Origin of the sequence: Dasania sp. GY-MA-18, assembly GCF_024734385.1 — a bacterium.
Lineage (GTDB): Bacteria > Pseudomonadota > Gammaproteobacteria > Pseudomonadales > Dasaniaceae > Dasania > Dasania phycosphaerae.
Genome location: NZ_JANHAP010000008.1, coordinates 1 through 115343 on the forward strand (window position 1 = coordinate 1; position 115343 = coordinate 115343).

97 protein-coding genes (1 of these 97 running past the window's edge) are annotated in these 115343 nt (G+C 46.1%); 63 read left to right on the forward strand and 34 right to left on the reverse strand.

The window, feature by feature from the left end; all coding sequences use genetic code 11:
• Positions 1-738: 738 nt before the first annotated feature.
• The 5 genes from NO559_RS10395 to NO559_RS10415 all read right to left on the reverse strand — a co-directional run bounded on the left by NO559_RS10395 (position 739) and on the right by NO559_RS10415 (position 6348).
• A complete protein-coding gene (locus NO559_RS10395) occupies positions 739-924 on the reverse strand; it encodes a hypothetical protein (RefSeq protein ID WP_258331763.1) in 186 nt (61 codons plus the stop codon).
• Entirely contained in the window at positions 921-2522 is a 1602-nt protein-coding gene (locus NO559_RS10400; protein WP_258331764.1) for a YfjI family protein, read from the reverse strand. Before NO559_RS10400 ends, NO559_RS10395 begins: the two co-directional genes overlap by 4 nt.
• Positions 2523-3396: 874 nt before the next feature.
• A complete protein-coding gene (locus tag NO559_RS10405; RefSeq protein WP_258331765.1) occupies positions 3397-4731 on the reverse strand; it encodes a ParB/RepB/Spo0J family partition protein in 1335 nt (444 codons plus the stop codon).
• 35 nt (positions 4732-4766) lie between these two features.
• Positions 4767-5690 carry a helix-turn-helix domain-containing protein gene (locus NO559_RS10410; protein WP_258331766.1) on the reverse strand — a complete coding sequence of 308 codons (924 nt, stop codon included), beginning with the start codon at positions 5688-5690 and terminating at the stop codon, positions 4767-4769.
• 103 nt (positions 5691-5793) lie between these two features.
• On the reverse strand, positions 5794-6348 hold the full coding sequence (locus tag NO559_RS10415; protein WP_258331767.1) for a recombinase family protein: 555 nt from the start codon (positions 6346-6348) through the stop codon (positions 5794-5796).
• Between the two features lie 832 nt (positions 6349-7180).
• Here NO559_RS10415 and NO559_RS10420 point away from each other — a divergent pair.
• From NO559_RS10420 to NO559_RS10445, 6 genes are all read left to right on the forward strand, one after another.
• Positions 7181-9541: a class I SAM-dependent DNA methyltransferase gene (locus NO559_RS10420; RefSeq protein ID WP_258331768.1), complete on the forward strand. Its 2361-nt coding sequence runs from the start codon at positions 7181-7183 to the stop codon at positions 9539-9541.
• A 126-nt stretch (positions 9542-9667) separates the two neighbouring features.
• Positions 9668-10960 (forward strand): restriction endonuclease subunit S, encoded by a 1293-nt coding sequence (locus tag NO559_RS10425; protein ID WP_258331769.1) that lies wholly within the window; start codon positions 9668-9670, stop codon positions 10958-10960.
• A gap of 106 nt (positions 10961-11066) precedes the next feature.
• Positions 11067-12080 carry a DNA-binding protein gene (locus NO559_RS10430; RefSeq protein WP_258331770.1) on the forward strand — a complete coding sequence of 338 codons (1014 nt, stop codon included), beginning with the start codon at positions 11067-11069 and terminating at the stop codon, positions 12078-12080.
• 3 nt (positions 12081-12083) lie between these two features.
• On the forward strand, positions 12084-12542 hold the full coding sequence (locus tag NO559_RS10435; protein ID WP_258331771.1) for a type II toxin-antitoxin system death-on-curing family toxin: 459 nt from the start codon (positions 12084-12086) through the stop codon (positions 12540-12542).
• Positions 12543-12609: 67 nt separating this feature from the next.
• Positions 12610-15870 (forward strand): type I restriction endonuclease subunit R, encoded by a 3261-nt coding sequence (locus NO559_RS10440; protein WP_258331772.1) that lies wholly within the window; start codon positions 12610-12612, stop codon positions 15868-15870.
• 3 nt (positions 15871-15873) lie between these two features.
• Positions 15874-16725: a GIY-YIG nuclease family protein gene (locus tag NO559_RS10445; protein WP_258331773.1), complete on the forward strand. Its 852-nt coding sequence runs from the start codon at positions 15874-15876 to the stop codon at positions 16723-16725.
• Positions 16726-17764: 1039 nt separating this feature from the next.
• Here NO559_RS10445 and NO559_RS10450 read toward each other — a convergent pair.
• Positions 17765-18073, reverse strand: coding sequence for a hypothetical protein (locus tag NO559_RS10450; protein ID WP_258331774.1), 309 nt, complete (start codon positions 18071-18073; stop codon positions 17765-17767).
• Positions 18074-18179: 106 nt separating this feature from the next.
• Here NO559_RS10450 and NO559_RS10455 point away from each other — a divergent pair, with 106 nt between their 5' ends.
• The 7 genes from NO559_RS10455 to NO559_RS10485 all read left to right on the forward strand — a co-directional run bounded on the left by NO559_RS10455 (position 18180) and on the right by NO559_RS10485 (position 29737).
• Positions 18180-19274 carry a type IV toxin-antitoxin system AbiEi family antitoxin gene (locus tag NO559_RS10455; RefSeq protein WP_258331775.1) on the forward strand — a complete coding sequence of 365 codons (1095 nt, stop codon included), beginning with the start codon at positions 18180-18182 and terminating at the stop codon, positions 19272-19274.
• Positions 19237-20094, forward strand: coding sequence for a nucleotidyl transferase AbiEii/AbiGii toxin family protein (locus NO559_RS10460; RefSeq protein ID WP_258331776.1), 858 nt, complete (start codon positions 19237-19239; stop codon positions 20092-20094). The genes NO559_RS10455 and NO559_RS10460 overlap by 38 nt, the downstream gene beginning before the upstream one ends.
• A 66-nt stretch (positions 20095-20160) precedes the next feature.
• On the forward strand, positions 20161-22764 hold the full coding sequence (locus NO559_RS10465) for an N-6 DNA methylase (RefSeq protein WP_258331777.1): 2604 nt from the start codon (positions 20161-20163) through the stop codon (positions 22762-22764).
• Complete coding sequence (locus NO559_RS10470) at positions 22757-24046, forward strand: restriction endonuclease subunit S (protein ID WP_258331778.1); 1290 nt, start codon at positions 22757-22759, stop codon at positions 24044-24046. The genes NO559_RS10465 and NO559_RS10470 overlap by 8 nt, the downstream gene beginning before the upstream one ends.
• Positions 24037-25506: an ATP-binding protein gene (locus NO559_RS10475; RefSeq protein ID WP_258331779.1), complete on the forward strand. Its 1470-nt coding sequence runs from the start codon at positions 24037-24039 to the stop codon at positions 25504-25506. The genes NO559_RS10470 and NO559_RS10475 overlap by 10 nt, the downstream gene beginning before the upstream one ends.
• 176 nt (positions 25507-25682) lie before the next feature.
• Entirely contained in the window at positions 25683-29021 is a 3339-nt protein-coding gene (locus NO559_RS10480; protein ID WP_258331780.1) for a type I restriction endonuclease subunit R, read from the forward strand.
• A 2-nt stretch (positions 29022-29023) separates the two neighbouring features.
• Positions 29024-29737, forward strand: a complete 714-nt coding sequence (locus NO559_RS10485) for a M48 family metallopeptidase (protein WP_258331951.1) — start codon at positions 29024-29026, stop codon at positions 29735-29737.
• A gap of 248 nt (positions 29738-29985) precedes the next feature.
• On the opposite strand, the gene NO559_RS10490 is transcribed toward NO559_RS10485, so the two are convergent.
• A complete protein-coding gene (locus NO559_RS10490) occupies positions 29986-30366 on the reverse strand; it encodes a YajD family HNH nuclease (protein WP_258331781.1) in 381 nt (126 codons plus the stop codon).
• A gap of 567 nt (positions 30367-30933) precedes the next feature.
• Between NO559_RS10490 and NO559_RS10495 the strand changes: the two genes are divergently transcribed.
• Both NO559_RS10495 and NO559_RS10500 read left to right on the forward strand, forming a co-directional pair.
• Positions 30934-31620: a hypothetical protein gene (locus NO559_RS10495; protein ID WP_258331782.1), complete on the forward strand. Its 687-nt coding sequence runs from the start codon at positions 30934-30936 to the stop codon at positions 31618-31620.
• Between the two features lie 122 nt (positions 31621-31742).
• Entirely contained in the window at positions 31743-32240 is a 498-nt protein-coding gene (locus NO559_RS10500) for a YcxB family protein (protein WP_258331783.1), read from the forward strand.
• A gap of 286 nt (positions 32241-32526) precedes the next feature.
• Here the strand turns inward: NO559_RS10500 and NO559_RS10505 are convergent, their stop codons facing one another.
• The 3 genes from NO559_RS10505 to NO559_RS10515 form a co-directional block, all read right to left on the reverse strand.
• A complete protein-coding gene (locus tag NO559_RS10505) occupies positions 32527-33015 on the reverse strand; it encodes a GreA/GreB family elongation factor (RefSeq protein WP_258331784.1) in 489 nt (162 codons plus the stop codon).
• Between the two features lie 160 nt (positions 33016-33175).
• A complete protein-coding gene (locus NO559_RS10510; RefSeq protein ID WP_258331785.1) occupies positions 33176-34555 on the reverse strand; it encodes an Hsp70 family protein in 1380 nt (459 codons plus the stop codon).
• A 211-nt stretch (positions 34556-34766) separates the two neighbouring features.
• Positions 34767-35342, reverse strand: coding sequence for a tRNA-uridine aminocarboxypropyltransferase (locus NO559_RS10515; RefSeq protein WP_258331786.1), 576 nt, complete (start codon positions 35340-35342; stop codon positions 34767-34769).
• A 46-nt stretch (positions 35343-35388) separates the two neighbouring features.
• Between NO559_RS10515 and NO559_RS10520 the strand changes: the two genes are divergently transcribed.
• On the forward strand, positions 35389-35859 hold the full coding sequence (locus NO559_RS10520) for a GNAT family N-acetyltransferase (RefSeq protein WP_258331787.1): 471 nt from the start codon (positions 35389-35391) through the stop codon (positions 35857-35859).
• Positions 35860-35875: 16 nt separating this feature from the next.
• On the opposite strand, the gene NO559_RS10525 is transcribed toward NO559_RS10520, so the two are convergent.
• Complete coding sequence (locus NO559_RS10525; RefSeq protein ID WP_258331788.1) at positions 35876-38254, reverse strand: Lon protease family protein; 2379 nt, start codon at positions 38252-38254, stop codon at positions 35876-35878.
• A gap of 176 nt (positions 38255-38430) precedes the next feature.
• Between NO559_RS10525 and NO559_RS10530 the strand changes: the two genes are divergently transcribed.
• The 5 genes from NO559_RS10530 to NO559_RS10550 all read left to right on the forward strand — a co-directional run bounded on the left by NO559_RS10530 (position 38431) and on the right by NO559_RS10550 (position 46217).
• The gene (locus tag NO559_RS10530; protein WP_258331789.1) at positions 38431-39600 is read left to right on the forward strand and encodes an MFS transporter; all 1170 of its coding nucleotides are present in this window, start codon (positions 38431-38433) and stop codon (positions 39598-39600) included.
• Between the two features lie 223 nt (positions 39601-39823).
• Positions 39824-40573 carry an ETEC_3214 domain-containing protein gene (locus NO559_RS10535; RefSeq protein WP_258331790.1) on the forward strand — a complete coding sequence of 250 codons (750 nt, stop codon included), beginning with the start codon at positions 39824-39826 and terminating at the stop codon, positions 40571-40573.
• A 55-nt stretch (positions 40574-40628) separates the two neighbouring features.
• Entirely contained in the window at positions 40629-41978 is a 1350-nt protein-coding gene (locus NO559_RS10540) for a murein transglycosylase domain-containing protein (RefSeq protein WP_258331791.1), read from the forward strand.
• Between the two features lie 476 nt (positions 41979-42454).
• The gene (locus NO559_RS10545) at positions 42455-44860 is read left to right on the forward strand and encodes a TonB-dependent receptor (RefSeq protein WP_258331792.1); all 2406 of its coding nucleotides are present in this window, start codon (positions 42455-42457) and stop codon (positions 44858-44860) included.
• Positions 44861-45110: 250 nt separating this feature from the next.
• Positions 45111-46217 (forward strand): class II histone deacetylase, encoded by a 1107-nt coding sequence (locus NO559_RS10550; protein ID WP_258331793.1) that lies wholly within the window; start codon positions 45111-45113, stop codon positions 46215-46217.
• 10 nt (positions 46218-46227) lie between these two features.
• Here the strand turns inward: NO559_RS10550 and NO559_RS10555 are convergent, their stop codons facing one another.
• Positions 46228-47076, reverse strand: a complete 849-nt coding sequence (locus NO559_RS10555; protein ID WP_258331794.1) for a LuxR family transcriptional regulator — start codon at positions 47074-47076, stop codon at positions 46228-46230.
• Positions 47077-47342: 266 nt separating this feature from the next.
• Between NO559_RS10555 and NO559_RS10560 the strand changes: the two genes are divergently transcribed.
• Positions 47343-48512 carry an MFS transporter gene (locus tag NO559_RS10560; RefSeq protein ID WP_258331795.1) on the forward strand — a complete coding sequence of 390 codons (1170 nt, stop codon included), beginning with the start codon at positions 47343-47345 and terminating at the stop codon, positions 48510-48512.
• Positions 48513-48616: 104 nt separating this feature from the next.
• Here NO559_RS10560 and fghA read toward each other — a convergent pair whose 3' ends face one another.
• Entirely contained in the window at positions 48617-49456 is an 840-nt protein-coding gene (gene fghA / locus NO559_RS10565) for an S-formylglutathione hydrolase (RefSeq protein ID WP_309149066.1), read from the reverse strand.
• 49 nt (positions 49457-49505) lie between these two features.
• Entirely contained in the window at positions 49506-50636 is a 1131-nt protein-coding gene (locus tag NO559_RS10570) for an S-(hydroxymethyl)glutathione dehydrogenase/class III alcohol dehydrogenase (RefSeq protein WP_258331796.1), read from the reverse strand.
• Between the two features lie 296 nt (positions 50637-50932).
• Here NO559_RS10570 and NO559_RS10575 point away from each other — a divergent pair, with 296 nt between their 5' ends.
• Positions 50933-51799 (forward strand): LysR substrate-binding domain-containing protein, encoded by an 867-nt coding sequence (locus NO559_RS10575; RefSeq protein WP_258331797.1) that lies wholly within the window; start codon positions 50933-50935, stop codon positions 51797-51799.
• Positions 51800-51992: 193 nt separating this feature from the next.
• On the opposite strand, the gene NO559_RS10580 is transcribed toward NO559_RS10575, so the two are convergent.
• Positions 51993-52430, reverse strand: a complete 438-nt coding sequence (locus tag NO559_RS10580) for a GFA family protein (RefSeq protein WP_258331798.1) — start codon at positions 52428-52430, stop codon at positions 51993-51995.
• A gap of 844 nt (positions 52431-53274) precedes the next feature.
• Positions 53275-53640, reverse strand: a complete 366-nt coding sequence (locus NO559_RS10585) for a YacL family protein (RefSeq protein ID WP_258331799.1) — start codon at positions 53638-53640, stop codon at positions 53275-53277.
• Positions 53641-53880: 240 nt separating this feature from the next.
• On the opposite strand from NO559_RS10585, the gene NO559_RS10590 reads away from it, so the two are divergent.
• Entirely contained in the window at positions 53881-54303 is a 423-nt protein-coding gene (locus tag NO559_RS10590; protein ID WP_258331800.1) for an acyl-CoA thioesterase, read from the forward strand.
• Positions 54304-54318: 15 nt separating this feature from the next.
• On the opposite strand, the gene NO559_RS10595 is transcribed toward NO559_RS10590, so the two are convergent.
• A complete protein-coding gene (locus tag NO559_RS10595; RefSeq protein ID WP_258331801.1) occupies positions 54319-55545 on the reverse strand; it encodes an HDOD domain-containing protein in 1227 nt (408 codons plus the stop codon).
• Between the two features lie 189 nt (positions 55546-55734).
• Between NO559_RS10595 and NO559_RS10600 the strand changes: the two genes are divergently transcribed.
• The gene (locus NO559_RS10600) at positions 55735-56604 is read left to right on the forward strand and encodes a hypothetical protein (protein WP_258331802.1); all 870 of its coding nucleotides are present in this window, start codon (positions 55735-55737) and stop codon (positions 56602-56604) included.
• 36 nt (positions 56605-56640) lie between these two features.
• Positions 56641-57564 (forward strand): hypothetical protein, encoded by a 924-nt coding sequence (locus tag NO559_RS10605; protein WP_258331803.1) that lies wholly within the window; start codon positions 56641-56643, stop codon positions 57562-57564.
• Positions 57565-57570: 6 nt separating this feature from the next.
• Here NO559_RS10605 and NO559_RS10610 read toward each other — a convergent pair whose 3' ends face one another.
• Together NO559_RS10610 and NO559_RS10615 are read right to left on the reverse strand one after the other, a co-directional pair.
• Positions 57571-58284: a general secretion pathway protein GspB gene (locus NO559_RS10610; protein WP_258331804.1), complete on the reverse strand. Its 714-nt coding sequence runs from the start codon at positions 58282-58284 to the stop codon at positions 57571-57573.
• Positions 58284-59855, reverse strand: coding sequence for an ExeA family protein (locus NO559_RS10615; RefSeq protein WP_258331805.1), 1572 nt, complete (start codon positions 59853-59855; stop codon positions 58284-58286). The genes NO559_RS10610 and NO559_RS10615 overlap by 1 nt, the downstream gene beginning before the upstream one ends.
• A 431-nt stretch (positions 59856-60286) precedes the next feature.
• Here NO559_RS10615 and NO559_RS10620 point away from each other — a divergent pair, with 431 nt between their 5' ends.
• On the forward strand, positions 60287-61192 hold the full coding sequence (locus NO559_RS10620; protein WP_258331806.1) for a DMT family transporter: 906 nt from the start codon (positions 60287-60289) through the stop codon (positions 61190-61192).
• Between the two features lie 238 nt (positions 61193-61430).
• Here the strand turns inward: NO559_RS10620 and NO559_RS10625 are convergent, their stop codons facing one another.
• Positions 61431-62405 (reverse strand): tRNA-dihydrouridine synthase, encoded by a 975-nt coding sequence (locus tag NO559_RS10625; RefSeq protein WP_258331807.1) that lies wholly within the window; start codon positions 62403-62405, stop codon positions 61431-61433.
• Positions 62406-62830: 425 nt separating this feature from the next.
• Here NO559_RS10625 and NO559_RS10630 point away from each other — a divergent pair, with 425 nt between their 5' ends.
• Genes NO559_RS10630 through NO559_RS10640 form a run of 3 tightly spaced genes read left to right on the forward strand, consistent with a single transcriptional unit; the run spans position 62831 to position 66240 of the window.
• The gene (locus tag NO559_RS10630) at positions 62831-63070 is read left to right on the forward strand and encodes an OadG family protein (protein ID WP_258331808.1); all 240 of its coding nucleotides are present in this window, start codon (positions 62831-62833) and stop codon (positions 63068-63070) included.
• A 52-nt stretch (positions 63071-63122) separates the two neighbouring features.
• The gene (gene oadA, locus NO559_RS10635) at positions 63123-64925 is read left to right on the forward strand and encodes a sodium-extruding oxaloacetate decarboxylase subunit alpha (RefSeq protein ID WP_258331809.1); all 1803 of its coding nucleotides are present in this window, start codon (positions 63123-63125) and stop codon (positions 64923-64925) included.
• Positions 64926-64938: 13 nt separating this feature from the next.
• Positions 64939-66240, forward strand: a complete 1302-nt coding sequence (locus NO559_RS10640) for a sodium ion-translocating decarboxylase subunit beta (protein ID WP_258331810.1) — start codon at positions 64939-64941, stop codon at positions 66238-66240.
• 80 nt (positions 66241-66320) lie between these two features.
• Here the strand turns inward: NO559_RS10640 and NO559_RS10645 are convergent, their stop codons facing one another.
• The gene (locus NO559_RS10645) at positions 66321-66509 is read right to left on the reverse strand and encodes a hypothetical protein (protein WP_258331811.1); all 189 of its coding nucleotides are present in this window, start codon (positions 66507-66509) and stop codon (positions 66321-66323) included.
• 279 nt (positions 66510-66788) lie between these two features.
• Here NO559_RS10645 and gspC point away from each other — a divergent pair, with 279 nt between their 5' ends.
• The 13 genes from gspC to chrA all read left to right on the forward strand — a co-directional run bounded on the left by gspC (position 66789) and on the right by chrA (position 79641).
• Positions 66789-67733 carry a type II secretion system protein GspC gene (gene gspC, locus NO559_RS10650; protein ID WP_258331812.1) on the forward strand — a complete coding sequence of 315 codons (945 nt, stop codon included), beginning with the start codon at positions 66789-66791 and terminating at the stop codon, positions 67731-67733.
• Between the two features lie 56 nt (positions 67734-67789).
• A complete protein-coding gene (gene gspD, locus NO559_RS10655) occupies positions 67790-69829 on the forward strand; it encodes a type II secretion system secretin GspD (RefSeq protein WP_258331813.1) in 2040 nt (679 codons plus the stop codon).
• 1 nt (position 69830) lies between these two features.
• Entirely contained in the window at positions 69831-71372 is a 1542-nt protein-coding gene (gspE, locus tag NO559_RS10660) for a type II secretion system ATPase GspE (RefSeq protein ID WP_258331814.1), read from the forward strand.
• Between the two features lie 4 nt (positions 71373-71376).
• Positions 71377-72606, forward strand: coding sequence for a type II secretion system inner membrane protein GspF (gene gspF / locus NO559_RS10665; RefSeq protein WP_258331815.1), 1230 nt, complete (start codon positions 71377-71379; stop codon positions 72604-72606).
• Positions 72607-72671: 65 nt separating this feature from the next.
• Complete coding sequence (gene gspG, locus NO559_RS10670) at positions 72672-73127, forward strand: type II secretion system major pseudopilin GspG (protein WP_258331816.1); 456 nt, start codon at positions 72672-72674, stop codon at positions 73125-73127.
• Positions 73128-73197: 70 nt separating this feature from the next.
• Positions 73198-73809, forward strand: a complete 612-nt coding sequence (locus tag NO559_RS10675; RefSeq protein WP_258331953.1) for a prepilin-type N-terminal cleavage/methylation domain-containing protein — start codon at positions 73198-73200, stop codon at positions 73807-73809.
• Entirely contained in the window at positions 73799-74218 is a 420-nt protein-coding gene (gene gspI / locus NO559_RS10680; protein WP_258331817.1) for a type II secretion system minor pseudopilin GspI, read from the forward strand. Before NO559_RS10675 ends, gspI begins: the two co-directional genes overlap by 11 nt.
• Before the next feature lies 1 nt (position 74219).
• A complete protein-coding gene (gene gspJ / locus NO559_RS10685) occupies positions 74220-74861 on the forward strand; it encodes a type II secretion system minor pseudopilin GspJ (protein ID WP_258331818.1) in 642 nt (213 codons plus the stop codon).
• Positions 74836-75834, forward strand: a complete 999-nt coding sequence (gene gspK, locus NO559_RS10690; protein WP_258331819.1) for a type II secretion system minor pseudopilin GspK — start codon at positions 74836-74838, stop codon at positions 75832-75834. The genes gspJ and gspK overlap by 26 nt, the downstream gene beginning before the upstream one ends.
• 12 nt (positions 75835-75846) lie before the next feature.
• Complete coding sequence (gene gspL / locus NO559_RS10695; RefSeq protein WP_258331820.1) at positions 75847-77103, forward strand: type II secretion system protein GspL; 1257 nt, start codon at positions 75847-75849, stop codon at positions 77101-77103.
• Between the two features lie 6 nt (positions 77104-77109).
• On the forward strand, positions 77110-77610 hold the full coding sequence (locus NO559_RS10700) for a type II secretion system protein M (protein WP_258331821.1): 501 nt from the start codon (positions 77110-77112) through the stop codon (positions 77608-77610).
• 2 nt (positions 77611-77612) lie between these two features.
• The gene (locus NO559_RS10705) at positions 77613-78377 is read left to right on the forward strand and encodes a type II secretion system protein N (RefSeq protein ID WP_258331822.1); all 765 of its coding nucleotides are present in this window, start codon (positions 77613-77615) and stop codon (positions 78375-78377) included.
• A 43-nt stretch (positions 78378-78420) separates the two neighbouring features.
• A complete protein-coding gene (gene chrA / locus NO559_RS10710) occupies positions 78421-79641 on the forward strand; it encodes a chromate efflux transporter (RefSeq protein WP_258331823.1) in 1221 nt (406 codons plus the stop codon).
• Between the two features lie 57 nt (positions 79642-79698).
• Here chrA and NO559_RS10715 read toward each other — a convergent pair whose 3' ends face one another.
• Positions 79699-80367, reverse strand: a complete 669-nt coding sequence (locus NO559_RS10715; protein ID WP_258331824.1) for a protein-L-isoaspartate(D-aspartate) O-methyltransferase — start codon at positions 80365-80367, stop codon at positions 79699-79701.
• 514 nt (positions 80368-80881) lie between these two features.
• Between NO559_RS10715 and NO559_RS10720 the strand changes: the two genes are divergently transcribed.
• A complete protein-coding gene (locus tag NO559_RS10720; RefSeq protein WP_258331825.1) occupies positions 80882-81670 on the forward strand; it encodes a hypothetical protein in 789 nt (262 codons plus the stop codon).
• Between the two features lie 52 nt (positions 81671-81722).
• On the opposite strand, the gene NO559_RS10725 is transcribed toward NO559_RS10720, so the two are convergent.
• Positions 81723-82211 carry a hypothetical protein gene (locus NO559_RS10725; RefSeq protein ID WP_258331826.1) on the reverse strand — a complete coding sequence of 163 codons (489 nt, stop codon included), beginning with the start codon at positions 82209-82211 and terminating at the stop codon, positions 81723-81725.
• A gap of 479 nt (positions 82212-82690) precedes the next feature.
• On the opposite strand from NO559_RS10725, the gene NO559_RS10730 reads away from it, so the two are divergent.
• The 4 genes from NO559_RS10730 to NO559_RS10745 all read left to right on the forward strand — a co-directional run bounded on the left by NO559_RS10730 (position 82691) and on the right by NO559_RS10745 (position 86137).
• A complete protein-coding gene (locus NO559_RS10730; protein WP_258331827.1) occupies positions 82691-84067 on the forward strand; it encodes an aldehyde dehydrogenase family protein in 1377 nt (458 codons plus the stop codon).
• Positions 84068-84163: 96 nt separating this feature from the next.
• The gene (locus NO559_RS10735) at positions 84164-84433 is read left to right on the forward strand and encodes a zinc ribbon domain-containing protein (RefSeq protein WP_258331828.1); all 270 of its coding nucleotides are present in this window, start codon (positions 84164-84166) and stop codon (positions 84431-84433) included.
• Between the two features lie 84 nt (positions 84434-84517).
• Positions 84518-85039, forward strand: coding sequence for a phosphatase PAP2 family protein (locus NO559_RS10740; RefSeq protein ID WP_258331829.1), 522 nt, complete (start codon positions 84518-84520; stop codon positions 85037-85039).
• A gap of 12 nt (positions 85040-85051) precedes the next feature.
• The gene (locus NO559_RS10745; protein ID WP_258331830.1) at positions 85052-86137 is read left to right on the forward strand and encodes an MJ1255/VC2487 family glycosyltransferase; all 1086 of its coding nucleotides are present in this window, start codon (positions 85052-85054) and stop codon (positions 86135-86137) included.
• A 3-nt stretch (positions 86138-86140) separates the two neighbouring features.
• Here the strand turns inward: NO559_RS10745 and NO559_RS10750 are convergent, their stop codons facing one another.
• Positions 86141-87157 carry an AraC family transcriptional regulator gene (locus NO559_RS10750; protein WP_258331831.1) on the reverse strand — a complete coding sequence of 339 codons (1017 nt, stop codon included), beginning with the start codon at positions 87155-87157 and terminating at the stop codon, positions 86141-86143.
• Between the two features lie 297 nt (positions 87158-87454).
• Entirely contained in the window at positions 87455-89191 is a 1737-nt protein-coding gene (locus tag NO559_RS10755; protein WP_258331954.1) for an acyl-CoA dehydrogenase C-terminal domain-containing protein, read from the reverse strand.
• Positions 89192-89430: 239 nt separating this feature from the next.
• Here NO559_RS10755 and NO559_RS10760 point away from each other — a divergent pair, with 239 nt between their 5' ends.
• Complete coding sequence (locus tag NO559_RS10760; protein WP_258331832.1) at positions 89431-90966, forward strand: PQQ-dependent sugar dehydrogenase; 1536 nt, start codon at positions 89431-89433, stop codon at positions 90964-90966.
• 4 nt (positions 90967-90970) lie between these two features.
• Here NO559_RS10760 and NO559_RS10765 read toward each other — a convergent pair whose 3' ends face one another.
• Positions 90971-91549 carry a DNA-3-methyladenine glycosylase I gene (locus NO559_RS10765; RefSeq protein ID WP_258331833.1) on the reverse strand — a complete coding sequence of 193 codons (579 nt, stop codon included), beginning with the start codon at positions 91547-91549 and terminating at the stop codon, positions 90971-90973.
• Between the two features lie 85 nt (positions 91550-91634).
• Between NO559_RS10765 and NO559_RS10770 the strand changes: the two genes are divergently transcribed.
• The 3 genes from NO559_RS10770 to NO559_RS10780 are packed head-to-tail and all read left to right on the forward strand — an operon-like array spanning position 91635 to position 96407.
• Complete coding sequence (locus tag NO559_RS10770) at positions 91635-92792, forward strand: efflux RND transporter periplasmic adaptor subunit (RefSeq protein WP_258331834.1); 1158 nt, start codon at positions 91635-91637, stop codon at positions 92790-92792.
• A complete protein-coding gene (locus tag NO559_RS10775; RefSeq protein WP_258331835.1) occupies positions 92792-95938 on the forward strand; it encodes an efflux RND transporter permease subunit in 3147 nt (1048 codons plus the stop codon). The genes NO559_RS10770 and NO559_RS10775 overlap by 1 nt, the downstream gene beginning before the upstream one ends.
• A 58-nt stretch (positions 95939-95996) precedes the next feature.
• The gene (locus NO559_RS10780; protein WP_258331836.1) at positions 95997-96407 is read left to right on the forward strand and encodes a DUF4399 domain-containing protein; all 411 of its coding nucleotides are present in this window, start codon (positions 95997-95999) and stop codon (positions 96405-96407) included.
• A 64-nt stretch (positions 96408-96471) separates the two neighbouring features.
• On the opposite strand, the gene NO559_RS10785 is transcribed toward NO559_RS10780, so the two are convergent.
• The 3 genes from NO559_RS10785 to NO559_RS10795 form a co-directional block, all read right to left on the reverse strand.
• Complete coding sequence (locus tag NO559_RS10785; RefSeq protein WP_258331837.1) at positions 96472-96648, reverse strand: hypothetical protein; 177 nt, start codon at positions 96646-96648, stop codon at positions 96472-96474.
• A 196-nt stretch (positions 96649-96844) separates the two neighbouring features.
• The gene (locus NO559_RS10790) at positions 96845-97351 is read right to left on the reverse strand and encodes a hypothetical protein (protein ID WP_258331838.1); all 507 of its coding nucleotides are present in this window, start codon (positions 97349-97351) and stop codon (positions 96845-96847) included.
• Positions 97352-97407: 56 nt separating this feature from the next.
• The gene (locus NO559_RS10795) at positions 97408-97755 is read right to left on the reverse strand and encodes a translation initiation factor Sui1 (protein WP_258331839.1); all 348 of its coding nucleotides are present in this window, start codon (positions 97753-97755) and stop codon (positions 97408-97410) included.
• A 106-nt stretch (positions 97756-97861) separates the two neighbouring features.
• Here NO559_RS10795 and NO559_RS10800 point away from each other — a divergent pair, with 106 nt between their 5' ends.
• The 3 genes from NO559_RS10800 (at position 97862) to NO559_RS10810 (ending at position 99841) form a co-directional block, all read left to right on the forward strand.
• Entirely contained in the window at positions 97862-98083 is a 222-nt protein-coding gene (locus NO559_RS10800) for a SlyX family protein (protein WP_258331840.1), read from the forward strand.
• A gap of 163 nt (positions 98084-98246) precedes the next feature.
• Entirely contained in the window at positions 98247-98852 is a 606-nt protein-coding gene (locus NO559_RS10805; RefSeq protein WP_258331841.1) for a hypothetical protein, read from the forward strand.
• A 17-nt stretch (positions 98853-98869) separates the two neighbouring features.
• Positions 98870-99841 (forward strand): diguanylate cyclase, encoded by a 972-nt coding sequence (locus NO559_RS10810; RefSeq protein WP_258331842.1) that lies wholly within the window; start codon positions 98870-98872, stop codon positions 99839-99841.
• Between the two features lie 70 nt (positions 99842-99911).
• On the opposite strand, the gene NO559_RS10815 is transcribed toward NO559_RS10810, so the two are convergent.
• Positions 99912-100142, reverse strand: coding sequence for a cold-shock protein (locus NO559_RS10815; protein WP_258331955.1), 231 nt, complete (start codon positions 100140-100142; stop codon positions 99912-99914).
• 472 nt (positions 100143-100614) lie between these two features.
• Here NO559_RS10815 and NO559_RS10820 point away from each other — a divergent pair, with 472 nt between their 5' ends.
• The 5 genes from NO559_RS10820 to NO559_RS10840 all read left to right on the forward strand — a co-directional run bounded on the left by NO559_RS10820 (position 100615) and on the right by NO559_RS10840 (position 105868).
• Positions 100615-101559 carry a PP2C family serine/threonine-protein phosphatase gene (locus NO559_RS10820; RefSeq protein WP_258331843.1) on the forward strand — a complete coding sequence of 315 codons (945 nt, stop codon included), beginning with the start codon at positions 100615-100617 and terminating at the stop codon, positions 101557-101559.
• A gap of 39 nt (positions 101560-101598) precedes the next feature.
• Positions 101599-103449: a methyl-accepting chemotaxis protein gene (locus tag NO559_RS10825; RefSeq protein ID WP_258331844.1), complete on the forward strand. Its 1851-nt coding sequence runs from the start codon at positions 101599-101601 to the stop codon at positions 103447-103449.
• A gap of 216 nt (positions 103450-103665) precedes the next feature.
• Complete coding sequence (gene folD / locus NO559_RS10830; RefSeq protein WP_258331845.1) at positions 103666-104538, forward strand: bifunctional methylenetetrahydrofolate dehydrogenase/methenyltetrahydrofolate cyclohydrolase FolD; 873 nt, start codon at positions 103666-103668, stop codon at positions 104536-104538.
• Between the two features lie 26 nt (positions 104539-104564).
• Complete coding sequence (locus tag NO559_RS10835; RefSeq protein ID WP_258331846.1) at positions 104565-104948, forward strand: RidA family protein; 384 nt, start codon at positions 104565-104567, stop codon at positions 104946-104948.
• 77 nt (positions 104949-105025) lie between these two features.
• Entirely contained in the window at positions 105026-105868 is an 843-nt protein-coding gene (locus NO559_RS10840; RefSeq protein ID WP_258331847.1) for an ABC transporter substrate-binding protein, read from the forward strand.
• A 17-nt stretch (positions 105869-105885) separates the two neighbouring features.
• Here the strand turns inward: NO559_RS10840 and NO559_RS10845 are convergent, their stop codons facing one another.
• Positions 105886-106503: a TetR/AcrR family transcriptional regulator gene (locus tag NO559_RS10845; RefSeq protein ID WP_258331848.1), complete on the reverse strand. Its 618-nt coding sequence runs from the start codon at positions 106501-106503 to the stop codon at positions 105886-105888.
• Between the two features lie 187 nt (positions 106504-106690).
• Here NO559_RS10845 and NO559_RS10850 point away from each other — a divergent pair, with 187 nt between their 5' ends.
• A complete protein-coding gene (locus NO559_RS10850) occupies positions 106691-108454 on the forward strand; it encodes an amidohydrolase (RefSeq protein WP_258331849.1) in 1764 nt (587 codons plus the stop codon).
• A 76-nt stretch (positions 108455-108530) separates the two neighbouring features.
• On the opposite strand, the gene NO559_RS10855 is transcribed toward NO559_RS10850, so the two are convergent.
• Both NO559_RS10855 and NO559_RS10860 read right to left on the reverse strand, forming a co-directional pair.
• A complete protein-coding gene (locus tag NO559_RS10855; RefSeq protein WP_258331850.1) occupies positions 108531-109859 on the reverse strand; it encodes a cell wall metabolism sensor histidine kinase WalK in 1329 nt (442 codons plus the stop codon).
• 25 nt (positions 109860-109884) lie between these two features.
• Positions 109885-110583: a response regulator transcription factor gene (locus tag NO559_RS10860; RefSeq protein ID WP_258331851.1), complete on the reverse strand. Its 699-nt coding sequence runs from the start codon at positions 110581-110583 to the stop codon at positions 109885-109887.
• A gap of 203 nt (positions 110584-110786) precedes the next feature.
• Here NO559_RS10860 and NO559_RS10865 point away from each other — a divergent pair, with 203 nt between their 5' ends.
• Together NO559_RS10865 and NO559_RS10870 are read left to right on the forward strand one after the other, a co-directional pair.
• The gene (locus NO559_RS10865; protein ID WP_258331852.1) at positions 110787-113147 is read left to right on the forward strand and encodes a TonB-dependent receptor; all 2361 of its coding nucleotides are present in this window, start codon (positions 110787-110789) and stop codon (positions 113145-113147) included.
• Between the two features lie 205 nt (positions 113148-113352).
• Entirely contained in the window at positions 113353-114807 is a 1455-nt protein-coding gene (locus NO559_RS10870) for an APC family permease (RefSeq protein WP_258331853.1), read from the forward strand.
• A 138-nt stretch (positions 114808-114945) separates the two neighbouring features.
• On the opposite strand, the gene NO559_RS10875 is transcribed toward NO559_RS10870, so the two are convergent.
• Positions 114946-115343: the end of a valine--pyruvate transaminase gene (locus NO559_RS10875; protein ID WP_258331854.1), read on the reverse strand. Its footprint extends 859 nt past the window's final position; 398 of the gene's 1257 nt are visible here — the last part of the coding sequence; its start codon lies off the right edge, out of view; the stop codon is at positions 114946-114948.

A 115343-nucleotide genomic window follows, 5' to 3' on the forward strand; every position in this document is an offset into this window, starting at 1 on the left:
ACACTCATTGATAAGCGCTGCCCACTGTTGTTGGCTATACTTCATAGCTCACTCCTGATTGATTAGAGCGAGTAGTTTATCGAGTGGAGTTTGTTACTGGCAGGGTGTGGTTGGTACGGCGCTTACGATTTAGATAAAGCATTTATAGCTAATGGGGCTGGTAGCTCATTATGAGATATCTGTTATTTTACAAGTTAACGAATTTAGGCTGTTCTGTTATTGGTTTTTATTACCGTGGAGTAGTTTTTAATTTAACAATTTATTTGTATTCTTGTTGTTATCGTAGTGCTGCTTTACGTGGCTTTAAGTTATTAAAACTACAGGGTGGGCAAATACACCTGTAGTCCATAATTTAAGTGTTGTTTTTGGTGTCATAAAGCCCTCAAAAAGAGGGCTGTCAGATTAGTTAGTAGTTAAGCAAAGGGATTGGGTCGCCTAGCTCTTAGCTTGCATTTTTCACTGGTTTTGGCTGTGGCCTGACAGGGTAAATCGGGCAGCTGTAAGATGTGCATTCTTCAACCTGTTTACGCCAAGTACCTTTGCTCATCGGACAGTAAATACACTCTTTACATTTCTCATCAACGGCATCGCGTAATGATAGTCTAATTGGTTGTTTGGTGTTTGTGTCTTTCATGGTTTTCCTCTATAAATTACGCGCACAGCTATGCCGCCGAGTGATATGTACCACCAGCACTATGCGCGTCTATTGGTTGGATTAGTTTTTGGGTTTGGTGGGGGTTATATTGCTGTGGTACGAGTTAAGTCGAAATCTTTGATTAAGCGGTTTAATGCTTCAGCATTGGTTACCGTACGGTTTTCTAATGCTGCCAATTTTCGCTGTACTGTTTTGATAACCCTAAATGAAGATTTAGATAGGTAGAGCGTTAACTTGAGTTTCTGCTGATCTGTTGGCGTGTCATTCACTTACTTTCTTCTCCTAGTTTTTTTAGTGCTTTTTCAGCACCAGGTTTCAAATTGAATAGCTTTGGTTTTTTACCAGATCCTTCCATGGTTAATAATTCATAATCTGTTCCGCTCATTGTTATTAGGGCCGCCTCTAGCTCGCTTCTTTTAACACTGTTGCTTCGTAAGGCGTCGATACTTTTACTTGATGCTTTAATAGTTTTACCATTTAGAAAGTCGTCGTCCTTAAGTAATACACGAGCTACGCGCCGAATTACTTTATCTTCCTTGGTGTGAATGCCGCCCGACGACACCCATTTTTCGGTATGAGATATGAAAACTTTACTTATCTCAACTGCTCGCTTAGCAGTTTCCTCATCGACAAATACGTTATCAAGTCTGCCTGCTTTTGCGACAGCTAAAAGGCATGCATAACGAAGGAGGCGATCGTTTTCTTTCGCTAAATAAGATGTAAACATTTCACTACCACCGGTTTCTTCAGTCTTTTTTAAGATTTCGTATACATATGGACTATGTCCGTTTAATACACCTCTGGCTTCATCGGTTAAATGTACTTCATAAATACATCCATTATTTCCTCTTCCCCAGCTGTCATTTAGTAGGCCTGAAATCCAGTGCTGAAATTCTTTTGATATTTCGAGACTGTTTTCATCTGAATCATTTTGCGGGGCGAATAAGCCTTTAATGCGTTTCTCAAAATTGCCAGAAGTTCCCCATATAAAGCTAAATCGTTCAATAAACCCTCGGCCAGCAAAGGATCCATTTCCTAGGGCGAGTTTATCCACATGATCAGGCTGGCCCATTAAAGCTAAGCTCAGTGTCGGGTTTGCTAGTGACATTTCTGGCTTTGACGCTCTGATAACTTCATGCCTTTCACCATCAAAGGACTTAAGGACTAGTTGCAAGTTGCTTTGGCCGTTTGAGTATAATCCTGCAAGCACAGCGAGACAGTCACCTTCAGACGATATTAGGTTTAGTTTGTCGTTTTGGCCCTGCATGATTGAGGGAAGTGCCTCAGGTGTTGTGTCAGATACGCTATATATTGGTTTCATTAATTGTTCCTTAAGTTTCTTTAGTTGTTCTTCAGCTTCTTCTAATTTAATTTCTAATTTTTCGGCTGATTGGACAGTAGTTGTCTTTTCATCTTTTTCAGATTCAAATGCATCGCAGCAATCATCAAACGGTTGGCTAGGCTTGCCTGCTATTGCGGCTTTAAGATCAGTGCTTAATTGAACGATTAGATCCTCTTGATTCGCTATTTGGCTAATAAGTATGTTCTTAGAGCCGCTGTAGAGTTCGTCAAGAGCCTTTAGCGTTGGAGTAAGAAAGGTGTTATTAGCTGGGCTTTTAGCTGCAGCAGACTTCGCCCTAGCCATGACATAAAGTGTGGCTGGAGGTCTGAATGGGTGTTGCTCATGGATTACGCATCGAATTGAGTGTCCGACAGTTGCTGCAAGGTTGCCTAAAGCCATCGCAAATACAACATTAGGATCAATATGTATTTTGTTGACAGCGTCTTCTGCTAGCTTGGTCATCGGGTTGTCACCTAGTAACTTAAGGTCAAAGTTAAGGGGGGTTTTACTGTTTATTGGTGTCATGGTTTTTCTCTCTTTAATGGTTTAGTTTGTGGTGGAGACAGTTCTCCAATAGGTCGGGTTATCGTTGAAACGGTTCTCCAATAGGTCGTGCTATCGTTGAGACAGTTCTCCAATAGGTCGGGTTATCGTTGAAACAGTTCTCCAATAGGTCGGGTTAGAGGTTTTTCATCTTTAGTTGTGGCGACTCATTTCTTAGATGTGAATAAGTGTGTAGGCGGTTCCCACATGCTGTAGGTCTTATATTTAAAGGGATGTAGAGTTATATGTGGGAATGTGGTCTATGGGAGGGACTAAGGAGGGTCTTACGACGACTACTGATAGCTAGTTTTTAATGATTGTTTTTTATCCATATATGCCAGGAAGGTAAAGTTGGGCCTGTAAGTACTATGCTAAGTTAGTCGTTTTGATAGCTGCTTTACTATTAGTGACCATAAGTAAGGCGGATAGCCCTAGCTTTGAAAGGTTTAAGTTTAGTTAGATGTTTTGTTTGGTTGCTTTTCAATTCCTAGAGAAAAACTAAGGTTGGTCTTGTAAGGTATAGCGCCGACATATGTCCTACATTCCTACATATTTAGCTATAAGGCAGTAAGGTCAAGGGAGGGAGGTGTGGTCTGATTTCTCACCAAGAGGCGCATGTTACTTTTTTCCGTATGGAATATTGTTACAGCTTGACGGTTTTCACTGTTCACTTCTTTATTGTTCGCCTTAAAAAGGGGGGGGGAGGCTTAAAGTGTGGGTATGGGGTGAGTCATATAAACGACGACACATGTCCCACATTCCCACATAATTAGCTATAAGGCAGTAAGGTTAAGGGGGGAAAGGTGTGGTCTGTGCCCCACATGGAGGCACATGGTCTATTTTTCCATATGGAATTTTATACCAGTTCAGTAACTTTAGGTGCTCCCTCTATTTTTGTAGTAGTGTTTGGTTTCAGGGGGCTCATTGTATAAGCGTCTGAAAATGGATTATCAACTTTTTTAGTCTTGATTAATTTGTCCTCAGGGACGCCCCAGGCCCGTTGCTGAGTAACAGGACAGCCGTATACACGACCACTTGCTATAAGCTCCATTCTTTTATTAGGGCCGCCAAAAGCTTTTGTTACCCAGTACTCGTAAACCTCAGCATACTCTTCATCAAAGTGACGAGCTGCTAAGTGGGCTAAAAAATAGTCTCCATCAATACTAGAAGCTGGATATATAATGTGCTTATTATGAAATGCACAGCAACGGTTGTGCAGTTCTGTAGCCTCGTTGTAAAGTGGAGAAGAATACAATATTTCAGTTACCTTTTCATACTCTGTCATTTCCTCTACGTCAACGCTAAAAGGATATTTTGAGGGATTGCTAAGTCCTAAATTTACAGCCTTAGCATAACTTATAGTTATAGCACATTCATCGTCTTCCCAGTTCCAATTGTGGCCGAATGGTATGCCCACGCTGTATACTTTTGTATCTAAACCACTGTGCATTGGAAGGTTTATTTTATTCATTATGTCTAGTTCATAATCAATTATTGACTCACATGTATTTTTTAATTCGCTTAATAGGTATTTAAATTCTTCTATAAGAGCAACAGATTTTTTAGCATTATTAATAAAGTCTCCTGCTTTCTTTCTCGAGAATCCACATTGTTCGCCAATGGCTGTTAAGCTTTTCCCGCTACTGTAAAGGTCAAAAAACGCTATTTTTCTTTTTACTTCCAGATCTTTTTTGTATTGTTCGGCGTTTTTGTAAACCATTGATTTTCCAAAGCCAAAGTTATCTGCAAAAGCTTGCGCGTTAAAATTGTAGTTTTCTACATGGTCGTTAAAATATACAGAGAGTAACTTTTTACAGTTGATAGATTTTTCTTTGTTGCTTATAGCCTTTCCGTGGTCCATATTGCTTGTCGTAGCAAATAGAATGCAATTGTCTATTGTTAATCCTTCAATTATCTGTGCGTCAATTTCTTCAGTATTGTTCTTTTTGGCTGCACGAATCCTGTGAAACCCGTCTAAGACAAAATACCCGTCTTCTCGTTTGGCTACAACGACAGGAGGGAACTTTACTCCTTTTGCCATTTTTTCAGCATATTCTTCGACGAGGGTATAGTCTGTTCCATCAGGACGCATTTGATTTTTATCATCGTCATTAATTAGGTCTAACTTTAACTTACTCATAGTAGAGTTGGATAGCCATTCTTCCTTCTTGTCTATTAATTTTTTCTTCATGTAATTTTCCTTCTTAGATAGTTCTGTAAATTTTTCTATAGAGATTTAAATGAGTTGTTTGTTTTTTCTTCCAGTAGAGAAGCTAGCATATGGTTTTGAGCATCAATCTTTGCATGCAGTTCTCTCATGAATGGGTCAGGGGATTCTCCATTTTCCATCATTCTTTTTATGTTGAAATCCTTTTCTTCCATTCCATCTATTCCACCATCAAGAATGTCGGCGACCATCCATGTTGGAGGGTAAAGCTTTGAGTGCTTACTAGTCCCTTGCTTGGCTTCAAACCAACCCTCAAAAACAAGCTCTTCAAATTGCTCTTTGGCTTCCTTAAGGCTGTTAACGATCGAGGAGTGATTATCTATCTTTTCTTCATCAACATGGTCTGAAAATATTATGCTCCACACGTAGCTCTGTTCCAGCTCCCATAGTTGCTCCACTATGTTGGGAGACAGTTGGTTGTAGCTTAAAATGCTACCAATGACTTCTGATTGATTGTGGCTATAGTCGAAGAATGAAAGGAGTACGCTAGTAAGGAAGTACTCGTCATTTTTGGTCGCAAAGCTGTATCTTTCTGAGGGGGCGTTTTCGTGCTCATTTTTTATTTGGGGAAGAGAGGGGAGGTTAAAGCCCGCATCAACTAACGGCTGAAATATTGCCCACAAACCCATGTCGTTTACTTGGTCTCTTGCAATAGAGGGTTCGCCGTCATATTTATATTCAATTAGATCTAATACGTAGCTTTTCCAGCTGGCTACATTTTCTGTAGAGCCAAAAAGCGCTGTATCTTGAAAGCCTTCGCCTAAAGCGGATGTTAGAGGTGTCGTAAACTCTTCAGGCACATCACCTTCCTTTTCCCATTTTGAAATTAACGCCTGGCTAACGTTAAGCTCTTTGGCTAGGTCTGCTTGTGTAAGTCCTAGTTTTTTACGCTGGCTCTTAATGAGGTTACTTGTAATTTTCATTGGCACTCCATTTATCATGATTGCTGTACGATCATCATAATAGCCAATGTTTATCATGATGCAAGCTAATTTATCATGATATTTTAAGTTTTTGATTATGTCTCTATGATTTAGCCTGCATTCTTTTGATAGTGGCGGTGCTAACGCCCAGTGTTTCTGCGGTTTTCGCGATAGACAAGCCTGATGCTCTGAGCTCTTTAACTTTTGTGTGGTCTACGCTTGGTTTCCTACCCATGTGCTTCCCTTCGGCAATTGCCCTACGCCTGCCAGCTTCGGCACGCTCCATGGTCTTACGGCGTTCCATCTCAGCTACCTTCGACATAATGGTGACCAAGAGCTCCCCTGCATCAGTGGAGAGGTCGATACCCAGCCTAGTGATAATGATGTTCACGCCTTTGTCTTTGAGTGACGCTATGTTCTGTTGGACATCAATACTGTCACGCCCAAGTCGATCCAGGTCCACTGTTACCAAGGTGTCTCCCTTTCGTATGAATGAGAGCATGGCTGCAAACCCTTCACGATCCTTACCTTTCACTGATCCACTAACGGCTTCATCGCTATACTCGTGGTCGATGTTGTAGAGAGTTTTAAGTTCTAGCCTCTGGTTTTCTATGGTTTGTTCTTTGGTGCTGACTCGGTAGTAAGCGATTATTGCCATGTGTCTATGCCCCTTGTAGTTAGCTTGGCTCAAAAGATAGCTCAAATATAGATCGTTGGCTCATAACTTGTCAATACGATTTAAGAGCCAGGCTAGGTGAGGTTATATTAGTTAGATCAAAACTCTCCACTTGTGAGCCATGTCAGCAGGGTGTCTTTAGGTGGAGGCAGGCTTAAGGCCTTAAAAATAAACTAGGTTTGATTGGGTTGATAGGTAGGGCCGTTGTAAGCAATAGACGTTATTCGTATCAGTTGGGGTTGTTTTGGTGGTGTAACGGTATCAAAACGAACAGCTAGCCAATCAGTTGGAGTCAAAGTAGAAGCTTATCGCGACAGGGTGTAGCGTTTAGCAACCATACATACAAAAGCGTCGTTTATTCAGCGATAAAGTTTCAACAAGGCGGCAGCATAGGGTAGAGAGCAAGCGTCACTTTGCGCTCACTTTTGAATGTTTTAAGGGCTCAAAAAACACAACAAAAGAGGGGGGGGGACGGGGGAATTTCCGCTCGGCTGTTATATTAAATGGGCGCACAGATTTTTTTGAATTTGCGTTCGGCTACAACGTACAGTCAGCATGCATAAGTGCTTGTTGTGTAAATATTAATCGCCATAAAGGGTGTCGGCGCATAGGCACCTGTATAAGTGCTGCTGTACCGTGGTCAAAAACCATAATAACTGTTAGATTAAGCGTTCTAATAAGAATGATTACGCTCCATGGAGAGAGGCGCCACTGCATCTACGCGCTTATTACAACTCTCTCTACGTTTCCCTTTTACACTACGAAACACGTATCACTTATAGTCCCGTAACACTTACCCTTGGATAAGCAGTAAATGACGTCAACAACAAAGACACCCACCAACCTAGCAGCCGACAGCTGGGCCATTGCCGATTTACTACGTGGCGATTTTAAACAATCTCAATATGGTCGCATCATCCTACCGTTTAACCTATTACGTCGCTTAGAGTGCGTGCTAGAAGAGACCAAGCCTGCGGTACTTGCCAAGTATGAAGAAATACAAAAAATGAACCTGCCCGAAGAGGCGCAAGAGAAGTTATTATTGCGTGCTACTGGCGGTTTAAGCTTCTTTAATACCTCCAAGATGGACCTCGCTAAGCTGGGCGAAACGGGCATTAAGCAAAACCTAGTGAGCTACATTCAAGGTTTCTCAAAAGATGCCCGTGAAATATTTGAATACTTCAACTTCGCTGAGTTTATAGGCCAGCTCAACGATGCCGACTTGCTCTATAAAGTTGTGCAGCGCGTCAAAGTGATGGACTTGCACGCCGACAAAGTCTCCAATCACGACATGGGTCTAGTGTTTGAAGAGCTAATCCGTCGCTTTGCCGAAGGCTCTAATGAAACAGCGGGTGAGCATTTTACCCCCAGGGACATAGTACGCCTCACCACCTCATTGGTATTTATGGAAGATGACGACGCCCTTACCAAGCCTGGCATTATACGCACCATTTACGACCCCACGGCGGGTACTGGCGGGTTTCTCTCATCAGGTATGGAATACGTACACGAGTTAAACCCGCAAGCAGTGATGCGGGCTTTTGGCCAAGAGCTAAACCCAGAGAGCTACGCTATCTGTAAAGCCGATATGCTCATCAAGGGGCAAGAAGTTAACAATATTAAGCTGGGCAACACGCTTTCTAACGATCAGCTCTACGCCGACAAGTTTGATTACATGCTATCCAACCCGCCTTTTGGTGTTGATTGGAAAAAAATCGAAGCATCTATCAAAGACGAACACACGCTTAAAGGTTTTGATGGTCGCTTTGGCCCAGGCCTACCTCGTGTTTCCGATGGTTCCTTACTGTTTTTACTACACCTTATTAGTAAGTTGCGCGATGCATCAGATGGCGGTGGTCGTATCGGCATCATACTTAATGGCTCGCCGTTGTTTACCGGTGGTGCAGGTTCGGGCGAGTCAGAAATTCGTCGTTACATTTTAGAGGCCGATTTATTAGAGGCTATAGTCGCGTTACCTACCGATATGTTTTACAACACTGGCATTGCCACCTATGTATGGGTGCTCAGTAACAAAAAAGCCGCAGAGCGTAAAGGCAAGGTGCAGTTGATTAACGGCGTAAACCTCTGCGGTAAAATGCGCAAATCCCTAGGCTCTAAGCGCAACGAAATGAGCGCCGATGATATTGCCACCATCACCCGTAGTTTTGGTGCTTTTGAAGAAGAGGATGCACGCGAGCTAGATAAACCGGCAGAGGTTAAAAGCAACCGTGGCCGTCAGTCTGCTAATCCTAATCCTAAAGCTGAAGCGCCAAAAACCTTTGCCAGTAAAATATTCGCCACCCATGAGTTTGGTTACCGCCGCATCACCATAGAGCGGCCTTTACGTGAGAGCTACCAATTTAGTGATGAACGCATAGCCGAGTTACGTTTTGCCAATAAACCGCTCAATGCACCCATGAAGTGGATATACGAAACCTATGGGCAGGGCTGGAGCGACGATGAAGCCTGTGATAGCTATGGTGTGTTATCCGATAATGCCGTTGAAATAAGAGTGGCCATAAAGGCAAACTTTAGTGACATAAAAGAAGCCAAAATTAAAGAGCTGCTAGATCCCAAAACCTGGGCAGCACAAAAGCAAGTCATGCTTAAAGCCAAGCAGCTACAAGCCAGCTCGCCACATGGAATGGGCAGTGAGCAATGCGACGACATGAATGGCTATGACGCCGCGATTAAAAAAGCCTGCAAAAATCTTGGCATAAAACTAGAGGCCAAAGAGCTTAAGCAAATTACCAGCGCCGTTAGCTGGAAAAACCCAGAAGCGCAAAAGGTTATTAAGAAGGTACACAAAGCAAAAGCTAACCCGCTGTATGGTTTATTTGAAGTAGAGCTTAACGGCAAAAAACAAGTTGTAGAATACAAAGCCGATGGCGACCTACGTGATAATGAAAACGTAGCACTAGACCCATCACAACCGGTAGATGCATTAAACGAAGCTTACTTTATTAAAGAAGTGCAGCCCCATGTGCCGGATGCCTGGATAGATGCCAGCAAGAAGGATGATAAAGATCAGCAGGTGGGCATAGTCGGTTATGAGATTCCGTTTAATCGGCATTTTTATCAGTATCAGCCGCCTAGGGATTTGGTAGAGATAGATGCGGATTTGGACAAGGTTAGTGCCGAGATTATGACCCTTCTGCAAGAGGTACACTCCTGATGGTCTTTTTACGCTATTGCTGCGTTGTGTCTGTACTCGCTCAGTCACGTATTAAATATACGCTCTTTCTCTGTGTGCAGGCACGTCTTGCACTAACGCAAAAATTCTCATTAGGAGTTTATGTGTATGGGTAAGTATCAGGCGTATCCTGAATATAAAAATTCTGGTGTGGAGTGGCTGGAAGATCTACCGAATCACTGGGAAGTTAAAAGAACTAAAGCGATGTTTGGTCTGGCGCGTCAATTAGTTGGTAAAAATTCTAAGGATTATCAACTTTTATCGTTAACGCTTAAAGGAGTTATACCCAGAGATATTTCAGACGGCGGCGGTAAGATTCCAGCTGAGTTTGATACGTATCAAGTTGTTCGTCCAAAAAATCTAATCTTTTGTCTTTTTGATATTGATGAAACCCCGAGAACTATTGGTATTTCACCCTATGATGGAATGATTACCGGAGCATACAATGTCTATAGTGCTCTAGAGCCTTGTGTGCCCGAGTACGCTTATTACTATTTCATGCATATAGATTCTTTTAAGGGCTTAAAGCCTTTTTATACTGGTTTAAGGAAAGTTGTTAGATCTGAAACTTTTTCCAATATTAAAATGCCAGTACCTAGAAAGGAAGAGCAAGAAATAATCGCCAACTTCCTCGATCACGAAACCGCCAAAATAGACACTTTGATCGAAAAACAACAACAATTAATTAAACTACTAAAAGAAAAGCGCCAAGCCGTTATTAGCCATGCCGTCACCAAAGGCCTCAACCCCAACGCCCCCATGCGCGACTCAGGTGTCGAGTGGTTAGGTGAAGTGCCGGAGCATTGGGCGGTGAGTAAGGTTAAGTTTGAGTATAAAAATTTAGATGGACGTAGAATACCGCTAAGTACGGAAGAACGGTCTTATATGCAAGGTGAGCATCCTTACTATGGGGCGTCTGGAGTTATTGACCACGTAGATGATTATATTTTTGATGAAAATTTGGTGTTGGTAAGTGAAGATGGTGCAAATCTATTAATGCGCTCTTATGCAATTGCATTTCCAGCTTATGGTAAGTATTGGGTGAATAATCATGCACATATTTTAAAACCAAGAGATGGTAATACGGAATTTTGGGCTGAAGTAATTGAGGTGCGAGATTTAACTCCCTATATTTCCGGTTCTGCCCAGCCTAAATTTACATCTGAAGCTTTGAGCAATTTAGTGATTGCTGTACCTCCAGCAACAGGTGAAGTAAATAAAATATCTTCTTATATTAGAGAGCAAAAAGAAAAGTATTCTCTATTGATAGGTAAGGCAGAGGGCTCAATAAAGTTGATGCAAGAACGCCGCACAGCCCTAATCTCCGCAGCCGTCACCGGTAAAATCGACGTCAGAAATTGGCAAGCCCCTGAATCATCAAACAAGGAAGTAGCTGCATGAACTTGTTGGCAGGTGGCGGCAAGGCCAACGATTTTACCTTTCTAAACGCTAGGGCTACTTTGAGGCTTGAGCTATCATCTTCCTTGACGGCTTTAGGAGGCCTTTCATGCCTAGTGATTTAACCAGTTCATCTATAGATAGACAAAATGTACTCAATAATCGTTATGCCCTTGAGAAGATAGAGGAGCATCTTGCTTTGGGTGGGCTTGAGTTCGAGGGCGATAGGTTATTTACCAAGCAGCAGCTCACCGAGCTGTTTGATGTCAGCGATAGCACTATCGAGAAATACTTATCCACGCATGGCGACGAGTTAAAGGCTAATGGCTATCAGCTCCTTAAGGGGAAGAAACTTAGAGATTTCAAGGGTTTATCGTATGGTCCCGTAACAGATTACGGTACCAAAACATCGGTTCTTGGGGTGTTCAATTTTCGAGCAGTTCTCAATATAGCCATGATCTTGACGGAAAGTGAGCGGGCTAAAGCGGTTCGGTCACGGATACTGGATATTGTTATCGACGTGGTGGCTGAGCGGGCAGGGGGGCACACCAAGTTTATCAATCAGCGGGATGCGGATTACTTGCCATCGGCCTACCGTGAATACAGTTATCGGAAGGTGTTTACTGACGCTCTTGATCAGTACTTGGATATGGGCAAATTTAAGTATGGCATATATACCAATAAGGTTTATCAATTGGTGTTTAAAGAGAATGCTAAAGAATACAAGCAAATTCTAAAGTTAGCGAAAGGCGATAATGTTCGCGATACCTTTTATTCCGAAGTGTTAAAGGCTATCGCCAGTATTGAAAATGGTTTGTCTCAGGATATGGCAACCAAGGCAGGTGAGCTAGGTCGAAAATTGAGTCCCTCAGAATTGGATGCTTTGTTGGAGGGGCTGGAAGAAAACCCCTACTTAAAACCGGTTATTGATGATGCCCGCACAAAGATGGCAAGCCGGGATATGAGTTTCCGTGATGCTTTGCATATAAAACTGGAGTCATACTTACAAACAGTACCTGAAGGTGATGTTGATAAGTTCCTGGGGGATGCTAGTCGCTCTTTGGAAGAGCAGTTGTCAGATCCAGAGACACTTGAGGTCTTTAAGCGCTTAAAGGATCGATAGATTATGCCAAGGAAGTATATTTATTTTGATGCTGTTTATGCAGAGAAAGAGCACGACTGGATTATTGAGCATTCTGGTGGCAGAAGCGGTACCCAAAACCTGGGATTGATTGCAGGGTCGCTTGGCCATATTCAAAATGACGATTACTACCCGTCAATGGAAAGTAAGCTAACGCATTTGGTCTATAGCATTAATAAAAATCATGCCTTTGTCGACGGGAATAAGCGCTCAAGCATTGCCTTAGGGTCGTATTTTTTAGAGCTAAATGGTTATGAGTATTGCGTGCAATATTTTGTGCAGGAAATGGAAAATATTGTGGTTTGGCTTGCTGAGGGAATTATTGATAAAGAGTTACTTTGTGAACTCGTATCATCAATTCTCTATGAAGATGATTTCTCGGAAGAGCTTAAATTGAAACTGTTGAATGCAGCATTGCAATCAAAGGCTCATCAGGTAATGTAGTTCTGATTACTGTATCGCACTTTGCTTAACATTAGCGAAAAATAAAAATAGATAGGGATTTTATGGTATGGGTAAAGCTAACGAGCTTACATTCCAAAACGACATGATTCGGCAGCTAGTTGCCAACGGCTGGCTGCTGGGTAAACCAGAAGGCTACAATCGTGAACTGGCCTTGTATGAAGAGGATGTGTTGGGCTTTGTTAAAGAGACTCAAGACGAGCAATGGCAAAAGTTTTGTGCGCTTTACCCTAACGATACGGAAGCTAAGTTTTTACAGCGTGTAGCAACGCAGCTCAATAAAGCCGACCCCAATGCCGCCAATAAAGAAATGCGCACCTTTGGTACCTTAGGTGTATTGCGCCATGAGCTACGTGACCGTGGCACGCGCTTTAGTTTATGCCAGTTTAAACCCGAGCATGATTTAAACCCTGAGACATTGGAGCGTTACGGTAAGAACCGTTTACGAGTAGTGCCGGAGTTGGTCTATAGTCCCTGGTGTAAATCTGAAGAGACGACGGAAGGCGAGCAAGCAGCCACTGGTGCAAAGGCCAAGGCCTGGCGTATCGACTTAGTGATGTTTGTTAATGGCTTACCCGTGGCTACCTTAGAGTTAAAGAGTGAGTTTAAACAAGCAGTACAAAATGCCATTAAACAGTACAAAGCCACACGTTTAGCTATAGACCCCGCAACCAAGAAGCCAGAGCCTTTACTCACCTTTAAACGTGGCGCATTAGTGCATTTTGCGGTGAGCCAATACGAAGTGTATATGGCTACACGCCTGGAAGGCGCTGACACCTTCTTTTTACCGTTTAATAAAGGCACTAATGCCGGTGGTGCGGGTAATGATACCCCAGAGAATAAAAACCAATACGCCACGGATTACTTGTGGAATGAGGTGCTACTGCCCGATAACCTGCTGAATATACTTGCCCGCTTTGTGCATTTACAAATAGAAGAGAAAGAGGATTGGGAAGGGCGTAAATACAAAAAAGAAACGCTAATCTTCCCTCGTTACCACCAGTGGGATGTGGTAAGTAAGTTGGTAGATGCGGCCCGCACCGAAGGCCCTGGTCATAAATATTTAATACAGCATAGTGCAGGCTCAGGTAAATCCAATTCTATAGCCTGGTCGGCCCATCAGCTATCGGCCATACATACAGCCAAGGGTAATAAACTATTCGATTCCGTCATCGTAGTAACCGATAGAACGGTGTTGGACGATCAGTTACAAGAAACCATCTCACAGTTTACAGCGGTAGAAGGGGTAGTGGGGCGTATTAACCGCAACGAAGGCGACGGTTCTAAATCAGAAAAGCTGGCAGCGGCTTTGGAAAGCTCACAGCCTATTATTATCGTTACCATTCAAACTTTTCCCTATGTGTTAAAGGCGATAGAAAACAGCGTCAACCTGAAGCAGCGTAACTACGTGGTAATTGCCGATGAGGCGCACAGCTCGCAAACGGGTAGCACTGCACGGCAGCTAAAAGAAGTGTTGATGATCGATGGGCAGGGTGATGATGAAGAGCTCAGCACCGACGATATTTTAGATGCCGCAGTGGCGTCACGCAAAGCATCGAAGAATTTAAGTTATTTAGCGTTCACAGCTACCCCTAAAACAAAAACCTTAGAGTTGTTTGGTCGCTTGCCCAATCCCAATGAGCAGTCATCCAAAACTAACAAGCCCGTAGCCTACCATGTGTACAGCATGCGCCAGGCTATAGAGGAAGGCTTTATATTAGATGTGCTGAAAAACTACACCAACTATAAAGTGGCCTATAACCTAGCCATGAAGATAGCGGGTAGCGACCAAGAGGTAGAGAGTAAGAAGGCTAAGGTAAAACTCAATCAATGGGTACGCCTACACGATTACAATATCAGCCAAAAGGTTCAGGTGATTGTTGAACATTTTAAAGATAACGTAATGGGTTTATTAGGTGGCCAAGCTAAGGCCATGATAGTAACTAGCTCTCGCAAAGAGGCTGTACGTTATAAAATGTCTTTTGATAAGTATATAGTCGACAAGGGCTATCACAAGATGCATGCCATGGTGGCCTTTTCGGGTGAGGTAGAGTTTAACGATAAAGACCCTAACTCCTCAGGCGTTATAGGCGAGAAGTTTACAGAGGGGAGTATGAACCCCAATCTCAAAGGCCGTGATATGCGTAAGGCTTTTGACAGTGATGATTACCAGGTAATGATAGTAGCGAATAAGTTTCAGACAGGGTTTGACCAACCTAAGCTTTGTGCCATGTATGTCGATAAAAAGCTGGGTGGTGTGGAGTGTGTACAAACCTTGTCACGTTTAAACCGTGTGTACCCCAGTAAAGCGGAGACGGGTACCTTCGTACTGGACTTCTTTAACGAGCCTGAAGATATACTTGAAGCTTTTCAACCGTATTATCAAACGGCTGAGCTTGCTGATGTCTCAAACCCTGATGTGATCTTTGACCTATTTGATAAGCTGCGTGCTGCCGGTATTTTTACCTGGTCTGAAGTTGAGCAGTTCTGTGAATTCTTCTTTGTTAAAAGTAAAAGCAATGCCGCTATTGCCAATATCTGCAAGCCAGCAATAGAGCGTTGGAGTAATCGCTACAAATCGGCTGTTGCGGCTTTTAAACAATCAAAAGATATGTTTAACCGCACTAAGAAAACCGGTGACGCTGTTTTAATAGCTAATGCAGAGAACAGCCTTAAAGAGTGTAAGCAAGAGAAAGACGCCTTAGAAATATTTAAGAAAGATCTAGGCTCATTCGTTCGCTTCTATGAGTTTATGTCACAGATCGTAGATTATGATGATAAAAATTTAGAGAAACTTAGCCTCTACGCTCGAAACCTACGCCCTATGTTACGCGAAACGGTTGTGGACGAAGACGAGATAGATTTAAGTAACGTGACTCTCAGCCATTACCGCGTGTCTAAAATCAAACAGCAAGATATAGAGTTAAAGGAAGATGCTGAGGGCTATGATTTAGAGCCTGGTGATAGTTTAGGCTCTGCCTCAGCTAAAGATAAAAAAGAGGAATACCTTTCGCAAATTATCGTGCGTCTTAATGAATTGTTTATCACTGATGAGCTAACTGAAAAAGACATGGTTAATTACGCCTACACCATTAGAGACAAAGTAAGTGAAAATGCATTGGTAATGAAGCAGCTTGCCAATAATAGCCCTGAGCAGGCATTGCTAGGTGACTTCACCAAAGCGGTTGATGACGCTGTAATGGATAGTAGTGAAGCGCACAGTAATCAGATGATGCAGCTGTTGTCTAACCCAGAGAAGGCCGCTGGTTTTTCTAGGTTGATTTTTGATTTACTGAAGTTGAGTGAGTAGGTAATGAACGGGATCATCTCATTAAATACACTCTTCCCTGATCTAGATTGGCAAGACGTAAAGATACATGTGGCGCAGAAGTCAGGAAAAACCCGCCCAATCGATGTGTTTACTCATAGTTTCGATGAATGGCAAAATCGTTGGAATGGTAATTTTCATAGTAACCACTGCTGGAATCGCCCACTTATTTTTTCAATAATTGAGCTACCAATGGAAAGGGACCGTTGGCTTTTTGGTGGTATTTTTAATGTCATATCACATAAGAAAGGTAAGAAGAATGGGAAGGATGGCGAAGTGTATAAAGTCGGCCTCCATTCTATGGGGTCTGAGTTTATAGGGCGTTTAAAGGTTGGTTGGACAAAAGATGCTCGCAGTAAAGGCCGAAAGCCCGAAAGTATTCTGGCGGATATGGTTGTTGCGGAGGTTATGCCTGAACCCTATGTTGGTGAAGATTTCCCTGGCTATGCATATATTAACCATGATTATCAAACCTTAGAGAATTTATGGTCAGACGCTAAGCAAGACTGGCTTTCTGCTTTAATACACTGCCAAGGTGTATACCTTATATCGGATATTAAAACGGGGATGCGGTACGTAGGTTCTGCGTCAGGAGAAGAGGGCATATGGTCTCGTTGGGCTACGTATTTTAAAACTGGTGGTCACGCTAATAATAAATTATTAAAAAACTTGCTGAATAAAAGAGGTAATGGAGTTGATTACGCACGAGCTAATTTTCAGTTTAGTTTGTTAGAGCAGGCATCGTCTCGTGATAGTGAGCAATATATAATCCAGAGGGAAGTTTTTTGGAAAAATGCGCTGCTATCTAGAGGTGAGTTTGGGCTTAATGATAATTAAAGGATTAATGATTTAAATCTAACAGGGTGTATCACTATATTACGCTTGGCTTAGCTATCATGCTGGCCACCTTGATAGTTTGTTGCTATAGTCTGTCACACATTTTGTCACACAATTAAAAATGCTGAGAAAATAAATCCTTTAGAAACAATGGGTTATGATTCATTTCGTGGAGCCTTCTCGATCCCGCTAGGCTCCACCAATTAAATAAAAAAACCCACGTCGCAAGACGTGGGTTTTTTTATTTAAACTGCTTGTATCTGTGGGAGTGAGTTTAAGCTTACGGTTCACAAGGAGCGAAGCGACGAAGATACCCAAAGCACTCATTTTATATATTTGCTTTCGTGGGGCAGGCTCGCGCCCGTTTTATTCAGGGCGGCCCCGCAGGGGTGAGGCTGAAAGCCAAATAAACCCGCTAGGCTCCACCAAGATTACAAAAAAGCCCGCATCAATTGATGCGGGCTTTTTTGTTTCTGTTTGATTTTTAAGCAGTAGGTTTTTCGTAAAGTGCCACTCCGTCATGCCGGCCCACGAGCCGGTATCCAAAATCTTTTACTGGGAACTAGCGGCTACAATCTAGCAACTTTCCTCATGCCCGTCATACCGGACCACGAGCCGGTATCAATAATCTCCGGCTTACAGATTACGTATTCTCATACAAAATTTAGCTTATTGCCCCTATTATTACACTGGGTTAAAAATTTTTAATTTTATAGCGTAGCTCTGCATAAAAATAATCTTAGTGTTTGTGTCAGCTGTTGCATGTGTGGGCAAAAAAATGTGGTATCGCCAAGTGAAATACCGACAATTTTCTATTTATTGGGAAAGGTTAGTTAGGCATAAAAGATATTGAATAGGCTCCAGGCAAGCTATTCATTAAAGCCCGTAAATCAAAGGCTGACTTGAATTGATTGATGATAAGTATTAAGCGGTATTTCCTACCTATGCTTTATCTTATTTAACACCAAAAACGCAACGCCTATTGCAGCGCTAATATGAAGCGGCTTAGCCCTCCACACTGTCGCCAGCCAAGCGGCAGTTAGTAGGTTGGTACCTGGCTTACGGCTAGGGTGTAAGTTAGGGAGGGCTTAAATGTGGCGGATGATTCACCCCATGTTTCTAGGCTGTTGCCAGCAAACTTGTTCGCTTCGCTTATTGTTGCTTGTTCCTGTGGATACGCTGAGCCTTCACGCCAGCGTCGCAAGCCTATAAGTCGGTAATGGCTACCGGCTGATCGCAGCTGGGGGGGGGCGTGCTCAGCCTTGTCGTCCATGGGGGGGGCATTGCTATGGGGTGCCCGCCATACGGTTACCTGTTTTATTTGCCTATAAACAGTTATTTTGTTCACTATTATTATTTGTACATTAATAATGTACATGCTATTTTTATGAACAAAATACTTTGTTGTGATGATATAACTGTACGAATAGGCCCCAGCTAAAGGAGGGGTTCAGATGAAAAGAGTCAATGAAATCGGCCTTTTACAGGATGCAGTAAAAGCCTTTAAAAAAGAAACAGGCCTGAAAATAGCCATTATAAAAAACGCCTTTATGGAAGAAGGACGCCCCCTAGGTGGTTTGGTAGAGCTGCCTAATGGGGCTGGGCAGCTGGCAGTGGGGCTTAAAAATTGGGCCGCCCAAGCTAATTTGGGGGCAATAGCAAACCAAATTGAGCGGCTACCTATAGAGGGCATGTTGGTTGCAGATTATATAAACCCCAATATGGCAGCAAAGCTGCGTGCTATGGCTATCCAATTTATCGATACGGCAGGTAATGCCTATATTAATAAGCCGCCCCTGTATGTATGGGTAACAACGAACAAGAACGAGAAAGCACAAGAGGCAAAAAAAGAAGCGCCGAATCGTGCCTTTGATGCCGCAGGCTTAAAAGTAATTTTTGGGTTGCTGTGCGATCAACAATTAATCAATGCAGCCTATCGCGAAATCGCCGAAAAAACAGGCGTGGCGCTAGGTACTGTCGGCAAAGTGATTGATGGCCTAAAAGAAACGGGCTTTGTAGTGGATAGGGGCAAAGGTAAACAGGGCCGTCGTTTAGTAAATAGGCATAAATTGCTAGATAGGTGGGTAGAGGCTTATCCCGAAAAGTTAAAGCCTAAGTGCCGGGTTGGTGATTTTGTAGCCGATAATCCTAGTTGGTGGAAAACCATAAACATAGAAAAGTTTGGTGCATATTGGGGGGGCGAAGTCGCCGCCACTAAATACACCGGCTACCTTAAGCCCCAGGTAGTTACTGTCTATTTACCTGAACAGCTAGGTAACAAATTTTTAGCTGCAGCAAAGTTAAAAAAAGCGTTAGAATGGACCGCCGATGGGCCAGGTATAGTTAAAATTTATCGCCCGTTTTGGCCGCAAAAAATAATAGACACGGTTGGCGAAGGAAAAAACCAACCTATAGCTAAAACTCATGCTGGCTTAGTTCACCCCATTTTGGCTTATGCCGATCTGATAGCTACAGCTGATAGCAGAAACCTGGAAACCGCAAGGAAGATATATGAGCAGCACATTGCTGAACATATCGGGCAAGATTGATACTAAAGCCGTAGCGCTTTACGCCATAGTAAGCGAAGTGACAGCGCAACTGGCAATGCCATTTGTGGTAGTGGGCGCATCCGCCAGAGATGTGGTTTTACACTATGGTCACGGTGCAAATATGCAACGAGCTACCGAAGATATAGACTTTGGTATACAAGTGCCTGACTGGTCAGCTTTCAAAATCGTAAAAAAGCGGTTGCTGGCAAAAGGTTTTAACGCCGCAAGGGAAGAGCACAGGCTGATTAGCCCAGATAATATGCAAGTTGATATTGTGCCTTTCGGCAAAATTGAAGATGAACATGCCAATATTGCTTGGCCCCCTGAAGGTGGCTGGGTGATGAATGTGTTGGGCTTTCAAGAGGTTTGCGACCATGCAGAAACGGTACGCATACAAAATAGCCCAATAGTCGATATTCCTGTTGCTACGCCACAGGGTATGGCGCTGTTAAAGCTAATCGCATGGTTAGACCGTGAAGCTGATATGCGTATAAAAGACGCCAAAGATTTTCTTTATCTACTCACCAATTATGAAATCATTCCCTCAGTTAAAAACAGCCTGTATGAGAGCCCTGCATTAATGGAACATTACGAGTGGGACTTAAGCCTAGCCGCAGCCCACCAGCTAGGTATAAACGCAAGGGGCTTAGCAAAAGAACCAACTGCAAATACTATAACCAAGCTATTTAATGGTGGGCATGACAAGCTCACTTTAGAACAGCTCATTAGCGAAATGGGTGGGCGTAGTGATGATCAATACACAAATAACGAAGTATTAACCAATGCCTTTATTAAAGGCTTTTTGCAAAGCAAAAAATAAGTAACAAAAAATTAATAGTGTTGAGTTTAATTCAATGCTCAAACATATTTAGGCAGTAAATAATTAATGGCACAGCACAAATTAACCCTAAGCAAACTCGAATCTCTACTGTTCAAAGCCTGCGACATTCTACGCGGCAAGATGGATGCCTCCGAGTACAAAGAATACATCTTCGGCATGTTGTTTTTAAAACGCATGTCCGATCAATACGAGGCCGACCGTGCCGCCAAGCGTAAAAAGCTAGAGGAAGAGGGTCGTGACGAAGCCACCATCCAAAAACTGCTCGATAGCAAACGCCAATACGATTACTACGTGCCCGAGCGCGCCCGCTGGTCAAAATTACAACACATTAAAGAGAACGTCGGCACGGAGCTCAACAAAGCCCTGGCCGAGCTAGAAGACAATAACGTCGAAAAAGGCCTGCAAGACGTACTCAAGCACATCAACTTCAACCGCAAGGTAGGGCAAAAGCCCATGTCGGATGAAACCTTAGTCGATTTCATTCAGCACTTTACCGGCATCCCCCTGGCCAATGATGATTTTGAGTTCCCCGATCTACTGGGTGCCGCCTACGAATACCTCATTAAATACTTCGCCGATACCGCCGGTAAAAAAGGCGGCGAGTTCTATACCCCTGCCGAAGTGGTGCGCTTATTGGTGGAGCTTATCGAGCCCGCCGAAGGCCACGAAGTGTACGACCCCACCTGTGGCTCTGGCGGTATGCTGATACAAAGCAAGCAATACGTCGAAGAAACCGGTGGCGATTCGCGCAACGTACACCTGTTTGGCCAAGAGAGTAACGATGGCACCTGGTCTATCAGCAAAATGAACATGATTTTGCACGCCGCCGGTGGCGCCAATATTCAAAACGAAGATACCCTAGCCAAACCCCAGCACCTCACCGCCAATGGCGAAGTGCGTGCCTTCGATAGGGTAATAGCCAATCCACCGTTTTCACAAAACTACTCCAAAACCGGCATGACCCACACCGGCCGCTTTCACACCTGGCTACCCGAAGGCGGCAAAAAAGCCGACTTTATGTTTGTGCAGCACATGGTGGCCAGTCTTAAACAAAACGGAAAAATGGCCGTGGTAATGCCACACGGCGTATTATTCCGCGGTGGTGAAGAGCGCGCCTGCCGCCAAAAAATGATAGAAGACGGCATACTCGAAGCGGTTATCGGCTTACCCCAAGGCCTGTTCTACGGCACTGGCATACCCGCCTGTGTATTAGTGGTGAATAAAAACCACGCCACCGAACGCAAGCAAGTCATCTTTATCAATGCCGACCGCGAATACAAAGAGGGCAAAAACCAAAACAGCCTACGCCCCGAAGATATAGAAAAAATCACCCACGTTTATCAAGCGCTAGCCAATGGTGGCGAAGCTATAGAAGGCTATGCCCGCGCCGTAGGTCTGCAAGAGCTGCAAGACGAAGACTTTAACCTCAACATTCGCCGCTACGTGGATAACAGTCCAGCCCCCGAACCCCACGATGTAACCGCCCACCTTAACGGTGGTGTGCCCAATAACGAGATAGACGCGCTAGAGGCTTACTGGCAAAACTACCCAGGCTTAAAAACGCTGCTGTTTACCTCGCGTGCTCAACCTGAGGCGGTTAAACAAAACACCTACAGTGATTTTAATGCGGTGATACAAAACAAAGCCGATATTAAAACCACCATAGAGGCCAACCCCGCGCTGCTAGCCAAGCACAACGAGCTAAGCACCGCCTTAAACACCTGGTGGCAAGATACCTTTACCCCAGAGTTCTACAGCTTGGGCGATAAGCTCACCGGCTCCAAAGGCGTGTTTGCCCTGCGCCGTGATGCCCTCAATAGCATTGTTAAGGCCTTGCTGCCCTTAAACCTGTTAAGTATTTATCAAATACGCGGTGCCATGGCCAACAACTTTAAAAAGCAAGAGGCCGATTTAAAATCCATCGCCAACAGCGGCTGGAACGCCGAGCTCATCCCCGATGCTGAAATACTGCAATCACAGTTCCCCGAAGTATTAGAAAATTTAAAAACCGACCAAGCCCGCATCACCGAGTTAGAGGCGCTGTTTGCCGCCGCTAACGAGGTTGAGGATGAATACGCCGAAACCGACGAGGGCGATAGTGAAAGCGGCGTATTACCCAAGGCACTGGTTAAACAACTAAAAGCCGACAAAAAAGAAATCAACGGCCAACTGCGCGACCTTAAAAAAGAACTTAAATACGCAAAGAAAGATCCAGAAACACAAACCGCTATTTCTCGTCATTCTCGCGAAGGCGGGAATCTGGTTGAGATATTGGAAAGAAAGATTGATGTGCTAGCACAGGCTAATGAAGCAATCGATGCCAAGCTAGCCCAGCACAGCGCACTAGAGAAAGAGCTAAAAGACTTAAAAGCCGGCCTAAAAGAGGCCGAGAAAAAGAAGGACGATTTGATCGAAGCTGCTCGTAGCAAAATCAGTAATGTAGAGGCTAAAGCGTTAATTGAAGCGCGTTTTAAAGCCGAGCTAGAGGCTGACTTTAATACTCATATTCGTACTCTTACCACCAGCTTGGTCAAAGCAGTAGAAAATCTGCACGATAAATATGCCGTAACCGTGAAAGATATACTTGCCCAACGTGATCAAGAAGCCAAGTTGCTGGATGGCTTTATGAAGGAGATGGGGTATGAGTGAGTGGAGAGAATATAAGTTAGGTGAGCATGCTAGGCCTATATCAGGTTTTCCCTTTAGTTCATCAGGCTTCTCCAGTGAAGAGGGCTTTCCTCTTATCAGAATTCGTGACTTGATTGATGGTAAGACAGATTTAAAGTTTAGTGGTGAGTTTGATAAAGCATACATTGTTAATAAAGGGGATTTATTAATTGGTATGGATGGCGATTTTCATCTAGTGAAATGGAAGGGTCAACCAGCATTACTTAATCAACGAATTTTAAAGTTAATTGAAAACAAAGAATCTGAATTGAGCTTAGAGTTTCTGTTCTATTGGCTAGATCCATTCTTACTTGAAGTGAACGATAAAACAGCGGCGACCACTGTAAAGCACCTGTCTACATATGATGTGGTTAACGCGTTGGTTATAGCTCCTTCATACGAACAACAAAAAAAAATCGCCAACATCCTAACCACCGTCGATAATCTCATCGAAAAAACACAAGCCTTAATTGATAAATACACCCAAATCAAACAAGGCATGATGGCCGATCTATTTACCCGCGGCATAGACCTCAGCGGCACACCACAGACCAACCCCAACCACGGTCAACTACGCCCAAGCGTAGAAGACGCTCCTGAGCTATATCAACAAACCGAATTGGGTTGGGTGCCGAAGGAGTGGGGGGGTAAAAGGTTAGAAGATCTACTTGCAGAAGTACCTTCCGCGATGAGGAGCGGGCCTTTTGGTAGTGCTTTGCTAAAATATGAGCTGGTTGAAAACGGTATTCCGCTCCTTGGTATTGATAATATATTTGTCGAAAATTTTTCTAATAACTATCGCCGATTTGTTACACAAGAGAAATTCAATGAGTTATCTCGATATGCTGTTCGACCTAATGATGTAGTAATTACAATTATGGGCACAGTCGGCCGTTGTTGTGTTGTGCCAACTGATATAGGAAAGGCACTTTCATCAAAGCATCTATGGGCTATGTCGTTTGATAAGGCTCAAGTTATTGCAGAACTCGTATGCTGGCAATTGAATTATGCGCCATGGGTTAAATCCTGGTTTCATCAAAAATCACAAGGCGGGATTATGGAGGCTATTCAATCTTCAACCTTGAAAAATTTGCTACTACCTGTGCCACCGTTAGAAGAACAGATAAATATAAAAGATATATATATTAATCTGCACAATAGAATAAACAAAGAAAAATCATACCTGCAAAAATTAGGGCTTCAGAAAAAAGGCCTAATGCAAGATCTACTAACAGGAAAAGTGCAGGTGAATACATGCCCATAGACCAAAGCCCTGAACAGCTGCAGTCATTACTGCGTGAGCTGTGCCGTTTGCCCAGCGAAACCGAGTGGGTAGAGTTTAAGCGCAACAACACCGACCCTAAAATGATAGGGGAGACCATATCGGCCTTGGCTAATTCGGCAGCTTTGGTAGGTAAGCAATCGGCTTATTTGGTTTGGGGTGTTGAGGATGAAAGCCATAAAATAGTCGGCACGCAGTTTAAGCCTTCGCTCGCCAAACACAATCAACAAGAGTTAGAGAGTTGGTTGTTGCAAAAAACGGCACCCAAGATTCATTTCCGTTTTTATGAGCTGCTGGTGGGCAATGACCTACCGGTGGTGATTCTTGAGGTTCAGGCCGCCACCCACACGCCGGTGCAGTTTGATGGCGTTGAGTTTATACGGGTAGGTTCCTATAAGAAAAAGTTACATGAGTTTAAAGAGAAGGAACGTGCTTTATGGCGTGTGTTTGATAAAACACCGTTTGAGTTTCAGGCGGCGGCTGAAAACCTTAGTGTTGAAGCGGTACTTAAGCTGCTCGATTACCCTTCGTATTTTGATTTAACTGACCAATCTTTACCCGAGGGGCGTAGTGGTATTTTGGCCGCCTTAGAGGCCGAGCGTTTTATCACGCTTAATGACAGCGGTACTTATAATATTAGTAATTTAGGGGCGATATTGTGGGCTAAAAAGCTACAGGATTTTCGCCATTTAAACCGTAAGGCGGTGCGCTTAATTTTGTACCGCGGTAATAATCGCATTGAGACGATTCGCGAACTGGAGGGCAATAAAGGTTATGCACTGGGTTTTGAGGGTTTGATCGATTACATCAAAACCCTACTCCCTTCCAACGAGGAAATAGGCAAGGCCTTTCGTAAAGAGGTGCCCATGTATCCCGAGCTGGCGATACGTGAGTTAGTGGCCAATGCCATTATTCACCAAGATTTTTCATTGACGGGCACGGGCCCGATGATTGAACTGTTCGATACACGTATGGAAATAACCAACCCCGGGCTGCCGTTGGTTGATACCGACCGCTTTATTGATACGCCACCTCAAAGCCGCAATGAGGCGTTGGCCTCTTTTATGCGCCGCATTAATATTTGTGAGGAGCGTGGTACGGGTATTGATAAGGTGGTGTTTCAAACGGAGTTCTACCAGTTACCAGCGCCAGTGTTTGAAGTGACGGATAAGCATACCCGTGCGGTGTTGTTTGCCTATAAAGATTTTGCCGCTATGGACAAGGAGGACAGGGTGCACGCCTGCTATATGCACTGCTGCCTTAAATACGTAAACCGCGAACATATGAACAATGCCTCATTGAGAGAGCGTTTTAGTATTGAGGTTAAGAACAGCGCCATGGTAAGCCGTATTATCAAAGATACCTTAAAAACTGGGCTTATACGGCCCTATGACCCAGATGCGGGTAGCAAGGCGATGCGCTATATCCCGCACTGGGCCTAATTTGCTTGACCGTTGCTTGACTGGCTGCCTGATATGGCTTGTGGTTTACGGTCAGGGTTTTTATAACTCATTGAATATAAAGGGTTTTTTGTGTTTTCTCCAGATGCCATTTGCTTGATCAATGGGTACTAAATATAACAAAACGCTGATGCCTGCGTGTAATAATGGATTTAAACATGTCTGAATATAGCTTTGTAGAAAAGCCACTTTTAAACCAGCTCGGGACTCAAGACTGGAAGGTCATAGAGCAGAGTGGCGGTATACCTAAAGACCCCACAATCAGCCTGCGTACCAGCTTCCGTGAGGTGTTGTTAAAAGACGAGTTCAAAAAGGCTGTTGCAAAGCTTAATATTTTGGATGATAACAAGCCTTGGTTAACTGATGCTCAACTAGATCAATTGTTTGAAGATTTCTCAGGCTTTGGTACCGGCAACTTGCTAGAGGCCAACGAAACCTTTTTGCAGCGCTTGTATAAATGGCAAGTCGACCAAAATGAAGTGACCGGTGAGCAAGACCCGGTGGTTAATATTATCGATTTTGATAATTGGCAAGCCAATAGCTTTATAGCCATCAATCAATTCCGTATCGATACGCCGGGTGGGCTAAAAGAGTTCATTATTCCCGATGTGGTGTTATTTGTTAATGGCCTACCGCTAGTAGTGATTGAATGTAAGGACGTTAACAGCTTTACCTCTGACGCCATGAGCGAAGGTGTTAAGCAATTACGCCGCTATGCTGATTTGCGTGAAGAGACTATAGAGGCAGGCCTAAAAGAAGGTGAACAAAAGCTGTTTTGGACTAACCAGTTAATGGTTTCTACCTACGGTGATGATTGTAAGTTTGGCACTATTACCTCTAGTGAGGAGTATTACTTCCACTGGAAAACCATACATCCCGATACCACGCCCTATGCCGATAACACCATAAAAAACCACCGCCCCCAAGAGCGTTTAGTGCAAGGCATGTTGCATCCTGAGCGCTTACTGGATATTACCCGCTCGTTCACCTTGTTTATGGATGCCGGCAGTGCCCGCATTAAAGTTATCTGCCGTTACCAGCAATACCGCGCTGTTGAGAAAATTCTCACTAAAATGCGCAGTGGTAATACAGGTCTAGATCGCTCGGGTGTGGTATGGCACACCCAGGGTAGTGGTAAATCGCTGACTATGGTGTTTTTAGTGCGTCGCCTACGCCGCGACCCGGTGCTAAAAGAATATAAAGTATTAATGGTTAACGACCGTAAAGACCTTGATAAACAGCTAGGTGAAACGGCAGCACTAACCGGTGAGACGGTTTACCGCATTAATAGCGCGGCAGAAGTCAAAGAGAAATTAGCCGGTGCTGAATCTACCCTCAACATGGTAATGATACATAAATTCCGTGAAGGGGATGATAGTAATACACCTGACTATGTCGCCAGTGCAATAGATGCGGCTAATGATAGTGATACCACTGATAAAGTAGCCGATGTTGATAGCCCACCCTACAGCGTTGAGCACAAGGTGTTTGAGAAGTTTGATGAGGTAAATACCTCAGAGAAAATATTGGTACTTATAGATGAGGCTCACCGCACCCAAAGCGGTGGTAAAGAAGACGCCAGCTTATCGGATAATTTATTCGATGCCTTCCCCAATGCCACACGCTTGGCCTTTACCGGTACTCCATTGATTGCCGACCATCATACCGACCCAACCTGGAAGCGTTTTGGCAACAACCCCAACCAACCTTATATCGACACCTACAAGCTGCAAGATGCAGTAGAAGATGGCGCAACCCTACAAATCCTTTATGAAGGCCGCACGGCCGATACAGCCATTTATGATAAGCATGGCTTTGATACCAAGTTTGAAGACTTATTTAAACACCGCAGTGAGGCCGAGCTGGCGGCCATACGCCAAAAGTACGGTGCCACCGGTGACATCTTAGAGGCGGAAGACCGCATACAAGAAATTGCTGATGACTTGGTAAAGCATTACTTTGCCAACATTTTACCCAGTGGTTTTAAAGCACAGGTGGTGTGCTCATCTAAACAGGCGGCAATTCATTACCAAACCTATTTACGCAAGGCTTTAGCGAAGTGGGTGGCAGCGGAGCAAGCCAAGCCTGAACCAGAGCAAGATCAGCAGCTATTAGCCCTCGCAGACCTCATCAAAGTGGCTGTGGTTATCTCTAGCGATGGCACGAACGAGAAAGCGGTATTTGTAGCGGCCCGTAAAGAGGCCCGCGAGATGAGTGCGGTTGAAAACTTTAAGAAAAAGTTTAATTCCGACAAGCCCGAGACCGGCGTTGCCTTTTTAATTGTGTGCGATATGTTACTTACCGGCTTTGATGCGCCAATTGAACAGGTAATGTATATCGATAAAAAACTCAAAGAGCACAACCTGCTGCAAACCATTGCCAGGGTTAACCGCACCTATGCCAATAAAACCGTAGGCTATGTGGTGGACTATATCGGTCTGACAGAAAACCTTAAAGATGCGCTCTCGCTGTATTCTGGTAAAGATCAGCAAGACATTATGGAAAGCTTCAAAAGCATAGAGTCAGAAGTGCCCGTGCTTGAAAGCCGTTACCGCCGTTTGATTCAGTTGTTTGAAGAGAAGGGCGTGAAGCAGATAGAAGCATTAGTAAAACAAGCACTAGCCACCGATGCCGAGCGCTATGAAACAACCGAAGCGGCAGTACGGATATTGGAAGACATTAAAACCCGCGATAGCTTTAATGTGTACTTGAAAAAGTTTATGCAAAGCATGGATGTTATCTTGCCCAATCGCTTGGCTAGCCCCTTTAAAATCCCTATGTATCAACTGTGCCATATACAGGCCAAAGCCCGTGAGCGTTATAAAGATGACAGCATCAATATTAGCGGTGCAGGTGAGAAGGTGCGCAAGTTAGTGAATGAGCACCTTATTAGTTTGGGTATTAACCCCAAGGTGCCGCCGGTAGAGTTGTTCTCTGATAAATTTATTCAGCAAGTTACTGTGGCTAAAGACCCACGTGCAGCAGCCAGTGAAATGGAACACGCCATTCGTAAACACTGTAAAGTCAACGAAGGCGACGACCCCGTGATGTACCGCAACTTTAGCGAGAAGCTAGAAGAGGTAGTTAAAAAATATAACGAAAATTGGGAGCAAATGGTATTAGCCTTAACCGAGTTACGTGACGAGATTGATAAAGGCCGTGGGCCAGAGAAAGATAGTAAAGGCCCATTCTATGATTTGATTGTCGATATAGCCTTTGACGATGCTTGCCCAAATGATTTAGAAGCCAAAGTGCAAACCACAGTGGATGATGTATTAGAGGTGTTGGCAGCGGATATACGCAGTTTAAACTTCTGGGAGCGCCCAGCACAGGTCTCTGAACTAGAGGGCAAAATAGAAGAAGTCTTTATCCTTTCGGGAGTAGGTGAGTTTAGTGATAAGCAAGACTTGCTAGTAACTGAAGTAATGGCCTTAGCCAAACGACGTGAACAATCCATTTTAAAAACCGCCGATGACGAGAATGAGGTAGAAGTGTGACTATGGTTGCAGCTAGAGAGCCATCACAAAAGGTACATACCTATAAAGATATTGAGTTCACACTAAAAAAGAGTGAGCGCAAGACCACAAGCATTTATATAGAGCGTGATGGTAGTGTATCTGTGCTGGCACCTAAGCCTTTCGATATGGAAAGGGTGCAGGCAACCCTAGAGAAAAAGCGCAGCTGGATATACCGAAACCTGGCCGAATGGGAAGATTTAAACCGCACACGTGTTCATCGTGAGTACGTGAATGGTGAAAGCTTTTTATATTTGGGGCGACGTTACCAGTTAGAGTTAGTTAAAACCCAAGGGGTTCCCCTGGCCTTAAAACAAGGCAAGTTCTGTCTAGTTAAAGATTTGGTACCCAAAGCCGAGCGCTACTTTCAAGAGTTTTATAAAAACAAACTAAAACCCCGATTAGATGAACGCATAGATCAATATGCCCCACGACTGGGCGTATCACCTAGACGTGTAAAAGTAATGGAGCTAAAAAATCGCTGGGGCTCTTGCTCTGCCACTGGCATGATTAATGTCCACTGGAAATGTGCCATGCTGCCGTTGTCAGTACTAGACTACATCGTTGTGCATGAGCTGTCTCATATTGAAAATCCTAATCACACGCCAGCATTTTGGCGTGCAGTTGAGAAAGCCTTGCCTAACTACGAAGAACAGAAAAAGTGGTTGAAGTTTAATGGGGCTGGGATGAGTTTATAAAGTTAGGCCATAAGGTTTTATGATGAAATACTTAAAACAACCAAGGAAGTGCCCGAATTGTAAGGAAAGGGCTGGTGCGCAAATAATAAGAGGAATGCCAGTGTGGTCTAGTGCGCTCGCCGAGGCCATGGCTTGTGGTGTGGTTGTATTAGACGGTTGTTTGATTGAAAAAGGCCGCGAATTACCTGGTTATCGGTGCACTGCTTGTGATTTTGAATGGTAGTTATACTTGAGTAATCTCACAAGTTTTACTTCAGTATATCTTTTAAATTAGCAAAAGGCTTATGGGTGGCGGTGGCAGTTTTGCGTTCAGTGCTGCTACCATAGCGAATTAAGTTTTCGTGTTTGCTGTGCTCTTCGTCGTGGCAGTAAATGCACAGCAGTTCCCAATTGCTGCCATCGCTAGGGTTATTATCGTGATTGTGATCTATATGATGCACAGTTAATTCCGATAGCCCCGCACGGGTAAACTCACGGGCACAGCGGCCACAAATCCAAGGGAATAATTTTAACGCCTGCTCGCGGTAGCCCTTAGCCCGTTTTGTGTTGTACTCCAGTTGTTCGGCGCGTACCTTTTCGTAATTGGAGGGCTGGTTATTACTGTTGTTACTATCGGCTTTATTGCTCATGGCTAAACCTAAATTGTGTTATCAAAGTACAGGCCGGGCGTGGCCATTAATTAGCATAGCATTAGTAGGGAAAAATCCTATTATTTACTCACTAGCGTTACGCTTTACTGCACAGGCTTTACTCGCTATACACCCCTAACGTCACACCGGGCTCCGACCCTGTGTCCATAGTCTTTTTCTAGAAGCAAGCGACTAAAAACTAAAGGATATATCGGTTACACTCTATTGCTTTTTCGCTTCGGCAAGCTCAAGGTATTCGTTACGCCCATGGGCAAGTCCTACCAGCGAAGGCCGATATCCATAACAGCAGCTGGGTTCCGGCTCGGGGGTCGGAAGGACTCAAATTTTTTGCTTAATTTAGTGCCATTCGGGCTAGAGTAAAACTAAATTATTGATGGTGAGAGCGCTGCATTTTAAGCTAATATTTTGACTGCGGTTTATGAAACACTACAATCTATGCAATTAACTTAAGCAAATATAACTATGCCACCACTGCCTACCCACTTTCTGTTTCTGCTATTGCTTGTTTTTTCCACAAACAGCCAAGCCAGTCAATTTTGCTTCTCGATGGCGAAAACCTATAACGAGCAGCTGTATTGTGAAATCGAAGCCAGTAGTGAAGGTAAAAGTTTACCCAAATTTAACGACTTTCAAAAAAACACGCCTTTAATACAGTCCTTATTGCTAAAGCCTCATGCGCGCAAATTGGGCATCACCATAAAGATGGCTACTAAAACCACAAAGCAGCGTGTAGCTACTAGCCCAGCCACGGCTGCTGTTAGCGATGCTGGCCTTAGCCACTGTGATTTTAAAGCAGAGGTTGTTAGCTGCGGCGATATGCACTATCGCTTTATGGGTAATAAAGCTAATGCATCATTGGGTGTTGCTGTGCTTGATGCTAGCAATACTATGCAGCTGCCGGTTTACGATAATACGGAGGTGGATGCTTATTTAGCTAAAGCTTATGGGCATTACTTAAATAAGATGATTGAGATAGGCTTGGCGGGTGTTACCTTAACCTATGGCAATTTCGATTATATTTTTCATGATTTACGTGCCCAAGCAATAGATTTTAATCAACGCTTTGAAACCATGTATAGGTATTTAAAGAAAGATAAGCGAACCATGGGAATCAAACAATCGACTGCGCCTAGTGATATGACGGCCAAAGACTGTTTCTTGCTTGATGAATTACTAGTCTGTAGCCGCGGCCATTACAACTATATCTATAAGGTGCTTAGTGGAGGCGGGTAATATTTAGGCTTATGCTCCCAATGATATTTTTCGCCTAGTACAGGGTTATACAGTGCAAGTTAATATCAGCCGAATTTGTTACACTGGTTATTTCTCACTTTTTACTAGCAGCAGCGCCCAATATGCCCGAACAAACATCAGCCGATAACAGTAATTCCCCCAGCCATAGCAGCTACTATATTCTTAATCGTGATTACTTTAGCGAGTGTTTTGATGAGTCTGCAAATACCTCGTTGGGTATTAGGGCTTACTACAAGGCTATTGTTCTGTTGCTTATTGCGGTTGGTTTATTTTTTATGGCGGTGAGTGCCTATATTGCCTGGTTTATGTTGGCACTTGCTGTGGTTGAGGTGTTTTCAGTGCGTTACCGGCGTGGCTGGTGGGTTGCCCGGCAGATGCTTGGCCGTGCCTCGGGCAGTAAGGTCAATTTACGCCTTGATGCGCAGGGGATTAGTACGGATAGCCAGCACCACCAGCAGTGTATAGCTTGGGGTGATATTAGTGAGCTGCGGGAAACTGAGAGGGGTTTTGTGATTAGCCATAAGAGCGGCCGTAGTTATCTTTCAAAGAGTGGCTTGGATGTGGCGGCGTTGGATTTTTTACGGGCTAGGTGTTTGTAGTGTAAACAGCGGGCTTAGGCTTTGTTGCTGGTGGCGTGAATGGATACCGGCTTTCGCCGGCATGACGGCGGGGGGAGCTTATGGATACCGGCGTTCGCCGGTATGACGATGTGGTGGTGATGGATACCGGCTTTCGCCGGTATGACGGCGGGGGGAGCTTATGGATACCGGCTTTTGCTGGTATGACTGTGTGGTGGTGATGGATACTGGATTTTGCCGGTATGACGATGTGGTGGTTATGGGCACCGGCTTTTTCCGGTATGACGGTACGGAGGCAGGGCTATCGTTAGCTCTCTAGTTTTACTATTTCATAGTTCACGGGCTTGCCCGCAACTATTATTGTTACGCTATCATCTACTTGTTTGCCAATAAGCTTGCTGCCTAAAGGGGTTTTAGGGCTTATTAGCATTACGTTTTTGCCCTGCCAGGTGAAGCTTAAGCCACCGGCTTCTGGGCCAATAAAAAATACTTTTTCTTCACCATTATCTGTTAATAAAGTCACTACTGCGGTTAGGGCGATGGTGTCGCTGTTGCTAAAGTTTTTAAATGGCAGTGCGTTATAAAGGGCGATGGCTTGTTGTGATTGTTCGGCGCGTATGGATAGGCCATGGGCCAAATACGATGCCTCTAGGCCAAAGGTGTCGTATTTGTTTTCGGCTATAGATTCTTTATGGGTTGCGGTTTGCCGTGCTGATTCTGCCGCTTGTGCGGCAGCGGCTAAATCGCTTGCAAGTGCGCTGATAATGGCTTGCCGTAAAGTGTAATGAGGTTTCATGAATATGCGCTCTAAATAAGTCTATCGCTTAAAGTCAGTATGCTGATAACGCGACTACATTGCTACCCGGCTAGTAGGCGGTAGTCGTGATGGCTGTTTTTAAGTTAGTCACTTTGGGCTTAGCGCTTTTTTACCTTTGTGGCGATTTCTTATTTAGTAATCACAGTTTGCAGGTATAGCCATAGTAGCTGGCTATGGCTAAACCGCTGGCTACGCTGGTAAAGCTGTCGTGTTGCACAACTTTGTTGGGGAACTCGCGCTCTAATAATTGCAGCACGGCGGCTATGTGTGATGAGCCGCCTGTGCGTACCACATAATTGAGGCTATTAGCATCTATTTGGGTGTTGGCCAGTAGCTTATCAATACAGTGCTGTAGCTCCTCTATAACCTCGGCAATAATGTTATTAAATTGTTGGCGGTTTAGCGCTATGCTCAGTTGCAACTCGGGGATTTCAAGCACGGTGCTTTCAACATCCGATAGCGCTATTTTAGCGGCTTTAATATGTTGAAAAATACTGTAGCTGTAGTTGTGCCGTATTACTTCTTGTAAGCGTTGTAGTTTTTCTTTTTCGGCGGTGTTTTGCGCTAGGTATTCGGCAATGGTGGCTGTGTGCTGGTTTTGATTTAAGGTATGGGTGATGGTCCAGTTGAGTAGTGCTTTTTCATACTGGTCAAAGGGGAAGGGGGTACTAACCAGTTTGCCATCTACCATGCGTGTCCACAGCACACCTTTGCCCAGTTCTGGAAAGATTAATTTTTTAAAAATAAGTTGGTCTATATAGTCGCCACCCAAGGCTACGCCCTCGGTGCCCAAGACTTGGAAGTCGTTGTCTTGATAGTTAACCAGGCACAAATCAAGGGTGCCGCCACCAAAGTCTACGGTTAAGATGGTGCTGCCATCTTTAATGTTATTGGCTTGCACAAAGCTTAGGCAGGCCGCTACGGGCTCGGGGTAAAAGGTGACTTGCCCTAATTGGGCGTAGCCGCTGGCCTCCTGAATACGGTCGGTGGCCAGTGCGTTTTTACCAGTATCGCTGCCTTCAAACTCTACCGGCCGGCCCATGTATATGCCCTTAGCAATAGGGCCTGCGCTCGCGCTAATGGCGTTACGAAACGTTAATAGTATGGGGGTAATTAATGCCACTAGCCGGTAGGGTTTATCAAACACCATTAGCCTGCGTATGCTTTCTTTACCTAACAAGCGTTTGATGCCTAAAAATAAACGCCCGGGCAGGCCGTGATCTTCGGCGGCACCATAAATTTTTAGTGGCGCACTAGCTTCGCCATCGGTGCCGCCGCTTAGGTCGGTATCTACCTCGGCAATCACTTTGGCTGTTATCTCTACGCGGCGGTCTGAGTTTTCTTCTACATAGGTTTGTATGGCCACCGAACCGGTGAGCGCTTGAAAGCTACGATCTAGATGTATAGCTGTGGGCACGGTTTGGGCGTTGGCCTCTACCGCTATCATCTGTACCTGCTTGCCATCATAAACAGCCACCGCTGAATTGGAGGTGCCAAAATCGATGCCTATACCTTTCATACTTACCTGCTGTAATTACCTGTGATGGCTGCCGCTAAAGCTAGCTGGCTAGCCACTGTGTGTTGCTATAGGCCACACGCCCTATGGGGCGCAGGCCTTGGCTTTTGAAAAGCCCGCGATTAGGCCACAAGTGCCTATTGTTGTCTATGGCTAAAGGGGTAATTTGCGGTTAAATTTTGATCGCTTATGAGCTGTTGGTGTCGACTAGTTGCTAGTAGTTGCTTTGCTGCAGAGCGATCATTTTGTGAAAGGGCTTGAGCAAGGCGGTAAAGTCATTGCTGTGCTCTAGCTGTTGCATGGCTTTGGCAATGCTCTCTATGGTTGATAGGCCATTGCTTACGGTGGTTTTTCTGATTTGGTATTGCGATGTTAAATCGCCGCTAAGGCTGACTCTGGGTAATTGTTGTAAAGCCGGGTGCAGGTGCAGTATTTTTTTGGATTTACGCCAAGTAGCATCAATCACTATCAGTTGTTTTATAGCCTGGGCGCTGCTGTTAGCGCTTGCGCAAATTTCAGGGCTGGCAGGCAGCCAGGGCAGTGAGGGGTAAAGCAGGGCTGAGGGTGTGCTGAGTATGCGCTGTATTTCAGCAGGGGCTAATGTTTCGGCAATAATCAGTTCGCTGTTGCTTAGGCATAGTTGCGCCATGCGGCCAGTGTTAAAGGGGTGGGTGGCCTCCAGCGGGTGCTGTATGATCAGCACCTTAATGGTATTGGGGATCTCTACCAATGCGCTACAGTAGCAACTGGCTAAAGGGCGTAGGCAAGTTTGGCAGAGCGGTCTGGGCATAAAGCTATCAACAGATTAAGGGCTAGGTTAAGGGCTAAATAAAAGTATGAAAGCCAGTACGATTTTTACTGTAGGCAGCTTAACAGCGCTAGAAACGCCCTTAGCCAATAAATTTTACCGCAGCTATGGTTTTAGAGGCAAAGCTAAACGCCACGAGCCTTGTGTGGTTGTGCGCAATGAGCACAACGCAATTATAGCCTGCGCTTACCTTAGGGATTATAAAACTTTTAAGTTGTTAGCGGGTGTGGCGGTGGCACCGGCTTACCAAGGCAGGGGTGTTGCTAGGTTACTGCTACAACAAATGGCGCAATATTTTGATCCGTATACTTATACCTTTCCTTTTGAGTATTTACAGCCCTTATATAGCTCGTTGGGCTTTGTTGCCGTGCTGGCCGACAAGCAAGCTGAAACAGTGAGTGCGGTATACCAGCGCTATAGAGAACAGGGGCGAGCGATAGTGGTAATGCATTATCAACCTAACCCCATCAAAAAAACACCGGCTATACAGCCTGCATAGCCGTAAAAATGACTGACTAAACCTTAGTTTCGCCAGCGCTTATTGAACGCGTAATACTGGCAAAATATTGCAGCTGTTTAACCACGCGGTCATTAAAGGTACCCTTGGGGAAATTGCCGCGCTGGTTAAGTTTGCCCGGATCTTTTTTTATTAATAGTGCTAGGGCTTCGTTAACACTGCTAACCGTGTATATGGCAAATTGGCCTTGAGCTACGGCATCCACTACGCGCTGCTCCAGCATTAAATTATCTTTATTGCTGGCCGGTAAAATAACCCCTTGGCTGCCGGTAAGGCCGCGCGCGGCGCAAATATCAAAAAAACATTCAATTTTTTCGTTAACGCCACCCACGGCTTGTATTTCACCGCGTTGGTTGGTGGAGCCGGTAATGGCTAAGTCTTGCCGTAGTGGTTGGTTCACCAGCGCCGAAAGCAGGGCGCAGAGTTCTGCCAGAGAGGCGCTGTCGCCATCGATATAGCCATAGGATTGTTCCATGGCTATATGCGCTGAAATCGCTAAGGGGAATTTTTGCGCGTAAAAACTGCTTAAATAGCCGGTTAAAATCATCACGCCTTTAGAGTGTACAGATTGGCCTAGTTCGGCTTCACGCTCTATATCGATAACGCCACGGTGGCCGGGGTTAACACTGGCGGTAATACGAGTGGGGCAGCCAAAAACCATTTCCCCCACTTGTAATAGTGACAGGCCGTTAATTTGCCCAGCGGTGCTGCCTTCACTGCTAATCACCACGGTGCCATCTAAAATTTGTTTAAGCAATTGATCGCGCAAGCGGGCATTGCGATAGGTACGTGCGGCTATCGCCTGCTGTATATGCTGGCCGTCTATGCTCTCTTGGCCGCCGCTTATGCGCTCAAAGTCAGCCTCTAGGGCAACTTCTAATATGGCATCTATGCGTGCACTTAATCGTTGCTGGTGTTCTGCTAGGCGATGGGCATGTTCTGCTAAGCGTGCTACTGCTGCTACGGTAAGCTCGGCTATATTGGCTTCACTGCTGCGGGCATGTAGTAACTCGGCAAACTGTGTAAGTGATTGCGGGGTGCTGTCTATATAGTCATCAAAATCTACCAGTACACGAAATAGATTGTTAAAGTCGCGGTCCAGTTGGTCTAACTCATAGTAAATATTTCTTGAGCCTATCAATATAACTTTAACTTGTAGCGGCACGGGTTCGGGATGTAGTGGTGTTACGCCGCTTAGTTGTATGTCGCCGGGCGCTGGTTCTAAATGTATGCAGCCATCGCGCAGCATGCGTTTAAGCGCTGGCCAGGTGCCATCACCCAGTAGGATTTTTTCTATATCTAAAATTAAATAGCCGCCGTTGGCTTTGTGCAAGGCGCCAGGGGTAATTTGCTGATAGGCGCCACCGCTGTCTTCGCTGCCGTAACTGACTCTACCAAATAAATTTTGATAGCTGGGGTTTGATTCCAGCACTATGGGGGCACCATCCTTAATTGCACTGGTGAGCAGGTTTGGGGTGTAGTAGCTCTCTAATAGTTTGCGTTGCTTGGATGAGGTTATCGCCTCTGTTTTGCTGAGGTCACTAAAGTTTTCTTCAATCACTCTAGGCAGGTGTTTGGCAATTTGTGCCAAAAATAAACTGATGCTGGTGTTGCCTTGGTAGCTTAGACGCAGGGGCTGCAGTATAGGTTTTAAGGCCTGCTCTATGGTGGCTTCTCTAAGTTGCCGCTGCTGGTCGTTAAAGTCACGTTGCCATTGTGGAAGTTCCAGTAGCGCCTCATTAAGCAACTCTTCCAGCTGATTCACACGCTGGCGAAAATCAGCGAGCTGTTGTTGGCTAAGGCTGGCAAATTGCGCTTCATCAATGACTTTGCCGTCTATGATGGGGGTAAAAGTCACGCTGGTTTCTTCGCTAAACATAGCGATGTGCTGTTGGCTGGCAATATTTTGTACGTCAGCAAGGGCGTCGTCATAGATTTGGTCAAAGCGGTTTTGTATAGCTGACTTTTTTTGTTGGTAGCTAGGGTTGTCGAAGGTGGCGGGGAAGCTGTCTATCAATGCATCTATTAATTTATCGATATCCCTGTGTAACTGGGCACCTTGCCCGGGAGGCATTTTAATAATTCTAGGAGTGTAGGGATTGTCAAAATTATTAACGTATAGCCAGTCAGGTGGTGTTTGCTGCTGGCCTACTAAGGGCTGTAAGTAATCTAGAGCATAGCGAAAGCGGCTGGCACCGGCTTCACCGGCAATATAAATATTGTAACCGGGTTGGTTAATGCTAAGGCCAAAGTCTAATGCTTTGGTAACACGAGGTTGGCCTAGTATGCCGCTATAATGGCTGAGCTCGCGGGTAGATTGAAAACTAAAATCCTGCTCTAAAACTTGGCTGCGTAATTGCTCGGCGGATAATTTCACGGCTACACCTGTGTTAAGGGCTGTGTTATAGGGTGGTTAACCTCAGGATAGTTGAACTTTGGCTTAAGTGGCAAAGTTGGTCGCAAGGGGGCTGGCTGGGGGATAGTAAAATTAGGCCTTTATTCGCTAAGCTTGTTATGATCGACATAACGATATAACAGCAAAAATATAAGCCCATGAGCCTAATAGCAACCATAAAAAATCAGCCCAATATTAATTCTATCTACTCTGTATTATCGCTGGCCAGCATAGGTGCCATAGCGGCCGCAGTGATTTTACTACTGCCTTTAATTGTGGGGGCCTTGGTGGATCACTTAGCCATGTCAGAGCAAGCTGCGGGCTGGGTGGTGGCTATCGACATGGCTGGTTATACCTTGGCTACAGTGTTAGCCATTACATGGATACATCGCTGCCATTGGCGGCAAGTGACGCTGCTGGGTATGTTGGCCATGATAGTGGGCAATATACTTTCCATGTTGCTATCAAGTTTTGAGGTTTTGGCGCTGGTGCGTTTTATTACGGGCTTTGCTGCGGGGGCGGTCACTGCAATAGTCGTTGCAGCCATGGGCAAAACCACTAACCCCGATAGAGCCTACGGCTTTTGGATAGTAGGCCAGTTGTTGCTGGGCTCAGCTGGTTTTGCCTTATTGCCCAATTTGATTGCCAGCTATGGGCCTGCGGCCATTTTTGCCTTGCTAGTGGTATTGTTGCTGTTGGCTTTGAGCCTAATTGCTTTTATACCGCTAGCTGCAGCTGATGAGGTGAAGCCGTCGCAAGCTGCAACGGCTAAGTTTAAATTAACTAAGCTTTTTATTTATTTGGCCATAGCGGCTATTTTAATTTCCTATGCAGGTTTAACGGCTGTATGGAGCTATGTGGAACGTATTGCCGTGAGTGCAGGCTTTAGCTCGGCATTAATAGGGTATAGCTTGTCTATTGCCTCATTGGCGGGTATTGCTGGTGGTGTGGCTGCCACGCTATTGGGGGTAAGGCTAGGGCGGGTACTGCCTATAGTTATTGCTCTGGGCAGTGCAGTAGTGGGTGTGTTACTGCTTAAGCTAGACTTTAGCCATCTGTTATATACCGTAAGTGCTTGTTTGTTTTTATTTGGCTGGAATTTGATGTTGCCTTTTTTTATGGGGGCGATAGCCGCGGCAGATTCTTCTAGCCGAGTGTTGGCACTGGCCAATGCCGCTATAGGTGTGGGCTTAATGCTGGGGCCAGGAGTTGGTGGTTTGTTTTTGAGTGAGGCAGACTATGCCAATTTAACTACGGCAGGTATTAGTCTAATTGTCATTAGTTTGTTATTGATTACTCCTTTGGCTATAACGGCTAAGAACAAATAATTGCTATTAGGTGTTTTTTGCTTAACCCTTGCAGGCAAAGTGTTTTTTTGGGAGCAATCACTACTGTTTGCGCCGCTTATTTGTTCACGTATGTTTTAATTGTGAATATTTGGCTAAGATATTTAAACGAAAAAACACGGGATGTTGAGTTTTTTTAAACAACGCTTTCTCGTTAACTTGAACTATAATAAATTACAAAAATAATGAGCACGGTAGCTAATAAATGATACTTCCACCCATTTCAGAACAAAAGCAGCGGGCTAAGACTATCGTTTTTAGCTTGCTGGCATTAATGATCGCATTAGGTGAGTACACCGAGGCCATAGGGTTGGTTAACGATGCCGTGGCCTATGTGCAGCGCCAGTACACCAATGATCTAGAGTATGAGCTTATTGAGAGCTTGCATGTGGGTAATACCGTGGCCTATGCCGAGTCTAAAACCGGCTCCCCGCAGGTGGCGCGTATTATTGATGAGCACACGGTAGCGAATTATTTTTATTTAGAAAAATGCCTGTTAACGGTGTTTTACCGCAACAATCAGGTGGCGGGTTACACCGTGCTGGCCCTAGAGCCAGGCTTTGAACCGGCTACCTACCATGTGGGGGCCAATACCGAGCGCTTGGGCGCTTTTTATTTTTCAGATATTAGCGCGATTGCGGCAGGCTACACTGTGGATTACTCCAAAGCGGCGAGCTATTACTTGGAGCAATTAGAGTCTGGCTACTCCGGCTTGTTAACCAAGGGATTTCTCGGTTATATAGCTTACGGGGTAGAGGGGCAGGCTGAAGCTACTGCAGGCCTTTATCAACAACAGGTTTACGGTACGGATGAAGAGATCGCGCCATTATTGGCTGAGCTGCGTGCCGCAATTAAACCCAATTTTTATGGTGAGGGTGATGTGACCTTAGCCATGGTGGAAAAAAGCCTACTAACGCCAGCAGAGTTCACAACTTATTTTGCTAAACCACACTAAGCCGTCGCGTAGCGGTATTAATAGTTAATAAATAATGTAGATTAGGATGATTGCCGTGAAAAATGATCACACAAAAAACACAGGCTTAGCGCTACGTTCAATATACTTAAAAGCGGCTGTATTAAGTGTAAGCCTGCCGCTGGCTATGCCTGTATTTGCCGATATAGATGCCGCCTTTGAAGAGTTGGATAAGCAGGTAGAGAGTCAATATGGTGCTAAGGCTACTACTGCCCAGCCGAAAAGTGAATTTGAACAATGGCGGCAGCAACAGCAAGCAGAGTATCAAGATTATAAACGCAAATATTACGCCGCATTAGAAGATTATAAAAATGCTATTAAAAGGCAGTGGGGTGATGCAGAAGTTACCGATAAAAAGCGCTGGGTTGAATACTCCGATGATCTGCAAACCAAGCGCGTGGTGGATTATGAAAAAAATGAAATTCGCATTAGCGTTTTAGACCCCGCAATTAGCGACAGTAAATTGCAACAGCTTATAGATGCCAACCTAGCCAAAATGTTGCAGCAAACCCCCAATAGCGCGCGTGAGGCCGACCCGGTGTTAAAAGCTGTAGGTAGCACTAAACCTAGCAGCGATGAGCAAAGCCGCTTGGCTATTTTGCAAGAGGTTATAGATCCGTCGGCACAGGGCTCTGAGCAGCAGCGCTTTCAGCAATCCCTAGAGACCTTAAAAAAACAGGCGGTAATTAAGCGCCCTGAGGCATCAGCTAGCCAAGCTAGTGCAAGCGCTACAAAAAATACAGCCCCACAGCCTAGCGCAACAGGCAAAGATAGTGGTGAACAAAAAACTGTCAGCCAAAAGCCTGCTAGCCAGCCTTTACTTATCACTATCGCGTTGCCGCAAAATAGCATAGGCCGCCGCGCCGCTCGCTACGAGGCGTTGGTGCTGCAAAATGCAGGTAAGAGCCAGGTTGATCCCTCTTTGGTCTATGCCATTATGCACACTGAAAGTGCTTTTAACCCTATGGCGCGTTCGCATGTTCCGGCCTATGGTTTAATGCAAATTGTACCTGAGTCTGCTGGTTTGGATGTGTCGCAGCGCTTGTATGGTGAAGGCAGGTTGTTTAGTGCCGATTACTTATTTAATGCGGGTAATAATGTGCAGGCTGGGGCTACCTATATCAATATTCTTTATTACTCTTACCTTAAAGGTATTAAAGATCCCTTAAGCCGTACCTACTGTGTAATTGCTGCATACAATACCGGTGCCGGTAATGTGGCTAAATCTTTTGTGGGTAGCCGCAAATTAAACAAAGCTTTACCCTTAATCAACCAACTAACCCCAGCACAGGTGTATGACACTTTAGTGAAAAAATTGCCCTACCAAGAAACCCGTGAATATTTAAAACGGGTGGTGGAGCGCCAAAAAATATACAGCAAGGTTTAATCTGTATTGCTTGCGCTACAGTACTGATATGCGCCTATATATGTAACAGCGCTATTAAAAAGTACATTTTTGGTCTATATGGTGCAGCGTGAGTTAGAACAAAAATAAATCAATATCTAGAAAAATAGCCTATATGCGCCATGCCCCGCCTACCATGTTGGGCGGGGTTCTCTATAACGGTGTTGCTCTTTTTTACTACGTTTTTTACCTACCCATTCCCGCCTTATTTATGACTAACTGATTTTTAATATTTTATAAGCCTGTGCTATTAAAAAATTATTTTAGTTATAGCATAAGTTAAATGTATTTTATCCATAATCCGCTCATCGCTTATGCTTTTAAGATGCTTCAAGTGCCTGTATTGAGTAGTGGCTAGGTATTTTTATTAATACACACTTTAGGGTAATTAATTAAGCTAATGTTCACCGTTAGATTGTTAAGACAATTAGGCATTGCTTAACATTTAGGTGAATTACATGACGAAAAATAATAATGGTAAGAAATTAGCATTGGCAGCGGCAGTGAGCATAGGGGCTCAGGCAGCTATGATGCCCATGGCCAATGCTTTAGCGTTGGAAGAGTTAATTGTTTCGGCGCGTAAACAGGCTGAGACAGCACAGGATGTACCTATAGCAGTAACCGCGCTATCGGGTAAGATGATGACCGACTTAGGGGTTAATGAAGCAGGCGATATCGCCTTATACACGCCTAACTTTACCTGGCATACCGAATTTGGCCGAGCCTCGCCACAACCTTATATGCGCGGCATAGGTACTAATAATTTTGCCCCTATTAACAATGGCCCCATAGCCATATACCAAGATGGTGTTTTTATAGGCCCCAATGTGGCTCAGGGTTTTGCCACTTTTGATGTAGAGCGGGTAGAGGTATTAAAAGGCCCGCAGGGTACCTTGTATGGCCGTAACTCTACCGGTGGTTTAATTAACTTTATTTCGGTGAAGCCCGAGATAGGGCAGGATACATCGGGCTATATCAATGTAGAACTGGGCAGCCACGACACCAAAAATGTTGAAGGTGCGGTAGGTTTTAGCCTGGGCGATCAATTTGCCGCGCGCTTATCGGTGTTGCGTGCCACCAGTGATGGCCCCTTTGATAATATTAATCCGGCAAGCAACGGTAAGGCGGGTCAAATTGACGACTTGGCGGCCCGCGCGCAGTTATTATTTGATAATAACGAAGGCCTAACCATATTAACCAATTATCACTATGGTAAAGCTGAACCAGATACCGCCCCCTTTAAACAAGTGGGGCTAGTCGACCCCAACGGTGTAGGCCCTGCCCACCCGGATTATGCTTACTCGCAATGTGCAAACCCCGGCATAGGATCTGGCTGTACCGATGCCTATCACGGTTTTGTTGAAGATAACGATATTTATAAAACCCAAAAAGCCGATGACTTTGAGCATGTAGATACCGAAGGTGTATTGGTGCGGGTGGATTATGAAATTAATTACGATATGTCGTTTTATTCAGCAAGCTCTTACGATGAGGCCTCGTTGCGCCGTTATGATGATACCGATGACGGTCCCTTTGGCGTAGAGAACGATTTTTATGCCGATGATTTTCGCTGGTATAGCCAAGAGCTGGGTATAGCGAATCAAAGCGACGTTTCTATGTGGCATGTGGGTACTTATTATTACAATGAAAAAGTAAAGGGTGCCCAAATGTGGACTAACCCTTTTTGGGGTACGGGCGAAGGTAATGAGCATGAAGTAGAAACCACCAGCTATGCCTTATTTGGCCAGTACGACTACGACTTTAATGAAAGCTGGGGCGCTACTATAGGCCTGCGTTGGAGTTACGAGGAAAAAGAGGTACATAAGTACAATGGCTTTATGCCCTTGATTGCCAATATGACTAACAATGAAGGCGATGGCCCGCTGTTTTCACTGGCCGATGCTCGTGCTGCCGCCGGGGGTATCGATGAATCCCACGGCGTAGTTATAGGCACCCCTACTGCTAAAGACTGGGATGAAATCACCGGCCGTATTTCTGTGGATTACAACACCGAAGATGGGCACTTAATTTATGCCTCTATCGCCCGAGGCTTTAAAGGCGGTGATGTTAACGGCGCTGCTTTCTTGGATGAGTACCTACCTTCGGATGGCGCAGGTGGCAGTTTAATTTGCCCCGGTGCAGAAGCGCCGGGCACATCGCGCTGTCAAAGCTCGGTGGATGCTTTTAATGCCAAGCTAGAGCCCGTAGACCCAGAGTTGCTGGATGCAATAGAGGTGGGTTTTAAAGGCGACTTTATGGATGGCGCGCTGCGGGTAAACGGTGCGGTATTTTATTACGAGTATACCGATCAGCAAAACACTAACCTAATCCCCGTGGCGGGCACTTCAGCTAATACCACTACGCTAACCAATGCCGGTGAAACCAAAATGCCGGGCATAGAGATAGAGGTAATCGCCACACCTACAGACGCATGGTATTTGCAATTTAATGCCGGTTGGGTAGATGCGGAGTACGATGAGTTTGTAACCGCTTTTGGTGATAACTCGGGCAATCAAATTTCGCTAACCCCCAAAACGCAGTTCTCTGGTTTAGTGCGCTATGACTTTGAACTGGACAGCGGTGCGATTATTGCGCTGCAAACGGATGTGTCTTGGCAGAGCAAAACTTATTTTCAGCCCACCAATGAGGATCTGCTACTAGAGGACTCTTATGCGCTATGGGGTGCTCGCGTGTCTTATGCTTCGGCAGATGACCGCTGGACTACCGCGCTATTTGCTAAAAACTTAACGGATAAAGAGTATTACGGCTCAGGTTTCCAGTTGGAGTTTTTAGGTTCCAAGCAGCTTAAGCCCGGCGCGCCGCGTTATATAGGTTTAAGTGTGGATTATAAATTTGGTGATTAATCGCTGTTAGTCTTACAGGCTTAAGTAACCGGTTTAAGTGCCAGGCATTGGTCTTAAACCGGTTTTTTGCCTGTAGGGTTTTGATACTTTAACTTGGCGAATACACTCTTAAGGGTAATTCATTAGCCCTAGCGGCTTGGTTACTCTGAGTCTCGAAGTGGCAGGCTTTATTGAAGACTAAAGCCTGAATGATAATTGGCTATAACGCGGTGATTTTATTGCGGTTTTTATAGCGACAATAAGTGGGGTGATGATGAAAACCGGTTTTGTTTTTGATGAAAGCTACTTTTGGTATGACAGCCTCAACCAGGCATTTCCGCCTTTCCTTATAGAACCCGGCGGCAACCCCGATAGGCCTGATATTAAGCGCCGCTTTTATAATTTACTCAGTCACTCAGGGCTGTTAAAAAAGCTTAGCCATATAGAGCCTAGGCCTGCTACTGAGGCAGAAATTTTATCGGTGCATAGCAAGGCCTATTATGACAGCTTGGCTAAACAAAATAGCCTGCCTGCAGGGGTAGGGGGCGAGGGTGCTGTGTTTGCTGAGGGCGGCTTCGATATTGCTAAACTAGCCGCAGGCGGTGCCATTACGGCAGTAGAAAAAGTGCTGTCGGGCGAGGTGAGCAATGCCTATGCTTTAGTGCGGCCGCCGGGGCATCACGCCGAAACCGATACCGGTGCAGGTTTTTGTATTTTAAATAATGTCGCCTTGGCGGCTAAACAAGCATTGCAGTTGGGTGGCTTTGAGCGCGTCGCTATTATCGATTGGGATGTGCATCATGGTAATGGTGCCCAGCAAATTTTTTGGCAAGACCCTTCAGTGCTAACCATTTCGGTACATCAGCACTACAGTTTTTTAGAGGTAGATACCGGTACAGCTGAGTATAAAGGTGAAGGCGCGGGTGAGGGTTATAATATTAATGTGCCGCTACCACCGGGCTCAGGGGATGTTACCTATGCCACGGTTTTTGATGAAGTGGTCATACCCGCCTTAGAGGCTTATCAACCGCAAATGATTATTGTAGCCAGTGGTTTAGATGCGGGCTGCTATGATCCCTTGGGCCGTATGGCGCTTACCCCCAAGGGGTTTAGGCATATGGCCAGCACGGTGCGGCAGGCGGCAGAGAGGCTTTGTGAAGGGCGGTTGGTGTTATGCCAAGAGGGCGGTTATGACTTGGCCTCTACTCCGTATATGGGCTTGGCTGTTTTGGAGGGCTTGTCGGCTATCACCCTGGATTTAGTGAATCCATTTCAGGTCTTTGGTGACTCTTTGGGTTATACCCAAGAGGTATTACCGCATCAGGCTAAGGTGATAGCGACCGCGATTGAGCAGGTCAGAGCCCTGGCAAAAGCCTAGGGCTGTTGCCTTAGGGTTCGCTTACGCTAGCCAGGTAAAGCGCTAAGGGGTCTTTACCTGGGTCTACCTCTATAAAGGGTAGCGCTGAAAATACCAGCGAAAACAGCTCGGCCTGTTTAGAGATTTTAAGTTTAAGATAGGCATTGCGCCTGTGCATTTTTACGGTGTCCAAGGAAATATTTAAATCTTTGCAGATAGACTTGGATGAGTGGCCGTGCAAAATCAGCTGAATAATATCTCGCTCTCTGGCGGTTAGTAGCGAGGTTCCAAATGCAACTAAGCCTGATTTTAACTGGCTATGCAGCTGGCTGCGCTCTTGATTTGCTTGTGTTTGCACCAGCTTAAAATGTTTTTGAACGGCATTAAGCACTATGGGTTCTACGGCTTTCAGTGTGGCTATTTCTGCACTGGTGAAAGGGGTGTTGTTTTCGACTCTAGCTATGGATAGGCTGACTCTTAAGTCATCGCCTATATGAGTAAGATAACAAGCCTCGTCGCGGCACTGCGTGCGCGAGTAATAAAAGTGGTAGTACTTAGAAACCAAGAAGCCTTCGGGCACTAGCTCTAGCAGGTGATATAACCCGGGGCCATCGCCGTCAAAACATTTTTTATAAAAAGGGTCTAATAGATAAGCGCCAGCCAACCAGCCGGTAGTATTTATCTCATGTAGACGCTTGGGGTAGTTATCAAACAGAATATACGGCTGCTGCTCTTTAGGGCAGACAAATAACAGAATGGATAAGTCACTGACTATGCTTAGCAGTGAGTCTGATAAGGCCTGGGGGAAATCATCAGTACCTATGGCGCTGATAATATCGGCTATCTTGTGGTTCCAATTAGGGCTATTGCTAGAATTCATTTTTGCCTGCCAATTTTATTATTTTTTGATGATAGCATGATGTTAACTATTGCCGTTAAATTCTATTAAAAATTAATAAGCACAGGCGGATAATTAAGCGATGACTTATATAAATGCTTGCTTTTAAGGGCGCAGCTTAATTTTTAAGCCTATACACCCTTATGGGCAATATTAAGGGTAAGCAAAGCGCTATATCGTAATTAGCAAGCAAATGCAGTAGATTAGCTGCCACTATAATAATGAAGCAAACGAGAGGTGTAGGGATTGTGAAAAAGTTTATAGAGTCTTACCTAAGCAAAGAGGTGTTAGGGCCTTTTGCTGCTATGTACGGCGTAGGTTTCGCCCCCTTGTTAATTTTACCCTTTTTGTTTTCGGCCATTGTTAAGCATTTTTCTATATCTGAATCGGAAGCGGGTTTGTTGATTACTGTAGAGCTGGCGGCCATGTGTTTAGGCTCGTTAGTGCTGGCTCCGGTTATAGATAAGTTTTCTAAGCGATTATTGGCTATATGGGCTGTAGTGATCGTCGCCATAGGTAACCTTGCAGTTGTTTTTACTGACTCATTAAGTGCCGGTTATGTTTGTTTAGCTGTGGCAGGCTTTGGTTACGGTGTGGCTTTGGCGGCGGGTAATGCCTCTGTTGCGGCCATGAAAGGTAATGCCGATGAAGTGTTTAATAAGGTGGTTTTTTTAGGCACGGTGTTAATGGTGCTGCTGCTAAATATATTCCCCAGGCTTATCGTTGCGTGGTCTTTGCCGGGCGCTTTGCTGGGCTTGGTAGCTTTACACTTGTTGATGCTACCTGCGATAGCCAGATTATCACCGGCCAAGAGTGAGGCTAAGCATGACCACTCAAATAAAGGTCAGTTTAAAGTGCTATTGCAACCGTTGGCCTTAGTTATTATCGTGATGATGTTTTGCTATTTTGTTAGGGATACCATGCTCTGGGTTTTTGCCGAAAGTATAGGCAGTAATCGCCTGGGCATGGCCGTTACCGATATAGGTTTTTTATTTAGCATACACGGGGCTATGTCTTTATTAGGGCCTTTGCTGATGTTGTGGCTAATGCATAAATTTGGCAAGGCGCTGTTATTAATTGCTGGCATTATAGTTAGCGGTGCGATTTCAATTGTTGTGAGCCAAACCCACAGTGTTTTCGTGTACTCGTTTTTAGTTATTATTTGGTCCACGGCTCACTTTTTTACTTACAGTTGTATTATGTGTTTTGCGGCTGCCGCTGATGAAAAAGGGCGTGTGGCTGCTGCTGCGGGTGCCGCGGTCATGGGGGGCACAGCAGTGGCCCCAGCTATTGCAGGCTATGCTATGGATAGCGGCGGGTTACCACAATTTACCTTGGCTGTAATTATTGCGGTGCTACTGACCATTGCATTTACTATAGCGACTACGCTGTTATTTCCTAAGAATATTCAAGCGTAGTGTTTAATAGACTATCCCCGAAGCATTAAGTCGAATCTTTGCGCTGCTTCGTTTGCCCCTCCTAAGAGGGGCTTTTTTGTTTACAGATTTACAGCTTAGCAATTTTAGTGGCTCAGATGCTTAGCATGAAAACGCAGGTGGTCTTCAATAAAGCTGGCAATAAAATAGTAGCTGTGGTCATAGCCTGTATGCAGGTCTAACTCTAATGGGTAATCATTAGTTTTAGCGGCAGCTGCTAAGGTTTCTGGCTTTAGCTGTTCTTGCAAAAAGTCATCGGATTCACCTTGATCAACTTTAGCGGGCACATGTTGTGTTGCTAGCCGCATAAGCTCGCTGGCATCATATTGTGCCCAGCTATCTTTATCACTACCTAAATAAGCGGTGAAAGCTTTTTGACCCCAGGGGCAATTAATCGGATTGCTAATGGGGCTGAAGGCCGATACCGAGCGGTAGCGATCGGCATTGCGCAAGGCAATCACTAAGGCACCGTGCCCGCCCATGCTGTGGCCTGAAATAGCACGCTGATCAGAGACGGGGAAGTTGGCTTCAATCAACTCTGGCAGCTCGTTAACAATGTAATCATACATTTGGTAGTGGCTGCTCCAGGGAGCCTGGGTAGCGTTAACGTAAAAGCCTGCGCCTTGGCCTAGGTCGTAAGCCTCGTCATTGGCTACGTCTTCGCCTCTGGGGCTAGTGTCGGGGGCAACTATGGCTATGCCCAGTGCTGCGGCTATGCGGTGGGCACCGGCTTTTTGCATCATGTTTTCATCGCTGCAAGTTAAGCCCGAAAGCCAATACAGTACCGGGACTTTTTCGCCGCTAGCTGCTTGCGGGGGCAGGTAGATGGCAAAACGCATGGCGCAGTTTAGGCTGGTGGACTGATGGTTGTATTGCTTGTGCCAACCACCAAAACTTTTATTGACGGCAATATTTTCTATGCTCATAAATTATCCTTAAGGGCTGCTTGCTAAGCGGCAGCCCTGGTGATCACTTTTACTTATCGAAATGGATAACGGTGCGTATGCTTTTACCTTCGTGTAATAATGTGAAGGCGTTATTAATCTCATCCAAAGACATGGTATGAGTGATAAAGTCGTCAAGCTTAAACTCACCTTGTAGGTAACGCTCTACAATGCCAGGTAATTCTGAACGACCTTTAACGCCACCAAAGGCAGAGCCGCGCCATACTCGACCAGTTACTAGCTGGAAGGGACGGGTAGATATTTCTTGGCCAGCACCAGCTACACCGATAACGACGGATTCACCCCAACCTTTATGACAGCACTCTAAGGCTGAGCGCATGACGTTAACATTACCTATACATTCGAAAGAGTAATCTACACCGCCATCGGTCAGCTCAACAATGACTTCTTGTATGGGCTTGTCGTAGTTTTGTGGGTTGATGCAGTCGGTTGCGCCTAATTTTTTGGCTAGCTCAAATTTACTTTCATTGATGTCTATGGCGATAATGCGTGAAGCTTTGGCCATGGTGGCACCAATAATGGCTGATAGGCCTATGCCGCCTAAACCAAAGATGGCGACGGTGGCGCCTTCTTCTACCTTAGCGGTGTTCATAACTGCACCCATGCCGGTGGTAACACCGCAGCCTAACAGGCAGACTTCTTCTAAAGGTGCTTCAGGGTTTACTTTGGCTAGGGCAATATCGGGTAATACGGTGTACTCAGAAAAAGTAGAGCAACCCATGTAGTGGAAGATAGGTTGGCCGTCTTTATAAAACCGGGTGCTGCCGTCGGGCATTAGGCCTTTACCTTGGGTTTCGCGTATTTTTTGGCAGAGGTTGGTTTTGCCGGATAAACAGAACTTACACTCGCCGCACTCGGGTGTGTATAGCGGTATAACATGATCACCAACGCTAACGCTGGTTACGCCTTCGCCTACCTGCTCAACAATACCGCCACCTTCATGGCCTAGTATGCAAGGGAAAATACCTTCGGGGTCTTCGCCAGAAAGGGTAAAGGCATCAGTATGACAAACGCCAGAGGCTAAAATTTTAACTAATACCTCGCCTTTTTTGGGCAGCATGACATCCACTTCTTCAACGGATAGAGGTTGGCCAGGCCCCCAGGCTATAGCGGCTTTAGATTTAATAAATTGATCAGTCATGGGTTTCTCACTTATTTGCTAGGTACAGGGGTAACAGCTAGCAGCGCGATGGCTGTTAGCGATAAGCTAGTGTAGGTGATTTTGCCTATTGAGATAATGGGTTTATATTGCAAATCACTTTTACTTATATGTAATAATTACTTAGTTATTACCTTTTAAATCAATGGTTTAGCATTTTTGCGTGGGCTGGAAGTGGCCTTAAAAAGCAATCTGTACGCCCTGTGGCGGCAGTTATTGTTACTCCTATGTTGCTAGTGTGGTACATTCGATGATTATTGTTACATAAGGTGGCTGGCATGATATGGGAAGGCATTAATGAATTTGTTGCGGTGGCAGAGGCCGAGAGCTTTACCCAGGCTTCGAAAAAACTGGCTATATCAACCGCGCAGGTGAGCCGCCAAATCAGCGCATTAGAAAAGCGGCTTAATACCAAGCTGTTTTACCGTACCACCCGCAAAGTGTCGTTAACGGAAGAGGGGCGGGTTTTTTATCAGCACTGCCGAAGCGTATTAGATGGCCTGGACACAGCCGTACGTGCGGTAAGTGACTTGCAGGCCAAGCCGCAAGGCAAGATTAAGTTAACCATACCTGTGACCTATGGGGAAAGGCTGATACTACCGCTGATTAATGATTTTATGCAGCTGTATAGCGAGGTTGAGGTGTCGGTTTTTCTTAGCAATCAAACGATTAGCTTGGTTGAGGAAGGCTATGATTTAGCGATACGCATAGGTAATTTAACTGACTCCACGCTGATGGCCAAAAAATTGGGCAAGCGTACTAACTATGTGTGTGCATCACCGGCCTATTTAAATCAATATGGCATGCCTGATTCCTTATCAGAGCTGGAAAAGCATAGCTGTATTTTAGGGACTTTAGATTATTGGCGCTTTAGGGAAAACGGCAGGGAAAAGATTATCCGCTTTACTAGCCGCTTTCGTTACAACAGTGGCTTGGGTGTACTCGATGCAGCTTTAAAAGGCTTGGGCGTAGTGCAGCTACCCGATTACTTAGTGCAAGATCATATTAATGACGGCAACTTGGTTAGCCTGTTAGATAATTATAGGGAGCCCGATGAATGGGTGTGGGCGGTATACCCTCATAATCGCCAACTCTCGTTAAAAGTTAGGTTATTGGTCGATTATTTGGCTAAGCATATTGTGTAGCCCAAATTGATTTTGTTAGCTCAAAAAATAACAAGGCTAGGTTTGAAAGTATAATTTAAAAATTTAGTCAATATTCAATTGCAGGATAGTAAGTTTGCTAGTGCTAGCTGCAAAGCTTGATTGTTTTATAGCCGGGTTAGAGCGGCAGCATAGCCTGGCATTAATCCAAAGCTATGCTGCAACTAGCCAATTTTTATGCGGGAGTTGGCCAAACAAACTCTGGGCGCAAGCCTTCAAAAACGGGGCGGCCATCGTTTGGTTTTGCTACGCCTGACGCGGGGTCAAAAAACGCGTGATAGGTAGCAGGCAGGTCGTCGGCGTTATAACCCATTAGGTTAGGCACAATAACGCGTATACGACTTTCTTTATCGTCTAGCATGATAGGCGTGCCACATTCTGCACAGGTACATAATTCTAATGGCCCGTTAGGGTTGTTAGCATTAAATGGCTGGCGATTAAGCTTGCTGATATCATCTACTGCTAAATCACTGTGCTTAAAAAACACCACGTGGGTAGTGTCTTGACCGGTAACGCCTTTACATACAGAGCAGTGACAAGTGTGATTGTCTATTGGGTCGTTATTAGAGTGGGTGTGTATATGATCACAGCCACCTGAATACTTATGAGACATAAAACCTTCCTTTTATATAAATGTGTTTTTCTAAATATACTTAGATTTCACTGTTAAAGGGGGAGGCTGTTAATGGCAAATTATCTTTAACAATACGGTCTACTGATTAAATAATTAATGCTAAGCCTGCCACTTTTACGGTGTCATCACATGCTAAGTATTCTTTGGTCTCTGCAGCCTATGGGCTGTAAGCTTTTTAAGCTTGAGGTTTAATATAAAAGAATACTATGGCAATTTCTGTGAAGGGATAACATGGCCATACTGCAATTCACTTTTACAAACCGGTAATAATGACTGGGGCTGAAGAGGCAAGCTTTGTGCAGTGATGGCTTAATAGTCTGTTGTGATTGAGAAGGTAGTGACACTAGTGTCCGGTTAAAATCGTAATGCTATGTATTTGACGTTATCAATAGTGAATAGAATACACCTGGCTTAGATTTATGATTCACTTTCAGGCTGTCGTGCCGGCCTTGAGCCGGTACCCATAGGTTTACGGAGTTCGTAGTATTTCTTTAATACAGGCTTTTAAAAAGTGACTTTTAAAAAGTGGCAATTTTATGGCGCATTCTAATCACACGCTGAGGATTGCTCGGATATTTTAGTTTTCGTGGGTGCCGGGTCGAAGCCCGGCAGAACATGCCCCATAAGCGAAGCGAATGTTTTGGATATCACCGGGATGATACTTTAAGCTGACACTAGTGAAAGGTAGTGAGGGAAGTTGGGCTAGCCCACTGTAGTCAGCGTTGCTAATTGTTGTTATGTATTGGTTTGCCAATAATAGCCATCGTTTTTTTCGATGTTATCTTCAAGGCCAGTTTTTTATATTTTAGCTTTGCCAGCAAAACTATTCGTTAATAAATTGCTGCCAAGCCAAAACAGCTTCTTTAAAATCTAATAAGCCGCAACTGGCTTCGGATTCGTCATTATAAAGCTGGGTGTCTTCCGGTAGCTCATAGCTGCTGTCTTCTGTTAGCGCTAGGGCTATGGCTTCTACTTCGTTATGGCTGAGAGTGAGCTGGGCGTCGCGGCCGAAGAGTTGGCGGCTGTTGATTCTTTTTTGTTCTAGCTGAGTAATAATGTCTAGTAGCTCTTCTATTTGTTGTTCATCATTACTCACTTCTTCGGATAGCCAGCGGCCTAAAGCTTCAAAGCCACTAGAAAACTCGGCTATAGGTCGGTCGTATTCATCTAGGGTAAATTCGTAATCCATGTTGTGCTCTGGTTGGCTATTCAATATCGCGGGGCATTCTACCTGAAAAATATTTATATAGGTTATTAATCCGCTTTAGCTTGGCAGCGTGCTTATAAAATGTACGGCCGAGGTGTTGATATATTTCACAGATAGGCCCTGTTTCGGGTAAGATGGCCGCCTTTTAAACAGGCCTGCAGCAATTTTGCAGTAATACAGCACTTTGTTGCAGGCATGTAGCGCAAGTAATTGAGGTGAGTAATGGCTGATAAAGCGACTGGTAGACTAACAACACGTACATTAGCCATGAGCAGTGATACCAACCCCGCTGGCGATATTTTTGGTGGCTGGGTGTTGTCGCAAATGGATATAGCGGCTGGCATTTGTGCGGGCCAGCGCGCTCAAAGCCGTGTGGTTACAGTGGCGCTAGACAGTATGAGTTTTATTAGCCCTGTAAAAGTGGGCGATGTGCTAGGGGTGTATACCAAGGTTATGCATATAGGTAACACCTCTATGATAGTGAATGTAGAGGCCTGGGTAAGACGCGGTCGCATAGGTAACCGCGAGAAGGTGACCGAAGGGCATTTTAAATTTGTTGCTATAGATGATGAGGGGCTGCCTACTAAAATCCCTCATGAGTCGGAATTACCTTCCTATGTATTAGATGATGATGAGTTGTTGTAAGCGCGGTGCTGGCATTTAAATAAATAAACTGCGCACTTCAGCTAAGCGCTGTTGCTGCTCATTGATTAGCTCGCCAATAGTCTGCTGCTGGAGTTGCTGTTGTATTTTTTGCCATGCAGGCAGGCTACTGAGTGGCTGGGGCTGTTGCTCATCGTTGCCCAAGGCTAGCAGCTTGCACAGTATAATTAAATCGCAATAGTCTATTGCCTTAGGGTTTTGCCGCAGTGTTTGATTGGATTCAGCCACCACAGTAATTAACTGCTGTGAAAACCCCCATGCTTCTAAGGCTAGCTTGCCTGCATGACTAGAGAGTTGATGTATAGCCAGTGCTAGCTGCAAGGGTTGTTGGTCAAATTTAGGATGTTGCTCGGCATAGCTTAGAATAATAATTTTACCTATTTGATGTAATAGGCTGGCTAACATAGCCTCTTCGCTGTTAAGTGAGGGAATTTTTTCGGCTAACACAAAGGCATAACTGGCCACTAAAATACTTTTTTTTCTGGCCAGTTCCATTTGCTGCTTTAATAGTGGTGAGTCTGACTCAAATAAGCTGAGTATGGCAAAGCTGGTTACCAGCTGTTTAGTGGTGCTTAGGCCTAAGCGCATAACTGCATTGGTAATATTGTCGCAAGAGCTGACGCCCTTGTATAAAACGCTGTTAGCGGTTTTGATCAGTTTGGCACTAATACCTGGGTCGCTATGGGCTAGGTTGACTACCTGGTTTATATCGCAGTCGGGCTGCTCTATGGCTAGACGTATATTAATGGCAGTTTCGGGAAAGCTGGGGATCACAAAATAGCCACGGCTAAGCTCATGTTCAAAGTGTTTATATAAGGCTTCATGGGAGCAGTCGCTGCTATAAGCCATATGAGTCACAGCATCGCTTTGACGCTTTCTTTTTTCCTGCAATAAATGAATTACCGAGCTGGGAAGGGTGAAGTATTGCACAAGGCCGTTGCAAGTGGCGCTGTGTTGCCTGGGCTTGCTGGGCGATAGCGGGTGATTGGAGTTGGGTAGCCCGGCCTCTATTATTTTGGGGGGCTGCTTATCGTTGCTTAGGGTAACGCTGCCGCTGACTAGAAAATACTCTAGGGTGTCGTTGCTATGCTGTTTAAACAGGGTGGTCCCCGCTGTTGCCTCGCGTATCTCTATGGACTTGCACAGACTGTTGAACAGTGTTTCATCTAAGCTGCTTAGCAAGGTGTAGCGCCTAAAAATAGCCAGAGTTTGTTCGTTAGTCATAATGCGTGGTATGTGGTGGCGTGGGAGTTTCTATTGTAGCCTAAGTGCTGGCACTTGCTAGTCGCTTGGCAGCCACTGGAAACAGCGTGATTCCGGTGGGGGTTTGTATGCTTGGGTGGTTGGCTATCAAACTGTGCTGCTCTATAGTGGCTAAACAGCATAATGCTAAATACAGGCTCATTAGAAGCTATGAACATAAATAATAAAACGTTGAGTATTACCCGCCTGAATGGCCAGCAGCTTATTAAGTTGTTGGTGTATTGTCTATTAGCAATTAATTATGGCTTTTATATTATAGGTGAGTGGCAGGTAGCAAAATATACATTAACGGCTAATGCCGGCTTGCTGGATTGGGCTGCTGCTTTTAAAACCAGTATAGATGAGACAGCCTGGTTTGTTTTATTAATTATTTTTGAACTGGAAACTTACGCCCTTAGTGATGATGCCTTTACCCCGGCCAGGGTTAGGTTAATGCACATGATCCGCTGTGTCTGCTATGTTTTTTTAGCGCATACTATCTATGCCAATGGTTCTGCAGTTATTGAGTTAGCTAATGAGCAGGCCATGGGCGAAGTAAGCCTATGTGAATTAGCCGATAAAAATATTTCTTATACCCGCAATGAAAATTATCAGCAAATTACTAGCGATAATTGCGCTAATCTTTTAGTCGGTGCTGAGCTTTATCAATTAAGCGATGGCAAAGCGGTTACCGATAGAGCGGGTTTAGACTTGGCTCAGTATATGTCATGGCTGGATTTGTTTGAGTCACTAAGCTGGATAGGGATAATGCTAGCTATAGAGTTAGGTGTACGCTTGCAAAATAAAGGCATATCCAGTGGCAAGCGCCTGCGCGCTCTTAATGTCGCCTCCCTGCTTTTTTATACGGTGTTATGGGTGGCCATAGGTCACTGGATCTACTTAGGGCATTATGTTTACGCTTGGGATGAGTTTGTTTGGATTGCTGGCTTTGTGGCTATAGAAATGAACATGGCCGATTGGCGCAAAGATATGAAAAAGCAAAGCGCTACAGAGGCTGGCCACGTTGTGAGCAGTGCGTAGCTTGATTAATACTTGTGGTTTATAGGTAGGGTATTTATGTTTAGCGTGGCATCGGTAAAGAAAGTATGGGATAGGGGTGAGCATAATGCCTTTACCGACCTTTGTTATTTTAATGGTTTTTTTTGGCTGGTATTTCGCGAGGGGCAAGCTCATATTTCTGATGATGGCCGTATCGTAATACTTAGAAGTAGGGATGGTGAAAGTTGGCAGTGGGTAACCGAGCTGGCCATGGCTAATAGGGACTTAAGAGATCCTAAAATTGTCGTCACTCCGCAGCAGGAGCTACTGATTACTGCCGCCAGTGTGCATGGCAAGGCCAAGGCATTGGTTTTTCAAAGTTATATTTATCGTTCTAGGGATGGTCTTAACTGGTCAGCCGCTAAAGCGGTGGGTAGAGAGGGGGACTGGCTATGGCGCACCCGCTTTATCGATGGCGAAGGTTATGCGGTGTCATATAGCTTGGAGCAGGAAAGCAGCACGCTGTATAAAATGAACGCCGACGATAGCTACAGCCCTTATGTAGATCCATTGTTTAGCAAAGCGCAGAATGCTTTGGGGTTACCAAATGAACACGATTTATTTAGCCTGCCTAATGGTGAGCTGTGCTGCCTGTTACGCCGTGATGCCGATAGTGCTAGCGCACAGTTAGGCCGCAGTAAACCGCCTTATAAAAATTGGCGCTGGCGTGACTTGGGTGTGCATACCGGCGGCCCTGTGGCTTTGGTTTTATCAAATCAAACAATTATTTTGGCGGTGCGTTTGCTTAAGCCTGAAAGAACCAGTATCTGCACGCTAGATGTAGAGGCCGGTAAAGTAGAGGAGTTATTGAGTTTGCCGTCGCAAGGGGATAGCAGCTATGCCGGTTTAGTTGAGCATGAAGGTAAGCTGTGGTGCAGTTATTATTCTAGCCATGAAGGTAAAACCTCCATTTACATGGCAGAGCTATTACTGGCGGCCTAGTCTAACTTACTGAAAATTAACCCAGCTGTTCAATGCCCCTAGGCGAAAGCGGGTGTTTTGATAACGTAAGATAATAAAATTTTCTTGTATGCTCTCTAGGCTGAGATCGCTATTAATAGCTGCGCCTTCTTTAATAATTTTATTATTAATTTCTACATAGCTTTGCTGGTTAGCCAAATAGATATGCTGGTCATAATCAAGCGTAGGGATATTTTTTTGCAGGTTGATAGGCAGGTTGGATAAAAATGGCGGTAACTTCGCCGTTTTATGACGCTTGGGTGCTATGTTAGCGCTGCTGTTAATGGTGGCGCTTGCTTCGGCGGTTGTATTTTTGGGGGCTTGTTGTGTTTTATAGAGCTGGGCGATAGCCGGGTTGTTGTTTTGTGCGGCGGGAGCTACCGGTTGCTTTTGTGCTGGCTGAGCATCGCTTACTAGTGTTGGCTTATGGATAGCTTGGGAAGTGGTTGGTTTTAGCGCTGGGGCAGCTGCTGGCTCCTTATGGCTGATTTCCAGATTGTGTATATGGTTGTTAGCCTCGCCCGTAAAATAATACCAGCCTAGCGCAGCAAGCAAGGCCACAGCTATAGCAATTAATGGCTTGTGATAAGAGCGTTCATCTTCTGGCACTATGTTGATCGCAGCGGCTTGTAAGTTGGGGCTGTTTTCTGCAGCGCTTCTATCGCGGTCAGCACGGTTTAAGGCTTCTAAAATTAGCGACATCAGAAGCTACCTTCTAATAAAGTGGTGGGCTGTAATTGTTGTTCTAATTTAAGTAAGGTTTTTAAACCTACTACACCGTCGGCGGTCAAGCCTTGGGATTGTTGAAATAATATAACTCTTTGATAAAGCGCGCGGTTAAATGTTTGCGTGCTCAGTGGCTGGCTTTGTTGATCTAAATTAGCAAACTGTTGCCCTAGCCATTGCACCAAGGGGCCTTGCTCCCCCAGCCCTATAGGGCCGCTATAAGATGCTGGCGCCTGCCATAGTAACGTGAAATTACCCGTCCACAAATAAGCTAATTCGCTTAGCGCTAAGCTTGTTTCGCCCTGCGGGGTGAGCAAGCTGGCTTGCTGCTGGCCCAGCCCTATAAGATTGGCGTAATAATATTGCTGGCCATCGCTAAGTTCTAGCATGACCGGGCGTTGGTACTGTGCTAAAGCGGCCCAGTTATTTTCACGCAAGGCCTCGCAGCGAAAATTGCTGCCGCAGACGGGGTCGCCAACTGTTAAACCTAGGTGCTTGGCAAGTTGTTGCAGCGCTGCTTGATCTTGTTGATGCCAGCTAATGGTTTTGGCGGGCGCGGCGCTGATAGCCGCGTTGGCTAGGGTATTAGTCGTATGGCTTGTTGCGGGTGCTGTTAGCCTATTCTGTAGCTGCGGGGCAAAAACAGCGGCGGCAATGATCAGCGATACCAGCGCTAGCGCTTTGCTGAACTTAAGCCAAGGCCAGCGGCTTGCTACCGGCCCGCTAGCTTGCTCTTCGTCATTAATCTCATTAATGGCTTGCTGAGCTATGGCTTTGTCTATGGTGGTTTTATTTTTGCCGTAGCAGCCCAGTAACATTCTATCGCATAGCACATTAATAACCCGCGGTGTGCCTTTGCTGGCCTGGTAGATTTTTTTAACTATCTGCGGCGAGAACAGGTTTTGATTGCCGGGCAGGCCAGCTATGTGTAAGCGGTGGCGTATATAGGCCTGTGTTTCGGCGAGGTTTAGGGTGCTGAGCTGAAAGCGTGCGGTAATACGCTGGGCCAATTGGCTGAGCTCGGGTTTTTGTAGCAGGCTGCGCAGCTCTGGTTGCCCCACTAAAATAATTTGTAAGAGTTTTTTAGTATTGGTTTCTAAATTGGTCAGCAGCCGTATTTGTTCTAGTGTTTCAAAATGTAAATGTTGGGCTTCGTCTATTAATAAAACCGTGTTGCGGCCACGTGCAAAATTGTCAACCAGATGCTGGTGTATTTTGTCGGTGAGGGCTTTGCCCTGTAGTTCATCCTGCCGGTAGCTAATGCCCAGTTCATCACAAATGCTGGCTAGCAGTTCCAAGCTATTGAGTGAGGGGTTGAGCACTAGGGCCAGGTCAGTATTGTCGGGTAGCTGTTCTAATAGGCTGCGGGTGATGGTGGTTTTGCCTGTGCCCACCGGGCCGGTTAATAAAATAAAACCGCCACCGGCACCCACGCCATATAGCAGGTGCGCCAAAGCATCGCGGTGCCTGGCGCTCATAAACAAATAGCGCGGGTCTACGGCTATGGAGAAGGGGGGCTCGGTTAATCCAAAGTAGCGGTGATACATAGCGCAGTGCTTAGGCCCATGGTGTTATCGTGAGTATTGTTGCTCGTTGGCATTATGCACCAGCACTGGGGTGAAGGCTATACGGAGGCTGATGCCTGCATCGCAAATAAGGCTTGCATATTAAAGGCTATAAATTACACTGGCGCTATTGTTATTTTTTATCTTTATGGTGCTGACTTAGCTCGGCCCCGTTTCTTATTCTCCCGCATGGATATGAGCATGAAGTTAGCTGCGATACTGCCCCTATCGATTACTGCTTATTTTTGTAAGCAGCTATTTGCGCCCGTGATTATGGGGCCTGGCTATATTTGTGGCTGTGTGCGGTGAGTTAAGGTTTAGTTAGTTTATTTACCACAGCCGCAGCTACAGCCTGCGGCTTTTTTGTTTTTGAAGCGACCAATTTATGTTGCGGTAAGTGTTAGAGGATGAGTATGGCTGTTATTGCTGCCTATATTACGGTTATTTTAATTTGGTCAACCACGCCCTTGGCGATTAAGCTGAGTAACGATAGCTTGGCACCTATTGCCGCGGTGAGTCTGCGTATGCTGCTGGCATTTGTGGGAGGCTGGTTAGTTACCTTGTTGTGGCGCAAGGCTGGCCGCTTGCAGTTGGCTAATGTTAAATCCTATGCGCTGGCCTCGTTAACATTATTTCCTTCTATGCCTATGGTGTATTACGCGGCGCAGTTTATTTCTTCGGGTTTGATTTCGGTGTTGTTTGGTTTAATGCCCTTGGTGTCGGCGGTGTTTGCAGCCTATATATTGGACGAGCATTTTTTAACCTGGCGCAGGGTGGTGGCGCAATTAATTGCCTTGGCGGGTTTGGTGCTGATTTCTTATGGTCAGCTAAACCTTAGTGAACAGGCCATTTATGGTGTGTTGCTTACCGTATTGGCCACCACGATATACGCATGGAGCAGTGTCTATTTAAAAAAATTTAATAAAACCCAAGAGGTCGCTGCCTTTGAGCAAACCGTGGGTGCTTTGCTGTTTTCCCTACCGGGTATGTTTATATGCTGGTGGTTGATTGAGGATGATTTTCAGCTGGTGTTTAGCGCCACTAGCGCGATCAGTGTGAGTTACTTGGCTTTTGTGGGCTCGCTGGTGGGATTTTTTGCATTTTTCTGGGTGTTGAATAAGCTCTCCATGAGTTTGATCTCTATCATACCGGTGATCACGCCTATGCTGGCGCTGTGGCTGGGCATGACGGTGGCGGGTGAGGAGTTGGCGGCGATAACGCTGCTAGGCGCGGGCTTAATTATCAGCGGCCTAATGCTCTATGAGGGCATACCCATGTGGTTATGGAAAAAGGCAAGGTGTTACTGGTTAAATCGTTAGCCTAACAGCGACTATATCAATAAGAGGTAATTTACTGTGTCGAAAAAAAAGCCCTGTAAACGTTGCCAGCGCACTCGCTGGGTATTGACGGCGGTAATACTGGTGACTATGTCGGCTATTTTATATTTGGATGTGATGGCGAAGTAGGGGGGATTAAGCTACAAGTTACAAGCTTCAAGTGACTAGATACTGCCTTGCCTTATGGTTAAGTCAATATCCTGTATTGCTTAAATCTTAGTTATACCGCTTTAGTTAACAAATAGTGTTCTCTATGTTGCTCTATGGTCTGATAAATTTCTTGCGGGCAGCGCATGCGTTTTACTTGTTCAAATAATTGCTGCCCCATGGGATGGGCTTGGCGTAAATAGCTTAGCCATTGTTTAACGCGGCTGCCCACATATTTGGCTTCGTACATTTCTTCTGTGACCAGGCTGAACTGGGCTAAATGCTGGGCGATGTCGCTCCAGCACATACTGGTAACGGTTTCGCCTCTATTTAAGGTTTGTATTTGTCTGGCCAGATCGGGGCGGGTGAGTAGGCCACGGCCCAGCATGACATCTTGGCAGCCGCTTTCTATCAAGCACCGCTGGTAGTCTTGCGGTGTCCAGATTTCGCCGTTGGCGATGACTGGGATTTTGGCCTTGGCTTGGATGGCGTGTATATGCTGCCAATAGGCTGGGGGCTTATAGCCATCGACTTTGGTGCGGGCATGTATAGTAAGTTCATTGGCGCCAGCAGCAAAAATGGCGTCGGTAATATCTGCTAGCAGGCTGTGGTCTTCAAAGCCCAAGCGTATTTTGGCGGTGACCGGCGTAGCTGTAGGGACCGCACTGCGTATCGCGCTAACGATGTTATAAAGACGCTGTGGTTCGCGCAGTAGTACTGAACCGCCATCGTTGCGGTTCACGGTTTTGGCGGGGCAGCCAAAGTTGATATCTATACCGGGCGCGCCCAGTTCGGCAGCGCGGTGAGCATTGGCGGCCATGGGGTCGGGCTGGCCACCTAATAACTGTACATAGACGGGTACACCGCTAGGGGTAGTACCGCCTTGTTTTAATTCTGGGCACAATCGGTAAAACACACGGCGCGGTAGCAGTTGGTTGGTTACCCTAACAAACTCGGTAACGCAGCGATCTATGCCGCCTATGCGCGTTAGCATGTCACGCATGGTGTGGTCGACAACGCCCTCCATAGGGGCAAGCATAATTCGCATAGGCTGAGTACATTGTTGGGGTGAGTACTTTTTAAGCGGTCTATTCCTTTTGTGGCGCGCATTATAAGTTTTTTGGGCGGAATAAAAAGCGTCTTCTGAGGTTTGTAGTATGCCCGGCATTTTTTTGTAAATTTACTACAATGCCGGTTTAACTTGTTGATCTATAAGCTTTTTGCAAAAAGGCAGTAGTGGCGCGAGATTGCTAAATTGGTTGATAAATAGCCGTCGCAACTGTGCGTAAGCGATTGAATTTTAAAGATAATGTAATTTTTTTACTTTTTGTAGTGTGGTTGCCTAACGTTGTATTTATAGGTAAATTAGCGCTCCCCTACTCAGTGAGGCTGTAGATGACCCTACAGCGTTAACTAACATACTGACACGCTCCGGCAGATCCTGGCGCTTGTGAGCAAATTCGAGGTAAAGCGATGCAACAGACATTGATGCAACAGGGCGCAGAACTCATGCTTTATGGCATGGGCACGGTCTTTGTTTTTCTAACATTATTGGTTGTATTAACTACCATTATGTCTTCGTTAATACAGCGCTATGTTAAGCCTGAGCCGCCAGCTGGCCCCAGCGGAGGCGCAACAACAACCGCTCCCCAGGCCGATAGCCAATTAGTCGCTGTGATTGCTGCCGCTATTAAACAACACCGCGCGCGTTAATTCGCCGCGCTGTTCACCCCTTTTTAGTTAAATTATAAAAGGCTCGTTACCCATGAGTGAAACAAAAAAACCCTTAGGTATTACCGACGTCGTCTTACGTGACGCACATCAATCCTTATTTGCTACCCGCATGCGTTTAGACGATATGCTGCCCATAGCTGAAAAGCTGGATCAGGTAGGTTTCTGGTCACTAGAAACCTGGGGTGGTGCAACTTTTGACGCTTGTATACGCTACTTAGGCGAAGATCCATGGGATCGCATACGCCAGCTTAAAAAGGCCATGCCTAACACGCCTATGCAAATGCTGTTTCGCGGCCAAAATATTTTAGGCTACCGTCACTATGCAGACGATGTGGTTGAGAAGTTTGTTGAGCGCTGTGCGGTAAACGGCGTAGACGTATTCCGCGTATTCGACGCCATGAACGATATGCGCAATATCGAAACGGCCCTAAAAGCCGTTAAGAAACAAGGCAAGCATGCGCAAGGTACTATCTCTTATACCTTAAGCCCCGTGCATAACATAGATATGTGGGTAGAGCAGGGTAAGCGCATAGAAGATATGGGTGCTGACTCTATTGCTATTAAAGATATGGCGGGTTTGTTAAAGCCTTATGACGGCTTTGAGCTAGTGAGCAAATTAAAAGCGGCCTGTGATATCCCCATACACATGCAGTGCCATGCGACTACCGGTTTATCAACAGCTACTGCGCTTAAGTGTGTAGAGGCGGGTATAGATAATATTGATACCGCTATCTCTTCTATGTCTATGACTTACGGCCACAGCCCCACCGAATCAGTGGTTGCTATTTTACAAGGCACCGAGCGCGACACCGGCTTAGATTTAGTGTTATTAGAAGAAATCGCCAACTACTTCCGCGAAGTGCGTAAGAAGTACGCTCAGTTTGAAGGTTCACTGCGCGGTGTCGATGGCCGTATCTTAACGGCACAGGTGCCCGGCGGCATGTTAACCAACATGGAAAGCCAGCTTAAAGACCAAGGCGCAGAAGATAAGTTTGCCGAAGTGCTGGACGAGATCCCCCGCGTACGTAAAGACTTGGGTTACATCCCACTAGTAACCCCTACCTCGCAAATTGTTGGTACTCAGGCGGTACTGAATGTATTAACCGGCGAGCGTTACAAGTCTATCTCTAAAGAGACGCAAGGTATTTTAAAAGGCGAATACGGCGCTACTCCCGCACCTATGAATGCCGAGCTACAAGCTCGCGTATTAGACGGTGCTGAGCCTATTACTTGTAGGCCTGCTGATTTGCTAGATCCAGAAATGGACAAGCTAACTGCCGAGTTGAAAGAAGTCGCCGCCCAAAAAGGCATTAGCCTAACCAGCGGTGAAGGTGAGGTAGATGATGTATTGACCTATGCCTTGTTCCCACAAATTGGCTTAAAGTTTTTAGAAAATCGTGGTAACCCCGATGCCTTCGAGCCTGTGCCTACCGGTAAAGCACCTGCAGCAGCAGAGCCTGCTCCTGCAGCAGCTGGCGATAGCGGCGTGTATACGGTAACCGTTAACGGCCAGAGCTACGTGGTAGAAGTGACTGACGGCGGTGATGTGTCTGCTATTGCCCCCACTAGCTCAGCGGCACCTGCTGCTGCCCCGGCAGCCGCAGCCGCGCCTGCTGGTCCAGCCGAGCCCGTGACAGCACCTTTAGCCGGTAACATCTTTAAAGTAAATGTTGCCGCCGGTGAGCATATCCAGCAAGGCGATGTGATACTTATTTTAGAGGCCATGAAGATGGAAACTGAGGTGCGCGCAGCGCAAGCCGGTGTGGTTGCCTCGGTTGATGTCAAAGAGGGCGACACCGTTGCCGTTGGCGATACTCTAATTACTGTCGCATAGCGGAGACTCTTGCATGGAAAAGTTACTTGTACTGTGGCAAGACTCAGGCATCTATCAGGCCCAAGGTGGCCAGATGATAATGATAGTCGTGGGTTTGTTGCTGCTGTTCTTAGCTATTCGCAAAGGTTTTGAGCCCTTGCTGCTGGTGCCTATAGGTTTTGGTGGTATTTTGGCCAATATCCCCGGTGCCGGCTTGGCTTACTCGGCGGTAGAAAATGCGGTGATGTCAGGTGATGCTGCTGTGTTACAGCAAATTGCTCATGCCCTAGGTGTGAGCAGCTGGGAGTCAGGCAAAGAGTTGTTACAGGCCTATAGCATGTCTGGCTCTGCCCCTCACCAGCATGCTGTGCAAGCGGCTACTGACGCTGGCTTTGGCAATGGCATGTTGTATAACTTTTACACCGTAGCAATTGCCAGTGGTGTAGCGCCCTTGCTGATCTTTATGGGCGTGGGTGCCATGACGGACTTTGGCCCGCTGCTAGCCAACCCTAAAACCTTGTTTTTAGGTGCCGCAGCGCAGTTTGGTATTTTTGCCACTGTGCTAGGTGCGGTAGGTTTAACCAGCTTAGGCTGGATGGACTTCAGCATGCAGGATGCGGCGGCTATAGGTATTATCGGCGGCGCTGATGGCCCAACGGCTATCTATGTTGCTAGCTTGCTAGCACCAGACTTGTTGGGGGCGATTGCTGTTGCTGCCTACTCCTATATGGCGTTGGTGCCTTTAATTCAGCCACCTATTATGCGTGCCTTAACCACTGAGGCTGAGCGCAAAATAGAGATGGTGCAATTGCGCCCGGTGTCTAAGCTAGAAAAAATCATGTTCCCCTTAGTGTTACTGATCTTGGTGGCGCTATGTTTGCCTAGTGCAGCACCGCTATTGGGTATGTTCTGCTTTGGTAACCTGATGAAAGAGTGTGGGGTGGTTGACCGCTTGAGTGATACCGCGCAAAACGCTTTGATCAACATAGTGACCATATTCCTAGGTTTATCGGTAGGCTCTAAGCTTAGCGCCGATAAGTTTTTAGACTTAAATACTTTGGGTATTTTAGCGCTAGGTATTGTCGCCTTTGGTATAGGTACGGCTTGTGGGGTGTTAATGGCTAAGCTGATGAACAAGATCACTAGCACGCCAGTTAACCCACTGATAGGTTCAGCCGGTGTTTCTGCGGTGCCTATGGCAGCCAGGGTATCGAACAAGCTGGGCTTAGAGTACAACTCACAAAACTTCTTGCTCATGCATGCTATGGGCCCCAATGTGGCGGGCGTTATAGGCTCTGCTGTGGCAGCGGGTGTGATGATTAGCCTGGTTAGTTAATGCCTTAATTGTGCTACTGCAATATCTTAAAAAGCCCGCTTGCGGGCTTTTTTTATGGCTGGCTGTTGGCGGCGAGCTGATTAGTGTGGCAGGTTGCTGCGAGTGGTTTGGCTAAGCCCAGCGGCGTGAAAGTCTTCAACCAGGCTGCGGCTGCAATCGCGGCGTTGGTCATTTTTGCGGCGTCGTTTATGGCTGAGGTCTAATCTAGGGGCTTTGCGTCTATCGCCGCCTTGCCGTCTGTCACCTAGGGTTCTACGGTTAATAAGCATTGTCATAATCTTGTTATATTTCTGTCGTTTAATGGGGTTAATAAGCTGTTTGGCGGCAGTATTACTGGCTCTGCGGATGTCATATATTAGTCATAACAGCGTTCAGGCGTTTTAAGATAGTCTAGTCTAGAGGGCTTGCCAGCTTTTTCTGGCAAAGTGTGAATAAGTCATATAAATGATTAGCTAGCAAGCAAAGGAAAGGATGAATCCTAAACCTGAGGAGCCTATAATGGGCGGCTTAAAACTCTTGATAATAAAAAATCGAAATTGGGGTGTGTGTTGTCCAAACCAGCCATGACATCAGTGGTGTCAGAGCGTTTGCTCGCTATTTTGCAGTCTATACAGCGCTTGCCGGTATTGGTTTGGTATCGGGGGCTGTGTATAGGCCTATCGCTAGTGTTAGTTTATACCCTTAGTTTATGGCTGTGGTTGTTATTGCCACAGGCTGAACCTACTGCTGGCCCCGCCGTTGTCACAGGTGCCGGCTTAGCGCAACAGTCCAGCCAGCATATAGATATTGAAAAGCTGCAATCCTATAACCTGTTTGGTGCTATGCAGGCAGGGGCAGAGCAACAGCCTGCTGAGTTAGTGCAGCCCGAGCAAACGGTCAATGCTGAGCCCACCCGCTTAAAGCTACAGTTAAACGGCGTGGTGCTGGCCAGTAACCCCGATGATGCGCTGGCGATGATTGTCTACCAAGGTAAAGAAGATCAATACGCCATAGGCGACAGGTTGCCGGTAGCCAGGGTGGTGTTGTCGCAAATCTACCGCGACCATGTCATTATCGAAAACGCGGGCCGCTATGAATCACTGTGGTTGTTTGAGGGTGATAAGGACTCCAGCCCCAGCTCCCCCAGCCCTAGCCAGCCAGAGCAGCAAGTCGATAAACGCAATAACCAACAAGTGAGCAGTATGGCCAGAGAATACCGCCAGCGGCTCTATAAAAACCCTAGCTCTTTGGCAGATGCTCTGCGCATTACCCCCTATCAAGTCGATGGGGTGATGTACGGCTACCGCATTAATCCAGGCCGAGATAAGCAGCAATTTAAACAGTTGGGGCTAAAATCTAATGATGTAGTCACTAGCATTAACGGCATCAGGCTTAATGACCCTGCAAAGGCGGTAGAGCTGTATAAAATTATGCGTTCAGCCAAGCAGGCCACTTTTATTATTGAGCGCGATGGTCAGCCTGTAGAAATGTTGGTGTCGCTGGAAAACGAATAGCCCAATGCCCATTCGTTTAACAAACAATTTAAATAACTAAATAATTAGGTAATCCTGTGAGTTTTATTGTGACCCTTAGTCGTAGAGTTAAACCTTGCTTATGCTTGGCCTTTGCCGTTGTGGCGGCGTTTGCCATGCCCGTTGCTGCCCTGGAAAAAACCTGGACTTTAAACTCCAAAGAAATGGATATACAGCAGCTGATTATTAGCGTGGCCAAGGCTACCGATAAAACTATCATCATAGACCCTAAGGTGAAGGGCAAGGTGCAGGTGGTTTCGTCCAAGCCGCTAAATCGCGAACAATACTACAACTTATTTTTAACCATTTTGGACATACACGGTTTTGCCGCCATAGAAAACAGTGGCGTGGTGCGGGTAGTGCCCACCAAAGATGCGCGCAGCTCACCAGTGCCGGTAGAGTTGGACTCAGGCCCAGAAACCAGTGAAGTGATTACCCAAGTTATACAGCTGGAGAATATTTCAGCGGCAAAACTGATACCCGTATTACGCCCGCTGGCACCACAGCAATCCCATATGGCGGCCTATGCCCCCAGCAACGCCATTATTATTTCTGATACCCGCTCTAATATTCTGCGTATTCAAAAAGTAATACAGCAAATAGATCGCTCCGCGCAAGAAAAAACCGAAATCGTCACGCTGGAACATGCCGCCGCGGAAGAAGTGGTGAAAATGTTAGAGAAGTTACAAAAGCGCGAGCAAACCAAAGGTCAGCCTGCCTCTGAAAGCACCTTGCTAGTTGCCGATAAACGCACCAACAGTTTATTAATTAATGGCGATGAGTTAGAGCGGCAACGAATTAAAACCTTAATCAAATATTTAGATACGCCGCTAATCCAAAGCGGTAATGTGAAAGTGGTGTACTTGGAATATGCCGAAGCCGATGAGCTTGCAAAAATGCTCAGCAAGGTAATACAAAATATAGAAGGTATGTCCCAGCAAGATGGCGTGAAATCAGCTAAAAAATCGGTGGCCACCGTCGAGGCCGATATAGGCACCAATGCCCTGATTATTACTGCTGATGCCGATGTGATGCAGTCACTATTATCGGTGGTGCAGCGTTTGGATATACGCCGTGCTCAGGTGTTAGTAGAGGCCATTATTGTAGAAATGTCAGCGGATAATGGCCAAAACCTAGGGGTAGAGTGGCTGTTTTCTGATGAGAACGGTTCTTATGGTTCTTCCACCGACAGTGGTTTGGCCGGGGCGCTAGGTGCTGCCACTAGCGGTGAAGACAGTGAAGGTAATGCTATTGATCCCACTTTGGGCTTGGCCGCAGCGCTATCGCAAGTGCCGGGGCAGGTACTGGGCGTAGGCCGTTTAGATAAAAGCCTAAGTTTTAACGTGGTGCTGAATGCTTTAAAAACCAATACCCAGGCTAATATTTTATCCACCCCTTCATTATTAACCTTGGATAATGAAGAGGCCTCTATTGTTGTGGGCCAAAGTATTCCCTTTGTGACGGGCTCGTATACCAGTACCGGTAATACCTCATCCAACCCCGGCAACCCCTTCCAAACGGTTGAGCGTGAAAATGTAGGTATTACATTAAAAGTAACGCCGCAAATTAATGAGGGGGATTCCTTAATCCTGGCGCTTTCACAAGAAGTGTCTGATGCCATACCGGGTTCAGCGATTAACGGCAATTTGATTACTACCGAACGCAAGATAGACACCAAAATTTTAGCGGATAACGGCCAAACCATAGTGCTGGGTGGTTTGATCAAAGACAATGTCAGTGAAACGCAGCAAAAAGTCCCTTTGCTGGGGGATATTCCTTTCTTGGGAGCTTTGTTTAGAAGCACGAAAACTACCTATGGTAAAACCCATTTATTAGTGTTTTTACGCTCCAGTATTATTCGCGATAACCGCGAAATGGATGAGGTCACCGCCATTAAATATAAGTTAATACGCAAAAAACAATTAGAGCGTATAGAGGGCGGGGTAGAGTTTGTCGATCAGGCTACCATGCCTTTACTGCCAGAGTGGCAGGAGCAGCTAGAGCAGTTAGAGGATATACGCGAGCAGCAAAGGCTAGAGCAAAAGCAACAAGCCGAAAGCGAGTTGCAGGGTGGTTGATATGTCAACCGAGCTTAGTAATACAGATTCGCAAATTAACGCGCCAGCAATAGACGCGGAAGCCAACGCAGCCCTAGTGAAGCATAGCGTGCATGTGCCCTTTAGTTTTGCTCAACAGCACGGCGTGATTATTGATGATAAGCAAGATCCAGTAGAGTTACTGCACAGAAAAGATCTAAGCCTAGCGACTCTGTTAGAGGTGCAGCGGGTGTTAGGTAGCGACTTTGTTTGCGCCCAGCTCAGTGATGAGGAATTTCAACGGCGTTTAAGCCTGCGCTATCAGCGCGATAATAACGAAGCCGTGCAAATGGCCGAAGATATGGGCGCCGATATAGATCTTTCGCGGCTGGCCGATGAGATCCCCGATATGGGGGATTTAATGGACGCCGAAGATGATGCCCCGGTGATCCGTTTAATCAACGCCATTTTATCCCAGGCCGTACGTGAGCAAGCCTCGGATATACATATAGAAACTTTTGAAGATAAGCTCACCGTGCGCTTTCGCGTAGACGGTGTGTTAACCGAGGTGCTTACTCCTAAACGCATGCTCGCTCCTTTGTTAGTCTCGCGTTTAAAAGTTATGGCTAAATTAGACATAGCTGAAAAACGCATACCGCAAGATGGCCGTATCTCTGTGCGCTTAGCCGGGCATGCGGTAGATATACGGGTATCGACCATTCCCTCTGCTCATGGCGAGCGGGTAGTGTTGCGTTTATTGGATAAGCAGGCTGGGCAATTGCAATTATCGCAATTGCATATGGGTGAACAGGTACTGCAAAAATTTAAAAAATCTTTGCACACGCCGCATGGCATTATTTTAGTGACCGGCCCCACCGGCTCGGGTAAAACTACCACGCTGTATGCTGGCCTAACCGAAATTAATGATAGCAGCCGCAATATACTCACCATAGAAGACCCCATAGAATATTTATTGCCCGGCATAGGCCAAACCCAAGTGAATGCAAAAGTGGACATGACTTTTGCTCGCGGCCTGCGCGCCATTTTGCGACAAGACCCCGATGTAGTGATGGTGGGTGAGATACGCGATACCGAAACTGCCGACATAGCCGTGCAAGCCAGTTTAACCGGTCACTTAGTGCTATCCACCTTGCATACTAACACTGCCGTAGGTGCAGTAACTCGCTTACAAGATATGGGGGTAGAGCCATTTTTATTATCTTCCAGCGTGATTGCCCTTATGGCGCAGCGTTTAATTCGCTTACTGTGCTCTCACTGCAAAGAACCCTACCTGGCCGGTGAGGCAGAGTTGGCGCTATTAAATTTACCGGGCCAGCAGGCCGAGCTGTTTAGAGCCAAAGGCTGCTCGCACTGTAATAACAGTGGCTACCGTGGCCGTACCGGTATTTATGAGTTGATAGAAATCGACGATACCCTGCGCAATATGATACACGAGCAGGTCGGCGAGCAAGAAATGATAGCCTATGCTAGGCAATCATCTAACAGCATTTTAGAAGATGGCCGCCAGCGCATACTGGCAGGCGAAACTACCGTGGAAGAGGTGTTGCGGGTAACCGCAGCGTAAAGCTATGGCGGCATTTGCTTACAAGGCCATAGACGCCAACGGTAAAATGACTAAGGGCATAGTTGAGGGCGACTCCGAGCGGCAGGTGCGCAGCCAATTACGTGCTCAGCAATTAAAACCCATAGAGGTCAGCTCTAGTTCTGGTATTAGCAGTGCTGATAAAAAATCGGATAAACAGGGTGGCGGTATTTTTAAAACCCGCATTAGCTCTGCAGATTTATCCATGCTTACCCGCCAGCTTGCGACTTTAATCCAATCTAATATGCCTTTGGACGAGGCTTTAACGGCCTCGGCTCAGCAGGCGCGTAAACCCAAAATAAAAAGCCTAATCCTGCAAGTTAGGGCGCGGGTATTAGAAGGCCATAGCCTGGCCTATGCTCTGGGCGATTTTCCGCAAGTATTCAACACCATGTATTGCGCTATGGTAAAAGCCGGTGAGCATGCAGGCTTTTTAGGCTTAGTGCTAGAGCAGCTGGCTGACTACACCGAGAACAGCCAATACACGCAGCAAAAATTAAAAATGGCGATGATTTATCCGCTAATTTTAATGCTGGTGGCTATAGGGGTGGTAACACTGTTAATGATTTTTGTGGTGCCGGAATTAGTGGGCTTGTTTCAGCAATCTCGCGCCGAACTGCCCGGTATTACGGTACTGCTGATTAAACTCAGCGACTTTATTAATACTTCTGGGCATTGGTTGTTACTGGCAATTATCGCGATGATTATTGCGGTTAAACAATTACTAAAAAAACCTAGCCGCCGTTACCGCTGGCATAAGCTGCAGTTAAAGCTGCCCTTTATCGGTGGTTTTTATGTGGCTGCCGACAGCGCTCGTTTTGCTTCTACTTTAAGTATTTTAGCTTCCAGCGGCGTGCCCTTATTAGAGGCACTACGTATAGCTGGTGCGGTGCTAAATAATCTACAGCTGCGCGAGGCCAGTGAGCAAGTCGCCGTAGCGGTGCAAGAGGGTATGAGCCTCAATAAGGCCTTAAATCAGGCCGGGGTATTCCCGCCTATGATGGTGCATATGGTGGCCAGTGGTGAAGCCAGTGGCGAGCTAGAAAGCATGCTAGCGCGTTGCGCCAAAAACCAAGAACGCGAATTAGAAATGACCCTAGGCAGTGTTATGGCCATTATGGAACCCATGATGATAGTGCTGATGGCTGGCGTAGTGGGGTTAATTGTGGTGGCGATATTGCTGCCCATAATACAGATGAATAATTTAGTAGCTTAAGGGCAGTGGCAAGTTTCAAGCTGCAAGTGGCAAGATTAAAGATAAACAGATGAGGTTAGATAGAGATGCGCACAGCTAAAGGTTTACAACAGGGTTTTAGTTTAATCGAGATTATGGTGGTGCTAGTCATTATCGGTTTATTGGTGAGTATAGTCGCACCTAATGTATTGGATAGAGCAGACGATGCTCGCGCTCAAAAAGTGCAGGCCGATTTCAGCACCATAGCCACGGCTTTAAAATTATATCGTTTAGATAACTACAACTACCCCACCAGCGAGCAGGGCTTAGAGGCTTTGGTTAACAAACCCGGCATAGACCCCATACCCACAAACTGGAAAAAAGGCGGCTATTTAGAAGAGGCCCCCAAAGATCCTTGGGGTCGCCCTTATTTATATTTAAGCCCCGCTGAGTTTAGCGACAATGATTTTGATCTTTATACCCTGGGGGCCGACGGCATTACCGGCGGCGAGGATCAAAATGCCGATATAGGCAACTGGAAAAAAGATAACGAGCAGGGCTAATTGATCACTATATCTCGTCACTGCAGCTTAGGCCGTAGTTTGTACGCGAATTAGTAAAGGTAGCGTCATTATTAACAGCAAGCATCTATACCAGCAGGGGTTCAGCCTAATAGAGCTATTAGTGGTGCTGCTAATCATAGGCTTTGGTATAGGCATGGTTGCGGTCAACGTAGGTGTGAGCGACACCGATGCCCGTAGCGAGGCCAAGCAGTTTGCCAATTTGACGGCCATGGTTGCCGATGAGGCGGTGCTTAATCACCAGCCTTGGGGGGTGGACTTGTTTCGCGGTATTGATGATAGCGATCAGGCCAACGAGGTATTTGGTTACCGCTGGTTGCAAAGAGTGTATTGGCAGCCGCCTGCCGATAGCGAAGAAAAACCGCGTTGGCTATGGCTGCCATTCGCACCGCCAGGCATTGCCGCCGAACTGTATTTTGCACCGCAACTGGCCCTGCGTTTGGATATGGAAGATATAGAAAAAACCATAGAGCCAAAAGTGCAGCAGCAACAAAAGCCAGAGTTACAAAAAGAAGTTATCAAGCCAGATATTTATTTTTGGGGTAATGGCGAAATCACGCCCTTTAAACTCACCTTATATACAGGGCAGGGTGAGCAGCAGCTGCATACTATTAGCGGCGACTTGTTGGGGCGCATAGCCTTGGATTTACCGGATGATGAATAAATATATTCGCTTAAACAAGAAACATTCTAAGCGGCAACAGGGCTTTACCTTGATAGAGGTGATGGTTGCTCTATTTATTGTCGCCACTGCCATTTCAGCACTGATGCTTAAAATGATGAGCCTAGTGGATGATACTGTTTACCTGGATCAAAAAACCATCGCCCACTGGGTGGCGTTAAACCAAATTGAACTGCAGCGCATTAGTAACAAAAACAGTAACAAAGTGCTAAGCGAGCAAAAAAGCGGGCAGGAAGAAATGGCCAACCGCACTTGGTATTGGCAGATTAAACCGGTTAAAACCGCTAACGAAGGTTTTATCCAAATGCAGGTATCGGTTAGCGATGAGCCTAATAGCAATCAACCCTTGGTTACCGTGATGGCCATGGCTGATATCTATCATCGTCGCTGATATGAATACGCTTAGACAAAAAACAGTGCCAAGCGGCCAGCAAGGTTTTACCTTAATAGAGGTGGTGCTGGCCATAGCGATTACTGCCTTTGTGGCGGCGTTGGGCTACAGCGCTATCAGCACGGCTATCAACACCGCCGAACAACATGAGCAAAAAGCGCAAGAGCTTAGCGATGTGCAGTTAGCCCTCAGTGTGTTGGAGCGCGATATACGCAATGCCGTTGCCCGCCCCATCATAGATGAGTACGGCCATGAGCAGGCGGCGCTTAGTGGCGGTGAACTGGCGGAGTATGCCCTGCAATTAACCCGCCGCGGCTGGGCCAACCCCAGCGAAGTGCGCCGTGGTGAACTACAGCGGGTGCGTTATGAATACAGCGACAATACTCTATGGCGCGAGCATTGGCTGGTATTGGATAGAGTGGATGAAGATAGCAGTAAGCAACGGGTAAAATTAATTAGCGGAGTAGAGTTGTTTGAATTGCGTTTTTTAAAACCCGACGCAACCACTAACAACGAGCTGGGCGGCGAGTGGCAGCCCAATTGGGATGAACAGGCTATGCCTGCGGCGGTAGAAATTAATTTTGAATTAACCCGTTTTGGCTTAGTGAGGCGTGTGTTTGAAATACTTAATACGCCACAGTAAAACACAAAAAAAGCAAGCGGGGGCCGCCTTAATTGTGGCCTTGTTGATTGTGTTTATAGTGGCCTCGCTGGCGGTGACCGTTAGCAGTGATTTTTTAGTGATGTTTAGGCGGGTGGAAAACCAAATCCATGGCCAGCAGGCCTATGCCTATTTAACCGGGGCAGAGGGCTTGGGGCGCTGGGCCGTTTTAGAGGGTGACGACAACTGGAACTACGATCATCGCAGCGAAGCATTTTTGCAGCAGCCTATAGCCTTTGCCAATGATGTAGCTCAGTTTACGGGGGCTTTAAGTGATATGCAGGGCCGTATTAATATTAATTACTTGCAGTCGGTTAGTAAGAATGGGCCACCTAGTTATAGCATTGCCCAAGAACGTTTTATACGCCTGCTACAGACCTTGGATTTAGAAACACCTTTAGATGTCATCGCCGCAGAAGAAATCGCCAATGCAGTATTTGATTGGCTGGATGTAGATAGCGACGAGCGTCAGCCCGGCGGTGCCGAGGCCTTTTATTATAGCGAAGCCACCCCACCTGGCAGAGCTGGCAACCGTGAAATGCAAAGTGTTAGCGAATTGCGCTGGGTAAAAGGCATTAGCGCAGAAATTTATCAGGCCCTGCTGCCGCATATTACGGTGTGGGGTAATGGCAAAATCAATATTAATACGGCTAGTGAGCAAGTTTTGCGTAGCTTAAATAAACCCAAAGATTTAATACCGCTGTCGCCTTTAGATGTGGCGACTTTAGTAGAGGCACAAAGCCCAGAGGATGGCGGTTATGACGATATAAGTGTGTTTACGCAGCCGCCACTTGTAGATTTAAAAATAGATATCAGCGATTTAGTGGTTAATAGCGAGGTATTTTTATTAACCACCAAGGTGTTATTGTTAGAGCGTGAGTACGCATTAAACAGTATTATTTTACGGGCCAATGACCGCGCCACCATCATAGCTAGAAGCCAGCAACCCCTATAATGAGAGATGAATGTGAACGCACAAACACTCAATAATCCGCAAGCCATACAGGTGGTCAAAGCCTGCGTCGATGATAATGGCCAGCCCTATTATCAATGGCAGGATGCCGTCAGCCAGCAATTGCACAGTGGCAGCGCAACAGACTTGCTGAATAATTTACCGCAGCTTAAGCAATTAGAGTTAATCGTCCCTGCGCAGTATTGCAGTTTAAAGCACTATGCCTTTGATAGCAGCGAAAGCAAAGTACTGCGCCAAACTTTACCCTATAGTCTAGAGGATGAGCTGCTCACGGATGTAGATGAATTGCACTTCGCCTTAGGTGAACCACAGCAAGGTAAAGTAGCAGTAGCGATTATCAACACCGAGTTAGTTGCCAACTGGCTTGGTGATTTACGCGCTGCAGCTAACACTAAGGAAGTAGATATTAAACGCCTAAGCCCTGAACTATTAGCACTGCCTTGGTTGGAACAACAGTGGACCTTGTGCGTAGACGATAGCGAAGAGACCGAGCGTTATATACTGCGATCTTCAGCCTATCAGGGCTTTGCCGTACCGGCTGCTTTATTCAACCAGGCGCTAAGCCTATTAATAGCCGAGCAGGGCCTGCCCGACAGCATAGTGCTGTATAGCGCGGATGAAAGCCGCGAGGCCATTAAGGCGGCGCTGCCAGAATCCTTGCAGCCGTTAGTTTTATGGCAAAGCGGTAGCTACTGGTTATTGATAACAGCTCAGCAGCAATTGGGGCCAGACAGCGAACCGCTTAGTCTATTGCAGGGGCTGTTTGCCCGTGGCCTGGCTTGGCGTAAATATTGGTTACAATGGCGCAAAGTGGTGGCCTTGTTTGCGGTGGTGGTGGCAGCGCAGTTGGCTTATGCCTACACCGAAAATTATCGCCTGGATGCTAAAAATTTAAAGCTGCGCAGCCAAATCGAAGCGGCGTACCGCAGCGCCATACCCAAAGGTGCGGTGATCAATCCCGAAAAACAATTAAAACGCAAAGTGGCCGCCTTACAGGGCGGCAATGGCGAAGGCTTTGTGCATTTATTGGCAAAAGTCGCAGCCATCACTCATACCGTGCCGGGCTTTACGCTGCAAAGTATGAATTACAGCGAAAACCAAAGCGAAATGCGCCTCACAGTATTGGCCAATAGTTTTAAAGAGGTGGAGAGTGTGCGCAGTCAATTGCAGCAACAGGGTGTGCAGGCCGAACTTACTGGTAGTAGTAGCGAAGGAGGCAAAACCCGTGCGCGTTTGCGTATTAGAGGTTAACAAATTATGGAAACCATAAAAAATATACAGCAACAGTTATTAGAGCGCTTTAATCAGCTCAAGCGTAAAGAACAGTACTATATTGTTGCTTTATTGCTACTGCTAGTACCTTATGTGTTTTATATGCTGCTGTGGAAGCCGGTAGTGGCTGAAAATACGCAATTAAAACAAGCTAATGTTCTTGCTCAGCAGCAATTGCAAACTGTGCAGCAGCTGGCTCAAAAATATAAACAACTCAGCAGCAGCGGTGCTAGCAATAATACGGAGGTGAATTTGCCGCAGCTTATAGATACTAGCTTGCTGCGCCATAAATTAGCCTTAAAACGCATGCAACCTTCGGCTAGCGGTGATATACAGCTGCGCTTTGAAGAAGTGTCCTTTAATCATTTGGTTGCCTGGTTGCATGAGTTGGAAACTGTGTACGGTGTTGTTGTTAAAGATGCTTCGATTACCCCCGGTAATAGTGATGGGGTGGTGAGCAGTTCAGTACGCTTACGTAAGGGTTAATGGTGTTAGAAAAAATTTGGCAGTGGCGTTATAAAATTTATGCCCTGGTATTTTGTATTTGTGTGCTGGTAACTGCGCCAGCGTCGTTATTAACTTTGTTGCTTAAAGATACGCTGCCTAAGCTATGGTTAAGTGAAGCTAAAGGGTCGTTTTGGCAGGGTGAAGTTGATCAGGCCATTATCAAAGTCAATGGCGGCAGTCTTAGTTTAGGTAAAGTGCAGTGGTCACTAAAGCCCAGCAGTTTATTGTTATTAAGCCCCACAATAGAGCTTAAAACGCTGGCGCCGGGGCAAAGTTTGATTGCTACCGCTAGTGCTTACCCCAATGGCAAGTTGCAGCTGGCTAATCTGCGTGGTGAATTTCCTCTTAGTATTCTCGAACCCTGGGTGCCGTTGCTGATGAGTGGCCAGGTGTTTTTCGATATTGCCAAGCTTACGCTTAAAGATAATGCCGTAACGCAGTTGCAAGGGCGCATCAACCTGCGCGATACCGTGTGGCGCGGCGGCGATGTGCCTATGCCGCTGGGGCATTATCAAGCCGATATTAGTAGTGATGATAAGGCAATTAGCGTACTGCTTAGTGATCAAAAGGCCCAGCTAGGTTTGCAGGGTAGTATTAACGCCATGTTGGCCGGTCAGTATCAAATGGCTTTAAGCTTGAGTGCTACTCAAGGATTAAACCCGGCAGTCATTAAGTCAGTGGCGTGGCTGGGTAAAAAGCAGGGCGATAGTGTGGTAGTCATTAAGCGTAGCGGACAGTGGCGTTAAATATTGATAATTACAGGGTTATTGTATAAACATATTCTTTGCTATGCACAATGCGAAAACATATCAAACAAACACGGGTAGCGTACTCGAAGTCTTTCTTGCTTTTTTAAAGCTAGGCCTAACATCTTTTGGTGGGCCTATAGCCCACTTGGCTTATTTTAGAACGGAGTTTGTTGAGCGGCGCCGCTGGCTTAGCGAACAACAATTTGCCCAGCTATTAGCTATTTGCCAATTTTTACCGGGGCCTGCGAGTAGCCAGTTAGGATTTAGCCTAGGCCTATTGCGTGTTGGTTGGTTAGGGGCGATAGCTGCTTTTGTAGCTTTTACGCTACCGTCTGCTATTTTGCTATTACTGTTTGCAACAGCGCTGCCTTTTTTATCGGGTACTGTTGCACTGGCGGCGCTGCATGGGCTAAAGCTAGTGGCTTGTGCTGTTGTTGCTGATGCGGTTTTGGGGATGTTTAGCAAGCTTTGTGTTGATTTGCGCAGGAAGCTTGTTGCTTTACTCGCCGCAGTCATTTTAATGGCTGCCAGCGGCGTTTGGCTGCAATTAACAGTGGTGGTTTTGGCGGCAATAGTTGGTGTACTTTTTTTTAATAATAGGGACGATTCTAATAATAACAGCTGGTCGCTAGTGCTTTGTTATGGGGTAAATACTGGAGCCGTGTTGCTTGTATTGTTTCTGGCTTTGTTAATGGCTCTACCTATTGTTGCTACGAGCAATGAGGGTTTGTACGCCGTGGCAGATGTGTTTTATAGAGCAGGGGCTTTGGTTTTTGGTGGCGGCCACGTGGTATTGCCATTGCTAGAGGATGCGCTGGTTGCTCCCGGTAAAGTTTTACCTGAGCAATTTTTGGCAGGCTACGGTGCCTCGCAGGCTATACCGGGCCCCATGTTTGCTTTTGCCGCCTATCTTGGTGCGCTATTATCGCCAGTAGCCAGCCCAATGCTTAGCGCTGCTACTGCTTTATTATTTATTTTTCTTCCAGGATTTTTACTGCTGGCAGGTGTGCTCCCTTTTTGGCGCGCGGTATCACATAACGCCGTTGCACTACGTGCCATTGCAGCTGTTAATGCCGCGGTGGTGGGGATGTTGGGTGCGGCTTTATATGACCCTATATTGACCTCGGGGATAACAAGCGTGGTTGATTTAGCCATAGTGCTGATAGCTATTGGGCTATTGATTAGGTGGCGAGTGTCGCCATTGCTGGTGGTGTTGTGGTGTGTGGGGTTAAGTGTGGGGCAGACGTATTTACATTTTTAGAACATTGTTTGGCGAGTATATAAATTCCCTAAGTTTTTTATCTTCTGCTCATGTCGCTTAGTTGCTAGCGGCTAATCCTTGTAAAGGTACAAAGCTCACTGCCAACCGTATTTGCTTTTTTATTTCACCCTTAAGATTTTTGTCTAGTGTAATGAGGTCTTGGCTTAAGTCGGCATTTTTTATAGGGGCGACTAGCCGCCCCCCTGGTTTTAATTGTTCGACTAAGGCTGGAGGGATAGATCCTGCGGCGGTGATAATAATAGCATCGTAGGGAGCATGTTTTGGCCAACCTGAGCAACCGTTAGCGCATTTACTGATTATGTTGGTATAAGCTAATGCTATAAATTTACTTTTTGCTTGCTCGGCCAGCGGCGCTATTAGCTCTATGCTGTAAACCTGTTTAACAAGTTGTGCGAGTATAGCTGCTTGGTAGCCAGACCCAGTCCCTATTTCTAAAACGCTATGCTGCGGCTGCGGTTTTAGCAGCTGGGTCATCAATGCCACTATGTAGGGCTGCGATATAGTTTGGCCATAGCCTATAGGCAGAGGTGAATTTTGATAAGCCTGCTCTTGGTAGCCCTGGCCAATAAATTGCTGCCTAGGCACCTGCGCTAGGGCAGCAATTAGCCGCGGGTCTAGTTGTGGTACACCGGTTAAATGCGCTGTTCTTGCTATGTCCTGCTGTATGGCATTTAGCATGGTGGATTTTGTGTGCTCTGTGTTCATAGCTGCTTCGATATAACAATGGCTTAGATTAAGCTTAGTCGATATTTTTTGGCAGTATCAACTGGAATGTGTGGCTACATATTAGTGTTGGCTTATAGGCGATAAGGTATAGCCGCCAGTTTTTTTATTGCAAAATAGTTATTGGTTTGCCACTTTTTTGTGAAATATTTACGTGTTAATAGCAATTGATTTGGTTACGGTAGTCAACACCAAGTCAGGATGCACTTGGTTAATAGCTGCGAATAATTCAACTGATAATTACGTTAGCTAATAGCTAATCACTGCAATGCAGTTGATGCTAGCTCGTTGTTAAAAATAACAGGCATACGGATATGCTCACTTCTTGAGTTTTTCTCCCTCCTGTTTGATTTTATAGTCGCTAGTCGTCATTTTTTATATGGAAGCATTACACAAGGATGTTTTTTATTAATGTATGGCTAGTAAGGTTTAGCCTAGCTACCGGCATAGCCTAGAGTTGTAAAGCATAGTCTTGCTATAGGATAGGAGATCAAGGATGAAGTTAAGCCATTGTATACGTTATTTATTTGTTATTTTGCAGAGTTTTAATGCAGCCCAAGCTGCATTAGTAGGCCCTGGGGATATAGCTTTTACCGGCTGGAATGCCGATAGCCGAGATGCTTTTTCTTTTGTTGCGCTAACAGAGATTAATCCGGGCGAGACGATTATTTTTACTGATAATGAGTGGGATGGGGCTAGTTTTAATAGTGGCGAAGGTGAGTTAAGTTGGACAGCTAATAGCGTGGTAGCTGCTGGTACGGTCGTGGCGCTAAGTGATATTAACTCTAGCACTCAACTTGCTGCTAGTACGGGGTTGGCGTCAGGCCGTATTAACCTGAATGCCTCAAATGAGGGCTTGTTTGCATTGCTGGGTAGCTTAGCCGCGCCTAGCAGTTTTTTAACCGCGTTTGCCAGTGATGGAGCAGCAGGTTTTACTAGTCTTGCTGGCACCGGCTTGAGTGTGGGTTTAAATGCTATAGATTTTCATGCTACAGCAGCTCAGGATGCCGATATATTTGCTTATGCAGGGGCGCGGTCTGGGCAGTTTATTTTTAGCGACTATTTAGCGCAGCTTAACAATACTAGCAACTGGTTATTTCAAGGCGGTAGCGGTGATCAAAGTGATGATGGCATAGGCCCTGATGCCCCCTTTGACAATTCAAGCTTTAGCTTACAGGGCAGTGTTGTAAATGTAAGTGAGCCGGCAGGTTTATCACTACTATTTGCCTGTGCCGTTGCGATAACGGTATGCAACCGGCGCTTAAGGTTTAGCATAAGCTCTTAAGCGCGATTGCTGAAAGCCCACAGGGTAAACCACCGGTATTAATTGCCTGCTGTTATTTAATTTTATTGATCAGCTCTTCGCATTGTTGCTTAATTTCCTGCGCAGCTTTTACCGCTGCTTGTGTGGCTGTGGCTTTGGAGTGCTTATACTGTTCGGTTACTTTGTGCGCTGACTCGCTCATAAAGTCTCTAGCTTCCATAGTCGCTAAATGAGCCTGTAAGGCTGAGTGATCAATTACCGGTTGCGTTTTTTGCTTGGCACTGAGGCCTATATCTCGCAGGTGAAGCTTTAGCCCCTGCCAGTGGTCACCGGCATCCATGGCGGCTAGGTGGGCTTGCAGTAAAGCCTCATCGGTGTTGGTTTCTATATGATGGCTGGCTTCGATTAATCGGGCCTTTAGCTGTTCCAGCTGTCGTTTGCTGCGTTGCCATAATTGCTGGCTCTCATCCGCCAATTCATCAACACTGTCCTCTATTTGTTCGCCAAGTTTGCTTAGCTTTTCACTGGCTTCTTTAACGGTGTTATCTAATTGTTTAAGCATGGCGGGGTCCTTCTGCTGTATCTGAAAATAAGAGCGATTTGCGATGACTGGCTACAGTATAGATTGTTTATGAAAATGCGATGGGCTATTTAAGGGGTAGTGGAGTTAGGATAGTGGCTGTTTTATAGCTGGCTGTGGTTAAGGTTATCGCACAGCTAGATCACGCATAATAATCCTCTATTGAGGTGGAACTATAGGCTAGCCTAATACACCAATAGGGGGCGCGATAATACGCAAATACATCCAGTCTGGGGTTATGGGCTCATTATTGTTAGCGCATCGTATTGCCATGAGGGCTAGAGCTTTGCTGCTGCCCAAGATCAGTAGTTGATTATTGGTTGGGTGGCCTATAAATGCTGTTTTGCCCTATAGGTAGTTATCGCATTTGTCATTGCCATGTTAAAAAGGTAATAATGTCGTGCTGACGCCTGCCTATAGGCTGATTTATATTAATAAGTATATGTTTTAATTGGGTTTTTATGCCCCTTTTAGTTATAGATGAGGAAACTGAGATGATCGACGAGATGATCGCCAAGGCGAGAGTAGCCCAGGCTGAGTATGCAAAGTTCTCGCAAGAGCAGGTGGATGAGATTGTTCGCGCTATCGGTAAGGTTATCTACGATAACGCCGAAGAGTTAGCTAGAAACGCGGTTGAAGAAACGCGTATGGGTAACTTTGAAGATAAGTTGGTCAAAAAGTTAGGTAAGTCACGGGCTATTTGGAACAGCCTTAAAGGCAAGCGTTCTATAGGCATCATCGAAGAAAAGGACGAAAACGGCCTAGTTAAAATCGCCAAGCCCGTAGGTGTGGTCGGTGCGGTAACACCTACCACCAACCCCGTAGTGACACCTATGTGTAACGCCATGTTTGCCCTAAAAGGCGGCAATGCCATTATTGTTGCACCGCATCCACGCGCGAAAAAGTGTAGTGCGCAAGCGGTAGATTTAATGAACGGTGAAATTAAACGCCTAGGTGGCCCCGATAACTTGATTCAGTGCATACGCGAGCCCAGCATAGCGGCTACTAATGAGCTAATGCAAAAAGTTGACGTACTCGTCGCCACCGGTGGCCCTGCCATGGTTACCGCAGCTTATAGCAGCGGCAAACCTTCATTTGGTGTAGGCCCAGGTAATGTGCAGGTGATTATTGATACCGATGTGGATTATAACGATGCTGCCGCCAAGGTCATTGCCGGTCGTAAGTTTGACTACGGTATTATCTGCTCGGGCGAGCAATCAGTGATTGCCCAAAAAGATGATTACAGCAAAGTCATAGAGGCTTTCAAAGCTAACGGCGCTCACTATGTAGAAGATGAAGCCACCGCCGATAAGCTGCGCGCTACCATTTTTGAAGATGGTCATATCGCCGCCGACGTAGTAGGCCAAAGTCCACAGCGTATTGCTGAAATGGCAGGTATAGAAATAGCCGACGACGCTAAGATTATTTTGATTAAATCTAATGGTCGCGATGACGATATACTGCGCAAAGAAAAAATGTGCCCAGTGATGGTTGCTCACGAGTACACAGACTTTGATAATGCGATAGCCATTGCTCAGCAAAACCTTGGGGTAGAGGGTAAAGGTCACACCTGCGCTATACACTCCAACAATGATGAGCATATACGCCAGGCTGGTATTGCCTTGCCAGTGAGCCGTTTAGTAGTTAACGAGGCTAGCTCATTAACAGCTGGCGGCAGCTTGAAGAACGGTTTTGCACCTACCACGACTTTAGGTTGTGGCTCTTGGGGTAATAACTCAATTTCTGAAAACTTAAACTATCATCACTTAATCAATGTGCACCGCATAGGTTATGTGCACGATAAGCCCGCACCGACAGATGATGAAATCTGGTCATAACGGGTAACTAGCGAAAAGGCCAACTTTATGTTGGCCTTTTTTATAAGTGTTATAGCATCGTTATTTAATTGCCATAGTAAGGGGAGCAAACTATCAATGGCAGAATATGTACAGCAAGGTTTGTTAGCGGCAGATTTGCTCTGCCCCCATTGCCAGCATAAGGGCTTGGTGAACGCTAATCTGTGGCAGTGTAAGAGTTGCCAAAAACAGTATGACTTTTCGATTTACTGTGAGCTTTGTGGTGACGCTGTGCAGCGTTTAACCGGCTGTGGTAGCTCAGAGCATTATTACTGCCGTACTTGTAAAACTCCGGTATCGCGTAAGGCGGTGCTGTATACCATGACTGAAGCAAATAATTTGTCATAGTGTTTTGCCTGGAATAATTTGGCTGTCATAAATACTTCATTAATCTGTCACTTAGCCTTAATAAGCCTTAGCTAGATTAAAGCTATGACAGTATTTGATGGCATTACACATTACGATAGGCGCATGCTGATATGGTGTAGCAAGTCGCGTTACTATCCTTGTTTAATTACTGGCTTTAGAGTTATTTCGCGCAGTGGCGACGGCTATGTGCAGCTGTTATTGCCATTGTTATTACTAGCGTTTGACTATCAAGCTTATAGTGCCTTTGTGCAATTGATGATGATGGCCTTTGCCATAGAGCGGCTGTTGTATCTACTGTTAAAAAACGCCCTTAAGCGCCCGCGTCCACCTGAGGCCATTCCCAGCTTTTGCAGCATAGTACGAGCTTCCGATCAATTTAGCTTTCCCTCCGGTCATACCATGGCGGCGTTTTTACTTGCTGGCCTTTGTGCTATGCAATTTCCCTATTGGGCCTTGCCTTTGTATGGCTGGGCTTTGTTAGTGGGCGTGTCGCGGGTGATTATGGGCGTACATTTTCCCAGCGATATACTGGCGGGGGCGACCCTGGGTTGCAGTATTGCTGCTGTAGTTAGGTTTATGGTTTAAAGGATAATCAGTATGAAAATTTTATATGGCGTGCAAGCTACTGGTAATGGCCATATCTCTAGGGCGAGAATGATGGCTAGGTATTTTTCTAAGAAAAATATTGCGGTAGATTACTTGTTTACGGGGCGAGATAAAAAAGATCTTTTTGATATGCAATGCTTTGGTAGTTACTCTCACCGTAAAGGATTAAGTTTTAATGTGTCGGAAGGGCAGATTAACTATTTTAAAACCTGCACGGATAATCAGTTGTTGAGATTTTTTTATGATGTGCTGCGCTTAGATCTGGCTAGCTATGATTTGATTATTAGCGATTTCGAGCCAGTAAGCGCATGGGCCGGTAAGCTAAAGCATAAACCGGTGCTAGGTGTAGGTCACCAGTATGCCTTTGCTGATAAAACACCTATGGCCGGTGATAATTTGTTAACTCGCAGCATTATGAAATACTTTGCACCGGTAGACTATCCCGTAGGTCTGCACTGGGCGGCGTATAATGATTACACCTTGCCGCCTATTATCAATACCGATTTAAAACGGCAACATAGTAATAATAAAATTGTGGTGTATCTGCCATTTGAAAATCAACAAAGGGTCACGCGTATTCTTAATCAATTTCCTCAGTATAATTTTATTCAGTACGCTCCCGCAGTTCATGAGGCTGAGTCTTATAATGTTACTACCAAAAAAACCTGTTATGAGGGGTTTAAAGAGGATTTGAGTTTGGCGGCGGCTGTGATCTGTAATGCCGGTTTTGAACTGGTGAGCGAATGCCTGTATTTGGGCTTGCCGGTATTGGTGAAGCCCGTGGCAGGGCAAATGGAACAGGCCTCTAACGCCCGCGCTCTGCAATCGCTAGGCTATGCTGAGGTGATGAATGTGGTGAACTTTACCTCTATTGCCAGCTGGTTAAACACGGTGGCAGCGGCTGGGCCGGTTAAGCCTTTGCCCATACCGAATGTGGCGGAAGCTTTAGTGGATTGGATAGAACAGGGGCAGTGGCAGGATAGAAAAACCTTAGCGCAACAATTGTGGCAGCCTTTGCAGCCGGCTATGGGCTGTGATCAGCGTTATAGTTTTAATCAGCCGCAGTATAGTTTTTAGCCTTTATTTAGCATTGCTGTTTTTCTGGCCGCGAAATTGTTGCGGGGTAAGCCCAGTCCAATTTTTAAAGGCGCGGTTAAGTGAGGCCGACTCAGAAAAACCTACCAGCTGAGCTATATCGGCAATGTTCATATTGCTACGGCTGAGTTTATCCATGGTGAGGTCACGGCGTATTAGTTCTTTTAAGTGCCTATAGCTGGTGTTTTCGGCAGCCAATTTACGGCCTAGTGAGGTGCGACTCATATGTAGTGAGTCGGCTAATTGCTCTAGGGTGGGGAATTTAAGATGCTCTCTGGATTGTTTTAAAATTAAAATTTTAATACGAGTTTCTAAGCTGGAATCTTTACCGGGGATTGATAAAAAATCATCAGGCAGGCTATTTAAAAAATCATAGAGTTCACTGCGTGAGCGTATAGGTTGCAGATCTTTAAAGTTGTCATTAAAAATCAGTGCATTTCTTTCCCGGTTAAAATGTATAGGGCACTGAAATAATAATTTATACACTTCAGAGTGTGCGGGCTCGGGGTAAGCAAACTCGGCGTATAAGGGCTTTATTTTTTGATTGCTAAACCAGCAAGATAATCTATGCCAGTAGAATAAAATATATTCAATACTGAAATGTTGAATATCATAGGAGGGCGCGTGGTTGACAACGCTAAGTGCTTGTTTGTCATCCACAGCTTCTAGCGACATGATGATATCACTGTCTACTAAGGTGTAAAAACGCGTCATCTCCTTAAAAAAATGGGCGAAGTTTGTGCTGCGACGCGCTAACTTGCAGGCGGTGGCAAAAGTACCGCGCTTGCAGGGCCTCTGAGTAAAGCCCAAGAACTCATCATCCATGGCATCCCATAAATAGCGCCACAAATTTGAAAACTCTTGATTAGTGACGGTACTTGTCGGGTCATCTAGTTTGGCGACATCTATATTCAGCGCCTTACAGATGGCGGCGGGCCGCAAGCCTTTACGCTTGGCGCTGTGTAGAGCGATATGAAAATAGTGCGCGGGTATATCTGACATTAACCTTTAAGGCCCTGTGATGAGTTAGCGCTAGGGATTATAAAGGGGTTTGAGCCAATATAAAAATGGTGGGTTGCTGGCTTGCTAGGGTACAAGGTCAGTTGGTTATTTTGCTGTGCAGTATTAGCAGCGCGTGGGCTAGTGATTTCGGCTGCCAGCAAGTAAGGGTAGTGTTGCTAAGACACGCCGTGAATATGTCCCTATAGGCTAGGCGCTGGCATCCATGCCAGCGACTGTCTTAGCAACATTACCCTTACTTGCTTTTGAGATCCGAGCTTAGCGAAAGATTTAACAGCTTTAAAAAGCCGCCTCTTCCATAGCCATTAAGGCGCTATGATCCGCCATGATTTGCAGCTTCAAGCTATCAATACGTGGCAGCAGGTTGCTGTAGTAAAACTGGGCTATCGTGCGCTTATTGCGGTGCAGCTCGCTATCGCTGTTGGCGGCAGCGGCCATTTTGGCCCACATATAGGCGAAAATAACGTAGCCGATCAGGTCTTGGTAATACACGGCAGTGGCGCCAATTAACTCTGGCGAGCCTTGCTCGACTATATATTGGGTGCACTCTTGCAGCTGTTGGCAGGCTGCCAGCAGCGCGCTTTTCATCTCTGTCGTCAGTGTGGCGCTATCGGCAAACTGTTGCGCTTCGGCGATTAAATGGGCAACGCTGGCGCCTTGGTTGGGGGCGACTTTACGGCCTAATAAGTCCATGGCCTGTATGCCGTTGGTGCCTTCATAAATTTGGGTGATGCGCACATCGCGTACTAGCTGCTCTTGCCCCCACTCCCTAATAAAACCGTGGCCGCCCAAGACTTGTTGCCCCAATACGCAGGTCTCTAGGCCGCGGTCGGTGCAAAAGCCTTTCACTATAGGGGTGAGCAGAGCCACTTGCTCGGCAGCTTGTTGCTTGGCTTGCTCATCGTCTGAGAACTTGGTGATGTCTAATAGGTTGGCGGTGTAGGTGCTAAAGCAGCGGCCAGCCTCGGTAAAGGCGCGCATAGTGAACAACATGCGACGCACATCGGGGTGTACTAACAGGCTTTCAGCTTGATCGGGGCTGACGCCCTTACGGCGGCCTTGTAGGCGTTCGCGGGCGTATTGGGCTGCGCATTGGTAGGAGCGCTCGGCCGGGCCTATGCCCTGTATGCCAACGCCTACACGCTCGTAGTTCATCATGGTAAACATGGCCATGAGGCCGCGGTTTTCCTGACCTACCAAATAGCCGGTAGCTCCATCAAAATTCATCACACAGGTGGGCGAGGCTTTAATGCCCATTTTATGCTCTATAGAGCCGCAGCTCAGCTTATTGGCTTGGCCGTTGTTCAGTATTTTGGGTACCAAAAACATCGATATACCCTTGGGGCCAGCGGGGGCGTCGGGCAGCTTGGCCAATACTAAGTGGATGATATTGTCGGTGAGGTCGTGTTCGCCACCGGTAATAAAAATCTTGGTGCCGCTAATGGCGTAGCTGCCATCGTCTTGGGCTGTGGCTTTGCTGCGTATAATGCCTAGGTCGGAGCCGGCGTGAGGCTCCGTTAGGCACATAGAGCCAGCCCATTCACCGCTGTACATTTTGGGCAGGTATTGTTGTTTTAACTCATCGCTGCCGTGCTCATTAAGCGCTAAACAAGCACCGGCTGTGAGCATGGGGAATAAGGAAAACGAGAGGTCGGCACTGGCAAACATCTCTTCACAGTGCACGGCTAGCGCCTTGGGCATACCCAATGCGCCAAAGTCTGGGTTGCCGGTTAGGCCGCCCCAGCCACCCTCACTAAGCGCTTGATAAGCGGCCTTGTGACCTTTGGCGGTGGTAACTTTACCTTCGGAAAATGAGCAGCCCTGTTCGTCGGCCTCACGGCTAAAAGGCGCTATCATATCGCGGCTGAGCTTGGCGCACTCGGCTAACATGGCACTGGCAGTATCGGCATCTACCCGCTCGGCCAGTATGGGGTTGTTAGCCCACTGCTGGGGCAAATTAAACACCTCGTTAAGCAAAAATTCTATATCGGCTACGGGCGGGTTAAATTCTGACATGGTGCTCACTTCCAATAGTGGGTTGGTTAACAAAGTATTGTGTATTAGGGGGTAGCCTGCTTGACGGCTTACCCCAGCTTTCATGGCTTTTTGGCTCTATTGAGCCCAGATCAGTGATCTTGTTTACTGGTTGCTGCGCAGTTCAAGCCGTTTTGACTATAGTTTAGGATGACAAAAGCGCGCTGAATTATGAAAAATAAATAATAACTAATAAATAAAAGTGCAGAGGTGTAGCGACGATGAGTCAATTCCTAAAGCGAGTATTGCTAAGCCTATTAGCTGTTGTGGTATTGCTATTACTAACGGCAAAGCTATGGCTGGGGGAGGAGTTTGAGACCAGCGCTAAAGTGTTACTTAACACTGTGGCCGGCTATAGCGTGGCTAGCCCCAGCCAGCAGCAGGTAGACCAACGCTTTACCGTGCCGCCAGGTTTTAGAGTAACCGTCTATGCTAGCGACTTGGGCAAGGTGCGCATGTTAGAGATGAGCCCAGCCGGTGATTTACTCGCCAGCCAGCCGCGCAAAGGCACGGTCACTATACTGGGGCGTGACAATAACCGCGATGGCCTGCCCGATAACCGCCGTGTGTTATTGGCGGGCTTAACTCGGCCCCACGGTTTGGAGCTGGTTGATGGCTGGTTATATGTGGCAGAGTCGAATCAGATAGGCCGCATAGCCTTTGATGCGCAAAGCGGGCAGGTGCAGGGTGACTACCAAGTCCTGATTAAGGGCTTAAGCGACAGTGGCAATCACTGGACCAAATCACTGCGCGCCGGTGACGATGGTTGGTTGTATGTTAGCTCAGGTTCTAGCTGCAATGTCTGTGTAGAGGAGGATGAGCAGCGCGCTGCCATTAGCCGCTTTAAATTAGCAGACCAAAATCCACGCCTAGAGTTGTTTGCCAGCGGCCTGCGCAACAGCGTAGGCATGGATTGGTCGCCCTGGGAGCAGGCGTTATACGCTACTGATAATGGCCGTGACTTATTAGGCGATGACTACCCACCTTGCGAGCTCAATCGTATTGTTAAAGGGGGCTTTTATGGCTGGCCTTATATCAACGGCTATGCCGAGCTAGATCCTGATTTGGGGCAGGGGCGGGAGGATTTATTAAACGATGCTATTTCGCCGGTGCATGGTTTTCGCGCCCATAACGCGCCTTTGGGGATGCGCTTTATTTCCGCGGGTGATTGGCCAGCACAGTTTCATAAAACCGCCTTGGTGGCCTTGCATGGCTCTTGGAATCGCTCTAGCCGTGACGGATATAAAGTGGTGTCCTTGCATTGGCAGCCCAATGGCAAGGTTATCGAGCGCGATTTTATGAGCGGCTTTTTGCGCTCGGATATGGCGCAACCGCAGGGCGAGTCTGTAATAGGTAGGCCGGTGGATATAGCGCAGGGCGAGGATGGCGCAGTGTATATTTCCGATGATTACTCCGGCACTGTCTTTAAAGTGGTTTATAGCGGGGAGTCAGAGCCGCTAGCAGCTAGCTACGGGGCCAATGCCAAAACGGCTGTGCAAGTTAAAGTTAGTGGTGCTAGTAGCCTAGAGTTACAACAGCAGGGGGCAGCGGTATTTAAACATTACCACTGCGCTAGCTGTCACGACGCGCGCTATGCACAAGCCAATCGCCCAGTGCGGCCACTAGAGAATTTAGCCAGCCGTTACACCGCAGAAGGCTTGCAAGATTTCTTGTTAAGCCCTACGCCGCCCATGCCTTTATACCCGCTAAGCGAGCAACAGCGTATAGCTCTAGCTGCTTATTTACTTAATCGCTAGGGTGTTAAGGGCTGACTTGGCTATGGCGATAGCAGCTTACCAAGTGGTCATTGACCATGCCGGTGGCCTGCATAAAGGCGTACATAATGGTGGGGCCAACAAAATTAAAGCCGCGCTTTTTTAACTCTTTGCTCAGCTGCCGCGACAATTCCGTTTCAGCAGGTACGTCTTCTAAGCGGGCATAACGGTTTTGTATAGGCTGGTGGTTAACATAGCGCCATAAAAACTCGTTTAGGGAACCAAACTCATTTTGTATGGCCATAACTGCCTTAGCATTATTACGTGCAGAATAAACTTTTAAGCGGTTGCGTATAATGGCTGGATTGCTTAATAGTTGCTCGAGTTTTTTGTCGCTGTAGTTAGCTACAGTTGCTATGTCGAATAAGTCGAACAGCTCTCTATAGGCTGTGCGTTTGCGCAGCACGGTAATCCAGGCCAAACCAGCCTGTGCGCCTTCTAGGCATAAAAACTCAAATAAGCGCTGGTCGTCGTGTAAGGGGACGCCCCACTCTTGGTCATGATACTGTTCATACAAGCTGTCACCATGGCACCAACCACAGCGTGATAAGATTTTATTTGTCATAATGAGTATCTTTATAGTGACTTTATAGAATGATTACACTAATAAGCACTTTAACTGAAAGTATTAATCAGGCAAACAGGGCCCTATGAGCAGCGATAAAAACATCAAGCTATTAAAATGGGCCTTGCCCGTCATTATTATTGTCGGCGCTTACGCACTGGTACAAATCATGATAGCCGCTAAGGCTTCTGCTCCCAAGAAGCCGGCTGCAGCCAGCGCGGTGTTGGTGGAGGTGGCCACCATAGCCTTGCAGCCCATTCAGCTGACGGTGCAGTCTCAGGGCACTGTTAAACCTAAGCAGCAAATTGAGGTGGTCAGCGAAGTGGCGGGTACCGTTTTATGGGTATCCCCCAAGCTGGTTAATGGCGGCAGAGTTGAACAGGGTGAGCTATTACTGAAAATAGACCCTATTAACTACCAAGTGGCTGTCGCCGAAGCCAGGGCCAGCCTAGCACAGGCCGAACTTAACCTAGCCGATGAGCAGGCCGAATATAAGCGCGGTGCGGCTTACGGTATAGAAAATAAAGTAGCTAGTGCCTCTTTACGTAGCCGAAAACTGGCGTTGGTAGAGGCTGAGCATAAAGCGAGCCTGGAAAGGCTACGGCAAGCTGAACAGCAATTAGCCAAAACTCAAATCACCGCAGCTTTTGCTGCCTTTATTACTGCTAAGGCGGTAGATGTAGGCCAGTATGTGGCGGTGGGCAAGGTGTTAATGAATTTGCAGGGGGCTGAACTCGCGGAAATCCGCTTGCCTATTAGCCATAGCGAGCTGGCGTATTTGCCACAGCAATTACCTACCCCGGTCAGTTTACAGGCGGCTAATCAGCAGCAGTGGCAGGCGCAAGTGGTGCGCGTGGATGCGATGTTGGATGAACAAACGCGGGTGGTTAATGCAGTTGCCCAAGTAGCTCGGCCCTATGACTTAACACCCCAGCCCTTAAATTTAGGTATGTTTGTAAAGGCGCAGATACAAGGCCTACAGCTGCCGGAGGCAGTAAGGTTACCGCTAGCAGCGCTGCATGGCGACGAGGTTTATGTGGTAGAGCAGGGCCGCTTGCAGCTGCGCAAAGTGCATGTGTATAGGCGCGAAAGCCAACATGCCATTATCGATAGTGGTTTAAACAACGGTGATCAAGTGGTGATGACTAAATTGGACTTGATGATTGCCGGTATGGCTGTCGATACCCGGGTTAATCAAGCGTTGTTGTCTGCGCCTGCAGGCTACAGTGAGGGCGCTGATTAATGATACAGGAGCGTGGTGTCATTGCTTGGATGGCGCGCAACTCAGTTGCCGCTAATTTGCTAATGTGGGTTGTGATTATGGCGGGGGTTAATGCGCTGTTCACTATTACCAAAGAGGTGTTCCCCAGTTTTCCTTCCGAGGTGCTAACCATTACGGTGCCTTACCCCGGCTCTTCACCCGAAGAGGTGGAAGAAGGCATACTGATAAAAATCGAAGAGCAAATTCAAGACTTAATAGGCATTGATGAAATTATCTCGCGCGCCAGCGAGGGCAGTGGTGTGGTCACGGTGAAGGTTAAGCCCGGCACCGATATCGCTACGTTTATGAACAAGGTGAAGTTGCGAGTAGATGGCATTTCTTCGTTTCCCTTAAATGCTGAACCCGCCATTATTGAAGAGCAATTATCGCGTACCCGTGCCATCAACCTGACCTTATACGGTGAATTGAGCGAGCATGATTTAAAGCGGCTAGCGGATAAAATGCGCGATGATTTACTCGCTATTAAGGGGATTACCGAAGTCGTTATGGTGGGTACCCGCGACTATGAAATCAGTATAGAAATCTCCGATATCGCCTTGCAGCAATACGGCCTCAGTTTTGATCAAGTGGTTAACGCCATACAAAATCAATCAAAAGATTTACCCGGCGGTAAGCTGCGTACTGAAGGCGGTACGATTACTTTGCGCTCTATAGGTCAGGCTTATACTGCCGATGAGTTTTCCGAGCTAAGCATTATTAATCAAGCCGATGGTACTCGCATCAGCTTAGGGGATATTGCCGTTGTTAAAGATGCTTTCGCCGACCAGCCGGTGCTTAGCGAGCTTAACCAAGTGCATGGTATTACGCTACAAGTAGAAAGAGTGGGGGAGCAGGATGTACTGGCCATCAGTGAGCAGGTGAAACAATATGTAGCGCAGCAGACGCCCTTATTACCCGAGGGTGTTGGGGTAAGCCACTGGCAAGATCGCACCGAAATTTTAAAAAGCCGCATTAATCTAATGCTCAAATCGGCCTTTCAGGGCATGGTGCTAGTGGCCATATCGCTGGCCTTATTGTTAGAGCTGTCACTGGCTTTTTGGGTGGTAGTGGGGCTGCCCTTTTGTGTGCTGGGCACTATTTTTATTATGGATTTAGCCTTTGTTAATCTGTCGATTAATATAGTTTCGCTGTTTGGTTTTATTTTAGTGCTGGGTATTTTGGTGGATGATGCCATCGTCACTGCAGAGAGTGCCTACACCCAACTGGAAGAAGAAAACGACGGTGTTAACAGTATTATCCGGGGGGTAAGGCGGGTAGCGGTGCCCACTACATTTGGGGTGCTCACTACTATATTTGCTTTTATGCCCTTGGTGCTGGCCACCGAAGGCATAGCCCGTTTTTTTAGCGTAATGGCGCCGGTTATTATTATCGCGCTATTGTTTTCTTTGCTAGAGACTAAATTAATCCTGCCATCGCATTTGCGCCATATCAAAATCCGCCGCGCTCATGAGGCCGGCGTTGATAAGGGTATGGGGGCTGTTTTTAGACGTATGCAAAGCTACTGCAGTGGCAAAATGGCCAGCTTTGCTCAGCAACGATATATGCCCGCCTTAGATTGGGCGTTGCGTTATCGTTATATCACGCTATCGATTTTTGTGGCTGTATTAATATTGGCCTTGGGCTTGGTGCAGTCGGGGATAGTGCGGCAGGTGTTTTTTCCTTCGGTACCCTCAGATGGCATGTCGGTGGATATGACTATGCCCCAAGGCAGCTCCTATACGCTCACGCATGATTATGCCCGTCGTATAGAAAGGGCGGCTATGGCACTTAATGAGCACTACCATGAAGTCAGTGGTAGTGGTGTAGATGTGGTGAAGCAAATCTATACCTTGTCCGAAAGTGACACTCAGGCGAAAATACGAGTGGAATTAATTAATAGCACTGAGCGCAGTATTACCTCGGTGGAAATTGCTAAATGGTGGCGTGAAAAAATTGGCGAGCTGCCGGGGGTTAAATCATTCACCATAGATGCCAACGCTGGCCATGCCGGTATTCCTATAGATGTAGAGTTGCAAAGCGACAATTTAGAACAGCTGCGCTTAGCCTCTGAGGATATACGCAAGCAGCTACTGTTGTTTGATGGTGTGTTTGATGTGCGCGATACCTTTGATGCCGGCGGCCCCGAAATCGATGTGCAGCTCACCCGTGAGGGTGAGGCTCTGGGCTTGGGGCAAGCGGAACTGGCCAGGCAGGTGCGGCAGGCATTTTTCGGTGCCGAGGTGCAGCGTATACAGCGCGGCAGGCATGAAGTGCGGGTGTATGTACGCTTTCCTGAGCATGAGCGTAACAGTTTAAGTACATTGCAGCATATGTGGGTGCAATTGCCTGATGGTGGCAAAGTGCCTTTTGCGGTTGTGGGGCGTGCAGTTGAGCGCAAGGGCGTAAGTACAATCAACCGTATAGATCGGCGCCGTGTGGTGAATGTGCAGGCTGATGTCGACAAGGTCAAAGTGTCACCCAGTGACGTGATATTGTCTTTGCAAAGCGAGATATTGCCCGAGGTTTTACAGCGCTATCCAGATGTTAATTACCGCTTCACCGGTGAAGAAGAGGCTAGGGCCGAAAACATCGCCAGCTTGAGCACTGGCGTGTTAGTGATGCTAATGATTATATACGCTGCTTTAGCCATCCCCTTGCGCTCCTATGGTTTGCCGCTGATTATTATGGCGGTTATACCCTTTGGAGTGGTGGGGGCGATACTGGGCCACTTATTGCTGGGCCAGGATATTAGTATTATTTCCATTGTGGGTATTATCGCGCTCAGCGGCATAGCCGTTAACGATAGTTTGGTACTGGTAGATTATATTAACCATCGCTACCACAGCGGGCTCAGTTGGCGCGCGGCTATTAAAGAGTCTGGCCCGCGGCGGTTTAGGGCGGTAGTGTTAACCTCGGTGACTACCTTTGCCGGTTTGCTGCCTATACAGTTAGAGCGCTCTATACAGGCGCAGTTTTTAAAACCTATGGCGGTGTCTGTGGCGTTCGGCGTAATATTTGCCACCGTGGTGACCTTAATTTTGGTGCCAGTGCTTTGCTATATTGCCGGTGATTTTAAGCAGTGGATTAAGCGTCGCAGGGGGCAATTTGTTCAGCCCTTAACAGAGTAAACGGCTGAGTTAGCCAAACCTATTTTTGATTAACCTGTAAAAATGATTAAGGATTGTTATGTTAAAAAAAATACTATCAACCATGTTATTCGTGGCAGCCGCGAGCCAGGCTACTGCACAAACAGCCTCACCTGCAGGCGCTAAGGTGTATATCATTAGCCCAGCAGATGGTGCGGTGGTGACCTCGCCGGTTACGGTTACCTTTGGCCTTAAGGGTATGGGGGTTGCGCCGGCTGGTACCGATAGAGCGAATACTGGCCATCACCATTTATTAGTAGATGCCAAGGCCTTACCCGCAGCAGGTCAGCCTATGGGCGGTGAGGTTATCCACTTTGGTGGCGGCCAAACTGAAACTACATTGGAGTTAGCGCCAGGTAAGCATAGCCTGCAGTTGATTATGGGCGATATGGCTCATGTGCCGCACAACCCTATAGTGGCTTCGGAAAAAATTACCATTACCGTTAAGTAAACAGCAGCTTGTTGGCACAGTAGCCCCTAGCCATAAAAGGGGCGCTGTGTTGTGGCGCTGACTATTAGTGATGTTGGTGGGCTTCCAGTTCTTGTAATAGTGTTTTCAGCGTTGCTAATTCTTGTTCTTTGGCTAGGCTAATTTCCCTGGTTTTAGCCACTAGCATATCTAGTTCTTGTGCGCTTATATGTTGGTGAGCGGCTCGGTCTAAAATTTCCTCTATGACACTTTTGCTATTCATGTTTTACCTCTATAGCGACTACCAGTACAGATAGGTCGGTAAGCGCTAGTCAGCATTTTGTTGTTACCTTGGGTTGCCTCTAAGGCGCTAAGGAGCCAGCCTATAGTCATAGAGTAATAGAAATAAAAAGCCGCATTAGAACAATGGGCTATTAACAGAGTAGTTGCTAAGCCAATGTCGTTGTTAGGTTTTTTGCTTAACCGGCAGCTTGATCATAACGCTCGCTGAGGGTGTCATAAAACTGGTCGCGTATGCTGGCTAGTTCTTTTTTAAAGGCTGTGGTTTGCTCGCTGCTGTGATAGCGGCCGGGGTAGAACTGTTTTCTAAACTGAGCCATTTTACCGGTATAGAGCTTCATTAGTTTTTGTAGCCTTTTTTCACCCAGTAAAAGCAGCTTGGCATCGGCCACGGAGACTTGCTCAAAAATATCGACAAATTGACTGCTTAATGCGTCCAGCTCTTTCTGCTGTTTTAAGGACATGCGCTCGGCTTTGGGGCCTATTTCGTTAATTAGCGAGGCATATTTAGAATAAGTATGGCTCACTTTGCCTAGGTGTTCGGCGACTTCTTCTAGCAGGGTGCTGCGGCGTTGGCTTTTGTGCTCGCTGACTAGCCTGAGTTTTTCTTTGACGGAGTAGTAAACGCTAAGCCCGCCAAACAGCGCCCCTAGCAGTATCATGGCGATGGTTTCGATAATTTCCATAGAGTGTTTCTTTTATTGGGTTATTGTAAGCAGCTTTTTTATTAGTACTTTATAGCCTATCCGCCACTGATTTTCACCGCATAGCCTTTGCTCTCTAGTAAGCTTTTGAGCAGTTCCCGGTGGTCGCCCTGAATCTCAACGACCCCTTGCTTGATGGCGCCGCCGGTACTGCAGCGTTGTTTGAGCTCTTTGGCTAAGGTTTTAAGCTCTTTGGCATTGAGGGGAAGGCCGCTGATTAGAGTTACCCCTTTACCTTTGCGGCCTTTGGTTTCCCTTTGTATGCGCACTATGCCATCGCCCAAGGGGATGTCGTTTTTAAGTTGTTGGCAGTGACATTGCTTGATAGCTTGTTGGCATTCGGGGCAGACCTTGCCGACTTCGGTTGAGAATACCACACGCTTCATAGTGAATTCCTATTGGTTTATCGTTGCAGACGATTATAATGGCGGCAGTGGTGATTCGAAAGCATTGAATTGCAATCCTCAATATTTAGGAATAAAGGTCTATACCGTGGCAGAACCTGACAGCGATATGCGTGAGCAATTGGTCGACTTGCAGTCGCAATTGGCGTTTCAAGAGGATACTATTTATACACTTAACCAAATAGTGACTGAGCAGCAGCAGCAATTGGAGCGGCTCAATGAAATGATCAATCAGTTAAAGTTGCAGATAGAGGCGGCTCCTGACGGTCAAAACAATCAAGCCCTGTCAGAAAGGCCTCCGCACTACTAAGAAGTAATTCTATCGCTTGGGTTGATTCGAATGCAGCCTGAGCTAAGCTCTAATAATAAGAAACCAGCCTTAAGTTGATACTAAGGTTAAATAATGCGGTCAATAATGCACAGCAATATAATACTAATAAATTCCTTTATTGTTGCAGCATGGATGGAGTGATATGTCAGCTATAGCATTTAATGAAGATATACGCGATGGCATACAGGAAGTAGCTAATGTTGCTGTCGGTATGGCGGCCAAAAATATAGCTAAAAGCTTTTCGGCTTCGGTGAAATTGCCGGTGCCGGAAGTGCACCTGATTGAGGCGGTAGATATACAGATGGCGCTGGGGGCAGTATTTAGCGGCGAAGCGATTACCGCAGTGACCCAGCCCTTTTATGGCAACAGCATTAGTGGCGAGGCGCTGTTGATCTTTACCGATACCAGCATGGAGGCCTTATCGGCCTTAATGGGTTATGAACCCGGTTACGAGCACAACGAAGTGGAGCTGGTCTTGGAGATGGCCTCATTGTTGAACGGCTCTTGTATTACCGGTTTTTGTGCCCAGTTAGATATGAGTGTGTTGCTCAAACATCCTGAGGTCTATGGCCGTCATCTCTCGCTGGCCACTATATTGCAGCAGCAAAGCTTTCCCTGGCGACAAACTTTGGCTATAGAGTTTAACTATACGTTTGAAGGCTATGATGTTGGCTGTGACTTAATTCTGTTGTTTCATGAAGATTCATTGCCCAGCCTTTTCGAAAACGTACAAATTTTGATTGATTAAGCGAGCCTTATTTTAATATGGATAGTTCAACTTTTAGGGAACTGCATTGGTTATTAGATATTATTCAGAGTGCTGATATAGGCATTGTGGTAATAGATAAGGATCTCAAGATTGAGGTTTTTAACCGCTTTATGCAGGTGCATAGCAAGATTGTGGCTGAAAATATTATTGGCCAAAATATTACTGAAGTTTTCCCCCACCTTAATGATGAATGGTTTACTCGCCGGGTTCGATCGGTATTTGAATTAGGCATACCTGTGTACACCACTTTTCAGCAGCGCAAAAGTTTATTTGATTTTGCATTGCGCCTGCCTATACATCATGCCAATAGTGAGATGTACCAAAATACTACCTTTGTACCTTTGCGCTCGTCTACCGATGTTGTTGAGAAGCTGGCGATAATTATTTATGACGAAACCGCTATGGCTATTAGCCAGGGCAAGCTAGAAGAGGCAAAAGACGAGTTATTAGTACTTAGCCGCACCGATAAGTTGACGGGTTTAAATAACCGGGGATACTGGGAGGAGCGCTTAAAAGAAGAGTTTTTACGTAATAGCCGCTCTAGTGAGACCGTGTCGCTAGTGATTTTTGATATAGATCACTTTAAGCGCATTAATGATACTTTTGGTCACACGGTTGGGGATGACGCCATACGGTTTATTGCCAAGGCTTTGCTAGAGCATGCCCGAGAGGTGGATGTTTGTGGCCGTTATGGTGGTGAGGAGTTTACCGTTATTTTACCCAACACCAATATACAGGGTGCCAAGGTTTTTTGTGAGCGCTTTCGCGAGCTAGTTGCTGCTAATGTTGTTCACAGTGGCGGCCATGACATTAGCTTTACGATAAGTTTGGGTATATGCCAATTGGATCAAAGTATAGATAGCGCGCATAAATGGTTGATTAACGCCGATGCGGCTTTATATAAGGCTAAAGAGGGGGGGCGTAATAAAACAGAGGCTTTTGTTGCCTGTGCAGGTTCTGAGGTTTAGTTGTTAGCTATTGTGCTGTTTTAGAGCCAAAAAAAATCCCGCGATTAGCGGGATTTTTTTTACTGGTGTTTTAGCCTTTTGATAAAGGCTCTACATCATCAGCTTGCGGGCCTTTGTCACCTTCAGATACACGAAATGACACGGTTTGGCCTTCGTGCAAAATACGTCTGCCTTTACCCTTGATGGAACGGAAGTGTACAAAAACGTCATCGCCATTTTGACGAGTAACAAAACCATAGCCTTTGCTGACGTTAAACCACTTCACGGTGCCTTCTTCTTTAGGTACAGAAGAAAACTCAATGTTGTCGAACAGAGGGTTTACAAAGATAGCAACAGCGAACAGCGCAAGCAGTGTCCAGAATTCGCTAGCGTTAAAGCTAAAGTTGTCCAGGTTGCCAAACTCGGCTAAATCGAAAATAACAGTCGCTAAAAAGGCCAGCAAGGCGCTGAATGCAAGTCGTAATAGTGGGATCATGATAGTCTTCTTATATTAAATGGTCGTTAAAAAATGGTTAATAGCAGCTCTCAGTGAGGGCGATAGTAGGCTATTAACAGGTTGCGTTGCCAGTTTAGCACGAGCTGAAATGAATAGGTATGTGGCAGGGCAATCAATTAAATCATAATAAAATCAATGGCTAAGTGAATTAGACATTGGCGTAAGCGCGGCTGACTTGCTAAGCTCAGCAAAGATTAATGACTAAGAATATAGGCTATAAGCGTCACAGCTTGGGGCCATAGTTACTGTGTAGTCACTGTATATAGATAGGCAGGGAATGATTCAATTTTTTGGTGACACCCATAAGGGTAATCGCAAGCATAATGAAGATTGTGTGGCGGCAGATAATGAGCTGGGCCTAGGTTTAGTGGCCGATGGCATGGGTGGTTATGCCTGTGGCGAAGTGGCCAGCGCACTGGTGCGTGAAACCTTGGTTGATGCCTTAATACATCATCAGGGCTTATCGGAGGCGATAGTGCGAGCGCACTATCTAATTCGCAGCGAATCCACTAATGATCCTGACAAAAAAGGCATGGGCTCAACAGTGGTGGCGGCCAAGTCGCAGGGCAATAGTTATGAGATCGCCTGGGTAGGTGATAGTCGCGCTTATATTTGGGATGGCCAGCTCAAGCAAATTACCCGCGATCACTCCTATGTAGAGTCTTTATTAGCTTCCGGCAGCATTAGCTTGGCAGAAGCTAAAACTCATCCCAACCGCAATTTAATTACACAGGCGGTAGGGGCTGCCGGTGAAGAGGGCCTAGAGGTTAGCGTGGTTAATGGCCAGCTGGCCGCGGGCCAGATGTTATTGCTGTGCAGTGACGGCCTGGTGGATGAGGTCTCCGATGCGGAGATCGCCACCTTGCTTAACGAGAGTGCAGAGGGCCCGGTATTAGTCGACATGTTGATACAGGCAGCGGTAGCGGCTGGTGGCCGCGATAACATCAGTGTTGTTATTGCACAGGCCGATTCGGTGATGGTGGATGATGATGTGGCCAGAGAGCCTTTTGTGGTTTGTACCACCGGCTTAGATGGTGTCTCTGAGCGCCACCCCTTACCCGCGGCGTTGAGCACCAGTGCGTACAAAGGGGCTGCGATAACTACGGATAGCGAAACCCTAGAAATTGTAGATAATAGCGCTGGCTTGCGGGCAAATTATTTTTGCTTTGCGATAGGCCTTGCCGTGCTAGTATGCGCGGTCTTGCTATGGAAAGGCGTTTAATTTAAGTCGTCCATTAACCCTTTGCCGTACAAGGATTATATGAAAGCGTTCAACTTCTCTATTAAGCAGAGCTTGATATTTATTGCCGTAATTACCGTTTTAGGTTTAGCTATCTTAGCTGCAACCACTGTTAAAACCCTCTCCGATATTAATAAACTGCACCAAAGTCGCGTGTTGCTGGATGAATTTCATACCAGTTTGCTGAGTTTGCGTCGCCATGAAAAAGATTTTCAAAGCCGTTTAGATCTACGCTATGTACAGCGCTTTAATCAAACTATGAAGCAGACTCTGCAGCAACGCGATAGCTTGGCTGCGTTGTTAGATGAGCTGTCTATAGATACTACGGTATTGGCCAAACAAACAGATTACCTAGCTGCTTATCGCCAACAATTTGCACGCTACACAGCCTTGCAGCAAACCATAGGCTTGGATGCGCAGTCGGGGCTATATGGCAAGCTGAGAGCCGCTATACATAATGTCGAGCGGCTGTTGGGTTCGGAACTTGAAGCTAAGATTGAAATGCTAATGCTCAGGCGTCATGAAAAAGACTTTATGCTGCGTCGAGATTTAAAATATGTGGATAAGTTTGATAGCAGCCGCGAAGAGTTTGCCGCTTTATTGGCCAATAATGACCAGTTACTGTTAGGCCTAGGTGAATATGCGCGCTCCTTTCATGCCCTAGTGGATAAAGAGGTGGCCAAGGGTTTGGATACCAGTAGTGGGGTAAGCGGCGATATGCGGGCAGCTGTGCATCAGGTCGAAGAGGGTTTTGAGCTGATGCGCAAGTCGGTAGAGCAGGCGGTAGATCAAGGCTTTGCCCAAGCACATGCCAGCATGCTTATAGCGCTATTACTGATCGCGGTAGTACTGATAGCTCTGGTGTTATTAGTAGCATTTCGGATTGTTAGGGCGTTATCGCAATTTAATCGAGAAATCCTTGCCATCATTGACGATAAAGATTTAACCCGCCAGGTCGCGGTGCAAGGGGGCAGTGAAATTGAGCAAGTGGCCACCGCCTTTAATGAATTAATCACTAACCTACATGGCATCATAGAGGCTATATACCAAGCCTCAGATCATATGTCTGCCGCAGCTGGTGAGATGGCGAGTATTTCGACTAAGGTTGATGGCGCGTCTAAAGAACAAGGTATGGAGGTTGATCAAGCGGCAGTGGCGGTTACCGAAATGTCACAAACCATACAGGAGATAGCCCGAAATGCAGCCAGTGCAGCCGACAGCGTTAATATCGTGCATGAGCAATTGCAAGAGGGTGTGAAAGTTGGCAGCGACGCCCGCGATAATATTCAATTGCTTACCCAAGAGGTGCAAGAGGCCGCAGCCGCTATACAAGAGCTAGAAAGAAACAGTAACAACATAGGCCAGGTATTGGATGCGATACAAAATGTCGCCGAGCAAACCAACCTGTTGGCGCTAAACGCGGCTATAGAGGCTGCGAGAGCAGGCGAGCAGGGCAGAGGTTTTGCGGTAGTGGCCGATGAAGTAAGAACGCTGGCTCAGCGTACTCAAGAATCTACCGAAACGATTAGAAAAACCATTGTTGAGTTTCAGCAGGGTACCAATGAGGTGGTGCAAACCGTTAGCAAGTCTAACCAGCGTGCTGAAGTAGGCATAGAGAAGGTGACCCGTTCTACAGAAATACTCAACGAAATATCCTCTATGGTCAGCAGCATGAGCGATATAAACATGCAGATTGCCGCTGCATCTGAGGAGCAAAGCGTGGCTTCTAACGAAATTAACCGCAATGTTACTCGTGTCTCAGATCTATCCTTGAATGTACGCGGCCAAACCCAACAGGCTAGCAAGGCCAGTGCCGAATTGACCCGTTTGGGCGAGTCGCTATGCGATAGGGTAAAGGTTTTCAAGCTCTAAGCCTTAGTGCTTATTGCTAGCAATAGTACCGAGCCTGCTAGAAAAGCAGTGTTTCTAGGTGCTATTGCGGGCTTTTGTTGCTCAATAATGGCTGCTTAACGGCTAGCTTTCGCGTAAAATACCCCGCCTTTAGAAAGCACTATTAATAGCCTGCTGGCCAGCGGTGCTGACAATAGTTATACCGTGTTCTTATTTTTCGACAAAGGGTTGGTCTACATGAATATAGATGGCAAACAGGTCGCTGCAGATTTACGTCAGTCATTAGCGCAAGAAGTGGCAGAGCTAAAACAGCAAACGGGTATTACCCCGGGTTTAACCGTAGTATTGGTAGGTGAAGACCCAGCCAGCCAAGTGTATGTGCGCAACAAGGTTAAGCAAACCCAGGAAGTGGGCATGATTAGCAATGAGTTTCGCATGGCTGCCGACACCAGCGAAGAGGCCTTGCTGGCCAAGCTGGACGAGCTAAACAACGACCCCGCTGTACACGGTATTCTGGTGCAGCTGCCACTGCCCAAGCACATCAACGAAAGCCGAATTATAGAAAGCATAGTGCCTGAAAAAGACGTGGACGGTTTTCACGCCATGAACTCTGGTCGCCTGATGAATGGCGAAGAGGGCGCCTTAGTACCCTGCACCCCGCAGGGCTGTGTGATTTTGGCTAAAAAACACCTAGGTGATGATCTTTCAGGTAAGCATGCGGTAGTGATAGGCCGCTCAAATATTGTAGGTAAGCCTGTGGCCATGTTGCTGCTGCAAGAAAGCTGCACCGTAACTATCGCCCATTCACGCACTAAAGATCTACCCGCGCTGTGCCGCGAGGCCGACATCTTAGTCGCCGCCGTAGGCCGCCCAGAAATGGTTAAAGGCGATTGGATTAAGCCCGGTGCAACCGTTATTGATGTGGGTATTAACCGCATAGCAACCGAAGACAGCAAAAGCCGTTTAGTGGGTGATGTGGATTTTGCCGAGGCCGAAAAAGTTGCCGCTGCCATTACCCCCGTGCCCGGTGGCGTAGGCCCCATGACGATTGCCTGTTTGCTAAAAAACACCATAGAAGCTGCGCGCCGTTTTGGTGTGCGCCCGCAATAATTTCACCCTATTCACGGAGCATCAACATGATAGAAACCATTGCAACAGATAACGCCCCTGCAGCTATAGGCCCTTACTCACAGGCTAAATTAGTGGGCAATACCTTATATTGCTCAGGCCAAATTCCCCTGTGCCCTAAAACTGGCGAGATGCTGGGGGGCGAAGATGTAGCCAGCCAGGCCAAGCAGTCTTTAGAAAACTTAAAAGCGGTATTGGAAGCGGGTGGCAGCTCTTTAGATAAAGTGGTTAAAACCACTTGTTACCTAGTGAGCATGGATGACTTTGCAGCGTTTAATGCGGTATACGCTGAGTACTTTGGCGAGTCGGTACCGGCTAGAGCCTGTGTGGCCGTTGCTGAGCTACCCAAAGGCGCACTTTGCGAGCTGGATGCTATAGCTATAGTAGGCTAAAGGGCCTGCGAGCGACTTAGCTGGTATTGGTTATACTTAGAGCACTATCCTCTGTTTTAGGCAGGTAGTTGCTCTTTATGCCGCAGATTGTATTTGGCCTATATCTTGTTACCGCTCTGCTATTGCTTTCAGCCATGGCAGAGCAGTATTCCTCCCCTCCCGCTGGTTCAGCGAGCAGAACGCAAGCGACTAAAATTCTCTATGTTGCCGCCGATGTATGGCTGGGTGATACCAATGCCGATGGCAGTGGTGCATATTACGACATTATACGTAGGCTGTTTGAGCCTTTAGGTTATCGCATACAGCATAGGGTACTGCCCATGAGGCGCGGTATCGCTGCGATTCATAGCGGCGCCGAGATTGATATATTGCTGGCCGACTGGTCACGAGAGCATTTACGGCTAGGCGGGCAATACCAAATGGACAGGGTGTTAATCCCTGAGCATCCCATGTCTGTAGAGTATGTAATAGCGTCTTTTCCGCCGCAATCAACACTGCGATGGGCGGATATTGCAACAGATAAATCCAAGCGCGTGGCTTGGGTTAAGGGCTATAACTACCATAAGCACCTAGCTTTGGATGAGCATGCTATCACTCGTATATCCAATAGTACGCAGGGTATTAAAATGCTTTATACGGGGCATATAGATTGTTTTCTAGATGATCAAACTGAGGTTTCTAGGCTGCTAAAGCAGGATAAATTTAAGAAAGTGTCGCTAAGGCAAGAAGTGGTGATGATGCGTAAACTCTACCCCATATTTCATAATGATAAGGAGGGTAGGGCATTAATGCATAAGTATGATGAAGGTATGGCAGCGTTGATCAGCAGCGGCGAAATCTATCCCTTATACCTGCGTTATGGCAAGAATTATCGGGCAGTACAGGCCGATGAGATAGCGCCGCCAATTGCAAATCAGTAAGTCATGTTAGGCTGTCATTAGGGCTTGGGCTGATTGATGATTTTTTCTATCAAGCTTTTTATATGCTGCTCATAAATTTGCAGAGACTCTTGTTGGTCCTCTTTACTTAAATGCCCTAAATCGTAATAGCTAATATTGTTGATTTTATAAATCAGTCGGCCGCTATTAAGCAGGCTGTGTTGCGGCCATTTAGAGCCATAGAACGTGAACATCCGGGCATAAAATTCGGCTATGCGTTGCTCGTGTTCCAGCTCCATGGCCATCAAATCTTCGTTAGTGTATATGGCGTAATCCAGAGCTCTTACCAATTTAACGTGGTGGGTGTCGGTAATAAGTTCTTTTTCCATTAAATCAAACAGCTGTTCCCAGCTTAGGGTGGGCATCAGCCCTTCATAGCGTTTGCAGCCCTCTATGACCTCATCCAGCATTTTGCGATTTATGGCATACACTAATGCTTCTTTATTAGGAAAATATTGGTATAGCGAGGCTATATTGATATTGGCATCTTTGGCGACACGGTTGGTGGAAAAATTATCGTAACCTTCGTTGGCCAGTAAGGTTTCAGCTGCGGCTAAAATATCGGCAACTCGTTGTTTGGCGCGGGCTTGTTTAGGGGTTTTTCTCGGTTGAACCACAATTATTCACTTATTTTGATTGTAAGGTAGTGTAAGCAGCGGGCTAGTTTACCCAGCAATAGCGACAGTCACAAGTCGATTTGTAAGTTTAAGCTTATTTTTTGTTGACCGGCACGGGGAGTTTGCTTATGCTGCTAAAAATGAGTGCAAACTTATATTTAGCAAAAGCAAGCAAAAGGTATTAATAATGAGAGCAGCTAAAAAATTATTTAGCCATATCGCCCTAGGCGCATTTGTGGCGGGAGCCTGTATTAGCCAGGTATTGGCAGAGCAGGCAGACTATGTGTTCAAAAATGCCAAAGTCTATACCCAAAACCAAGCGCAGCCATGGGCTGAATCCGTTGCGGTCAGGGGTAATAAAATTATATATGTGGGCTCGAATAAGGGCGCCGAGGATATTATTGCTGGTGGCACCCAGGTAATTGATGCCGCTGGCAAAATGATTATGCCTGGTTTTATTGATACCCATGCCCACCCTGTTATGGCTGCGGGTGGATTTCACGCCTTTACCTTAGACTTAAATGACAGTGTTGAGCAATGGTTGGCCGTAGTGGAGGAATATGTCGAAAGCCATCCTGAGGTTCAGGCAATTTATGGGGCCGGGTTTATGGCTTCTACTTTTGGACCTGAAGGGCCCAATAAAGCCTTGTTGGATAAAATTGTTGCCGACAAACCAGTACTAATTATTGATGAGGGCGGGCACAGTGCTTGGGTTAATAGCAAGGCGCTGGAGTTGGCGGGTGTTAATAAAGATACTCCCGACCCTATACCAGGCACCCATTTTTATCAGCGTGATGCGCAGGGCGAGCCCACTGGCTGGCTGGTGGAGGCCATGGCTTTTATGCCTATGCTGGCTAAGTTAGGCATGATCTCTGAGCAAACGATCTTAACCGGCGCAGAGCAGGTGTTTCCGCTGTTTAGCCAGTTTGGTATCACCACGGTTTACGATGCCGGTTTTTCGCAATTTGAACAATTGGCTTATGACAGTGTTGTAAAACTGGCTAAGGCCGATGCCATACCTTTCCGTATGGTAACGTCCAATATGATACAAAGTCCCAACCACGTTGCCGATGCTATTAGCACATTGCAGAGCTATCAGCAAAAGTACACCTCTGAGTTAGTGCAGCCACGAGTGATGAAAATCCATAACGATGGTACTAAAGAGGCGTCCACCGCAGGCCAGTTTGAGGATTACAACAACCAGCCTGGTAATAAGGGTAGTGTGTTATTAGAGGGCAAGGTATTACAAGATTTTGTAGTCGCTATTGATAAGGCTGGCTTCGATATTCACATACATGCCATAGGCGACAGAGCTGTGGATGAGGCCTTAGATGCTTTTGAAGTGGCGCGAAAAATTAACCCTGATAGTCCTAACCGTTACTCAATAGGGCATACTGAACTGGTGCGCGATCAGGATTTAAAACGCTTTGCTCAACTGGATGTAATCGCGCAAACCACACCTTTTTGGTTTGCTACTGACGGCGAGATGGAAATAGCTCAGGTAGGTAAAGAGCGTGCCGGCAAACTCTATCGTTTTAGAAAAATCATTGATCTAGGCGGTAAGGTCAGCTTCGGTAGCGATTTCCCGGTTACTGGTGAAGTGTTTGGTTTGTCACCCTTGCCCAATATAGAAATGGGCATGAGCAGAAAATACTACGGCGAAAAAGGTATGCCAGTCACGCCACCAGTAGACGCCTTATTAAGCCTGGAAGAAATGATTAGAGGCTACACCCTGGATGCTGCCTATCAGCTTAATATGGAAAATGAAGTGGGTTCATTGGAAGTAGGCAAGTTGGCGGACCTAATTATTGTAGATAAAAACTTATTCGATTTGGATGTGTACGATATACATAAAGCCAAAGTTGAAATGACCATGATGAATGGCAAAGTGGTTTTTGAACGCAATGATGAGATAAAAGCCTTTGAAAAAGTAATGGGCTTCCCCCACTAAAAATTATATAGCTGGCCGGGCTGAATGATTATTGGTAATGGTAAATCAAACAGCCCACAATCTCTGTAGACTGAATTTATAGCGGCCAGCTAATTACAAATTTTGCCCCCCCTAAGGGCGAAACCTCAACATGGATGTTACCCTCAGTTTTTCTAATAATCTCTAAAACTATCGCTAGCCCTAAGCCGCTACCACCGGTTTGTCGACTGCGGCTGCTGTCTATACGATAAAAGGGTTGGAATATATTTTCCCGCTCTTGTTCCGCTATGCCTATGCCGTCATCTTCCACGGTGAGTTGGTAGGCTTGCTCAGTTTTCGCTAGCTTGATCAAGATGCATTGTTTGGCGTATTTACAGGCATTGTTAATCAGGTTGGCGCAGGCAGTTTCTATTAGGCTATTGTTGGCTGTGAGCACTATGTCGTGCTGGCAGTGAAACTGTATGCGAGTGTCACTGATATTATTCAGCAAATTGTTAATTACTTGCCGTATAGAGATCTGCTTTTGCGAGCTGGAGTTGTTTTGTAAATAAGCCTTGGAGAGTTGCAAGACATTGGTGGTTAGGTGGTCTAAATCGTTGAGGGCTTTATCCATTTCGCTGCCCATAGCTTTAATGGTGTCGGGGTCACTACTGGCATTGAGTATATCTAAGGCTAAGCGCAGGCGGGTAATAGGACTGCGCAATTCATGGCTAATGGCACCGTTAAAAATTTGTTGTTTTATTTCGTCGTCTTGCAGCTTGGCCGACATGGTGTTGATATCATTGGATAATAATCTAAAGGCAGCTACGGAAGTGGTGGGGGCTTTGGTTTTATAGTGGCCTGCGGCAATGGATTTAACCGACTTACTTAAAGCTTGTAGATAGCGGTATAAATAATAGGTGATCAGATACACTAGGCTGGCGGTAATAATAAATATCATGGCATAGCCTATATAAAAGCTGGTTTTGAAATAGCTATCATAGGCGTCGTGAAACTGTATTAGCAGGGCTTTTTGACTGTGCAATGAGTGTGAGGGAAAATTTAACCGCTCTACTATAGGCTTGAGTGGTACCGCTAATTCTGCAGTATCTAAAAACCGGCTTATAGATAAAGATAAAAATCGGCTATGGGTTAGTGGCGTTACCGGGGCTAGTCTTTGGTCGCTAATATCAACGATTTCTATATGTTTAATATTGTAAAAGTTTAATTCCGAGCGCTGTTTCCACCATTGCATTAGCTCATGCAAATCGGTATTGCTGTTTTTATGTTCTCTTAAAAGTGATTCGGCCAGCGTTTCAGCGTAATAGGTTGTTTCTTTAGCAAACTGATTTTTGTAGGTGGTATTTAGCAAGTATTGATTTAAAAAGCTGTTTAATAAAAAACAGCCAATAATAAGTATATAAAGTCGTATAAATAGGCCTTTCAAGACAACTACTCCGGGTAAGGCGGGTTTATTTGATAAGAATATAGCCTTTGTGACGCAAGGTTTTAATATATTCGTTATCGGGATTGTTTTTTTGTAGTGCTTTTCTGAGCACGGAAATGCGCATATCTATAGATCTGTCTATGCCGTCGTAGGGTTTGCCGCGTAACATCAGAAATAGATCGTCACGCTTAACGGTTTCGCCAGCTTGCTGGGCCAGTATCCAGAGTAACTCAAATTCTGAGTCGCTAAGGGCAATAGGTGTTTCGTCGCGTAATACTGTGCGGTTGGCTTTATTAATGAGTAGATCTTGCACTTGCACTGTGGTTTTGGGTTGGGCTGCGGATAAGCGCCTAAGCAAGGCGTTAATATGCGCCAGCAGCACATGGGGCCTAACGGGTTTGGTGAGGTAATCATCTATGCCTGAGTTTAGCGCCATGGTCTCATTGAGATCATCGTCCTGTGCGGTCAGCATGATGATGCCTTTGTTGTAGAAAGGCCTTACTTCTCGGCAGATCTCTATGCCGTCTTTACCGGGTAGTAACATATCCAGTAGTACGATTTCTGGCAGGCATGTTTTGATGTGCTCTGCTGCATCATAGCCATTGTCACAATGCTCGACATAAAAACCTTCGCTTAGCAAAAAGCGTTCAAGTAGCTTGGCAATATGGCTGTCGTCTTCGACTATAAGTAATCGGATTTTACTGTTGCTGCTTTGCTCGGACATTATTAAGTATTCGCTTGTTAAACGTAGAGTTATAGCATAGTTGAATATGGGCTTGGGTGGTATATGCCGCTTAGTGGTTTATTTTTAATTGCTTACAAGGGCTGACAAATTGATACGGTTGTTGACAGCAGTGTCGCTTATTTTGGGTTTTAATGTTAGTTCAAATATCGATCAGTCTAATTATAATAAGCCGGTATCAAACTATGAGAAAATCCAATAATAGCTCCCCAAGTTTTAGAAAAAAACTATTAGCAAACTCTATCAAGTCGCTCACCTTAGCCACGGTAGCAGTATTGCCCTCTTTTGCGGTGGCTGCGCCCATGGCATTAGAGGAGGTGGTGGTAACAGCAACCAAACGTTCCGAATCTATACAGGATGTGCCCCTGGCCATTAATGCTATTTCTGGCGACTTTGCCAGAGAGGTTAACCTTAATGATGTTAAAGACATGATTAAATTTAGCCCGGGTATTAGTGGTAATAGCCAAGACAGCTTTTTGGATACTATTTCTGTTAGGGGCATAGTGTCTAATGATTTTGGTAATGGTGGCGACCCTTCTATAGGGGTGTATAAAAACGGTAATTATCAGGGGCGCAATGGCAGTGCTGTCAGCAGTCTTTTTGATATTGACAGGGTAGAGGTATTACGTGGTCCACAAGGGTTTCTGTTTGGTCGCAATGCCATATCAGGCGCTATTAGTTCGCACAGCAATAAGGCTAGCCTGGAAAGCCAAGAGGGCTATTTAGAGCTGGATGTTGGCGAACGCAATGTGTTTGTGGCCGAAGGCGCTATTAACATGCCCGTCAATGATAGCTTTGCCTTACGAGTAGCAGGCTATCATTCGGAAGAAGATGGTTGGGTGGATCATCTGCCTAGCGGCGATAAATTATTGGGGCATAACAAAGATGCCGCGCGTATATCGGCCAAATTTGTTAGTGAAAAAATCGATGCCAATTTCTACGTTGAGTACGAAGATAGGAAGCAGGGCGGCACAGTGTATGTGGCTAGAGAAGATCAGGCCTATCAAGCTTTAAATGGGGTGTTAACCGGTGCCGGCTTGCCGGCTTTGGCGGCTAGGCCTAAACATGGTGAGGATGTGAGTGATTTAGATCTCAATGGCACGGGCCAAGGCATTTATGACGATGGCAATGTGTTAAGTGTAGGTCTACAAATTGATTATGATATGGAGAATCTAGTACTGACTTCTATCACGGGCTATAAATCTCATCACTACGCTTATGCGGAAGATTATGACGGCAGCAGCGCCCAGTTGTTTTGGTATAGCCAAGATCAAGAGGGTGACTACCTAGAGCAGGAGTTTAGGTTGACCTCGAATAGTGATGGCGCCCTGAGTTGGTATGCTGGGCTTTCGTATTATGAGGAAGATATAGACACGATTTTTACGGGCAATCAGGCTGAAGAAATCTACTGTAATATCTACTGGGGTGGAAGCTGTGCCTATGCTGTTTATCTGGACAATGCTTATTACAGTTCTGCTTACTTTGGTTCACCGGGCGGTTTTACCCCTGCCTCTAGTGGTCTCATAGAAGATAAAAATAGAACTATAGGTCAGTACCAAGGCTATGCTGGCTATGTGGATTTGAGTTATCAGTTTACTGAAACTGTTAGTGTTAGTGCCGGTGTGCGCTATACCTACGACGAAAAAGAAATGTCGCAGCAGTCTTTGCCTGCGGAGTCACTTTTTAATGGTGGCGTGCAAGCGCCCCTCACTGAGGGTGTTATAAAAGACAAAGAAGATTGGGATGAAGTGACTTGGCGCGTTGTGATTAACTACCAGCCCAATGATGATACCTTGTTGTATTTCAGCACTACTACGGGGTCAAAGTCTGGCGGTTTTAATAGCTTTAGTTTAACGCCTGCTGGTGATAAACCTGCTTCCTTTGATGAAGAGTCGGTGATTTCCTATGAGTTGGGTTACAAAGGTACCCTGCTCGATGGTAGGGCGCAGCTAACGGCCAATACTTTTTACTACGACTATACTGACCAACAGCTCACCTTTGCTTACCCTGATAGCCCCAATATCACCCGGGTAGGCAATATAGGGCAAGTTGACGGTTACGGTTTTGAGGGTACTGCTCAAGCCGTGCTTACCGATACGCTGCGTTTTATGCTAGGCGTTTCTTGGTTTGATAGCGAGGTAAATGAGGTAGAGAACTTTTGTGAAAACCTTGATGTGTGTGAGGGTGAGCCGCAACCCGGTGCGCCAGAGTGGACTTTCTTTGCCAGTTTAAATACCGCTATACCTGTAGCAGGTGGTGAGTGGTTTGGCAGCCTCAATTATAGCTGGGAAGATAAGCGTGCTAGCAGCTTAAACCCCAACCTATCTAAAGACCTTAGAGGGCCGCGCGAGCTGCAACTCTCGGCGGGTTATCGCTCAGAGCAGCAGTGGACGGTTTCGGTTTATGTGGAAAACCTGACCGACGAAGAGTATTACGATGGCGGCGTCAGTAATGCCGCAGCCGATGGCTCATCCTTCTACCCCGATTCTGATATCAACCCCAGCCGCCCGCGCACAGCGGGTATACGTTTGGGCTATGAGTTCTAGCAGTAATACCTAGTCTTTAGCGATGACGGCGTTAGGGCAGAGTGGTAGCTGCCTACCTTAGCCAAGGATGGCTTTTTTACAATCGTGTATATAGCGGCTGTCATGCTGTGAATTGCAAAGCTGCTGCTATCTTCCGTTATTGTTGTTATAAAATGGCTATTTTGCGTTAAACTAACGCCTTTGTGCATTTTATGAGAATAATAATATGAGTGATTCAAAAAGCATGTTAGGCACTAATTCTGTTGCGGCCAAACCTTTAGCAGGGGATAAATCCTTAGGTACTTGGGACGTATTTGTTGCCGGTGTGGCGCTAGTAGTAGCCGCCAGTACCTTAGTGAGCGACTTCAATGGTTACTTTACCTTGGGGGGCGCTTTTGTTATCGCCCTGATCATGGGGTTTTTAATTAACTTATTCCTAGCGGTATCCGCCGCCGAGCTCAGTGCCCGCTACCCAAAGTCGGGAGCGATTTACAACTATGCCAAGGCCATTTTTGCGGGCCATAGTGGTGTGTTTATAGGCACCTTTTTAGGTCTGAGCTTTTTCGGCATGTTTGCCTTTACCGCTGCGGGTGAAACCGCCGCCGGTGCCTTGGGTTTACAGGCCTTGATTGGGCAGGAGTTACCGCTAAATTATTTTATTGTCAGCATGATGGTGTTAGCGGCCCTGCCCAGTGTGTTTGGTACTAAAGAGGCGGCCTGGGTTAGCGCCGGCCTGTTATTGTTTATGCTGGGCATACGTTGGGTGTTTGGTCTGTCGGGTTTTTTTGGTTGGGGCCATGATCACAGTTGGCAGTTTGCCAATATTATGGACGGTGTCGAGCTGTTTAATTTTAGGGGTGAAAATGGCATTTTAATGGTGGGCTTAGCCTTGGCTTTTTGGAGTTTTGTAGGGGTAGAGTTTGCCTGCTCACTGGCAGAGGATGTGCCTAATCCCAAGCGCTCTATGCCTAGGGGCTTAATCATTGGTCTGTTAGGTATATTAGTTACCTCCTTGGTGATGGGTTTAGGTGTGACCGGCATTATGCCCTTGAGTGAGTGGCATGTATTGGTGCAGGGTGACTTAGGCCAAAACGGCGAAGCCCCGCAGTTAGCCGCTGGCCAGGTTATGTTTGGCGAAGCAGGTTATTACTTAATGGCCCTGGCTTCGGCAACGGCGACCTTGGGCACCCTAACGATTGCCTTTAACGCTATTCCTAGAATCTTGCATACCATTGCCAAAGATGGCTATTTACTAGGGCCACTATCACCCTTTATCGCTCAGCTACACCCTAAGTTAGGAACGCCAGTTAATGCTATTGCCATTACTTTTATCACTTTTGTTTCGGTAGCGGTTTCCACCAATGCGGTAGTCGATTGGATCTTGTCGGCGGCTTATGTGTGGATACTGATTTATATAGGTTTTCATCTGCTGGCATTTATTAGCCGCTGGGATAAAAACAGCGAAGCCGGAGCCTTTAAGCGTAGCCTGGTATTGGGCAACGCTGTCGTAGGCAGTATCGCTACAGTCATAGCTTTGTATTATGCATTTATAGGTGACCACGCTAATTACGGTGGCAAGGCCTTAATTGTTCTGGGTATCGCTTTTGCGCTGGCGGCGCTGTCTTATTATTTTCATCGCCATGAGGTGGCTGAACAGGGGCTAGAGGTTGAGGGTTTGTAGATGCTATTGATGGATGTTGATGGGGGCAGGGTAACTGCCTCCTAAGACAGGCCGTCAATACATCCTGCAAGCAGTACACTAATTCCTAGTTATTGCACCTAGGAATTAGTTTACTGCTTAATCAAGCGGGCTGCTGCCTTAGGCCTGCTGGTATGCCTTACGAACTTCTTCAGCAATTATGCTTATGCCTTGTTTTACGGCGGCCTCAGGCTGCGCATAGGACGCCCGTATACATTCATGTTGATGCTGCCAATCATCGGCTATGCCTACAAAAAAGTTATGGCCGGGGACTACTAACACGCCACGTGCTTTTAAACGTTGGTATAACTCTTGGCTGCTAATAGGCAGGCCTTCAAACCACAGCCATAAAAAGATTGCGCCTTCGGGTTTGTGTATATGGTAGTTGAGTCCTTGCAAGGCTTGTTGAAACCACTGGCAGCTGAGTTGCGAGCGCTGCTGGTAAAAGGGCTTAACATGCTGGTTGCTCAAGCTTAAAATTTTATCGTCAGTAAATAATTGCTTGGCTATGGCTGGCC

Coding starts and splice junctions, on each gene's coding strand:
- NO559_RS10610 (WP_258331804.1), bottom strand. CDS start 58,284: ATGTCGCTAATTTTAGAAGCCTTAAACCGTGCTGACCGCGATAGAAGC.
- NO559_RS10495 (WP_258331782.1), top strand. CDS start 30,934: ATGGCGAAAACCTATAACGAGCAGCTGTATTGTGAAATCGAAGCCAGT.
- gspE (WP_258331814.1), top strand. CDS start 69,831: ATGTCAACCGAGCTTAGTAATACAGATTCGCAAATTAACGCGCCAGCA.
- NO559_RS10520 (WP_258331787.1), top strand. CDS start 35,389: ATGAAAGCCAGTACGATTTTTACTGTAGGCAGCTTAACAGCGCTAGAA.
- NO559_RS10795 (WP_258331839.1), bottom strand. CDS start 97,755: ATGAAGCGTGTGGTATTCTCAACCGAAGTCGGCAAGGTCTGCCCCGAA.
- NO559_RS10455 (WP_258331775.1), top strand. CDS start 18,180: ATGAAAAGAGTCAATGAAATCGGCCTTTTACAGGATGCAGTAAAAGCC.
- NO559_RS10835 (WP_258331846.1), top strand. CDS start 104,565: ATGATAGAAACCATTGCAACAGATAACGCCCCTGCAGCTATAGGCCCT.
- NO559_RS10530 (WP_258331789.1), top strand. CDS start 38,431: ATGAGCCTAATAGCAACCATAAAAAATCAGCCCAATATTAATTCTATC.
- oadA (WP_258331809.1), top strand. CDS start 63,123: ATGAGTGAAACAAAAAAACCCTTAGGTATTACCGACGTCGTCTTACGT.
- gspJ (WP_258331818.1), top strand. CDS start 74,220: ATGAATACGCTTAGACAAAAAACAGTGCCAAGCGGCCAGCAAGGTTTT.
- NO559_RS10580 (WP_258331798.1), bottom strand. CDS start 52,430: ATGTCTCATAAGTATTCAGGTGGCTGTGATCATATACACACCCACTCT.
- NO559_RS10825 (WP_258331844.1), top strand. CDS start 101,599: ATGAAAGCGTTCAACTTCTCTATTAAGCAGAGCTTGATATTTATTGCC.
- NO559_RS10820 (WP_258331843.1), top strand. CDS start 100,615: ATGATTCAATTTTTTGGTGACACCCATAAGGGTAATCGCAAGCATAAT.
- NO559_RS10785 (WP_258331837.1), bottom strand. CDS start 96,648: ATGAATAGCAAAAGTGTCATAGAGGAAATTTTAGACCGAGCCGCTCAC.
- NO559_RS10430 (WP_258331770.1), top strand. CDS start 11,067: ATGCCTAGTGATTTAACCAGTTCATCTATAGATAGACAAAATGTACTC.
- gspG (WP_258331816.1), top strand. CDS start 72,672: ATGCGCACAGCTAAAGGTTTACAACAGGGTTTTAGTTTAATCGAGATT.
- fghA (WP_309149066.1), bottom strand. CDS start 49,456: ATGAGCATAGAAAATATTGCCGTCAATAAAAGTTTTGGTGGTTGGCAC.
- NO559_RS10620 (WP_258331806.1), top strand. CDS start 60,287: ATGGCTGTTATTGCTGCCTATATTACGGTTATTTTAATTTGGTCAACC.
- NO559_RS10470 (WP_258331778.1), top strand. CDS start 22,757: ATGAGTGAGTGGAGAGAATATAAGTTAGGTGAGCATGCTAGGCCTATA.
- NO559_RS10615 (WP_258331805.1), bottom strand. CDS start 59,855: ATGTATCACCGCTACTTTGGATTAACCGAGCCCCCCTTCTCCATAGCC.
- NO559_RS10870 (WP_258331853.1), top strand. CDS start 113,353: ATGAGTGATTCAAAAAGCATGTTAGGCACTAATTCTGTTGCGGCCAAA.
- NO559_RS10465 (WP_258331777.1), top strand. CDS start 20,161: ATGGCACAGCACAAATTAACCCTAAGCAAACTCGAATCTCTACTGTTC.
- NO559_RS10780 (WP_258331836.1), top strand. CDS start 95,997: ATGTTAAAAAAAATACTATCAACCATGTTATTCGTGGCAGCCGCGAGC.
- NO559_RS10590 (WP_258331800.1), top strand. CDS start 53,881: ATGGCTGATAAAGCGACTGGTAGACTAACAACACGTACATTAGCCATG.
- NO559_RS10505 (WP_258331784.1), bottom strand. CDS start 33,015: ATGAAACCTCATTACACTTTACGGCAAGCCATTATCAGCGCACTTGCA.
- NO559_RS10790 (WP_258331838.1), bottom strand. CDS start 97,351: ATGGAAATTATCGAAACCATCGCCATGATACTGCTAGGGGCGCTGTTT.
- NO559_RS10490 (WP_258331781.1), bottom strand. CDS start 30,366: ATGAGCAATAAAGCCGATAGTAACAACAGTAATAACCAGCCCTCCAAT.
- NO559_RS10740 (WP_258331829.1), top strand. CDS start 84,518: ATGACAGTATTTGATGGCATTACACATTACGATAGGCGCATGCTGATA.
- NO559_RS10425 (WP_258331769.1), top strand. CDS start 9,668: ATGGGTAAGTATCAGGCGTATCCTGAATATAAAAATTCTGGTGTGGAG.
- NO559_RS10480 (WP_258331780.1), top strand. CDS start 25,683: ATGTCTGAATATAGCTTTGTAGAAAAGCCACTTTTAAACCAGCTCGGG.
- NO559_RS10640 (WP_258331810.1), top strand. CDS start 64,939: ATGGAAAAGTTACTTGTACTGTGGCAAGACTCAGGCATCTATCAGGCC.
- NO559_RS10745 (WP_258331830.1), top strand. CDS start 85,052: ATGAAAATTTTATATGGCGTGCAAGCTACTGGTAATGGCCATATCTCT.
- NO559_RS10750 (WP_258331831.1), bottom strand. CDS start 87,157: ATGTCAGATATACCCGCGCACTATTTTCATATCGCTCTACACAGCGCC.
- NO559_RS10630 (WP_258331808.1), top strand. CDS start 62,831: ATGCAACAGACATTGATGCAACAGGGCGCAGAACTCATGCTTTATGGC.
- NO559_RS10460 (WP_258331776.1), top strand. CDS start 19,237: ATGAGCAGCACATTGCTGAACATATCGGGCAAGATTGATACTAAAGCC.
- NO559_RS10595 (WP_258331801.1), bottom strand. CDS start 55,545: ATGACTAACGAACAAACTCTGGCTATTTTTAGGCGCTACACCTTGCTA.
- NO559_RS10440 (WP_258331772.1), top strand. CDS start 12,610: ATGGGTAAAGCTAACGAGCTTACATTCCAAAACGACATGATTCGGCAG.
- NO559_RS10550 (WP_258331793.1), top strand. CDS start 45,111: ATGATGAAAACCGGTTTTGTTTTTGATGAAAGCTACTTTTGGTATGAC.
- chrA (WP_258331823.1), top strand. CDS start 78,421: ATGCACAATGCGAAAACATATCAAACAAACACGGGTAGCGTACTCGAA.
- NO559_RS10625 (WP_258331807.1), bottom strand. CDS start 62,405: ATGCGAATTATGCTTGCCCCTATGGAGGGCGTTGTCGACCACACCATG.
- NO559_RS10405 (WP_258331765.1), bottom strand. CDS start 4,731: ATGAAGAAAAAATTAATAGACAAGAAGGAAGAATGGCTATCCAACTCT.
- folD (WP_258331845.1), top strand. CDS start 103,666: ATGAATATAGATGGCAAACAGGTCGCTGCAGATTTACGTCAGTCATTA.
- NO559_RS10415 (WP_258331767.1), bottom strand. CDS start 6,348: ATGGCAATAATCGCTTACTACCGAGTCAGCACCAAAGAACAAACCATA.
- NO559_RS10570 (WP_258331796.1), bottom strand. CDS start 50,636: ATGACTGATCAATTTATTAAATCTAAAGCCGCTATAGCCTGGGGGCCT.
- NO559_RS10535 (WP_258331790.1), top strand. CDS start 39,824: ATGATACTTCCACCCATTTCAGAACAAAAGCAGCGGGCTAAGACTATC.
- NO559_RS10645 (WP_258331811.1), bottom strand. CDS start 66,509: ATGCTTATTAACCGTAGAACCCTAGGTGACAGACGGCAAGGCGGCGAT.
- NO559_RS10760 (WP_258331832.1), top strand. CDS start 89,431: ATGAGTCAATTCCTAAAGCGAGTATTGCTAAGCCTATTAGCTGTTGTG.
- NO559_RS10485 (WP_258331951.1), top strand. CDS start 29,024: ATGGTTGCAGCTAGAGAGCCATCACAAAAGGTACATACCTATAAAGAT.
- NO559_RS10735 (WP_258331828.1), top strand. CDS start 84,164: ATGGCAGAATATGTACAGCAAGGTTTGTTAGCGGCAGATTTGCTCTGC.
- NO559_RS10765 (WP_258331833.1), bottom strand. CDS start 91,549: ATGACAAATAAAATCTTATCACGCTGTGGTTGGTGCCATGGTGACAGC.
- NO559_RS10400 (WP_258331764.1), bottom strand. CDS start 2,522: ATGACACCAATAAACAGTAAAACCCCCCTTAACTTTGACCTTAAGTTA.
- NO559_RS10805 (WP_258331841.1), top strand. CDS start 98,247: ATGTCAGCTATAGCATTTAATGAAGATATACGCGATGGCATACAGGAA.
- NO559_RS10510 (WP_258331785.1), bottom strand. CDS start 34,555: ATGAAAGGTATAGGCATCGATTTTGGCACCTCCAATTCAGCGGTGGCT.
- NO559_RS10700 (WP_258331821.1), top strand. CDS start 77,110: ATGGAAACCATAAAAAATATACAGCAACAGTTATTAGAGCGCTTTAAT.
- NO559_RS10575 (WP_258331797.1), top strand. CDS start 50,933: ATGATATGGGAAGGCATTAATGAATTTGTTGCGGTGGCAGAGGCCGAG.
- NO559_RS10420 (WP_258331768.1), top strand. CDS start 7,181: ATGACGTCAACAACAAAGACACCCACCAACCTAGCAGCCGACAGCTGG.
- NO559_RS10840 (WP_258331847.1), top strand. CDS start 105,026: ATGCCGCAGATTGTATTTGGCCTATATCTTGTTACCGCTCTGCTATTG.
- NO559_RS10585 (WP_258331799.1), bottom strand. CDS start 53,640: ATGGATTACGAATTTACCCTAGATGAATACGACCGACCTATAGCCGAG.
- gspI (WP_258331817.1), top strand. CDS start 73,799: ATGATGAATAAATATATTCGCTTAAACAAGAAACATTCTAAGCGGCAA.
- NO559_RS10435 (WP_258331771.1), top strand. CDS start 12,084: ATGCCAAGGAAGTATATTTATTTTGATGCTGTTTATGCAGAGAAAGAG.
- gspF (WP_258331815.1), top strand. CDS start 71,377: ATGGCGGCATTTGCTTACAAGGCCATAGACGCCAACGGTAAAATGACT.
- NO559_RS10475 (WP_258331779.1), top strand. CDS start 24,037: ATGCCCATAGACCAAAGCCCTGAACAGCTGCAGTCATTACTGCGTGAG.
- NO559_RS10500 (WP_258331783.1), top strand. CDS start 31,743: ATGCCCGAACAAACATCAGCCGATAACAGTAATTCCCCCAGCCATAGC.
- NO559_RS10810 (WP_258331842.1), top strand. CDS start 98,870: ATGGATAGTTCAACTTTTAGGGAACTGCATTGGTTATTAGATATTATT.
- NO559_RS10515 (WP_258331786.1), bottom strand. CDS start 35,342: ATGCCCAGACCGCTCTGCCAAACTTGCCTACGCCCTTTAGCCAGTTGC.
- NO559_RS10850 (WP_258331849.1), top strand. CDS start 106,691: ATGAGAGCAGCTAAAAAATTATTTAGCCATATCGCCCTAGGCGCATTT.
- NO559_RS10545 (WP_258331792.1), top strand. CDS start 42,455: ATGACGAAAAATAATAATGGTAAGAAATTAGCATTGGCAGCGGCAGTG.
- NO559_RS10555 (WP_258331794.1), bottom strand. CDS start 47,076: ATGAATTCTAGCAATAGCCCTAATTGGAACCACAAGATAGCCGATATT.
- NO559_RS10445 (WP_258331773.1), top strand. CDS start 15,874: ATGAACGGGATCATCTCATTAAATACACTCTTCCCTGATCTAGATTGG.
- NO559_RS10410 (WP_258331766.1), bottom strand. CDS start 5,690: ATGAAAATTACAAGTAACCTCATTAAGAGCCAGCGTAAAAAACTAGGA.
- NO559_RS10755 (WP_258331954.1), bottom strand. CDS start 89,191: ATGTCAGAATTTAACCCGCCCGTAGCCGATATAGAATTTTTGCTTAAC.
- NO559_RS10865 (WP_258331852.1), top strand. CDS start 110,787: ATGAGAAAATCCAATAATAGCTCCCCAAGTTTTAGAAAAAAACTATTA.
- NO559_RS10605 (WP_258331803.1), top strand. CDS start 56,641: ATGTTTAGCGTGGCATCGGTAAAGAAAGTATGGGATAGGGGTGAGCAT.
- NO559_RS10770 (WP_258331834.1), top strand. CDS start 91,635: ATGAGCAGCGATAAAAACATCAAGCTATTAAAATGGGCCTTGCCCGTC.
- NO559_RS10725 (WP_258331826.1), bottom strand. CDS start 82,211: ATGCTTAAACAATTAGATAACACCGTTAAAGAAGCCAGTGAAAAGCTA.
- NO559_RS10730 (WP_258331827.1), top strand. CDS start 82,691: ATGCCCCTTTTAGTTATAGATGAGGAAACTGAGATGATCGACGAGATG.
- NO559_RS10720 (WP_258331825.1), top strand. CDS start 80,882: ATGAAGTTAAGCCATTGTATACGTTATTTATTTGTTATTTTGCAGAGT.
- NO559_RS10860 (WP_258331851.1), bottom strand. CDS start 110,583: ATGTCCGAGCAAAGCAGCAACAGTAAAATCCGATTACTTATAGTCGAA.
- NO559_RS10775 (WP_258331835.1), top strand. CDS start 92,792: ATGATACAGGAGCGTGGTGTCATTGCTTGGATGGCGCGCAACTCAGTT.
- NO559_RS10715 (WP_258331824.1), bottom strand. CDS start 80,367: ATGAACACAGAGCACACAAAATCCACCATGCTAAATGCCATACAGCAG.
- NO559_RS10600 (WP_258331802.1), top strand. CDS start 55,735: ATGAACATAAATAATAAAACGTTGAGTATTACCCGCCTGAATGGCCAG.